The organism is Salegentibacter salegens, assembly GCF_900142975.1.
Lineage (GTDB): Bacteria > Bacteroidota > Bacteroidia > Flavobacteriales > Flavobacteriaceae > Salegentibacter > Salegentibacter salegens.
The window spans coordinates 1,958,952-2,074,294 of sequence record NZ_LT670848.1 but is presented as its reverse complement, the minus strand read 5'-3'; the positions used below and the strand labels follow the sequence as shown (position 1 = coordinate 2,074,294).

106 protein-coding genes and 1 pseudogene (2 of these 107 cut by a window edge) are annotated in these 115,343 nt (G+C 36.4%); 58 read left to right on the top strand and 49 right to left on the bottom strand.

From position 1 onward, the window contains the following. Window positions 1-963: the 3' portion of a threonine aldolase family protein gene (locus tag B5488_RS09305; RefSeq protein ID WP_079735010.1), read on the top strand. 66 nt of this gene lie to the left of the window's left edge; only the last 963 of its 1,029 coding nucleotides appear in the window; the start codon falls outside the window, past its left edge; the stop codon is at window positions 961-963. 87 nt (window positions 964-1,050) lie between these two features. Then, window positions 1,051-1,563, top strand: coding sequence for a redoxin domain-containing protein (locus tag B5488_RS09300; protein WP_079735009.1), 513 nt, complete (start codon window positions 1,051-1,053; stop codon window positions 1,561-1,563). A gap of 216 nt (window positions 1,564-1,779) precedes the next feature. On the opposite strand, the gene B5488_RS09295 is transcribed toward B5488_RS09300, so the two are convergent. Then, on the bottom strand, window positions 1,780-2,103 hold the full coding sequence (locus B5488_RS09295) for a YbaB/EbfC family nucleoid-associated protein (protein WP_079735008.1): 324 nt from the start codon (window positions 2,101-2,103) through the stop codon (window positions 1,780-1,782). 128 nt (window positions 2,104-2,231) lie between these two features. On the opposite strand from B5488_RS09295, the gene B5488_RS09290 reads away from it, so the two are divergent. The 3 genes from B5488_RS09290 (at window position 2,232) to B5488_RS09280 (ending at window position 6,832) form a co-directional block, all read left to right on the top strand. Beyond that, window positions 2,232-4,292 (top strand): S9 family peptidase, encoded by a 2,061-nt coding sequence (locus tag B5488_RS09290; RefSeq protein ID WP_079735007.1) that lies wholly within the window; start codon window positions 2,232-2,234, stop codon window positions 4,290-4,292. A gap of 87 nt (window positions 4,293-4,379) precedes the next feature. After that, on the top strand, window positions 4,380-5,420 hold the full coding sequence (locus B5488_RS09285; protein ID WP_079735006.1) for a PLP-dependent cysteine synthase family protein: 1,041 nt from the start codon (window positions 4,380-4,382) through the stop codon (window positions 5,418-5,420). 146 nt (window positions 5,421-5,566) lie between these two features. Continuing rightward, window positions 5,567-6,832, top strand: a complete 1,266-nt coding sequence (locus B5488_RS09280; RefSeq protein WP_079735005.1) for an aminotransferase class I/II-fold pyridoxal phosphate-dependent enzyme — start codon at window positions 5,567-5,569, stop codon at window positions 6,830-6,832. Window positions 6,833-7,022: 190 nt separating this feature from the next. On the opposite strand, the gene B5488_RS09275 is transcribed toward B5488_RS09280, so the two are convergent. Next, window positions 7,023-7,997 (bottom strand): transporter, encoded by a 975-nt coding sequence (locus B5488_RS09275; protein WP_079735004.1) that lies wholly within the window; start codon window positions 7,995-7,997, stop codon window positions 7,023-7,025. A gap of 229 nt (window positions 7,998-8,226) precedes the next feature. On the opposite strand from B5488_RS09275, the gene B5488_RS18345 reads away from it, so the two are divergent. The 4 genes from B5488_RS18345 to B5488_RS09255 all read left to right on the top strand — a co-directional run bounded on the left by B5488_RS18345 (window position 8,227) and on the right by B5488_RS09255 (window position 13,646). After that, a complete protein-coding gene (locus B5488_RS18345; protein ID WP_317041924.1) occupies window positions 8,227-8,379 on the top strand; it encodes a DUF4834 family protein in 153 nt (50 codons plus the stop codon). A gap of 80 nt (window positions 8,380-8,459) precedes the next feature. Continuing rightward, entirely contained in the window at window positions 8,460-10,880 is a 2,421-nt protein-coding gene (locus B5488_RS09265) for a YfhO family protein (RefSeq protein ID WP_079735002.1), read from the top strand. A gap of 8 nt (window positions 10,881-10,888) precedes the next feature. Beyond that, window positions 10,889-12,178 (top strand): glycosyltransferase, encoded by a 1,290-nt coding sequence (locus tag B5488_RS09260; protein ID WP_079735001.1) that lies wholly within the window; start codon window positions 10,889-10,891, stop codon window positions 12,176-12,178. Between the two features lie 4 nt (window positions 12,179-12,182). Further along, entirely contained in the window at window positions 12,183-13,646 is a 1,464-nt protein-coding gene (locus B5488_RS09255) for a polysaccharide biosynthesis C-terminal domain-containing protein (protein ID WP_079735000.1), read from the top strand. Window positions 13,647-13,727: 81 nt separating this feature from the next. Here B5488_RS09255 and B5488_RS09250 read toward each other — a convergent pair whose 3' ends face one another. Together B5488_RS09250 and uvrA are read right to left on the bottom strand one after the other, a co-directional pair. Continuing rightward, window positions 13,728-14,936, bottom strand: a complete 1,209-nt coding sequence (locus B5488_RS09250; RefSeq protein WP_079734999.1) for a hypothetical protein — start codon at window positions 14,934-14,936, stop codon at window positions 13,728-13,730. Window positions 14,937-15,125: 189 nt separating this feature from the next. Continuing rightward, a complete protein-coding gene (gene uvrA / locus B5488_RS09245; protein ID WP_079734998.1) occupies window positions 15,126-17,912 on the bottom strand; it encodes an excinuclease ABC subunit UvrA in 2,787 nt (928 codons plus the stop codon). A 236-nt stretch (window positions 17,913-18,148) separates the two neighbouring features. Here uvrA and B5488_RS09240 point away from each other — a divergent pair, with 236 nt between their 5' ends. Beyond that, window positions 18,149-18,733, top strand: coding sequence for an RNA polymerase sigma factor (locus B5488_RS09240; RefSeq protein WP_079734997.1), 585 nt, complete (start codon window positions 18,149-18,151; stop codon window positions 18,731-18,733). Between the two features lie 367 nt (window positions 18,734-19,100). Here B5488_RS09240 and B5488_RS09235 read toward each other — a convergent pair whose 3' ends face one another. The 3 genes from B5488_RS09235 to istA form a co-directional block, all read right to left on the bottom strand. Then, window positions 19,101-19,757 (bottom strand): endonuclease III domain-containing protein, encoded by a 657-nt coding sequence (locus B5488_RS09235; RefSeq protein ID WP_079734996.1) that lies wholly within the window; start codon window positions 19,755-19,757, stop codon window positions 19,101-19,103. Between the two features lie 209 nt (window positions 19,758-19,966). Further along, the gene (gene istB / locus B5488_RS09230) at window positions 19,967-20,686 is read right to left on the bottom strand and encodes an IS21-like element helper ATPase IstB (RefSeq protein WP_079734995.1); all 720 of its coding nucleotides are present in this window, start codon (window positions 20,684-20,686) and stop codon (window positions 19,967-19,969) included. A 24-nt stretch (window positions 20,687-20,710) separates the two neighbouring features. Then, complete coding sequence (istA, locus tag B5488_RS09225; protein WP_079734994.1) at window positions 20,711-22,255, bottom strand: IS21 family transposase; 1,545 nt, start codon at window positions 22,253-22,255, stop codon at window positions 20,711-20,713. Window positions 22,256-22,510: 255 nt separating this feature from the next. On the opposite strand from istA, the pseudogene bcp reads away from it, so the two are divergent. Next, a pseudogene (gene bcp / locus B5488_RS09220) lies at window positions 22,511-22,957 on the top strand (thioredoxin-dependent thiol peroxidase); the annotation flags it as partial. 89 nt (window positions 22,958-23,046) lie between these two features. On the opposite strand, the gene B5488_RS09215 reads toward bcp, so the two are convergent. From B5488_RS09215 to porX, 6 genes are all read right to left on the bottom strand, one after another. Then, window positions 23,047-23,421 (bottom strand): DUF4258 domain-containing protein, encoded by a 375-nt coding sequence (locus B5488_RS09215; protein ID WP_079734993.1) that lies wholly within the window; start codon window positions 23,419-23,421, stop codon window positions 23,047-23,049. Between the two features lie 40 nt (window positions 23,422-23,461). After that, window positions 23,462-24,661, bottom strand: coding sequence for an alanine dehydrogenase (locus tag B5488_RS09210; RefSeq protein ID WP_079734992.1), 1,200 nt, complete (start codon window positions 24,659-24,661; stop codon window positions 23,462-23,464). A 59-nt stretch (window positions 24,662-24,720) separates the two neighbouring features. Further along, window positions 24,721-25,020, bottom strand: coding sequence for a hypothetical protein (locus B5488_RS18170; RefSeq protein WP_231919718.1), 300 nt, complete (start codon window positions 25,018-25,020; stop codon window positions 24,721-24,723). A 232-nt stretch (window positions 25,021-25,252) separates the two neighbouring features. After that, complete coding sequence (locus B5488_RS17975; RefSeq protein ID WP_170065275.1) at window positions 25,253-25,399, bottom strand: hypothetical protein; 147 nt, start codon at window positions 25,397-25,399, stop codon at window positions 25,253-25,255. 280 nt (window positions 25,400-25,679) lie between these two features. After that, window positions 25,680-26,084, bottom strand: a complete 405-nt coding sequence (gene tsaE, locus B5488_RS09200) for a tRNA (adenosine(37)-N6)-threonylcarbamoyltransferase complex ATPase subunit type 1 TsaE (protein ID WP_079734990.1) — start codon at window positions 26,082-26,084, stop codon at window positions 25,680-25,682. Window positions 26,085-26,159: 75 nt separating this feature from the next. Continuing rightward, window positions 26,160-27,719, bottom strand: coding sequence for a T9SS response regulator signal transducer PorX (gene porX, locus B5488_RS09195; RefSeq protein ID WP_079734989.1), 1,560 nt, complete (start codon window positions 27,717-27,719; stop codon window positions 26,160-26,162). A 190-nt stretch (window positions 27,720-27,909) separates the two neighbouring features. Between porX and B5488_RS09190 the strand changes: the two genes are divergently transcribed. The 23 genes from B5488_RS09190 to hisIE all read left to right on the top strand — a co-directional run bounded on the left by B5488_RS09190 (window position 27,910) and on the right by hisIE (window position 51,103). Then, a complete protein-coding gene (locus B5488_RS09190) occupies window positions 27,910-29,139 on the top strand; it encodes an HD domain-containing protein (protein WP_079734988.1) in 1,230 nt (409 codons plus the stop codon). A 24-nt stretch (window positions 29,140-29,163) separates the two neighbouring features. After that, complete coding sequence (lpxD, locus tag B5488_RS09185) at window positions 29,164-30,192, top strand: UDP-3-O-(3-hydroxymyristoyl)glucosamine N-acyltransferase (protein WP_079734987.1); 1,029 nt, start codon at window positions 29,164-29,166, stop codon at window positions 30,190-30,192. Next, window positions 30,182-31,582, top strand: coding sequence for a bifunctional UDP-3-O-[3-hydroxymyristoyl] N-acetylglucosamine deacetylase/3-hydroxyacyl-ACP dehydratase (locus tag B5488_RS09180; RefSeq protein WP_079734986.1), 1,401 nt, complete (start codon window positions 30,182-30,184; stop codon window positions 31,580-31,582). The genes lpxD and B5488_RS09180 overlap by 11 nt, the downstream gene beginning before the upstream one ends. A 5-nt stretch (window positions 31,583-31,587) precedes the next feature. After that, complete coding sequence (lpxA, locus tag B5488_RS09175) at window positions 31,588-32,373, top strand: acyl-ACP--UDP-N-acetylglucosamine O-acyltransferase (protein ID WP_079734985.1); 786 nt, start codon at window positions 31,588-31,590, stop codon at window positions 32,371-32,373. 10 nt (window positions 32,374-32,383) lie between these two features. After that, window positions 32,384-32,950: an elongation factor P gene (gene efp, locus B5488_RS09170; RefSeq protein ID WP_079734984.1), complete on the top strand. Its 567-nt coding sequence runs from the start codon at window positions 32,384-32,386 to the stop codon at window positions 32,948-32,950. A gap of 158 nt (window positions 32,951-33,108) precedes the next feature. Next, window positions 33,109-34,038 (top strand): UDP-3-O-(3-hydroxymyristoyl)glucosamine N-acyltransferase, encoded by a 930-nt coding sequence (locus tag B5488_RS09165; RefSeq protein WP_079734983.1) that lies wholly within the window; start codon window positions 33,109-33,111, stop codon window positions 34,036-34,038. Window positions 34,039-34,044: 6 nt separating this feature from the next. Beyond that, window positions 34,045-34,440 carry a nuclear transport factor 2-like protein gene (locus B5488_RS09160; protein WP_079734982.1) on the top strand — a complete coding sequence of 132 codons (396 nt, stop codon included), beginning with the start codon at window positions 34,045-34,047 and terminating at the stop codon, window positions 34,438-34,440. 108 nt (window positions 34,441-34,548) lie between these two features. After that, window positions 34,549-34,917: a BlaI/MecI/CopY family transcriptional regulator gene (locus B5488_RS09155; protein WP_079734981.1), complete on the top strand. Its 369-nt coding sequence runs from the start codon at window positions 34,549-34,551 to the stop codon at window positions 34,915-34,917. Next, entirely contained in the window at window positions 34,917-36,470 is a 1,554-nt protein-coding gene (locus B5488_RS09150) for a M56 family metallopeptidase (RefSeq protein WP_079734980.1), read from the top strand. Before B5488_RS09155 ends, B5488_RS09150 begins: the two co-directional genes overlap by 1 nt. A gap of 167 nt (window positions 36,471-36,637) precedes the next feature. Then, window positions 36,638-37,513 (top strand): succinate--CoA ligase subunit alpha, encoded by an 876-nt coding sequence (gene sucD / locus B5488_RS09145; RefSeq protein WP_079734979.1) that lies wholly within the window; start codon window positions 36,638-36,640, stop codon window positions 37,511-37,513. Between the two features lie 130 nt (window positions 37,514-37,643). Then, window positions 37,644-38,390 carry a 3-oxoacyl-[acyl-carrier-protein] reductase gene (gene fabG, locus B5488_RS09140; RefSeq protein ID WP_079734978.1) on the top strand — a complete coding sequence of 249 codons (747 nt, stop codon included), beginning with the start codon at window positions 37,644-37,646 and terminating at the stop codon, window positions 38,388-38,390. A gap of 74 nt (window positions 38,391-38,464) precedes the next feature. Continuing rightward, entirely contained in the window at window positions 38,465-40,483 is a 2,019-nt protein-coding gene (locus B5488_RS09135; protein WP_079734977.1) for a hypothetical protein, read from the top strand. 14 nt (window positions 40,484-40,497) lie between these two features. Then, window positions 40,498-41,316, top strand: coding sequence for a prohibitin family protein (locus B5488_RS09130; RefSeq protein WP_079734976.1), 819 nt, complete (start codon window positions 40,498-40,500; stop codon window positions 41,314-41,316). A 10-nt stretch (window positions 41,317-41,326) separates the two neighbouring features. After that, entirely contained in the window at window positions 41,327-42,625 is a 1,299-nt protein-coding gene (locus tag B5488_RS09125; protein WP_079734975.1) for a serine hydrolase domain-containing protein, read from the top strand. A 300-nt stretch (window positions 42,626-42,925) separates the two neighbouring features. After that, window positions 42,926-43,789 (top strand): ATP phosphoribosyltransferase, encoded by an 864-nt coding sequence (gene hisG / locus B5488_RS09120; RefSeq protein ID WP_079736570.1) that lies wholly within the window; start codon window positions 42,926-42,928, stop codon window positions 43,787-43,789. Between the two features lie 88 nt (window positions 43,790-43,877). Beyond that, window positions 43,878-45,161, top strand: a complete 1,284-nt coding sequence (gene hisD / locus B5488_RS09115; protein ID WP_079734974.1) for a histidinol dehydrogenase — start codon at window positions 43,878-43,880, stop codon at window positions 45,159-45,161. Window positions 45,162-45,265: 104 nt separating this feature from the next. Further along, window positions 45,266-46,312, top strand: a complete 1,047-nt coding sequence (gene hisC, locus B5488_RS09110; protein ID WP_079734973.1) for a histidinol-phosphate transaminase — start codon at window positions 45,266-45,268, stop codon at window positions 46,310-46,312. Between the two features lie 163 nt (window positions 46,313-46,475). Further along, window positions 46,476-47,618, top strand: a complete 1,143-nt coding sequence (gene hisB / locus B5488_RS09105) for a bifunctional histidinol-phosphatase/imidazoleglycerol-phosphate dehydratase HisB (protein ID WP_079734972.1) — start codon at window positions 46,476-46,478, stop codon at window positions 47,616-47,618. 70 nt (window positions 47,619-47,688) lie between these two features. Next, a complete protein-coding gene (hisH, locus tag B5488_RS09100) occupies window positions 47,689-48,282 on the top strand; it encodes an imidazole glycerol phosphate synthase subunit HisH (protein ID WP_079734971.1) in 594 nt (197 codons plus the stop codon). A gap of 133 nt (window positions 48,283-48,415) precedes the next feature. Continuing rightward, window positions 48,416-48,658, top strand: coding sequence for a four helix bundle protein (locus B5488_RS09095; RefSeq protein ID WP_231919717.1), 243 nt, complete (start codon window positions 48,416-48,418; stop codon window positions 48,656-48,658). 49 nt (window positions 48,659-48,707) lie between these two features. Beyond that, window positions 48,708-49,448: a 1-(5-phosphoribosyl)-5-[(5-phosphoribosylamino)methylideneamino]imidazole-4-carboxamide isomerase gene (gene hisA / locus B5488_RS09090; RefSeq protein WP_079734970.1), complete on the top strand. Its 741-nt coding sequence runs from the start codon at window positions 48,708-48,710 to the stop codon at window positions 49,446-49,448. 39 nt (window positions 49,449-49,487) lie between these two features. Continuing rightward, window positions 49,488-50,243, top strand: coding sequence for an imidazole glycerol phosphate synthase subunit HisF (hisF, locus tag B5488_RS09085; protein ID WP_079734969.1), 756 nt, complete (start codon window positions 49,488-49,490; stop codon window positions 50,241-50,243). Between the two features lie 242 nt (window positions 50,244-50,485). Continuing rightward, window positions 50,486-51,103, top strand: a complete 618-nt coding sequence (gene hisIE / locus B5488_RS09080) for a bifunctional phosphoribosyl-AMP cyclohydrolase/phosphoribosyl-ATP diphosphatase HisIE (RefSeq protein ID WP_079734968.1) — start codon at window positions 50,486-50,488, stop codon at window positions 51,101-51,103. A 64-nt stretch (window positions 51,104-51,167) separates the two neighbouring features. Here the strand turns inward: hisIE and B5488_RS09075 are convergent, their stop codons facing one another. From B5488_RS09075 to B5488_RS09040, 9 genes are all read right to left on the bottom strand, one after another. After that, complete coding sequence (locus B5488_RS09075; RefSeq protein ID WP_231919716.1) at window positions 51,168-51,677, bottom strand: VOC family protein; 510 nt, start codon at window positions 51,675-51,677, stop codon at window positions 51,168-51,170. Window positions 51,678-51,841: 164 nt separating this feature from the next. Next, on the bottom strand, window positions 51,842-51,949 hold the full coding sequence (locus B5488_RS18340) for a heme-binding protein (protein ID WP_317041923.1): 108 nt from the start codon (window positions 51,947-51,949) through the stop codon (window positions 51,842-51,844). Window positions 51,950-51,963: 14 nt separating this feature from the next. Beyond that, a complete protein-coding gene (locus B5488_RS09070; RefSeq protein ID WP_317041922.1) occupies window positions 51,964-52,233 on the bottom strand; it encodes a GlcG/HbpS family heme-binding protein in 270 nt (89 codons plus the stop codon). A gap of 79 nt (window positions 52,234-52,312) precedes the next feature. Continuing rightward, complete coding sequence (locus B5488_RS09065) at window positions 52,313-53,053, bottom strand: NYN domain-containing protein (RefSeq protein WP_079734967.1); 741 nt, start codon at window positions 53,051-53,053, stop codon at window positions 52,313-52,315. A 91-nt stretch (window positions 53,054-53,144) separates the two neighbouring features. Then, complete coding sequence (locus B5488_RS09060) at window positions 53,145-54,302, bottom strand: baeRF7 domain-containing protein (RefSeq protein ID WP_079734966.1); 1,158 nt, start codon at window positions 54,300-54,302, stop codon at window positions 53,145-53,147. A 114-nt stretch (window positions 54,303-54,416) separates the two neighbouring features. After that, window positions 54,417-55,292, bottom strand: coding sequence for a cation diffusion facilitator family transporter (locus B5488_RS09055; protein ID WP_079734965.1), 876 nt, complete (start codon window positions 55,290-55,292; stop codon window positions 54,417-54,419). Window positions 55,293-55,377: 85 nt separating this feature from the next. Next, window positions 55,378-56,208 (bottom strand): DUF1853 family protein, encoded by an 831-nt coding sequence (locus tag B5488_RS09050; RefSeq protein WP_079734964.1) that lies wholly within the window; start codon window positions 56,206-56,208, stop codon window positions 55,378-55,380. 42 nt (window positions 56,209-56,250) lie between these two features. Then, a complete protein-coding gene (locus B5488_RS09045) occupies window positions 56,251-57,318 on the bottom strand; it encodes an AI-2E family transporter (RefSeq protein ID WP_079734963.1) in 1,068 nt (355 codons plus the stop codon). 75 nt (window positions 57,319-57,393) lie between these two features. Further along, the gene (locus tag B5488_RS09040; RefSeq protein WP_079734962.1) at window positions 57,394-57,858 is read right to left on the bottom strand and encodes an SRPBCC family protein; all 465 of its coding nucleotides are present in this window, start codon (window positions 57,856-57,858) and stop codon (window positions 57,394-57,396) included. Between the two features lie 291 nt (window positions 57,859-58,149). On the opposite strand from B5488_RS09040, the gene hemN reads away from it, so the two are divergent. Next, on the top strand, window positions 58,150-59,505 hold the full coding sequence (hemN, locus tag B5488_RS09035) for an oxygen-independent coproporphyrinogen III oxidase (protein ID WP_079734961.1): 1,356 nt from the start codon (window positions 58,150-58,152) through the stop codon (window positions 59,503-59,505). An 87-nt stretch (window positions 59,506-59,592) separates the two neighbouring features. Here hemN and B5488_RS18275 read toward each other — a convergent pair whose 3' ends face one another. From B5488_RS18275 to nhaA, 10 genes are all read right to left on the bottom strand, one after another. Further along, window positions 59,593-59,727 carry a hypothetical protein gene (locus B5488_RS18275; RefSeq protein ID WP_257787181.1) on the bottom strand — a complete coding sequence of 45 codons (135 nt, stop codon included), beginning with the start codon at window positions 59,725-59,727 and terminating at the stop codon, window positions 59,593-59,595. A 15-nt stretch (window positions 59,728-59,742) separates the two neighbouring features. Next, window positions 59,743-60,444 (bottom strand): sulfite exporter TauE/SafE family protein, encoded by a 702-nt coding sequence (locus B5488_RS09030; protein WP_079734960.1) that lies wholly within the window; start codon window positions 60,442-60,444, stop codon window positions 59,743-59,745. Then, window positions 60,445-60,912, bottom strand: coding sequence for a FixH family protein (locus B5488_RS09025; protein WP_231919715.1), 468 nt, complete (start codon window positions 60,910-60,912; stop codon window positions 60,445-60,447). Window positions 60,913-60,972: 60 nt separating this feature from the next. Continuing rightward, the gene (ccoG, locus tag B5488_RS09020; protein ID WP_079734959.1) at window positions 60,973-62,388 is read right to left on the bottom strand and encodes a cytochrome c oxidase accessory protein CcoG; all 1,416 of its coding nucleotides are present in this window, start codon (window positions 62,386-62,388) and stop codon (window positions 60,973-60,975) included. 18 nt (window positions 62,389-62,406) lie between these two features. Continuing rightward, window positions 62,407-63,288: a cbb3-type cytochrome c oxidase N-terminal domain-containing protein gene (locus tag B5488_RS09015; protein WP_079734958.1), complete on the bottom strand. Its 882-nt coding sequence runs from the start codon at window positions 63,286-63,288 to the stop codon at window positions 62,407-62,409. Further along, window positions 63,285-63,473, bottom strand: a complete 189-nt coding sequence (locus B5488_RS09010; protein WP_079734957.1) for a cytochrome C oxidase subunit IV — start codon at window positions 63,471-63,473, stop codon at window positions 63,285-63,287. Before B5488_RS09010 ends, B5488_RS09015 begins: the two co-directional genes overlap by 4 nt. 2 nt (window positions 63,474-63,475) lie before the next feature. Continuing rightward, the gene (ccoN, locus tag B5488_RS09005; protein WP_079734956.1) at window positions 63,476-65,677 is read right to left on the bottom strand and encodes a cytochrome-c oxidase, cbb3-type subunit I; all 2,202 of its coding nucleotides are present in this window, start codon (window positions 65,675-65,677) and stop codon (window positions 63,476-63,478) included. A gap of 2 nt (window positions 65,678-65,679) precedes the next feature. After that, entirely contained in the window at window positions 65,680-65,874 is a 195-nt protein-coding gene (gene ccoS, locus B5488_RS09000; RefSeq protein ID WP_079718969.1) for a cbb3-type cytochrome oxidase assembly protein CcoS, read from the bottom strand. Window positions 65,875-65,935: 61 nt separating this feature from the next. Further along, the gene (locus tag B5488_RS08995) at window positions 65,936-68,341 is read right to left on the bottom strand and encodes a heavy metal translocating P-type ATPase (protein WP_079734955.1); all 2,406 of its coding nucleotides are present in this window, start codon (window positions 68,339-68,341) and stop codon (window positions 65,936-65,938) included. A gap of 75 nt (window positions 68,342-68,416) precedes the next feature. Continuing rightward, window positions 68,417-69,742, bottom strand: coding sequence for a Na+/H+ antiporter NhaA (nhaA, locus tag B5488_RS08990; RefSeq protein ID WP_079734954.1), 1,326 nt, complete (start codon window positions 69,740-69,742; stop codon window positions 68,417-68,419). A 237-nt stretch (window positions 69,743-69,979) separates the two neighbouring features. Between nhaA and corA the strand changes: the two genes are divergently transcribed. Together corA and B5488_RS08980 are read left to right on the top strand one after the other, a co-directional pair. Further along, window positions 69,980-71,056 carry a magnesium/cobalt transporter CorA gene (gene corA / locus B5488_RS08985; protein WP_079734953.1) on the top strand — a complete coding sequence of 359 codons (1,077 nt, stop codon included), beginning with the start codon at window positions 69,980-69,982 and terminating at the stop codon, window positions 71,054-71,056. A gap of 13 nt (window positions 71,057-71,069) precedes the next feature. Beyond that, window positions 71,070-72,191: a lactonase family protein gene (locus B5488_RS08980; RefSeq protein WP_079734952.1), complete on the top strand. Its 1,122-nt coding sequence runs from the start codon at window positions 71,070-71,072 to the stop codon at window positions 72,189-72,191. A 139-nt stretch (window positions 72,192-72,330) separates the two neighbouring features. On the opposite strand, the gene B5488_RS08975 is transcribed toward B5488_RS08980, so the two are convergent. From B5488_RS08975 to B5488_RS08950, 6 genes are all read right to left on the bottom strand, one after another. After that, on the bottom strand, window positions 72,331-73,251 hold the full coding sequence (locus B5488_RS08975) for a M14 family metallopeptidase (protein ID WP_079734951.1): 921 nt from the start codon (window positions 73,249-73,251) through the stop codon (window positions 72,331-72,333). A gap of 114 nt (window positions 73,252-73,365) precedes the next feature. Then, window positions 73,366-74,415 carry a glutathione synthetase gene (locus B5488_RS08970; RefSeq protein ID WP_079734950.1) on the bottom strand — a complete coding sequence of 350 codons (1,050 nt, stop codon included), beginning with the start codon at window positions 74,413-74,415 and terminating at the stop codon, window positions 73,366-73,368. Continuing rightward, window positions 74,415-76,259, bottom strand: coding sequence for a flavohemoglobin expression-modulating QEGLA motif protein (locus tag B5488_RS08965; RefSeq protein ID WP_079734949.1), 1,845 nt, complete (start codon window positions 76,257-76,259; stop codon window positions 74,415-74,417). The genes B5488_RS08970 and B5488_RS08965 overlap by 1 nt, the downstream gene beginning before the upstream one ends. 234 nt (window positions 76,260-76,493) lie before the next feature. Then, on the bottom strand, window positions 76,494-77,579 hold the full coding sequence (locus tag B5488_RS08960) for an endonuclease/exonuclease/phosphatase family protein (protein ID WP_079734948.1): 1,086 nt from the start codon (window positions 77,577-77,579) through the stop codon (window positions 76,494-76,496). 129 nt (window positions 77,580-77,708) lie between these two features. After that, on the bottom strand, window positions 77,709-79,016 hold the full coding sequence (locus tag B5488_RS08955; RefSeq protein WP_079734947.1) for a mechanosensitive ion channel family protein: 1,308 nt from the start codon (window positions 79,014-79,016) through the stop codon (window positions 77,709-77,711). A 3-nt stretch (window positions 79,017-79,019) separates the two neighbouring features. Continuing rightward, window positions 79,020-79,304 (bottom strand): DUF3817 domain-containing protein, encoded by a 285-nt coding sequence (locus B5488_RS08950; RefSeq protein ID WP_079734946.1) that lies wholly within the window; start codon window positions 79,302-79,304, stop codon window positions 79,020-79,022. Between the two features lie 155 nt (window positions 79,305-79,459). Between B5488_RS08950 and galE the strand changes: the two genes are divergently transcribed. Continuing rightward, on the top strand, window positions 79,460-80,500 hold the full coding sequence (gene galE, locus B5488_RS08945) for a UDP-glucose 4-epimerase GalE (RefSeq protein WP_079734945.1): 1,041 nt from the start codon (window positions 79,460-79,462) through the stop codon (window positions 80,498-80,500). 70 nt (window positions 80,501-80,570) lie between these two features. Here galE and B5488_RS08940 read toward each other — a convergent pair whose 3' ends face one another. From B5488_RS08940 to B5488_RS08925, 4 genes are all read right to left on the bottom strand, one after another. After that, window positions 80,571-80,729, bottom strand: a complete 159-nt coding sequence (locus B5488_RS08940) for a YqaE/Pmp3 family membrane protein (RefSeq protein ID WP_057483226.1) — start codon at window positions 80,727-80,729, stop codon at window positions 80,571-80,573. 91 nt (window positions 80,730-80,820) lie between these two features. Beyond that, window positions 80,821-81,597 (bottom strand): DUF1206 domain-containing protein, encoded by a 777-nt coding sequence (locus tag B5488_RS08935; RefSeq protein WP_079734944.1) that lies wholly within the window; start codon window positions 81,595-81,597, stop codon window positions 80,821-80,823. 140 nt (window positions 81,598-81,737) lie between these two features. Next, the gene (locus tag B5488_RS08930) at window positions 81,738-82,355 is read right to left on the bottom strand and encodes a YqaA family protein (protein ID WP_075326813.1); all 618 of its coding nucleotides are present in this window, start codon (window positions 82,353-82,355) and stop codon (window positions 81,738-81,740) included. Between the two features lie 191 nt (window positions 82,356-82,546). Continuing rightward, window positions 82,547-82,921, bottom strand: a complete 375-nt coding sequence (locus B5488_RS08925; RefSeq protein ID WP_079734943.1) for a hypothetical protein — start codon at window positions 82,919-82,921, stop codon at window positions 82,547-82,549. A 267-nt stretch (window positions 82,922-83,188) separates the two neighbouring features. On the opposite strand from B5488_RS08925, the gene B5488_RS08920 reads away from it, so the two are divergent. From B5488_RS08920 to B5488_RS08900, 5 genes are all read left to right on the top strand, one after another. Continuing rightward, on the top strand, window positions 83,189-83,899 hold the full coding sequence (locus B5488_RS08920) for an SDR family oxidoreductase (protein WP_079734942.1): 711 nt from the start codon (window positions 83,189-83,191) through the stop codon (window positions 83,897-83,899). Window positions 83,900-84,161: 262 nt separating this feature from the next. Further along, a complete protein-coding gene (locus B5488_RS08915) occupies window positions 84,162-84,494 on the top strand; it encodes an ArsR/SmtB family transcription factor (RefSeq protein WP_079734941.1) in 333 nt (110 codons plus the stop codon). 76 nt (window positions 84,495-84,570) lie between these two features. Then, complete coding sequence (gene arsB, locus B5488_RS08910; protein WP_079734940.1) at window positions 84,571-85,620, top strand: ACR3 family arsenite efflux transporter; 1,050 nt, start codon at window positions 84,571-84,573, stop codon at window positions 85,618-85,620. Then, window positions 85,620-86,675: an ArsO family NAD(P)H-dependent flavin-containing monooxygenase gene (locus B5488_RS08905; RefSeq protein WP_079734939.1), complete on the top strand. Its 1,056-nt coding sequence runs from the start codon at window positions 85,620-85,622 to the stop codon at window positions 86,673-86,675. The genes arsB and B5488_RS08905 overlap by 1 nt, the downstream gene beginning before the upstream one ends. Before the next feature lie 170 nt (window positions 86,676-86,845). After that, entirely contained in the window at window positions 86,846-87,592 is a 747-nt protein-coding gene (locus B5488_RS08900; protein ID WP_079734938.1) for an SDR family oxidoreductase, read from the top strand. Window positions 87,593-87,778: 186 nt separating this feature from the next. Here B5488_RS08900 and B5488_RS08895 read toward each other — a convergent pair whose 3' ends face one another. Continuing rightward, window positions 87,779-88,774: an NADP-dependent oxidoreductase gene (locus tag B5488_RS08895; RefSeq protein ID WP_079734937.1), complete on the bottom strand. Its 996-nt coding sequence runs from the start codon at window positions 88,772-88,774 to the stop codon at window positions 87,779-87,781. 366 nt (window positions 88,775-89,140) lie between these two features. On the opposite strand from B5488_RS08895, the gene B5488_RS08890 reads away from it, so the two are divergent. The 3 genes from B5488_RS08890 (at window position 89,141) to B5488_RS08880 (ending at window position 93,874) form a co-directional block, all read left to right on the top strand. Next, window positions 89,141-91,384, top strand: a complete 2,244-nt coding sequence (locus B5488_RS08890; protein WP_231919826.1) for an FUSC family protein — start codon at window positions 89,141-89,143, stop codon at window positions 91,382-91,384. Then, complete coding sequence (locus B5488_RS08885) at window positions 91,385-91,906, top strand: DUF6155 family protein (protein WP_079734936.1); 522 nt, start codon at window positions 91,385-91,387, stop codon at window positions 91,904-91,906. Between the two features lie 114 nt (window positions 91,907-92,020). After that, entirely contained in the window at window positions 92,021-93,874 is a 1,854-nt protein-coding gene (locus tag B5488_RS08880; RefSeq protein WP_079734935.1) for a T9SS type B sorting domain-containing protein, read from the top strand. A gap of 24 nt (window positions 93,875-93,898) precedes the next feature. Here the strand turns inward: B5488_RS08880 and B5488_RS08875 are convergent, their stop codons facing one another. Next, entirely contained in the window at window positions 93,899-95,128 is a 1,230-nt protein-coding gene (locus B5488_RS08875) for an MFS transporter (protein ID WP_317041979.1), read from the bottom strand. A gap of 459 nt (window positions 95,129-95,587) precedes the next feature. Here B5488_RS08875 and epsC point away from each other — a divergent pair, with 459 nt between their 5' ends. From epsC to B5488_RS08860, 3 genes are all read left to right on the top strand, one after another. Then, window positions 95,588-96,376: a serine O-acetyltransferase EpsC gene (epsC, locus tag B5488_RS08870; protein WP_079734934.1), complete on the top strand. Its 789-nt coding sequence runs from the start codon at window positions 95,588-95,590 to the stop codon at window positions 96,374-96,376. Beyond that, a complete protein-coding gene (gene cysM / locus B5488_RS08865; RefSeq protein WP_079734933.1) occupies window positions 96,376-97,260 on the top strand; it encodes a cysteine synthase CysM in 885 nt (294 codons plus the stop codon). The genes epsC and cysM overlap by 1 nt, the downstream gene beginning before the upstream one ends. Before the next feature lie 134 nt (window positions 97,261-97,394). After that, the gene (locus B5488_RS08860; RefSeq protein WP_079733433.1) at window positions 97,395-98,633 is read left to right on the top strand and encodes an IS256 family transposase; all 1,239 of its coding nucleotides are present in this window, start codon (window positions 97,395-97,397) and stop codon (window positions 98,631-98,633) included. On the opposite strand, the gene B5488_RS08855 is transcribed toward B5488_RS08860, so the two are convergent. Both B5488_RS08855 and B5488_RS08850 read right to left on the bottom strand, forming a co-directional pair. Continuing rightward, window positions 98,578-99,243, bottom strand: a complete 666-nt coding sequence (locus B5488_RS08855; protein ID WP_079734932.1) for a hypothetical protein — start codon at window positions 99,241-99,243, stop codon at window positions 98,578-98,580. The genes B5488_RS08860 and B5488_RS08855 overlap by 56 nt on opposite strands. A gap of 120 nt (window positions 99,244-99,363) precedes the next feature. Then, window positions 99,364-100,062: a Crp/Fnr family transcriptional regulator gene (locus B5488_RS08850; protein WP_079734931.1), complete on the bottom strand. Its 699-nt coding sequence runs from the start codon at window positions 100,060-100,062 to the stop codon at window positions 99,364-99,366. 158 nt (window positions 100,063-100,220) lie between these two features. Here B5488_RS08850 and B5488_RS08845 point away from each other — a divergent pair, with 158 nt between their 5' ends. Then, window positions 100,221-101,735, top strand: coding sequence for a DEAD/DEAH box helicase (locus tag B5488_RS08845; protein WP_079734930.1), 1,515 nt, complete (start codon window positions 100,221-100,223; stop codon window positions 101,733-101,735). A gap of 165 nt (window positions 101,736-101,900) precedes the next feature. Here B5488_RS08845 and B5488_RS08840 read toward each other — a convergent pair whose 3' ends face one another. Then, window positions 101,901-102,380: a hypothetical protein gene (locus B5488_RS08840; RefSeq protein ID WP_079734929.1), complete on the bottom strand. Its 480-nt coding sequence runs from the start codon at window positions 102,378-102,380 to the stop codon at window positions 101,901-101,903. A 144-nt stretch (window positions 102,381-102,524) separates the two neighbouring features. Here B5488_RS08840 and katE point away from each other — a divergent pair, with 144 nt between their 5' ends. Continuing rightward, entirely contained in the window at window positions 102,525-104,675 is a 2,151-nt protein-coding gene (gene katE, locus B5488_RS08835; RefSeq protein WP_079734928.1) for a catalase HPII, read from the top strand. A 171-nt stretch (window positions 104,676-104,846) separates the two neighbouring features. Here the strand turns inward: katE and B5488_RS08830 are convergent, their stop codons facing one another. Beyond that, window positions 104,847-107,150 (bottom strand): transglycosylase domain-containing protein, encoded by a 2,304-nt coding sequence (locus B5488_RS08830; RefSeq protein WP_079734927.1) that lies wholly within the window; start codon window positions 107,148-107,150, stop codon window positions 104,847-104,849. A gap of 867 nt (window positions 107,151-108,017) precedes the next feature. Here B5488_RS08830 and B5488_RS08825 point away from each other — a divergent pair. The 6 genes from B5488_RS08825 to B5488_RS08800 all read left to right on the top strand — a co-directional run bounded on the left by B5488_RS08825 (window position 108,018) and on the right by B5488_RS08800 (window position 112,686). Next, window positions 108,018-108,878, top strand: a complete 861-nt coding sequence (locus B5488_RS08825) for an SdiA-regulated domain-containing protein (protein ID WP_079734926.1) — start codon at window positions 108,018-108,020, stop codon at window positions 108,876-108,878. A 9-nt stretch (window positions 108,879-108,887) separates the two neighbouring features. Next, complete coding sequence (locus B5488_RS08820) at window positions 108,888-109,592, top strand: TVP38/TMEM64 family protein (RefSeq protein ID WP_079734925.1); 705 nt, start codon at window positions 108,888-108,890, stop codon at window positions 109,590-109,592. A 219-nt stretch (window positions 109,593-109,811) separates the two neighbouring features. Then, window positions 109,812-110,264: a cold-shock protein gene (locus tag B5488_RS08815; RefSeq protein ID WP_037321592.1), complete on the top strand. Its 453-nt coding sequence runs from the start codon at window positions 109,812-109,814 to the stop codon at window positions 110,262-110,264. A 123-nt stretch (window positions 110,265-110,387) separates the two neighbouring features. After that, window positions 110,388-111,689, top strand: coding sequence for a DEAD/DEAH box helicase (locus tag B5488_RS08810; RefSeq protein ID WP_106197164.1), 1,302 nt, complete (start codon window positions 110,388-110,390; stop codon window positions 111,687-111,689). 2 nt (window positions 111,690-111,691) lie between these two features. Next, on the top strand, window positions 111,692-111,907 hold the full coding sequence (locus tag B5488_RS08805; RefSeq protein WP_079734923.1) for a VF530 family protein: 216 nt from the start codon (window positions 111,692-111,694) through the stop codon (window positions 111,905-111,907). A gap of 323 nt (window positions 111,908-112,230) precedes the next feature. Beyond that, window positions 112,231-112,686 (top strand): KTSC domain-containing protein, encoded by a 456-nt coding sequence (locus tag B5488_RS08800; RefSeq protein WP_079734922.1) that lies wholly within the window; start codon window positions 112,231-112,233, stop codon window positions 112,684-112,686. 179 nt (window positions 112,687-112,865) lie between these two features. Here the strand turns inward: B5488_RS08800 and B5488_RS08795 are convergent, their stop codons facing one another. Next, window positions 112,866-113,378: a hypothetical protein gene (locus tag B5488_RS08795; RefSeq protein WP_079734921.1), complete on the bottom strand. Its 513-nt coding sequence runs from the start codon at window positions 113,376-113,378 to the stop codon at window positions 112,866-112,868. 416 nt (window positions 113,379-113,794) lie between these two features. Here B5488_RS08795 and B5488_RS08790 point away from each other — a divergent pair, with 416 nt between their 5' ends. Beyond that, a protein-coding gene (locus tag B5488_RS08790; protein ID WP_079734920.1) for an ATP-binding protein crosses the window boundary here: on the top strand, window positions 113,795-115,343 show its 5' portion. It continues 599 nt past the right edge of the window; 1,549 of the gene's 2,148 nt are visible here — the first part of the coding sequence; it begins with the start codon at window positions 113,795-113,797; its stop codon lies beyond the right edge, outside the window.

Sequence of the window (115,343 nt, the reverse complement as noted above, 5' to 3'; positions counted from 1 at the left end):
ATGAGCGCTGAAGTTGGCGACGATGTTTATAAAGAAGACCCAACGGTAAACGCCTTGGAAGAAAAACTGGCGAAAATGTTTGGGAAAGATGAAGCTTTATTTTTTCCAACTGGTAGTATGGCTAACCAGGCGGCAATAAAACTACATACACAACCCGCAGAGCAATTAATTTGCGATAAGTGGGCGCACGTTTTTAATTATGAAGGCGGTGGCGCTTCGTTTAACAGCGGCGTTTCCTGCAAATTAGTAGATGGCGATCGCGGAATGATCACCGCGGCCCAGGTGGAAGAAAATATCAATCCGCCAGACTTTTACCATAGTCCGTTAACGACTTTGGTTTGTTTGGAAAATACTACCAACAAAGGTGGGGGCGCTTGTTATGATTTGGAAGAAATCAAGAAAGTAAGAAAGGTTTGTAATACTCATAAACTCGGACTGCATTTAGACGGCGCCAGGCTTTTTAATGCTTTGGTTGCTAAAAATGAAGACCCAAAAGAATACGGGAAATTATTTGATACTATTTCGGTTTGTCTTTCTAAAGGACTGGGAATCCCGATGGGATCGGTACTTATTGGCGATAAGAAATTGATGAAAAACGCTATTAGAATTCGTAAAGTTTTAGGTGGCGGAATGCGCCAGGTTGGTTTTATGGCCGCTGCTGGAATCTACGCCCTGGATAATCACGTAGAACGTTTAGCCGAAGATCATAAAAGAGCTACAGACATAGCTGAAACGCTGGATGCAGCGAGCTATGTAGGCAAGGTCGAGCCCGTAGAAACCAATATTGTAATTTTTTATCTAAAAAACGCTTCAGATGAAACTGCTTTTATGAATAAGCTTCAACAGGAAAATATCAGGATAAGCAATATGGGACAGGGAAAATTAAGAATCGTTACTCATTTGGATTATTCCGAAGAAATGCACCAGAAGTTTTTAAAGGTACTACGGGGAATTAAAGTATAGATTTTAATAGAGTTTAACCTAAACTTACAATGCTTTTAATATGTTTAGGGTATTGATTTCATAACTTTCAAAAAAAAAAATTGAATTATGAAAAATGTATTGCCCAGAAAAGAAGTGCCAAGATTAAGAGTAGAAACGACTAGCGGAATGCAATGGGATTTGCGCGACCAGAAGCCAGAGAATTTTACAATGGTTATTTTCTATCGCGGATTGCACTGCCCGGTTTGTAAATCTTATTTAGAGGAACTAAATAAAAAGATCGAAAAGTTTCAGGAAAAAGGCTTGAATGTTATTTGCATTAGCGCAAATAATAAATCTCTCGCAGAAAAAACGGTGAAAGAGTGGGAAGTAGATAATCTTACTATAGGCTACAATTTTAATCCTGAAGATGCCAGAAAATGGGATTTATATATTTCTGAAGGGATTAAGGATGAACCGGAAGTTTTCTTTGAACCCGGCTTGTTTTTAATAAAACCCGATAATACGCTTTATGCAGCATCTATTCAAACTATGCCTTTCGCAAGACCAAAGTTTGATGAATTATTAAAAGCTATAGATTTTGTGCTAGATAAAGATTATCCTGCAAGGGGAGAGGCTTAAGGAAGTCTCACTTATTAGAAAAAAATAGACCTCACAGGTTTTCAACACCTGTGAGGTCTTTAATTTTAGCTTTAAGCGTTCCCCCTGAACTTGTTTCAGAGCCTGCTCCGAATTTTATTCGGAAATCTAAGTTGATAAAATATTAGAAGCTGAAATAAATTCAGCTTGACGACACGAACCCCAGATTATCAAACAGCCATTAAATCCTAAATAATCCTATTTAAGCTGGTCTAAACCGGGAATATCTGGCATTCCATCTTTTGCAACGGCAGCAAGTTCTGCTTCGTTGATATCTGAAGCTCTGCTTATCGCTTTATTTAAAGTTAGAACCAAATAGTCTTCCAATTGTTCCTTGTCTTCCAGCAATTCGTCAGCAACGCTAATATTTTTAATTTCACGTGTTGCGCTAATAGTTACTTTTAGAAGTTCATCGCTGGATTTTTCTTCTATAGTTACTGTTTTTAGGCGTTCTTTAGTTTCTTCAACCTTTTGTTGGGTCTCTTTGATTTTATTCATCATACCCATCATATCTCCAAACATAGTCTCTTTTTTTAATTTAATAAAGACAAATTTACTAATTACAGGTTTAATCCTGTTAATATGAAGGGACTAATTATGTATTTTGTTGGGAAGCATTACCTTTGCAAGCGCTTTAAAATAATGCAGATTTGAAAAAAGAAATTTTACCACCAAAAGCTAAGAAAACACCTAAAACCCTTGAGTTTCACGGTGACGTGAGAATAGATAATTATTATTGGATGAACAACCGCGATAATCCAGAGGTAATTGAATATCTAAATAAGGAGAATGAGTATAACCAGAAAATGACTGCGCACACCGGCGATTTTCAGAAGCGGTTGTTTGAGGAAATGAAAGGTAGAATTAAAGAAGATGACGAGTCGGTTCCTTATAAGTTAAATGGTTACTGGTATTTAACCCGTTTTGAGACCGGAAAAGATTATCCCGTTTATTCCCGTAAAAAACGTGAGCTTGAAGCACCGGAAGAGTTGCTTTTTGATGTAAATGAAATGGCCGATGGCTTTGAATATTACAGCCTTGGCGGATTAAATGTAAGTCCCGATAATAAAATGGTGGCTTTTGGGGTAGATACTTTAAGCCGAAGAAAATATACTATTCAGATAAAAGATCTGCAAACTGGTGAAATTTATCCTGATAAAATTGAAAATGCAACCGGTGGCTCTACCTGGGCTGCAGATAATAAAACACTTTTCTATTCTAAAAAAGACGAGCAGACGCTGCGTTCTTATAGAATTTACAAACATATCTTAGGAACAGATTCTTCTGAAGATGAATTGGTTTTTGAAGAGGAAGATGAAACTTTCAATACGTACGTTTATAAATCGAAGTCCAAAGAATATATCATTATTGGGAGTCATAGTACTTTAACCACTGAATACCGGATCTTAAAAGCCGATAATCCATCTGGTGAGTTTAAGGTTTTTCAGCCCCGGGAACGCGGTATGGAGTATAGCATCGCACATTATGATGGCGATTTCTATGTGATGACTAATAAAGATAAAGCGACGAATTTTAGATTAATGAAAACCCCGGTTGAAAAAACCACCCAGGAAAACTGGGTAGATGTAATTCCGCACCGGGAAGATTATTTATTGGAAGATGTAGATATCTTTAAAAAATATCTTGTGGTAAGCGAGCGCCACAACGGTTTGAACAAGATAAAAGTGATGCGTTGGGATAATTCAGAAGAATATTATATTCCTTTTGATAATGAAACTTATACTGCTTTTACATCTATAAACCCTTCCTTTGATACCGATATTCTAAGGTTCACTTATAACTCTATGACCACGCCAACATCGGTTGTAGATTTTAATATGGAAACCCGCGAAAAAACGGTTTTAAAAGAGCAGGAAGTTTTAGATGAAAATTTTGATAAAAACAATTACCTCTCAGAAAGAATTTGGGCAACTGCAAAAGACGGCACTAAAATTCCGGTCAGTTTAGTTTATAAAAAAGGAACCAAATTAGATGGTAAGAGTCCGCTTCTACAATATGCATATGGCTCTTATGGTTCAACCATAGACCCGTATTTTTCAACGGTAAGGCTTAGTTTATTAGATCGCGGCTTTATCTATGCAATTGCACACATTCGCGGCGGAGAATATTTGGGACGAAACTGGTATGAAGACGGGAAGCTTTTCAATAAAATGAACACTTTTACCGATTATATAGATGTTTCAGAATATTTAATTCAGCAAAAATATACTTCCGCAGCGCATCTTTATGCAATGGGCGGTTCGGCCGGTGGCTTGCTAATGGGTGCTGTGATCAATATGTCGCCACAGCTTTATAATGGAGTGATATCGGCAGTTCCTTTTGTAGACGTGGTAACCACGATGTTAGATGATAGTATCCCGTTAACTACCGGTGAATACGATGAATGGGGAAATCCGAATAACAAAGATTATTACGAATATATGATGCAATATTCGCCTTATGATAATGTGGTGAGACAAGAATATCCAAATATGCTGGTAACTACCGGTTTACACGATTCCCAGGTTCAATATTGGGAACCTGCAAAATGGATCGCCAAATTAAGAGAATTAAAAACCGATACTAATTTGCTGCTTTTTCATACCAATATGGATGCAGGGCACGGCGGGGCCTCAGGACGATTTGAAGCCTTGAAGGAAGTAGCCGAAGAATATGCGTTTTTACTGGATTTGGAAGGAATTGACCACTAATTAAAAAATTTACCTTAAATTTGGGGGATTTTACACTCTTCACAGGAGTGACTTAGTTAACCCAAATTTTGTAAAGAACTTCGATTTATGAAAGAAGATTTGCAAGTATATGATAATGTATTGCAACTTATAGGCAATACACCTTTGATACAACTGAATAAAATAACCCGGAAATTTAAAGGAGAGTTCTTCGCTAAAGTAGAAGCCTTTAATCCGGGACATTCCGCTAAAGACCGCATTGCACTTTATATTATAGAAGAAGCCGAAAGAAAAGGCATTCTTAAACCTGGCAGCACCATTATAGAAACTACTTCTGGTAATACCGGTTTTAGTATTGCGATGGTTAGTGTTATAAAGGGTTACGAATGTATTCTTGCAGTTAGTTCTAAAGCTTCTAACGATAAGATTGATATGCTAAAAGTAATGGGTGCCAAGGTATATGTTTGTCCCGCACACGTTTCAGCAGACGATCCCAGGTCTTATTACCAGGTTGCTAAAAGGTTGCATTCAGAAACTAAAGGTTCGGTTTATATTAACCAGTATTTTAATGAGCTGAATATTGATGCTCATTTTAATTCTACAGGTCCTGAGATTTGGAAACAAACCGAAGGAAAAATAACCCATCTTGTTGCTTGTAGCGGTACCGGAGGAACAATTTCTGGAACTGCGAGATATTTAAAACAACAAAATCCTGAAATGAAGGTAATTGGGATAGATGCTTACGGTTCTGTTTTAAAGAAATATCATGAAACTAAGGAATTTGATTCCGGGGAGATTTATCCATATAGAATAGAAGGGCTGGGGAAAAACCTTATCCCATCGGCTACAGATTTTGAAATTATTGACCGTTTTGTTAAGGTTAGTGACGAAGATAGTGCGCACACAGCACGGGAACTTGCAAAAACCGAAGGTTTATTTGTAGGTTACACCAGTGGCGCGGCCACCCAGGGTTTAAAACAACTTGCTGAAGAAGGAGAGTTTGATGAAAATAGTAAAGTTGTTGTAATATTTCCCGATCACGGTTCCCGCTATATGGGAAAAGTCTTTAGTGACGACTGGATGGAAGAACAGGGCTTTTTTGATACTAAAAATGAAATAGAGGCACAGCCTATAGAATTTATAAAATAACCAGTATTTTGACATTTATTCAGAAATAAAGTTTACAAAAGCATCCCGCATAGGATGCTTTTCTTTTATTTGAATTTGCTGAATAAATAACTTTGTACAATTGAGCCAATTTTAAGTATTTTTGCGGCTCGACTAAAAAAAGATCGATGAGGGATTTATTTGAAAAAATATATAAAGATAAAGGACCATTAGGAAAATGGGCAGAGCAGGCAGAAGGATATTTTGTATTTCCTAAGCTTGAAGGGCCAATTTCTAACCGAATGAAATTTAGAGGAAAAGAAGTAATAACCTGGAGTATTAACGACTACCTGGGGCTTGCCAATCATCCCGAAGTAAGAAAAGTAGATGCTGAAGCTGCCGCAGAATATGGCTCGGCGTACCCAATGGGTGCAAGGATGATGAGTGGCCACACTCAGTTGCACGAAAAACTGCAGGACGAACTGGCTTCTTTTGTTCATAAACAATCGGCTTACCTGCTTAATTTTGGTTACCAGGGAATGGTTTCTACCATAGATGCGTTGGTTTCTAAAGCAGATGTTATTGTATACGATGTTGATGCCCACGCCTGTATTATTGATGGAGTGAGACTACATTTAGGTCAGCGTTTTACTTATAAACACAACGACCTTGAAAGTATAGAGAAGAACCTGCAGCGCGCTACTAAAATTGCAGAACAAACCGGCGGAGGAATTTTATTGATTTCTGAAGGTGTTTTTGGAATGCGTGGAGAGCAGGGAAGATTAAAGGAAATCGTAGAGCTGAAGAAAAAATATAATTTCAGACTTTTTGTAGATGATGCTCACGGTTTTGGAACCCTTGGTAAAACAGGAGCCGGAGCAGGCGAGGAGCAGGGAATTCAGGATGATATCGATGTATATTTCGCCACTTTTGCAAAATCTTTGGCCAGTACCGGAGCATTTATTGCAGCCGATAAAGAAATTATTGACTATTTAAAATATAATTTACGTTCACAAATGTTCGCGAAATCATTGCAAATGCAATTGGTGGTTGGTGCATTAAAACGTTTGGAAATGTTAAGAACAATGCCAGAGCTTAAAGAAAAGCTTTGGAAGAATGTAAATGCGCTTCAAAACGGACTTAAAGAAAACGGATTTGATATTGGAACCACGCAAAGTTGTGTGACTCCTGTATACTTAAAAGGAAGTATACCTGAAGCTATGGCTTTGGTAAAAGATCTAAGGGAAAATCACGGAGTGTTCTGTTCTATTGTAGTTTATCCGGTAATTCCAAAAGGACTTATTTTGTTGAGAATGATTCCTACCGCTTCTCATACCATTCAGGATATAGAAGAAACGTTGGTTGCTTTTTCAGCAATTAGAGAGCGTTTAGAAAACGGAACTTATAAAAGATTATCTGCTTCTGTTTCTGCCGCTATGGCGAGCAAAGAGTAGATATTACTTATTGAAATAAAGCTTTAAAAACCGTTTAAAGAATAATCTTAAAGACGTCAAGCTGAATTTATTTCAGCTTCTAAGTTTAAATGAAACTAGATTCTGAAAATAAATTCAGAATGACGTTAAAAAGAAGAATTTTTTAAACGGTTTTTCTGTTTCTTATTTTTAAGAAAAATAAGGTTGAGATTTATTCATCTGAACCATCTCCTTCTTCATCTTCTTTGTAAAATCCGGTTTCTTCGAGTTCTTCCCCACGTTTATTTCTTTTTCCTTCGTAGGTATCTTCAATATATTCATCATCTTCATGAAAATCGAATCGATAAGAAACTCCTGCGGCTACTTGCCAACGAGATGGCGTATCTTTAAAATTAACCAGCCCTGAAATATCCAGTTGAAAATCTTTTCCGAATAAATAAGCAGCACCGCCACGTACTAAATCATCGGCATATAAATCACTTATATAAGTTTGGAACTCACCAAAAACCGCAAATTTAGGCGTTACGGCGTGGGTAAGTGTGAATACTCCTCCGTAAGATGGAAATTCTTCGGTAAACTTATCGGCAATAAAATTCATAACTAATACCCATCGGCCCCAGTTATGTTGTGTAATTAAAGCAGCTTTCGGACTAATTATGGATTCTCCCTCAAACATATAAGGATTTTCCCACCAGCTAAAATTAGCGCCTGCATAAACAGATACGGCAGGAATTAAACTGCGTAAATTCATACGTTGATTCGCTTTCCAGCTATAGAGATTTACTTCTCTCTCTTTAACACTCACGCTAGGATCAAAAAGTAAAAATTTAGCACCTATGGTGTTAGTCTTAAAGTTTGTGGCTTTAAATTCATCTGCACCGTTACCCACGGGAATAGATGTAACCTGATCCTGAAAAGAACCAAAAAAATTAAGTTCCAGGATTTCGGTTAAAAATCCGTATCGTAAACCGTAACTTGCACCTAAAATATCTGTATCACTATTAAATAATGTATGATTATCGTTTCCCATATAAGCTCCTGCCTCAAGCTGCAACACGTTTTTACCCACGGCATAAGCGCCCTGGGATTCCCCGGGACGATTGGAGTTAATGGTTTCAGTGTATTGCGCGTTTGCGCTAAAAATTCCGAAGAAAATAAAAGCGATACCTACTTTTAAATAGTGCATATTAGATTGGTTTGTTACTTTCAAAGATAGTAGATTTATTATTTTTTTAGGAGCCGAAAGCTGCTATTCTCAAGGCTTATTTTTATTTTTGCATAAAGACCTGAAAATGTTAGAAGCTTCTTTTTCCGATGTATTACAAACGATTCTAATCATTCTATTAGTATATTTTGCTTTTAAAATGTCAATTAAATGGTTTGGTCCGCTTATTCTCAAATACTTTTTGCGGAAAATGGGCAAACGTTTTGAGCAACAATTCAGGCAACAACAAGGTCCCGCATCTCAAAAAAAAGAAGGAAAAGTAATTATTGACAAAAAGCCGAAAAGCGGCAGGAAATCTAATAAAAACGTTGGGGAATATATAGATTACGAGGAAATTGATTAATTTCGGGATCAATTTTTTATATTGAATAGGGAAGAAGCTGCCCATTCAGTTTAAACAGAAAGTGATCTAAAAAATTCCAGATGGCCAATCTTAAAAAGTTTCTACCGCATCTTCTCGTTTTGGTAGGCTTCGTTATAGTTTCTTTATTTTATTTTAGTCCTGTTCTTGAGGGGAAAAAAATTTTCCAGAGTGATATCGTTCAGTACATCGGGATGGCCAAAGAACAAAACGATTTTCGTGACCAAACCGGCCAGGAACCTTATTGGACCGATTCTGCTTTTGGAGGAATGCCTACATTTCAATTAGGTGCTTACTACCCGCATAACTATGTAAAGAAACTTGATTCTCTTCTTCGGTTTTTACCAAGACCGGCCGATTATCTTTTTCTCTATTTTATTGGTTTTTATATTCTTTTACTCTGTTTAAAACTCGACTTCAGGCTTGCATTTTTAGGCGCACTGGCCTTTGGGTTTTCTACTTATCTCATAATAATTTTAGGAGTTGGGCATAATGCCAAAGCCCATGCAATAGCCTATATGCCCATGGTTTTAGGTGGAATAATCCTCACATTCAGGCAAAAATATTTATGGGGATTTTTATTATTATCGTTGGCAATGGCCCTGCAAATAGGCGCGAACCACTTCCAGATGACGTATTATTTACTGCTTCTGGTTATCGTTCTGGGAATCTCATATTTAGTTGATGCATACCGAAAAAATATACTTCCAAAATTCTTTAAAGCTTTAGGAGTAATGGTTGTGGCTGTAGTGCTGGCAATTGGAGCTAATGCTACCAATTTACTCGCTACGCAGGAATATACTGCGCATAGTACGCGAGGCGATACGGGCTTAACAATTTCTTCTGATGGTTCAGATAAACCTGCTGCCGGTTTAACTTTCGATTATATTACTAATTATAGTTATGGTATAGCAGAAACCATTGGAGTTTTTATACCCCGATTTATGGGTGGTTCTAATGCTGAAGATATTGGGAAAGATGCTAAAATTTATGATTCTCTGATTAAACTTGGTGCTTCTCCTGTTCAGGCAGCTGATTTTGCTAAAAATGCGCCAACCTATTGGGGTGATCAGCCTTATGTAGCTGGTTCACAGTTATATGTTGGCTCTACAATGATATTCTTCTTTATTTTCGCGCTTTACCTGGTTAGAGGACGTTTAAAATGGTGGATTGTTGGCGGAAGTGTTCTGGCGCTAATTCTTTCCTGGGGAAAGAACTTCGGCTTTTTTACTGAGTTTTTTATTAATTATATTCCTTTATATAACAAGTTTAGAGCAGTTACATCTATACAGGTAATCTTCAATATCTGTATTCCATTAATTGCCATAGTTGGTATTTCAAGACTATTTTCAGTAAAAATTCAAAAAGAGACAAAAGTATACGCGCTTAAATGGACTAGTATTATCTTAGGAGGAATAGGGCTTGCTTTATTGCTTTTCCGTTCAGTATTATTTGATTTTAGCGGGGCGGGAGATTCAGCTTTAATTCAGCAACTGGGAGCCGATTTCGTTAGAGCGCTTAAAGAAGATAGAAAAGCTATTTATACCGAAGACCTTATTAGGTCGCTCATCTTTTCGGCATTAACAGCAGCGGCAGTTTGGTTATATATAGAAAAGAAAATCACGCAGAACTGGCTGGTTCCGGCTTTGGCGCTTTTGATTCTTGTAGATCTTATTCCTGTTGATAAACGTTATGTAAACAACGATGATTTTGTAAATGCCAGCCAAATGGATCGACCGTTTCAGCCTAACGAAGCCGATCAGCAAATTTTACAGGATGATGCTCACTACCGGGTTTTTGATGTTTCCGGAAGTCCTTTTAATACGGGAAGAACTTCTTATTTCCATAATGCAATAGGTGGTTATCACGCCGCCAAACCTGGCCGAATGCAGGATTTATATGATTTCTATATTTCACAAAACAATATGGAAATTTTAAATATGCTGAATGCAAAATATTTTATAGTTCCTTCTGAACAGGGATCACCACAAGCCCAGGAAAATCCCAACACGTTTGGAAATGCCTGGTTTGTAAATAATATTAATTGGGTAGAATCTGCTAACGAGGAAATATTGAATTTAAAAGAAGTTGATCTTCAAAATACAGCGGTTATAAATTCAGAATTTGAGAGTGAAGTTTCTGCAGGTTTCGAAGCGACCGGAAATGCAGAAATTCAATTGCAAAGCTATCAGCCGAATGAATTGGTTTACAAAATCAATACTTCTGCACCTCAGTTTGCGATTTTCTCTGAAATGTATTACCAACCGGGTTGGCAGGCATATTTAGATGGGGAAAAAGTGGAACACGTTCGGGCAAATTATTTATTACGAGCTATGAATATTCCTGCGGGCGAGCATACCGTAACTTTTAGATTTGAACCCGAAGTAGTAAATACCGGGAGCAGCATTGCCCTGGCAAGTTCTATAATATTGGTTTTAATTATTCTAGGCGGATTTTACTATAAATCACGAAAGAGGGAATAAGTTCTTAAATGGAAAAGGTACTCATCATAACTTATTATTGGCCACCGGCCGGTGGTCCCGGCGTGCAGCGCTGGCTTAAGTTTGTAAAGTATTTACGGGATTACGGGATTGAACCTGTAGTTTTTATTCCTGAAAATCCTAATTACCCTATGTTAGATGATTCTTTAGAAAGTGAAATCCCGGAGGGAATAACTATTCTTAAGAAACCTATTTTAGAACCTTATCAATTAGCCGGATTCCTGGCCAAAAACCAGACTAAAACTATAAGTAAAGGGATTATTGCTGCTGAGAAAAATCAGTCTTTATTACAGAAATCCTTGCTTTTTATCCGTGGTAATTTATTTATTCCTGATGCCAGAAAATTTTGGATAAAGCCATCGGTAAAATTCCTGAAAACTTATTTGGAAGAGGAAGGGATCAAGAAGATAATAACAACGGGACCGCCGCATAGTTTACACCTTATTGGTTTAAAGCTTAAAAAGGAACTCGACTTAAAGTGGATAGCCGATTTTCGTGATCCCTGGACACAAATTGGGTATCATAAAAAGTTGAAGCTTACCGAAAACAGTAAACAAAAGCACATAGGCCTGGAAAGGGAAGTATTAAATGCTGCCGATCAAATTATCACCACCAGTTTTACCACAAAAGCTGAATTTGCTGAAAAGACCAGGAAACCTATAAGCGTAATAACCAACGGATTTGATGCTGATGAGAATAAAGCACAAACCAGTAAATTAGATACTAAATTCAGTATTTCTCATATTGGTTCTTTGCTTTCAGAAAGAAACCCCAAGAATCTTTGGAAAGCCATAGCAAAGCTTACAAAAGAGAATTCTGCTTTCGCAGAAGACCTGGAATTAAAATTAGCCGGTACGGTAAGTGAAGAAATAATTACTTCAATTAAATCTGTTGGATTAGGGGAGAAGCTTCAATTATTGGGTTATGTAAGTCATAAACAAGCAATCGTTCTTCAGCAAAAAAGCAGGTTATTATTATTAATTGAAATTGATAGCCAAGAAACCCGCGGTATTATTCCGGGGAAATTATTTGAATATTTAATGGCTAAACGACCAATTTTAGCCATTGGCCCACAAAAATGGGATGTTGAGCAAATATTAAAGGAAAGCGGTTCCGGCGAATATTTTCAATATTCAGAGAAAGACAGACTTAAAAGTCTAATTTTAACTCATTACGAAGCTTATAAAAGAGGGGAAAGTAACTTTGTAACTGGCGATATGCAGCAATACCACAGGAAAAATCTTACTCAGAAATTATCCAATTTACTAAAGAGCGTTTAGAATTATGGGTATTATAATCAAGCAATCTTTTAAAAACCTAGTTACTACCTATTTTGGTTTTGCGATTGGCGCGATTAACACGTTATTTCTTTTCACCCATTTTCTCAAACCCGAATATTACGGACTTGTTACTTTTTTACTTTCAGCGGCAAGTTTGCTTTGGCCATTTATGGGTTTTGGCGTGCACAGCACCTTAATAAAATTCTTTACTTTTTATAAAACAAAAGAAGAAAAAGATAAACTTTTAAATTTAGTGCTGTTTTTACCGCTTATAGTTTCATTGGTACTGGGACTAATTGTGGCTTTTAGTTATTCATTTCTAATAAATTATTTCACTCAGGGAAACGGGCTCGTTCGTCCGTATATCTGGCTAATTTTTCTCATAGCTTTTGCTACCGCTTATTTTGAAATCTTTTTCGCCTGGTCCAAGCTTTTTTATAAAAGTGTTTTCGGAAATTTTATGAAGGAGGTTTTTCATAGGTTCTGCATCAGTTTATTACTATTGGCGGTTTATTTTACCTGGATTACAGTGCATCAATTTATCTATTGTATTGCCGGTGTTTTTATTCTGCGATTAATTGCCATGAAGATCTATGCGTTTTCGCTCTATTTCCCAAAGTTAGATTTTAAATTTCCGCAGAATTTGTCTCCTGTTTTAAAATATACGTCGCTAATTCTTATCGCCGGTTCAGTCGCTACAGCTTTATTAGATTTGGATAAAGTGATGATAGAATATTTTATGCCGATAGAAAACGTGGCTATCTACGGAATTGCGATTTATATCGCAACGGTAATTTCGGTGCCACAAAAGGCCATGCACCAAATTACAAACCCGATGACGGCTGAATTCCTCAATACCAAAAACAAAAAAAGCCTCGAAGATCTCTATAAAAAGAGCTCTTTAAACTTATTAATTGTAAGCTTGCTCATTTTTATCCTGATTATTACCAACGTAAAACAACTGTATGAACTAATTCCCGATGAATATGAACTAAGTATTCTAGTGGTTTTATTAATCTCTCTGGTGAAGCTTTATGATAATCTTTTGGGGAATAATAATAGTATTCTTTTTAATTCAGATTATTATCGCATTGTGCTGTTTATAGGCGTCCTTCTTGTTTTTGTGGCCTTTGTTTTAAATTTGGTGTTTATACCCAGTTTTGGAATAGAAGGAGCGGCTATTGCCAGTTTTATAGCTTTTTTCGTATATAATTCGGCTAAAATCTGGTTGGTGCATAAAAAGTTTAATTTTCTTCCATTTACTTCCAAAACCTGGCTGGTGCTTATGATTGGCGCTGTTTTATCCTTCGGTTTTTATTTCTGGGATTTCAGTTTTTATCCTATCTTGAACATCGCGCTTAAATCTATTTTAATAGGAATAAGCTATGTAGGCTTAGCGTATTTTCTGAATTTTTCTTCGGAAGTAAATAATATAATTAATAAATTTCTAGGAATAAAAACCTCCTAAAAACGGGAAACCCCCGAAACACTTTCGTGTCTCGAGGGGTTTCCAACTAACCAACCAAAAAATTAAATTATGAATTCTTTATTATCTATTATTCACATTTCGTGCCGAACTTCCTCCTCGTGAAGAAGAATTTGAAGTTCTACCCGAAGATCTTGTACTAGTACTACTTTTTACTGCTCTTGTGTTAGTATTTCTATTGCTGCTTCTTGTAGTAGCCTGCGTTCTTCTTGGGCTTGGAGCGGTATTAGCTCTACTGGTTTGTCTCGTAGGAGTGCTTTTTATAGTTCTGCTATTTCTGGCAGATGAATTTACTTTTGTATTAGAAGACCTACTGGTATTCACTGCGGTACTTCTTGTGTTTCCGCTATTCCTGGCTTCAGTCCTGGAACGGCTATTTCGGTTTTTTACAATATCATTAGTATTTACACCTCTGGATGATCTCACTGAATTTCCGCGGGAATTGGTACTGCTATTTTTTTCTGATCTAAGTGTTCTGCTTCTATTTGCTGTGGTATTAGATCTTTCAGAATAATCATTACTTCTTACATTTCTTGAGTTTGAAGCTATGCGTTCTTCGTTACCTCTAATATCCTTTATATCCCGTCGTCTCTCAGAAGTTCTTCTTCCTTTGTTATAAGAAACAGCTTGTTGATTTGGGCGGTAAAAATTTTGATGCACATTATTAGAATAATGATTATTGTAATAATTTACGTGTTGCACATATGTAATTCTGTTTGGCTGATAATACGCCCTGTATGGCTGACCAAACACTATACTCACACTGCTGCCAGGTCTCGAGTAATACTGGTGCCATGGCCTGTAAACATACCTGTTGTTATAATGGTTTATGAATCCTGTATAATTGGTGATTCGGTTAAAACGGTTATAATGAATATGTAAACCTCCAACCCTGGCAACGCGTCCGCGACGGTTATAATCTATAAATACATCACCGGCTCTTATAATTCTTCCGTAGTAATCATAGAAAACAGGAACGCTTTCAATTTGAATTACCGCTCCATAATCGTCATATTGCACATAAGCATCATAATTATGCCCAGTGTTATAACTGATATTCATATTTGGAGTGGAAATGTTTACAATACTGGTTCTTCTGAATTCCGGGTTAAAATAGAAATCAAATTCCCCATTAGGATAAACGGCAAACTCAACGCCGTTTTCAACGAAAATAAAGGAATTATTATAGGCATTGCGAGGACTAGCTTCTAAAGCAGCAGTAGCCGATATACCAATAAATAAAAAGCTGAATAAAATGGCGATATTTTTCATGGTTTGCGTTTTAGGTTGTTAAGGTGATTCTCAGTAAGAATCAATACATAAAATACAAACGGCGTGCCAAAATAGAAAACCTCTAAAAAAAGCTTATTTTTAGAGGTTTTATTTTTAGAATTGAGAGTTTCAGTAAAATATCTGCAATAAACTGGGAGTAAAACTTGATTTATTTCAGAATAAATAAAGTTATAGTTTTTCTTTTAAATATTTTGCGGTAAAAGATTTCTTGGATTTAACAAGTTCTTCAGGGGTGCCATGGGCTACAATGTTTCCTCCCTTTTCACCTCCTCCGGGACCAATATCAATAATATAGTCGGCGCATTTTACTAAATCCATATTATGCTCTATAACTACCACACTATGTCCTTTTTCGATAAGTGCATTAAAGGATTTTAGTAGTTTTTTGATATCGTGAAAATGAAGCCCGGTAGTAGGTTCATCAAAAATAAATAAGGCTTTTTCTTTGGTAGCCCCTTTTACTAAGAATGAAGCCAGTTTTATACGCTGTGCTTCACCACCAGATAGGGTGGAGGAGCTTTGCCCTAATTGAACATAACCTAAACCAACGTCCTGTAAAGGTTTTAGTTTTCTTACAATTTTATCGAGATTATTTTCTGCAAAAAAGCTTGTTGCATCGTCTATAGTCATGTTCAGGACATCGTCTATGTTTTTGCCTTCAAACTGAACTTCCAGCACATCTTTTTGAAAACGTTTCCCGTTACAGGCTTCACATTCTAAATGAACATCGGCCATAAACTGCATTTCTATGGTAACTTCGCCTTCACCTTTGCAAACTTCACAGCGGCCACCTTCCACATTAAATGAAAAATGTTTAGGTTTAAATCCGCGAATATTCGATAATTTTTGATCTGAAAACAAGTTTCTAATATCGTCGTAGGCCTTGATATAGGTTACGGGGTTGGAGCGGGAAGACCTACCAATTGGATTCTGGTCTATATATTCTACGCTTCCAAGGTTTTTAAAATCGCCTTCAATATCGGTATACTGGCCAGCTTTTTCTCCATAGCCTCCAATTTTCTTTTGAACAGCAGGGTAAAGGATTTTCTTTACCAAAGTACTTTTCCCACTTCCTGAAACCCCGGTTATCGCCGTAAAAGTTTTAAGTGGAATTGTAACATCTATATTCTGAAGATTATTTTCTCTTGCTCCCAAAATCCTAATTTCCCCTGAAGCTTTTCTACGTTCTTTAGGAACCGGAATTTCTTCCTTGCCATTTAAGTATTGCGCAGTAAGGGAATTTGATTTTAAAATTTGCTTCAGCGTTCCTGTGGCCACAACCTCACCACCGTGGGTGCCGGCTTCGGGGCCAATATCAATAATTTCATCGGCAGCGTTCATAATATCTTCATCATGTTCTACCACAATTACAGTATTACCGATATCCCGAAGATTTTTAAGTACACCAATTAAACGCTCTGTATCGCGTGGATGTAAGCCAATTGATGGTTCATCCAAAATATACATAGAACCCACCAGGCTGCTTCCCAGCGAAGTTGCCAGGTTAATTCGCTGCGATTCTCCCCCAGAGAGTGTATTAGATTTCCTGTTTAAAGTGAGATAATCTAAACCAACTTCAGATAAAAATTTGAGTCGGTTATTGATTTCGGTTAGAAGACGTTTGGCTATTTGTTGATCGTATTCGTTTAATTTTAAATCGGTAAAAAATTCTCGCACTTTATCCAATGGTTTTTCAACGAGATTGGTAATGCTATGCCCGGCAATTTTCACATATTCGGCTTCTGGACGAAGTCTTTTGCCTTTACAGGTGGTACAACGGGTTTTTCCGCGGTAGCGGGAAAGCATTACCCTGTTTTGAATTTTATAAGCCTTACTTTCTAAAAACTGGAAGAAATCATTTAGGCCTTCAAAATGCTTATTTCCATTCCAAACCAAATCTTTTTGTTCTTGCGTAAGTTGAAACCAGGGTTTATGGATTGGAAAATCAAATTTATGCGAATTATTTACCAATTGATCGCGGTACCAGCTCATACTGTCACCGCGCCAGGGGAAAACTGCATTTTCATAAATTGAAAGCCCTGTATTTGGAATAACAAGATCTTCATCAATCCCAATCACATCGCCATAGCCTTCGCATTTAGGACAGGCCCCGTAAGGATTATTAAAACTGAATAAATGAACATTTGGTTCCAGAAAATTTATGCCGTCTAACTCAAATTTATTGCTGAAATGTCTCTTTTTTCCCGATTTTAAGTTTTCAATATAGAGTTCACCTTTTCCTTCAAAAAAGGCAGCATCGGTAGCATCAGCTAATCTGTTATAAAAATCTTCTTCGTCTTTAGTGATAATTCTGTCTACCACCAGTAAAGTATCTTTCGCTTTAATTTTCTTAAGATCGGCTTCGTCAATTCTTAGCACTTCATCTTTTACTTTAATCCGGCTATACCCTTGCTGCGCTAACACTTTTATTTTTTCTTCAAGTGTTCTGCCTTCTTCTATATGAATTGGCGCCAGCAATAATAACTTTTCCCTTTCTTCAAAAGATTTTACGTGGTCAATAACATCGGCCACGCGATCACGTTTTACTTCGTTACCAGAAATAGGGGAATAGGTTCGTCCTATTCGGGCATAAAGTAGTTTTAGGTAATCGTAGATTTCAGTAGAAGTTCCTACCGTAGAACGCGGATTGGTTGAGTTTACTTTCTGCTCAATGGCTATGGCGGGAGCGATTCCTTTTATATAATCAACTTTCGGTTTATTCAATCTACCCAGAAACTGCCGGGCATAGGAGGAAAGGCTTTCTACATAGCGGCGCTGGCCTTCAGCATAAAGCGTATCGAATGCTAAACTGGACTTTCCCGAACCGGAAAGACCGGTAATTACCACCAATTTGTTACGGGGGATAACTACATTTATATTCTTAAGATTGTGCAGTTTTGCACCTTTTATGATAATATTTTCTTTAGGGTTTACCTCGGCAACGTCAATATTCATGCTTATTTTTCTAGTTCAAGAATGCAAAGGTACTTAATAAGAAGCAGTGTAAAAAGCCCTAAAAATCCTATAGTAATGTTAAAAATTTAAACTTTTGTTTGCTTTTGTTAATTATATCTTGCTATATTTGGGCATTCAAAATCATTAACATCACTTGCCTATAGCATAAAGTTACTTTTAGAAACTAAATAACCTAATCTCAGGAGCCCCAACCGTCCTGAACAAAAGTAACTGATATGAATAACGTTGAAATCACTGACGCTGTTCTTGTGCGTGAATACATGCACGGAAACGAAACTGCCCTAAGTAAGCTTATTAACAGGCACCAACACCGAATTTATAGTTTTATATTCTCTAAAGTTTTTGACAGGGATGTTGCTGAAGATATTTTTCAGGATACCTTTATCAAAGTCATTAACACCCTTAAAAGAGGGAAATATAATGAAGAAGGCAAATTTCTCCCCTGGGTGATGCGAATTGCGCATAACCTGGTTATTGACCATTTTAGAAGAAATAAACGTATGCCTAAATTTGATAATAGTGGCGACTTTAATATTTTTTCGGTTTTGAGTGATTCTGATTTAAATATTGAAACTCAAATTATAAAAGACCAGATTGAAAACGATGTTAAGGAACTTATTAAAGAGTTACCTGAAGATCAATTAGAGGTTCTTACTATGAGAATCTATAAAGATATGAGTTTTAAAGAAATTTCTGAACGCACGGGAGTAAGTATAAACACGGCTTTAGGGAGAATGCGTTATGCATTAATCAACCTTCGGAAGATTATTGAAAAACATAATCTGGTTTTAACAAATTAATCTATAATATTCCTTCAAAGATTGCGTTAGAATAAGAAACCAACGCAAAATATTATCTAATGAGGAAACTTTACACTAAAAAACTATCAAAAAAAGATCAGTTTAAGAATTTGGAACCCAAAAAAGAAACGGTACAGTTTCTTTTAAATTATTCAAAAGCATTAAGAGTGGTGGAATGTCGAGGCATTAAATTCGGCACCGTTCTTAATTAGTACTTGACAAAAAGGCTGTCTGAAAATTTATTATGAATGTTATCCTGAACTTTTTTCAGGATCTAATTATTTGATATTCAAAACATTTTAGAAACTGAAACAAGTTCAGTTTGACGAAAAATCGATCTTTTCAGACAGCCTCTTTACTTTTATATCTATTTCTTCTTTTTATAGTAATCACTTATTACTGTTTTTCTCCCTATTTCTTTGGTAATAATATCTTTATCAAGGTTCCAGCCTCTTGCCGGTGAATATTGCCGCCCGTACCAAATAATTTGTAAATGAAGTTTATTCCAAAGATCTTTTGGAAATAATCGTTTTGCGTCTTTTTCGGTTTGAGTTACGTTTTTTCCGTTGCTTAAATTCCAGCGATACATTAAACGGTGAATATGCGTATCTACCGGAAATGCGGGTACATTAAAGGCCTGCGCCATTACTACACTCGCCGTTTTATGACCAACAGCCGGTAAAGCTTCCAGGGCTTCAAAACTGGCAGGCACTTCTCCTTTGTATTTTTCCAGTAAAATTTCAGATAACCCATGAATACCTTTAGATTTCATAGGAGAAAGACCAACTGGTTTAATAATTTCCCTGATCTCTTCTACTGAAAGTTTTACCATAGCTTTTGGATTATCGGCAATTTCGAAAAGTTTAGGTGTAATCTGGTTCACTTTTACATCGGTACTTTGGGCTGAAAGTAGCACCGCAATCAATAAAGTATATGGATCTTTATGATCTAGCGGAATGGGAATTTCAGGATAAATATCATTTAAGGTATCAATTACGAACTGTACCTTTTCTTGTTTGGTCATATTGTTTAAATTTACTCGATAGTCTAGATTGAAATCTTTGACGTTTTGTCGAAATTTTCAAAACTAAGTTTATATATTAAGTCAAAGCAAAAATAAGAATTATGACAACATTAGAAGCGGGTTGGATATTCCGGTGATGCTGACCCCCCATTCCGGTCATACTGACCCCCCTGTTGATTTTGGTCTAAAAAGATACTTTAATGACAATATTACAGTTTTTTTCTAAGACTTTCTCCTTTTAATTCTATACGATGAGAGGTATGTACCAACCTATCTAAAATAGCATCTGCAATAGTTGCTTCTCCAATGATTTCATACCAACTTCCTACCGGTAATTGACTGGCAATAATGGTTGAGGATTGTCCGTGCCGATCCTCTATAATTTCCATTAGGTCCATTTGTTGTTGTTTATCCAAATGAGATAACCCAAAGTCATCCAGGATAAGCAGGTTTGCTTTGGCCAGTTTCTCAAAGAACTTCAAAAAACTTCCATCAAGCCGGCTCATTTTGGTTTGCATCAATAGCTTCTGAGTATTAAAGTACAAAACCTTACTTCCCTGTGAACAAGCCTGATGTCCCAGTGCAGAAGCCAAAAAACTTTTGCCGCACCCTGTAGATCCCGTGATAAGAACAGATTCCCCTTTAGCAAGATAGCCTCCTGTTGCCAGCTCTGTAATTTGTGAGGTATTGATCCCCCTGGAAGTGTTGAAGTTAAGTTCCGCGATGGTAGCCTGGTATCTGAACCTGGCCGTTTTTGTCAGTCTTTCAAAACGCCGGTTGGTGCGGTCTTGTGCTTCCGCCTGAAGGAGTACCTCAAGGCCTTCTGCAAAAGACAGTTCGTGATGTTGACGGGTTTCCATCAAGGCTTTCCAAGTGATATACATCCCTTGTAAGCGTAGTTGTTTAAATTGATTTTCAATAGTGTTCATAGGTGTTCATGTATTTATAGTTAATTATTTATAAGATCCTGCTCCCCGTATATTCTCGTGATCCGGTAATGACTTAATAGAGGATTGCTCCATATTTTCTGTCATTTTATTCTCCAGGATTTGTTTTAAAAACCGATAGGAATAATTGTGATTATCTAAAGCAATAGTACAGGCTTTGGTAAAAATGGGCGTATTGACTTTACTGGCCAGGTTTAAAATACCATCACACGTCTTATAGAGCTGTTCGGGATATTTGTCTTGTTTGAACAAAGCTTCCATATAGCTGTAAAGCGTATCGGAGTAGCTATAGGCCTTTTGAAGGTAATAGGTGGGACTGCGCTGCTTATAGTGCTGATGATGGGAACACAGATGTTCCTTTTTCGTAGAGTAGCTTCCTTTTTTAAAATTCCTTGGATGCACTCCTATGAGTGCTGCCTTGCAATAAACTTTAACTAGGCTTCGTGTATAGATAACCTTTACCTGCGCTCCCATATAAGCATAGGGAACGCTATAGTAATGCTTGTCCATGCCTAAATAAATATGGTTGTTCTTGGCTACTTTAAGGTCCCGATAGTATTTAAGCTCAAAAGCTTCTGCCGGTAAGCCTTGCAGGCTATGTTTTTCATCAGCTAAAAACTTCTCTTCCCTACAGTAATCCTTCTGTTGCATACGGGTTTGGTTATGTTCCCTGACCTTTTGTGCAATGGCCCGGTTCAATGAAGGAAGGTCGAAGAATTGTTGGTTGCGTAATTTGGCGTATACCCGGCTATAGATGAGTTTCACTTGATTCTCTACCAAGGCTTTGTCTTTGGGTTTTCTGGGGCGTGTGGGAGTAACGGTAGTGCCATAATGATTGGCGAAATCTTCCAGTGCACGGTTTACATCAGGTTCGTAAGGGTTGGCCTTTATAACGGCAGATTTTAAATTATCGGGAACCAGGGTTTGTGGAACCCCACCCAAATCTTTTATACAGCAATTCAGGGCGTGTATAAAATCTTCTATCTTTTGGCTTCTAACGGCCATAGCAAAGCTGTAATCCGAATACGGAAGACAAGCGACAAAGACCTGAACAAAAATTTCTTCCCCGGTATTCCTGTCGATATAAGAGAGTTTTTTTCCTGCGTAATCAATATAAAGCTTCTCCCCGGGATGGTGTTCCAATACCATCGAAGGATTTTGGGTGCCACGGTATTGTTGAAGGTGATAACAGAATTGACTGTAACTGTAGCCATTTTGGGCACTATGGTGATATTCTTCCCATAATACCTTGCGGTTTACACCAACCCGCTTCAGTTCTTTGCTGCAATAATCAAGGGTGTCTTTCAGGAGTTCATACCGCTCATCTTTATAGGCTGGATTTCCAGATAAAAAGATAGCCTCCAGTGCTGTGTCCTCAAGAGTTAAAAGAACTTCGGTAGTGATTGTACCCAGTGAAGCCTTTGAGATATAGTCCTTAACAGTATTCTTGCTTACAGACAAGGTACGTGCGATGGTTTTTATCCCCTTGCCCTGTAAGTGCATTCTAAGTATTTGTTTTACTGCGCTCATACGTTTTGGTTTTCCTGCCATTGTTTATCTTTTGGTGTAAAAAAACACTAAGTAAAACCAAAATCGAATAGAAAATAGCCAAGGGGGGGGTCAACTTGCTCCGGAACCACATCCACGAAACCCAAAGAAAAGGGGGCAGTATGCTCCGGAATAAAGTATTCCAGTCTTGCTATCTTTTTATATGAAGGGGTCAGTATCCGCCGGAATGGCAGTAAATTAATGTTCCTGTTGATGCTGCTAAATTTACGCCCCGGAGAGGGGTCAGCTTAGTCCGGTGTATCCACGGGTGATAAAGCCCCCGATTTTTCAGTAAAAGATCAGGATGGAAATACCGTAAAATTATCAGATTTTAAAGGAAAGAAACTGGTATTGTTTTTCTATCCGAAAGCGAGTACACCGGGTTGCACGGCCGAAGCCTGTAACCTGAGGGATAACTGGGAGCGTTTTCAGGAAAAAGGTTATGCGATATTGGGCGTAAGTGCTGATACTCAAAAAAGACAGAGTAACTTTAAAAATAAATACGAATTTCCATTTCCGCTACTGGCCGATGAAGATAAAGAGGTTATCCAGGCTTACGGCGTTTGGGGACCCAAAAAATTTATGGGAAAAGAATATGACGGAATTCACAGAACTACTTTTATTATTGACGAAGATGGTAAAATTGAGGAAGTGTTTAAAAAAGTAAAAACCAAAGAACATACAGCTCAAATCCTTTCTGAATAGAAAAGGAAAATGGTCTAGATTGTCACATTGAGCGCAATCGGGATGTTTGCAAAGACACTTCGATTGTGCTTAGGGTGACAGTAATTATTTTATTTTTTCAATATCGCTTTTTGAATAGTAGCTGTGCTATCACAATTTTCAATTTGAAGCTCCAGGATAGCTGAATTAACTTCGTTGGTAATCACGTAAATATTACAGGTTATTTTATCGGTATTGCTTCGGCTAAAATCTACATCGCCATTTTCCAAACTTAATGAAACCAGCGCTGTATCTAATTTATTATTCTCAAAATAACTAAAAGCTTCTTCAGTAAAAATGCGCTCTTTTATCCTGATATTCTTTAAAACACGCGCATCGGGAGAATAATCGCAAGACGTTTTTTTTCCGCCTAAAAAGAAAAGCAAAAGTACAATCCCGAAGAACAAGCCCACCGAGAAATATCCAATTCTATGAATTAGTTTCATTTATATAATTTTGAGGAAGCAAACCTGATTGAAAATTGATCTAAAAAATGAGCAAATTAATGTCCCGGTAAGAAAGATCAAACCAATCGGCTATAGATTTATTGGTTAAAATTCCGTGGTAAAAGTACAAACCATTTCGCAAACCTTTATTAAAACGCAAGGTGTTTTCGAGTCCGCCTTCTTCGGCAATGTGTAAAAGATACGGAGTGAAAATGTTACTTATTGAAAGTGAAGAAGTTCGCGCGTACCTGGATGGAATATTTGGAACACAATAGTGTAAAATATTGTGTTTTGTAAATATTGGTTTATCGTGCGTGGTGATTTCGCTGGTTTCTATACACCCGCCCATATCTATACTTACATCTATAATAACAGCGCCACGTTTCATACTGGTAACCATATCTTCGGTAATTAGCACCGGGGAACGATTTTTACCGCGCACAGCGCCAATTAATACATCACAACGCTTTATGGCTTTACTCAGGTTTTTAGGCTGAATTGTAGAGGTGTAGAATGTTTGGTTTAGATTGGTTTGAATGTCTCTAAGCCGGGTAAGCGAACTGTCAAAAACTTTAATACTTGCACCAAGGCCTAAAGCCGAACGCGCAGCAAACTCACCAACCGTGCCTGCACCAAGAATTACAACTTCTACAGGGGGAACACCACTTATATTCCCAAACATTAAGCCGTTTCCGTTTACATTATTGCTCATAATTTCAGAAGCAATTAATACGGAAGCAGTACCTGCAATTTCACTTAACGCCCTAACAATGGGATAACTCCCATCGTCGTCCCTAATAAATTCAAAGCCTAAAGCGGTTATTCGTTTTGAAGCTAATTTCTGAAAATATTCTTTGCACTGAGTTTTAAGCTGAAGCGCAGAAATTAAAATGGTTTGCGGATTTATTAAATCGAGTTCTTCTATAGAAGGGGGTTCTATTTTAAGAATGGTAGGGCAGGAAAAGACTTTACTGGTGTCTTTGGTAATTTCGGCACCGGCATTAGAATAATCTTTATCACTAAACCGGGCCCATTTTCCGGCTCCAGACTCTATCATTACCCTATGGCCATGAGCAGTAATCGCTGCTACAGCATCGGGACTTAAACAAATGCGTTTTTCCTGGTAGGAGGTTTCTTTAGGTATGCCAATAAATAGCTGCCCCTTGTTTTTGTAGATTTCCAGGGTTTCTTCCTGCGGAATTAATTGCTCTTTGGTAAAAGGCGAAACCTGTTTGCCCATAGTTAACTGCTAAAACTTTAGAAAAGGGAAATTACAACTATTTTTAAAAATAGCAGAAATTAAAGTCGGGTATAGTATTCTTCCTGAGTTGGTTCCCAATATTCCTCTTCTTCCTGGAAAGATTTTACCTCCCTGCGGTCAGATTCTGAAATAGGGGAAAAGACAGAGACATCGGTTTCATCAATTTCGCTAAGGTCTATACCGTATATCCTATCGAAAATTTTGATTCGAATTAAATAAACTATGGAGAGAATAATTATAAAAAAAGGTGCAAGATAAATTAGTTGATCAGTATCAATTATATAATCGTTTGCATAAGCATCTTGGTAATATGCCGTTACAAGTTGGTATCCATACATAGTTACTGGAACTAAAATTGAATGATACCACCAATGTTTACAGGTGAAAAACCAAATTAAAAGTAAAAAGAGAGGAGTTAACTTGCCAAAAAAAGTCCAGGCCGCAGTTAGGACATTCTCGTAATATTTACTTTCATAGGTAAAAAAAGAATTTTCCCAAACAGGACCGCTTGGGAAAATTTCATATAAATAAAATAAATATGGTGAAAAAGCAATGCAGAGGGCTATAATACTACCCGTTAATAGGAACTTTGATCGTGCGTACGTCAACTGCTTGTTCTTTAATTTGATCATTATTTGTATCGTTATCTGTAGTTGAAGTTACAAAAAAACTTGCTCCAAAAATTGCTGCTGCGAAAAGTACTGCTTTAAGTTTCATAATAATATAGTTTAGATTGTTGTTTCGTTTTGTTTACTGAAGCAAACCTATAAAATTATAAAACACTAAAAATTAATACATTAATCGTACTTTTGCGCTCTTTTTTAAGCAAAAAAATGGCTATTTTTTAGCAGTTTTTACTTTACACTGCTAAAAATTTAATGGTTAAAAATATAAAAATTTTCTGTTTTTCCTATTATTTTGTTTAAGACTATTTAGCAAGAGCCTCAAACTGCTAACACTGGGATTTTTAAGTTTATTTGTTTTCTTTAACTTTTGATTAACATAAGTTTAACGTTCTTGTATTTTCATTCTGGATGGAAATTTCAATTTTTTGAAAGTTTTCCTCCAGGAAATCCTGTATTTTTTGCGGCCATTCTATTAAAATCCATCCCGGAGAATTAAAATATTCTTCCAGGCCTATATCCAGGGCTTCATTTGGGTCTTCCAGTCTGTAAAAATCAAAATGATAAATTGGTTCCCGGGGAGTGTGATATTCATTCACCAATGAGAATGTGGGGCTTGATACTTTATCTTCGCTTCCCAAAGCTTTTACCAAAGCTTTTATTAGGGTAGTTTTACCGGCACCCATTTCGCCATAAAATAATAGGACATTATTTTTAGCGTTCTTTATTATGTATTGTACAGCCTCATCAATTTGGGCTAAATTGTAGGTAACGGGCATATAAGTAATAGATTTTTGGCAATACAAAGATAGGGAATAATTTAATATTCCCTATAAGCTGCTATAAATCAAGTCTTAAATGCCTTGTTTTGGGTTCATTATCACAAAAGGAATAACCATTTCTTCTAATGAAACTCCACCGTGTTGATAAGTGTTACGGTAATAACTTACGTAATGATTATAATTATTAGGATAAGCAAAGAAGAGATCTCCTTTAGCGAAAATAAAAGAACTACTCATATTAATACTAGGGAGATGAATGCTCTTGGGATCTTTAGCCGCCAGCACATCTTTTTCTTCATAAGTAAGACTTTTACCTGTTTTATACCTAAGGTTTAAACTGGTGTTTTTATCACCAATTACTTTTGAAGGGTTTTTAGCATTAATTGTTCCGTGGTCTGTAGTGATAATTAATTTGAACCCAAGTTGTCTTGCCTGTTGAATAATATCTAACAACGGAGAATTCTTAAACCAGCTATATGTTAATGATCGGTAAGATTTATCGTTAGAAGCCAGTTCTTTAATTACTTCCATCTCGGTTTTAGAGTGGGAGAGCATATCTACAAAATTGTAAACCACCACAGTAAGATCGTTATCCTTTTGCGTTTTAAAGTTTTCTGCCAGTTTTCTTCCGGCTTTTAAACTGGTTATTTTATGATATTCATGTTTAAAACTTTTCCCCAGCCTTTTTAATTGTTCATTTAAAAATTCGGCTTCGTGGTTATTTTTTCCGCCTTCCTCGGTGTCGTTTTTCCAATATTGAGGGAATAACTTTTCCATTTCACTAGGCATCAAGCCAGAGAACATTGCGTTACGAGCATATTGCGTGGCAGTGGGTAAAATACTGTAATAAGGCTCTTCCTTTTCTTTCTTATAATAATTAGAAATCACCGGTTCTAAAGCTTTCCATTGGTCGTACCTTAAATTATCTACCACAACAAGTAGGGTAGGCTGTTCTTTGTTAATTTCTGGAACAACTTTTTCTTTAAAAATAGTATGCGACATAATTGGCGCATTACCACCTTTTTCAAACCAGGAAGGATAATTCTTGTCTATAAATTTACAAAACTGGGTATTGGCTTCGTTTTTCTGAGATTCCAGGATTTCGAACATTCCGCTGTCTTCAAGACCTTCCAATTGCAGTTCCCAGTAAATTAATTTTTGATAAAGTTCTGCCCATTCTTCAAACGTATTTACCTGGCTCATATCCATTGCGATCTTTCTGAATTCCTGCTGGTAATTTGAAGTAGTTTTTTCAGAAATAAGTCGGGAGTGATCCAGGTTTTTTTTAATACTAAGAAGAATTTGGTTTGGATTTACCGGCTTTATTAGGTAATCGGCTATTTTAGAGCCAATCGCTTCCTCCATAATATATTCTTCTTCACTTTTTGTGATCATTACCACAGGAAGGTTTTCTCGTTTTTCTTTTATTTCAGCGAGAGTTTCCAAACCGGTAAGTCCCGGCATATTTTCGTCAAGAAATACAATATCAAAACTTTCTTCTTCAATTTGTTCTAATGCTTCAGTTCCACTTTTGCTGGTCACAACTTCATAATCTTTTCCTTCCAGAAACAAAATATGTGGTTTAAGTAAATCTATTTCATCATCTACCCAAAGTATTTTTATTTTATTCATATCTTATATTTTTACTCATTAAATGAGATTTCTTCTTTTATGCGTGTTTCGACTTTAATAGTCGTTTTTTTAATGAATGGTTTCTTCCTAAATTATCGGGAATTTCCGGTTTTTTATAACTTAATAATTGCTTTTTCAACTTCCAAAGTCTATCTATGTATCTTTGATCTAAATTAATACGTTACAAAGCTTGACTTCATCTAATAAACTCAAAATATTAAACGATCCAATTTACGGATTTATTACCATCCCGAGTGAGCGAATCTTCAGTATTATTGAGCATCCTTACTTTCAACGCCTGCGTAGAATTTCGCAAATGGGAATGTCTTACCTGGTTTATCCCGGTGCGCATCATACCCGTTTTCATCACGCTATTGGTTGTGTACATTTAATGCAGAAAGCAGTGCAGATACTTCGGCATAAAGGAGTTATAATTTCTGAAGCCGAAGAAGAGGCATTGCAAATTGCCATTTTATTACATGATATTGGGCACGGACCCTTCTCTCACGCTATGGAACATAGCATTGTAGAAGGCGTTGATCACGAAAGTATTTCTTTGCTTTTTATGGAAGAAATGAACCGCAAATTTAACCAAAGTTTAACGCTGGCCCTCCAAATTTTTCGCGGAACCTATAACCGAAGATTTTTAAACCAGTTAATCTCGAGCCAGCTGGATATGGATAGGCTGGATTATTTAAAACGCGATAGTTTTTATACCGGTGCTGCAGAAGGAAATATTAATAGTGAACGCCTAATCACCATGCTAAATGTGGTGAACGATGATTTAGTGATTGAAGAAAAAGGAATTTATTCGGTAGAGAAATTTTTAGTGGCGAGAAGGCTCATGTACTGGCAGGTTTATTTGCATAAAACAAGCCTTGTGGCAGAGCAACTTTTAATCAGGGTTTTGAAACGTGCTAAAGAGCTGGTTGAAAAAGGTGAAAAGCTTAATGCTAGTAAAGCGCTTTCGTATTTTCTTTATAATAAAATTGGTCCGGAGAATTTTACTTCAGAAACTTTATCGGTTTTTGCCCGTTTAGACGATTATGATATTATTTCGGCGATGAAAGAGTGGCAGGACCATGAGGATTTTGTGCTGAGTAATTTATGTAATATGATTATAAACCGGGATCTTTTAAAAGTAAAGATCAAGAAGAAAAAACCATCGGTAGAAAAGCTCGAAAAACGCCGCATAGCACTACAGGAAAAAGAGAATATTTCAGCAGCAGAAGCCGATTATTTTGTGTTTAGCGGCGAAGTGACCAATACCGCCTATAAAAGTGAAAACAATAATATTAATATTTTACATAAAAACGGAAAGATTAGCGATGTAGCTAAAGCATCAGACCAATTGAATCTTAAAGCCCTTTCTAAAACGGTGGTTAAGTATTATATATGCTACCCGAAGACAAAACATTAACGCTTTTTTTTTACTTTTGCCAGAATGAAATTTACAGCAGCACAAATAGCAGAGATTCTCGACGGAGAGATTGAGGGCAATCCTGAGGTCGAAGTATCTGAATTAGCTAAAATTGAAGAAGGCGGGGAAGGTTCCCTTACCTTCTTAAGTAACCCGAAATATACTTCCTATATATATTCTACCCAGGCTTCTATAACCATTGTAAATAGTGATTTTGAAGCCGAAGAACCAATTACTACCACTTTAATAAAAGTAAAAGATGCCTACAAAGCATTCTCTAAATTACTGGAATATTACAACCAGATAAAATTAAACAAACAGGGAATTGAACAACCCAGCTTTGTTTCAGATTCAGCCGAATTTGGAGAAAATCTTTATTTAGGTGCTTTCGCATATATTGGGGAAAACGTAAAAATTGGGGAAAATGTAAAGATTTATCCTAATGTTTATATTGGTGATAATGTGAAAATCGCTAATGATGTGATTCTCTTTCCGGGAGTAAAAGTTTATTCAGAAACAATTATTGGGAGTAATTGCGTTTTACATAGTGGAGTTATAGTAGGAGCCGATGGCTTTGGGTTTAGTCCGGGAGAAGATGGGATATATGCAAAAGTTCCGCAAATTGGTAATGTGATTATAGAAGATAATGTAGATATTGGGGCAGGTACCACCATAGATAGGGCTACTTTAGGTTCTACCATAATAAGAGAAGGAGTAAAACTGGATAACCAAATTCAAATTGCCCATAATGTTGAAATTGGCTCTAACACCGCCATAGCTGCACAAACCGGTATAGCCGGTTCTACCAAAATTGGTAAAAATTGCTTAATTGGTGGGCAGGCAGGAATAGCCGGACATTTGCAAATTGGAGACCGGGTGAAAATTCAGGCGCAATCTGGTATTGGCCGAAATGTAAAAGACGATGAAATGTTGCAGGGTTCTCCCGCTTTTGGCTATGGAGATTTCGCCAAATCCTATGTTCATTTTAAAAACTTACCTAAAACCATAGATACACTTAACCAATTAGAAAAAAAGATTAAAAATGGCTTATAAACAGGCGAAACAACATACCATAGATAAAGAGATTTCTCTTGAAGGGGTTGGTCTGCATACCGGGCAGAAAGTGAAAATGACTTTTAAACCTGCTGCAGAAAATACCGGTTATGTTTTTAAAAGAATGGATCTTGAAGGAGAACCCGAGATTGAAGCAGATGTAAGTTATGTGGTAAACACCCAACGAGGGACCAACCTTGAGAAGAAAGGGGTGAAAATCCAAACTTCAGAACACGTCCTTGCCGCCTGTGTAGGTATGGATATAGATAATATTGTAATTGAATTAAATGCATCTGAACCTCCAATAATGGATGGTTCTTCAAAGTTTTTCGTAGAAGCTTTAGAAAAAGCCGGAGTGGTGGCTCAGGAAGCCGAGCGTGAAGAATTTGTTGTGGAGGAGGTAATTACCTATCACGACGATGAAAGTGGAAGTGAAATAATTGTAATGCCCGCAGATGAATACCAGGTAACCACCATGGTAGATTTTGAAACAAAAGTTTTGGGCACACAAAACGCTACCATTTCACACCTTTCTGAGTTTAAACACGAAATTGCAAATGCTAGAACCTTCAGCTTTCTACACGAACTTGAAGCTTTGTTGGATCACGGATTAATTAAAGGTGGAGATTTAAATAACGCTATTGTCTATGTAGATAAAGAAATAAACGAAGAAACCTTTAAAAAACTTCGTATTGCCTTTAACCGTGATAATATTTCGGTTAAGCAAAATGGAATTCTTGATAATTTAACCTTGCATTATCCTAATGAAGCTGCGCGCCATAAACTTTTAGATGTTATGGGAGATTTAGCATTAGTAGGAACCAGAATTAGGGGGAAAATTATCGCAAATAAGCCAGGACATTATGTAAATACCCAATTTGCCCAAAAACTGGCGAAAATAATTAAAGCCGAAAAACGCAATAATGTTCCAAAAATAGATTTTGATCAGAAACCATTAATGGATGTGACCGATATAATGGATATATTGCCGCATCGCTCTCCATTCCTTTTGGTAGACAAAATTTATAGCTGTACCGATACTTGTGTGATTGGATTAAAGAACGTTACCATGAACGAGCCTTTCTTCGTGGGGCATTTCCCCGGAAAACCAGTAATGCCTGGGGTTTTGCAGGTTGAAGCTATGGCTCAAACCGGTGGTATTCTTGCTTTAAAATCGGTTCCAGATCCCGAAAATTATCTTACTTATTTTATGAAAATAGATAATGTAAGATTTAAACAACAGGTAGTACCTGGAGATACTTTAATATTCAAATTAGAATTACTTGCGCCTATTCGCCGCGGAATTTGCCAGATGCAGGGTTATGCCTATGTTAATGGGAAACTGGCTACCGAGGCCATACTTATGGCGCAAATTGTAAAATCAAAATAAAAAATATGAACCAGCCTTTAGCTTACGTACATCCGGGAGCCAAAATTGCTAAAAACGTAGTGATAGAACCTTTTACCACGATACATAATAATGTAGTAATAGGCGAGGGAACCTGGATAGGATCTAACGTAACTATAATGGAAGGTGCCCGAATTGGAAAGAATTGCAGTATTTTTCCGGGAGCCGTTATTTCTGCTATTCCGCAGGATAAAAAGTTTGACGACGAAGATACGATTACGGTTATTGGAGATAATACTACCGTTAGGGAATGTGTTACCATTAATCGTGGAACTACAGACCGAATGAAAACCGTAATCGGTAAAAATTGTTGGATTATGGCTTATTGTCATATTGCGCACGATTGTATTGTGGGAGATAATTGTATCTTTTCTAACAATAGCACGCTTGCCGGTCATATAAATGTTGGAGACTACGTGATTCTAGCAGGAATGGCGGCGATTCAGCAGTTTTGTAGTATTGGCAGACACGCCTTTGTTACCGGCGGATCCCTGGTAAGAAAAGATGTTCCTCCATTTGTAAAAGCGGGAAGAGAACCACTTTCTTATGTTGGTATTAATTCTATTGGCTTACGCCGAAGAGGATTTACTACCGAAAAGATTCGTGAAATACAGGATATTTATAGAATTTTATATCAGAAAAACTATAATAACTCCCAGGCTGTTGCTATTATTGAAGCTGAAATGCAGGCAACCGCAGAAAGGGACGAAATTTTAGAATTTATTAAAAACTCACAGCGAGGTATCATGAAAGGATACTTTAGCTCTAATTAAAACGAAAATAATGGCTAGTACAAGTGATATTAGAAACGGATTATGTATTCGTTACAACCACGATATTTTTAAGATAACTGAATTTCTACACGTAAAACCGGGAAAAGGACCTGCTTTTGTAAGAACCAAACTTAAAAGTGTAACCACGGGAAAAGTTATTGAAAATACCTTTTCTGCCGGTCATAAGATTGAAGATGTTCGTGTAGAAACCCATAAGTTTCAATATTTGTATAATGATGGGGAATTCTATCATTTTATGAATGTTGAAGATTATACCCAAATTCGTTTGGTTGAAGATGTTTTAGATCAACCAAAACTTTTAAAAGAAGGCGAAGTAGTTACGGTAATTATCAATACAGAAGATAATGCGCCACTTTCGGTAGAAATGCCTGCAAGTGTTATTTTAGAAGTATCACATACAGAACCTGGGGTAAAAGGAAATACCGCAACTAATGCCACGAAACCTGCAACTGTAGAAACCGGGGCTGAGGTTAATGTTCCTTTATTTATAAACGAAGGGGACAAAATTAAAATTGAAACCGAAAAAGGAACTTATAAAGAAAGAATTAAAGAATAGTTCTTTCAGAAATAAAGGATTGCAAATTCACAAGATCGTCATCCTGAATTTATTTCAGGATCTAGGTCAATAAAATTAATATTCATGTTAGAAGCTGAAACAAGTTCAGCTTGACGTTAAAGGATTTTTTATCTTTTTCTATATTAACATTCATCAATATGAAATTTCCACAAGAACATACGCTGCAACAAATTGCCACTATTATTGATGCTCAATATATTGGTGATGCTAATTTTCCGGTTTTGGGAATTAATGAGATTCACGTGGTAACTCCGGGTGATATTGTTTTTGTAGATCATCCAAAATATTACGATAAAGCATTAAATTCGGCCGCAACCGTAATTTTAATCAATAAGAAGGTAGATTGTCCTGAAGGAAAAGCATTGCTTATTTCAGAAGATCCTTTTTCAGATTTTAATAAACTCACCCAATATTTTAAGCCTTTCAAAAAAGCCGAAAAATCTATTTCAGATTCGGCTCAAATAGGAGAGGGCACGCATATTCAGCCTAATACTTTTATAGGGAATAATGTGAAAATAGGTAGTAACTGCCTTATTCATTCCAATGTAAGTATATATGATAATGCAGTGATTGGCAATAATGTAATTATTCATTCGGGAACCGTTTTAGGTGGGGATGCATTTTATTACAAGAAACGCGAAGATGGTTTTGATAAATTAAGATCTGGCGGTCGTGTGGTTATAGAAGATAATGTAGAGATTGGAGCAAATTGCACCATAGATAAAGGTGTTACGGGAGATACTACCATTAAAGAAGGTACTAAGCTGGATAATTTAATTCAGATTGGTCACGATACTGTAATTGGTAAAAACTGTCTTATTGCCAGCCAGGTAGGAATAGCGGGAGCTGTGACTATTGAAGATGAAGTTACCGTTTGGGGCCAGGTGGGAATGCGTAGCGGAATAACCGTAGAAAAAGGTGGAGTGCTTATGGGACAGGCCGGAATTACGAAATCTACAAAAGCCAATAAAATTTATACAGGCAATCCTGCAATGGAAGCCAGGGCTAAATTAAAAGAGTTGGCGCTTTTAAGGCAATTACCTAAATTGCTGGAAAAATTAAAGTAAAATACTATGGGCTTAAAAAGTAAAGAGATTGTTGAGAGTTTTTATACTTCCTTATTCAATGATGAAAAAGGAACATTAGACAATTATTTGCATCCCAATGTAAATCTCACCTGGTACGGAACTACCGGACTTAAAAAGCTGAATTTTGATGAGATTCTGGCCATTCGGAATGATATGTCAAAAAACTACGAATCGCTTAAAGCCGAAGTTGAAAAAACGGTAGAAGAGGATCATCAAATCGCTATTCAGTTTACCTACCACGTGAAAACCATAGAAAATCCCGATGAAGAAATGCCACTTGCCCACTTTATGGCTATCTGGGAATTAAAAGACAATAAACTTTTTAAAGGCGTACAAATCTCACAACTTGGTGAAGAGATAGACGAAAGTCCCTGGTCTTAACACATTTGTTTTTATCATTTTAAAATAAAAAAGTTAAATATTCAATTCTATGTTTGTAGAACTGAATATTTATTCTACATTTGTAGATGTAATTCTATTAATGTAGAGATGAATTTATCTAAATCAGAAGAACAGTTAATGCAAATTTTATGGAAGCAAGAAAAAGCTTTCATGAAAGATTTAATTGATGCCTATCCAGAGCCCAAACCGGCCAATACCACCGTTGCTACTTTACTAAAAAGAATGCAGGATAAAGGTTTTGTTGGTTATAAGCAGTTTGGAAGATCCCGGGAATATTATGCTTTAGTGAGAAAAAGAGATTATTCCTCGAAGCAAATGAAGGGTTTTATTAAAAACTTTTTTAATAATTCTACTTCCCAATTCGCTTCATTTTTCACCGAGCAATCTAATATGAGTGAAGATGAATTAAAAGATCTTAAAAAGATAATAGACCAGAAAATTAAAAATAAGAAGTGATGGAAGCTTATATTATAAAATCCATTTGTTGTCTTTTAATATTGTATACTTTTTATATAATATTTCTAGAGAATGAGAAACAGCATAGTTTTAAGCGCTATTTCCTGATTTTAATATTAATTTTTTCGCTCACTTTACCATTCATTACTATAAGCTATGAAGTCCAAGAACTTTCTACAGCCAGTTTTAGCGAAACTGTTTCTCAATTAGATAGTCCTAATTCAAATTCAGAAATCGGGACTAAAAATTATTTTCCTGATTTTCTATGGATTATCTATGCTATTGGGGTTGCCTTCTTTTTGGTGCGTTTTTTAAGAAACATCCTTAAATTAAAATCATCTATCAACAATAATGAAAAAGAAGTAAATAAGTTTAGCACCAGGGTTTTAATTCCTTTTGCAACTATACCTTATTCTTATTTTAAGTATATATTTCTAGATAAGGATCGGTACTTAGAAAATAAAATTCCTGGCGAAGTTATTCAGCACGAAGAAGCGCACGTGAGACAGGCTCATACTATAGATCTTTTTATCTTAGAAATTCTTCAAATTATTTTCTGGTTTAATCCAGTGGTTTATTTTTTAAAACGTTCCATCCGGCTAAATCACGAATTTCTAGCAGATGAGGCTGTGTTAAAACAAAATGCTGACCCTGTTTCATACTCTAACTTAATTATTAATAGCTCGAGAGACCTTCATCAATTCTCGTTAACGAGCCCCTTTAAACATTCATTAATCAAAAAACGAATTATTATGATTTCAAACCAATTTTCGCGAAAGTTATTTTTCAGTAAAGTCGGACTTCTAATCCCGGTTTTATGTTTGTGTATTTATTTTTTTAATAACGACATCGTTGCTAGAACAAGTCCTGGGGAGAAAGTACCCGCAACTACATCACTTCAACAAGATTATTTATTTTTTATTGAGGTAGAAGGTGAAACCATTCGCTTAAATGGAAAGCATGTAAAGCTTCAAAATTTCTCAAAAGAACTGGACAATAGTGTTAGTAAGTATTCTAAAGATGAAATAAGGAATAAAAATATCCGACTTCGTTTATCTAATATTCCTGATGATTTTGCTGAAAAGTTAAACAGAGAATACAAGAAATCGAAGTATTTTGAACTAAACCCTAGCGAAGAAGGATTGTTCCCCGAAACACCGCCCACACCAACCAAACAGGAATGGAAAGTACCCAAGCCTCCCAAAGCGCCTAAAGTAAATAAAACTGAGGCGCCGCAAGTTCCGGAAGCACCAAAAGAACCCATAATTATTGAGGTGCGTGAAGTACCAAAGGCACCCAAAGAGCCTGTTATTATTGAAGTACGTGAAGTATCTGAACCACCTGAAGCTCCAGAAGAGCCCGTGGTTATAGAAGTTATAGAGCATCGGGAAATTATGGAAAAGAGAATGAAGATTAGGGAAGAGCATTTGCTGAAAAGAGAAAAACAATTAGAATTGAGAGAGAAGGAGCTCCAAGAAAGACAACTTGAATTTGAAAATAGAAAGCAGAAAATGCTGGAAAGACGAAAAAATAACGGGGATCAGAAATCTTAATTGGAGGGTTCTAATTGAATTTTCCAGAAGGCACGTAAATTAAACTTTAACGAAACATTTCAATTTTTAGCGGTGTTTTCAGCAAAAACGCACTAATAAACTTCACAAAACGCTTTATCTTTTATTTTTAAAAACCTACTTTTGTAATCGCAAAAATCAAAAAATTTATGAGCGTTTTAGTCAATAAAAATTCAAAAATAATAGTTCAGGGATTTACCGGTAGCGAAGGTACTTTTCACGCTGAACAAATGATAGAATACGGAACCAACGTTGTTGGAGGTGTAACTCCCGGTAAAGGAGGTCAAAAACATCTTGACAAGCCGGTTTTCAATACAGTTTCTGATGCTGTTGAAAAAACCGGAGCCGATGTTTCTATAATTTTTGTACCGCCAGCCTTTGCTGCAGATGCAATTATGGAAGCCGCAGATGCAGGAATTAAAGTAATTATTACAATTACAGAAGGTATTCCTGTTGCCGATATGGTAAAAGCTTACGATTATATTCAGGATAAAGATTGCCGTTTGGTAGGTCCAAACTGCCCTGGGGTAATTACTCCGGGAGAAGCAAAAGTTGGTATTATGCCAGGTTTTGTTTTCAAAAAGGGGAAAGTAGGAATTGTATCTAAATCGGGTACTTTAACTTACGAAGCTGCAGACCAGGTTGTAAAACAAGGTCTTGGAATTACTACTGCGATTGGAATAGGTGGAGATCCAATTATTGGAACTACTACTAAAGAGGCTGTAGAATTATTGATGAACGACGATGAAACCGAATGTATTGTAATGATCGGTGAAATTGGAGGTCAGTTAGAGGCAGATGCTGCTAAATGGATCAAAGAAAACGGAAATAGAAAACCGGTAATAGGTTTTATCGCCGGAGAAACTGCACCAGCGGGACGAACAATGGGTCACGCAGGAGCAATCGTAGGCGGAAGCGAAGATACAGCTCAAGCCAAGAAAGCTATTCTTAAAGAAAATGGAATTCACGTTGTGGATTCTCCAGCTGAAATTGGTAAAAAAGTAGCCGAGGTTATGAAGGGCTAAAATCTTTCTAAATTATATTAGAATCCTCCTTATTTAGTATAAACACTAAATACAGGAGGATTTTTTATTTCTAAGCATTAGCTTTTGTTATATTTGAAACTATTAAATTAACATCAATCTTTTTATAAATATGAAATTATTAGAAGGAAAAAATGCCATAATTACAGGTGGTAGCCGCGGGATTGGAAAAGGAATAGCCCAGGTTTTTGCCGAACACGGTGCTAATGTTGCTTTTACCTATAATTCCTCCGCCGAATCTGCTAACGCATTAGCCGACGAATTGAGTAAACTTGGAGTAAAGTCTAAAGCTTATCAATCTAATGCGGCCAGTTTTAAAGAAGCAGAGCAGTTAGTGAAAGATGTGGCTAGCGATTTTGGAGCTATAGACATTGTAGTTAATAATGCGGGAATCACCAAAGACAACCTATTAATGCGCATGAGCGAAGAAGATTTTGATAAGGTGATTGAAGTAAACCTGAAGTCTATTTTTAATATGACCAAAGCAGTACAACGCACTATGCTAAAGCAGCGCAAAGGAAGTATTATCAATATGAGTTCTGTAGTTGGCGTAACCGGAAACGCTGGCCAGGCGAATTACGCAGCTTCAAAAGCCGGAATTATTGGATTTTCTAAATCTATGGCCCAGGAGCTTGGTTCCAGGAATATTAGAACCAACGTAATTGCACCAGGATTTATCGAGACCGAAATGACTGAAAAACTGGATGAAAAAGTTGTGGATGGATGGAGACAGGCAATCCCTTTAAAACGTGGTGGAAGTCCTGAAGATATCGCAAACGCCTGTGTTTTTCTTGGAAGTGATCTTAGTGCTTATATCACCGGCCAGGTACTTCACGTAGACGGCGGGATGCACACCTAGATAAATTAGTAGTTAAGAGTGAATAGTTATTAGTTAAAAGAAATACCATTAACTTTTAACTCCATTTTCAATAAATGAACATAAGCAACATCATACTCATAGCCCTGGCCTTTATCATTGCGCTGGGGTTTGCTTTTTTTCAGTATCTCTTTAAGAATAGGAATAAGAGAAGAGAAAGCTATATTTTCTTTGCTTTACGTTTTCTTTCTGTTTTTATACTTCTTTTGTTACTTATAAATCCTAAAATCACTTCTACAACTTACGAACTCGAAAAACCAAATTTAATTTTGGCTGTAGATGATTCTGAATCTATTGCACATTTAGAACAGGAAGATACAGTACAGAAAATCTTAGAAGAGTTAAGGGCGAATAAAGCACTACAGGAACGTTTTGAGTTGACTCAGTATAATTTTGGTAATGAATTATCAAATTCTAACAAGCCACAATTTAAAACACCTCAAACCAATATTAACGCTGCGCTGGAATCACTAAAAGAATTATTTAGAAAAAAAGCTACGGCCGTAATTCTTATTTCTGACGGCAATCAAAGTACGGGTAGGGATTTTCGTTACTTTAAACCAGGAAATAACCAGGAGATTTATCCCTTAGTGGTAGGTGATACCGCGCAATATTCAGATTTAGAATTAACTCAATTTAATGTAAATACCTATGCTTTTTTGAATAATAGGTTTCCGGTAGAAGTTTTTATTTCTTATTCAGGAGAAGGGCAGGTAAATTCAGAATTTATAATTCGATCGGGTGAAAATGTAATTTTTTCAGAAAAAATTTCTCTTAATCCAGATAACAATTCGGCGGTAATTCGGGCTGAGCTTCCGGCTTCGAGTCTTGGTGTTCTTTCGTATGAAGCTGAAATTATTCCGTTAGAAAATGAAAAAAACACGGCAAATAACATCAGGAAGTTTGCGGTAGAAGTTATTGACGAACGCAGTAAAATTTTACTGATAAGTGCCACGCCACATCCAGATATTGGAACATTTAAAAAGTCGATAGAAACCAATAAACAGCGACAACTGGATATAAAATATCTTCAGGATAATTTATCAAATTTGGAAGAATATCAGCTAATTATATTATATCAGCCTACTTCCGGTTTTGCACCAGTTTTTGAAGATTTGGAAGAAAATACTCAAAATTACCTATTGGTTACCGGAACTCAAACCGATTGGAATTTTCTCAATAATATTCAGGATTTTGTAGAGAAAGATTTTATGAATCAGTCACAGGAAATTTTTGCTGTAAAAAATCCCAATTTTAATCAATTTCAATTTGAAGAAACAGGGTTTTTAGATTTCCCCCCGCTCGAAGATAAATTTGGAAATCTTAGTGTTCAAAACAGTAATTTTGAAAGCATTTATTTTCAGGAAATAGAAAATGTAGAAACTTCTCAGCCCTTAATCGCTATTGCCGGTGAAGGCCAAAATAAAAACGCATTTATTTTTGGAGAAAATATCTGGAGATGGCGCTCTAATACTTATTTAGAGAATAAATCATTCGAAAAATTCGATAATTTTATTGGCAAACTGGTTCAGAATATAGCTTCTACCAAACAGCGCGATCGGTTAACTGTAGATTATAAATCTTTTTATTACGAAAATGAAGCTATAAAGATTACCGCCAATTTCTTCGATCAAAATTATCAATTTGACCCAAACGCAGATTTAGTGATTTCCGCAGAAAATTTAGAATCTCAATTGATTCTAAAAAACAATGGTTATGAAGTTGATTTTGGCAGTTTACCAGCTGGAACTTACGATTTTAAAATTACTGAATCTACCTCTCAAATAGCCCGTACCGGAAGTTTTGAAGTAATTGCATATAATATTGAACAGCAGTTTATTTCAGCCAATAAAAATGCAATGCAAGCTTTAGCTGAAAACTCTGGCACTAAAGTTTATTATCAAGACCAACTTAAGGAGATAAGTAATGCACTTCTAACTAAGGATAAATACAAACCTGTTCAAAAAAGCCGTCAAAAAATTGTACCTTTGGTAGACTGGTATTACCTTCTATTTCTGCTTGTTTTGATACTCGCCGCAGAATGGTTTTTCAGAAAATACAAAGGATTAATTTAAATACAATTACATAGATGGAAAGATTACCCAAACTCGGAATTCCTATTGTTATAGGAATCGTACTTTTAATAATTTTTGTCGCTAAATCTACCGTTACCATTGGTTCCGGTCAGGCTGGCGTTCTTTATAAAACCTTTGATGAAGGTGTAGTTACCGATGAGCCTCCTTTAAATGAAGGTTTTCATTTTGTAGCTCCCTGGAACAAAGTATTTGTTTATGAAGTGAGACAACAATCTCTTGAAGAGAAAATGCAGGTTTTAAGTTCTAACGGCCTTCAAATTGATATTGATGCTTCTACCTGGTTTCAGCCTTCTTATGCTAACCTGGGGAGCTTACACCGCGAAAAGGGTGAAGAATACATTAGGCGTTTGCTCCAGCCTGCGGTAAGATCGGCAGCAAGATCGGTTGTAGGAAGATATAATCCTGAGCAACTATATGCCAGTAAAAGGGAGGCTATTCAAAAAGAAATTTTAGAAGAAACCCAAATTTTACTTAAAGATCAATATGTTCAGGTTAACGAGGTTCTGGTACGTGATGTATCCCTCCCTCCAAACATTAAAGATGCGATAGAGCGCAAATTACGCCAGGAGCAGGAGTCTTTGGAGTATGAATTTAGGTTGACCAAAGCTACGCAAGAGGCAGAACGCCAGCGTATTGATGCTGAAGGTAAAGCGCGTGCAAACGAAATTTTGAATGCTTCCTTAACTCCTAACATTTTAAAGGAAAAAGGAATTCAAGCCACGGTAGAACTCGCTAAATCTAATAACGCCAAAACGGTTGTTATAGGTTCAGGCGAAGGAGGATTACCCTTAATTTTAGGTGGTTCAAATTAAAATATTGAAAATGAAATCTATTTTCTTAAATATTGCAAGGCTTTCTATTTTTATAGGAAGCCTTGCTCTTTCTGCACAAACCAGTTCTGTAAATAATTCGGGGATACTGGAAACAGCTGAACCTGTTGAAGTAGGAATGTCTTCAGAAAGAATTCAGAAGATTGAAGCAATGCTGAAATCGGCAATTGATGATAATCAAATTCCGGGAGCGGTCGCTTTAATAGCCCGCGATGGGAAAATTGTTTTTCACGAAGCTTATGGTGAAGCAAATGCTTCGGGAAAACAACTTGAAAAAGATGCGATTTTTAGATTAGCTTCCCAAACAAAAGCCATTACGGCCACAGCGGTGATGATGCTCTGGGAAGAAGGTAAATTTCGCTTAGACGATCCTATTTCAAAATATATTCCTGAATTTAAAGATCCCAAAATTCTAAAGAATTTTAATGAATCTGACAGCAGTTTTACTTCTACGCCAGCTGAAAATGAAATAACTATTCGACATCTGCTAACGCATACTTCTGGACTTGGTTATGGAGCGATAGACAGTGACGAGCGTATTAAAAAGATTTACGCAAAGGCGGGAATTACCGAATTGTTCACTGAAGAAGAAGTTAGCATTGGAGAAAATGTAAAGAAATTAGCGACTTTACCATTGCACCACGAACCCGGTGAAAAATTTACTTATAGTTTAGGTTTAGATGTGCTTGGTTATTTTATTGAAGTAATTTCAGGACAGGGTTTTGATGAATTCTTACAAGAGAGAATCTTCGATCCGCTAGAAATGAATGATACAAGATTTTATCAGCCTTTAGAAAATAAGGATCGCTTAGTGTCTGTACAGCATAAAAAAGATGAGAAATGGGAAGATTTTCCGAACACGTTTTATAATACAGATTATCCGTTAACAGAAAATGGTACTTTCTTTTCTGGTGGTGCGGGACTTTCGGGAGCGGCAAAAGATTATGCTAAATTCCTTCAAATGTATCTAAACGGGGGAGAATACAATGGCACACGTTTATTAAGCCGAAAAACGTTAGCTATTATTCTGGGTGATCAAAGCGGTGAAAAATTTAATTTTCCCAATCAATATTACGGCCTTGCTTTTGGAGTGGTTAGCGAAACCGGAGAAATTTCTGGAGGGCAGGGTAGTGCAGGTACTTTCGAGTGGGGTGGCTATTTCAATACACAGTATTTCGCCGATCCCGAGGAGCAAATCATTGGTATTCTGTTAAAGCAAACCCAGGGTAATACAGACGATGAGACTGCCTGGAAATTCAGGCAAATGCTTTTTAGTGCTATTGATGATTAGAATAATACAACCTTATTAATTCTAATAAAAGATGGTAAGCACAGTATTTTTAATCAAACAATTCATAAAAAACAAGAAAGCTGTTTTGCAGTTTAAAATTTATATTTAGATTTGTAATCACAATGAAGAACTTTCAATTACATCACCATCATTTTTACAACTGCGCTCAGGCGAGGTAAATTTGGTGTGTTGTAATTTCCAGCATATTTAAGACCCGTTTGAGCTATTCAAACGGGTTTTTTGTTTTATATAACCATCAAGCTTCATTTAAAAAATTTGAAGTTTAAAAGAAAAATTAAAATGAGTCAGGAAAAATTAAGAATTGCTATTCAAAAATCGGGTCGGTTAAATGAAGATTCGCTAAAAATATTAAAAGACGCAGGAATTTCTATAGATAACGGAAAAGAGCAGCTTAAAGCCTCTTCCCGCAATTTTCCTTTGGAAGTTATGTATTTGCGAAATGGTGATATTCCGCAGTACCTAAGAGATGGTGTGGTAGATGTTGCTATTATTGGAGAAAATGTTTTAATCGAAAAAGGGAATGATATCATCCAGGGAGAAAAATTAGGTTTCTCTAAATGTCGTGTTTCTCTCGCAGTACCAAAGTCGATGAAATATACCGGAATTCAAGATCTGGACGGGAAAAGAATTGCAACTTCCTACCCTAATACGGTAAATGAATTTCTTGAAAAGAAAGGAATTACGGCCGAATTGCATATTATTAATGGCTCTGTGGAAATTGCTCCAAACATTGGCCTGGCCGATGGTATTTGTGATATTGTTTCCAGCGGAAGCACGCTTTTCAAAAACGGGCTGAAAGAAGTGGAAGTGATGCTAAAAAGTGAGGCTGTACTGGCTATTTCGCCTAAAATTTCAGAAGAGAGAAAAACTATTTTAGAGAAATTACAATTCAGGCTGAAATCTGTTTTAAACGCTAGAACTTCGAAATATATTCTTTTAAATGCGCCAAATAATAATTTAGAAAATATCATCAAATTGCTACCGGGAATGCGCAGCCCGACCGTTTTACCACTTGCTGAAGAAGGTTGGAGTTCTATCCACACCGTAATTAACGAAGAGCGTTTTTGGGATGTTATCGATGAATTAAAACAAAACGGTGCCGAAGGTATTTTAGTAGCTCCAATCGAAAAAATGGTACTTTAACCAGCATGATGCTGGATTCAAAATTATAAACAGGCATATATAATGAGCCAGTTAAGAATTCCAATTATGGAATTAAAATTATATACTGATGAAAAAATTTTTTAATCCTTCCCAGGATGAATGGCCGGAAATTTTAAAACGCCCAACGCAAACCGTAGAAGATATTGAAGAAACGGTAAACCAGGTTTTTGCTGAAGTAAAAGCCAAAGGAAACGCCGCAGTTTCAAAATATACTGAACTTTTTGATGGAATAAATCTTGAAAACACCCGGATTTCTGAAGATGAAGTGAGGTTAGCCGAATCTCGAATTTCAGAAGATTTAAAGCAAGCCATTCAACTGGCCAAAAGAAATATCGAAAAATTCCACACCGCTCAGAAAACCGAACGATTTGAAGTTGAAACTACAAATGGCGTAATATGCTGGCAGGAAAAAAGACCAATTCAAAAGGTAGGTTTATATATTCCCGGCGGCAGCGCTCCCTTATTTTCTACTATTTTAATGTTGGCTGCTCCCGCAAATATAGCCGGCTGCAAAGAAATTGTACTTTGTACGCCACCCGATAAAGAGGGAAATGTACACCCCGCCATTCTTTATACGGCTGCGTTATGCGGAGTAACTAAAATCTTTAAGATTGGAGGAATTCAGGCAATTGCGGCAATGACGTTTGGGACGGAAAGTGTCCCTAAAGTTTACAAGATCTTTGGTCCCGGAAATCAGTTTGTAACTGTTGCCAAACAATTGGCTACTCGATATAATGTTGCCATAGATATGCCTGCCGGACCTTCAGAACTTCTGGTTTTTGCCGATGATACGGCAAATGCAGCCTTTGTAGCATCAGATTTGCTGAGCCAGGCGGAACACGGCGCCGATAGCCAGGTTATTTTGGTATCTAGCTCCAAAGACCTTATTGAAAAAGTTGGAATTGAAGTGGAAATTCAATTGAAAGATTTACCCCGAAAAAGTATTGCTGAAAAAGCTATTGCCCATTCCAGACTGATTTATATTGAAAACAAGGAAGATATCCTGGAAATAATTAACGAATACGGTCCCGAACATTTTATAATTTGTGCCGAAAATGAAACTTTTTATACTGAAGGAATTCAAAATGCAGGTTCGGTTTTTATTGGTAATTATACGCCAGAAAGTGCTGGAGATTATGCTTCTGGAACAAACCATACTTTACCAACAAATGGCTACGCCAAGCAATATAGCGGTGTAAACCTGGACAGTTTTATGAAGAGTATGACTTTTCAGAAGATTTCAGAAAATGGAATTCGTAAAATCGGTCCTGCTATAGAATTAATGGCAGAAGCAGAAGGTTTACAGGCGCATAAAAATGCGGTGACTTTACGATTAAAGGAATTGAAATAATTTTTAAAATTTCGTCACCCTGAACTTGTTTCAGGGTCTAACTTAATTACATCTTAGATTCTGAAATAAATTCAGAATGACGCTATAAGACCCATTCAAAAAGAATGAAAAACTTAAATATAAATAACCTGGTAAGGCCGAACGTGGCCGGTTTAAAACCTTATTCTTCGGCCAGGGACGAATACCAATCTACGGGCTCAGAAATGGTTTTTCTGGATGCTAATGAAAATCCGTTTCAAACTGATGTAAACCGTTATCCAGATCCGCAACAACGAAGCCTAAAGGCCGAATTGGCAAAAATTAAAAATATTTCGACAGAACATATTTTATTGGGAAATGGGAGCGATGAAGTGCTGGATCTATTGTTTCGAGCATTTTGTGAGCCGGGCGAAGATAATGTGATCACTTTACCGCCAACTTATGGAATGTATAAGGTACTGGCTAATATCAATAATATAGAGAATAAGGAAGTTTTACTAAATTCAGATTTTGAACCAAATGTTGAAGAAATTCTGAATTCGGTAGACCAAAACACAAAAATGATCTTTTTGTGTTCGCCGAATAATCCTACCGGAAACTCATTTTCCGAAGAAAATATATTAGAAATTCTGGAAAGTTTTAATGGACTGGTAATCATTGACGAGGCCTATATCGATTTTTCAGCAAAAGATAGTTGGTTAAAAAAGCTTCAGGATTTTCCTAATTTGGTGGTTACGCAAACGCTTTCCAAAGCATTTGGGATGGCTGGAATCAGGTTGGGAATTTGCTATGCTTCGGTAGAAATTATAGAGATTTTAAATAAAATAAAACCTCCCTATAATATAAACGAATTAACTCAGGTAAGAGCTTTAGATCGTGTGTTAAGAAAGGGAGAAGTAGATACGGAAGTGTCTGATTTGCTCAAGGAAAGAACTCTTTTAAGTGAAGCTTTAGTTGAAGTTAAATTTATTGAAAAAATATATCCTTCAGATGCTAATTTCATATTAGTCAAAGTAGATGATGCAAATAAAAGATATGATCAACTATTAGAAAAAGGTATAGTAATTAGAAACCGAACCACACAACCGCTTTGTGAAAATACCTTAAGGTTTACGGTTGGGACTGGAGAGGAGAATGAGAAATTACTGAAGGCTTTGCGAAGCCTTCAGTAATTCGAAATGCTGAATTTGTTTCAGCAATTACAAAAAAATAAAGTTCCCCTCCTTTTCAAGGAGGGGTGCCCGCAGGGCGGGGTGGTTCAAACCAAACTAAGTAATAGAATTAAAATTTAAAGAATATTAGATTTCCGCCTTCGCGGAAATGACAAAATAGATTATGAAAAAAGTATTATTTATAGATCGTGATGGGACTTTAATTCACGAGCCGGAAGATTACCAGGTAGACCGTATTGAAAAGCTGGAGTTTTATCCGGAAGCTTTATATTATTTAAAGAAAATTGCCACAGAACTGGATTTTGAGTTGGTTATGGTGACTAATCAGGATGGTTTGGGAACAGAAGCCTATCCTGAAAAAGATTTTTGGCCTATTCAGAACTTTATTCTTCAAACCTTTAAAAATGAAGGAGTGGAGTTCAAGGAAGTGCTAATGGACCGCACTTTTGCAAAAGATAATTCTCCTACCCGGAAACCCAATACCGGACTTTTAGAAGAGAAGTATCTGAATAACGAAGAAAACTATGATCTCAAGAATTCTTTTATGGTCGGTGACCGACTTACAGATATTGAGTTTGCTTATAATTTTGGTGGAAAAGGTATATTTATAGATACCCACGAAGATTTGGCAACCGATGAAGTCAAAAATGATAAGGGCAAGATTAAAGAAACCATCTCTTTAAAAACTGGTAGTTGGAAGAAAATCTATGAATTTTTAAAATTAAACGACAGAACTGCAGAGATAAGTCGGAAAACCAATGAAACCGATATTTTTATAAATCTTAATCTGGACGGAACCGGAAAATCAGAAATAAGCACTGGAATTGCATTTTTTGATCATATGCTGGATCAGATTGCACGTCACGGGCAAATGGATCTTAGGGTTCAAGTTAAGGGCGATTTAGAAGTTGATGAGCACCATACCATAGAAGATACGGCAATTGCTTTGGGGGAAGTTTTTAGTAAAGCTTTGGGCAACAAACTTGGTATAGAACGATACGGTTTTTGCCTGCCTATGGACGATTGCCTGGCGCAGGTGGCTATAGATTTTGGAGGAAGAAACTGGATTGTTTGGGATACCGAATTTAAACGTGAAATGGTTGGAAAAATGCCTACGGAAATGTTCTACCATTTCTTTAAATCGTTTACCGATGGTGCTAAAGCTAACCTAAATGTGAAAGCCGAAGGTCAAAACGAACATCATAAAATTGAAGCGATATTTAAAGCTTTTGCCAAAGCAATTAAAGTAGCGGTAAAACGCGATGCTGAAAAAATGATTTTGCCATCAACTAAAGGAATGCTGTAAAAGATAAATTTGAGCTGAGTTACGAGATCTTTAAACTCTATACTCAGTACTAATTACTCAATACTAAAAAATGAAAATAGTTATTATTGATTACGGAGCCGGGAATATTCAAAGTATAAAATTTGCGATAAAAAGACTTGGATATGATGCGATTTTAAGCAGCGATGCTGAAGAAATTAAAGCGGCAGATAAAGTGATTTTCCCTGGAGTGGGCGAGGCCAGCAGTGCAATGAAAATGCTAAAGTCAACCGGTTTAGATAAAGTGATTCCAACTTTAAAACAGCCGGTATTAGGAATTTGCCTGGGAATGCAGTTAATGTGTACTTATTGCGAGGAAGGAGATACAGATGGCCTCGGAATTTTTCACGCCAACGTAGTGAAATTCGACAATAAATTAAAAGTTCCGCAAATTGGATGGAATAAAATTTATGATCTAAAATCAGCGCTGTTTACCGGAATTTCAGAAGGAGAATTCGTGTATTTGGTGCATAGCTTTTACGTTAAAGAATGTGCAGAAACCATTGCCTCTACTGAATACGGAGTGGAATATACTTCCGCAATTCAGAAAGATAATTTTTATGGAGTTCAATTTCATCCTGAGAAAAGTAGTGACGCCGGTGAGAAAATTCTGGAGAATTTTCTAAAGTTAGAAGTACGAAATTAAAAGGACGAAGGGATGAAAGATTTAAAAAGCAGAACAAAGCAGTTTGCATTAGATTGTTGGTTTTTCTGTAGGAAAATACCTTTCCAGAGAATACAAAGCATATGCTAATCAGCTTATTCGTTGTTCCAGTTCGGTGGGGGCTAATTATAGAGCTTCTCAACGTGCGAAATCTACTGCCGATTTTATAAATAAACTCAAAATTGTTGAAGAAGAAGCAGATGAGAGTATGTATTTTCTTGAATTATTTATGGAAATTATGAAAGATAAAGAAATTGGAAAAGCACAAAACCTACACCGTGAGGCAGAAGAGATATTGGCCATTACTGTAGCATCAATAAATACAGCAAGACGCAAACAACAAAACAAGAAAACATAATTTTAATTTTTAATACTTCGTATTTCAAACTTCTAACTTCGTACTTTAAATGAGAATAATTCCCGCTATAGATATTATTGAAGGTAAATGTGTTCGTCTTTCCAAAGGCGATTACAATACCAAGAAAATTTATAATGAAAATCCGCTGGAAGTGGCTAAGAATTTTGAGGCACACGGAATTCAGTATTTACATTTGGTAGATCTGGATGGCGCAAAATCAAAAAATATTGTAAACCATAAAATCCTGGAAGAGATCGCTTCAAAAACCAACTTAAAAGTTGATTTTGGTGGTGGATTAAAAACCGATAAAGATTTACAAATCGCTTTTGAATGTGGCGCCCATCAAATTACCGGTGGAAGTATTGCCGTTAAAGACCCTGATACTTTTAAATCCTGGATTCAGAAATTTGGTTCAGAAAAAATTATTCTTGGAGCTGATGCTAATAACGAGAAAATAGCGGTTAGCGGCTGGCAGGAGGAATCTAATAAAGAACTGATTCCTTTTATACAGGAATACCAGGAAGAAGGTATAAACTATGTAATTTGCACCGATATTTCTAAAGACGGTATGCTGGAAGGTCCTTCCTTTGAACTTTACCGCAGAATTCTTGAGGAAACATCATCAGAAGATAAAAAACTAAAACTTATAGCTTCCGGAGGAATTTCTACCTTTAGCGAGTTACCAGAATTAGCTGAACTTGGCTGCGAAGGCACTATAATAGGAAAAGCGATTTATGAAGGTCGTATCCAGATGAAAGAATTAGAGAAATTTATAATTGAGAGAAGTTAGTATTTGTATTGCTAACTTTTCACTTCTAAAATTAAGAAAATGCTTACAAAACGAATTATACCCTGCCTGGATATTAAAGACGGAAGAACCGTTAAGGGAGTGAATTTTATAGATTTACGCGATGCCGGTGATCCTGTCGAACTCGCAGAAATTTATGCGAAGTCGGGGGCAGATGAATTGGTTTTTCTTGATATCTCGGCTACTGAAGAGAAGCGAAAAACTCTGGCCAATTTGGTTAGACGGGTTGCCGAAAAAGTAAACATTCCTTTTACAGTTGGCGGTGGAATTTCATCAGTAGAAGATGTGGATATTTTACTTAAAAATGGAGCCGATAAAGTTTCGATAAATTCTTCGGCGGTCAAAAATCCTGGACTAATTAACGAGCTTGCTGCTAAATTCGGGAGTCAGTGTATTACGGTGGCGATTGATGCTAAACAGGTGAACGGCGAATGGCTGGTGCATTTGGTTGGTGGAAAAATACCTACAGATATCAATTTATTTCAATGGGCTAAAGAAGTTGAAGAGCGTGGCGCTGGTGAAATTTTATTTACTTCTATGAATAATGACGGTACCAAAGCTGGATTTGCGAATGAAGCACTGGCAGTTTTATCATCAGAATTAAATATTCCAATAATTGCTTCAGGTGGTGCTGGAAATATGCAGCATTTTTGCGATACTTTTATTGAAGGGAAGGCTGATGCGGCACTTGCAGCCAGTGTTTTTCATTTTAAAGAAATTGAGATTAAAGATTTAAAAGAAGAACTTCGTAGAAATGGAGTGGAAGTTAGGCTTTAAGTGGAAGCGAGAAAAAAGAGAAGAGAAGGTAGAATAGAGAAACGAGCTTGGTTAGCGTTATATTTTCGTCAAGCTGAACTTGTTTCAGCTTCTAACTAGTTTGAAATAATTATTAGATATTGAAATAATCCCGAAGCTTCAGGTTGGGATGACGGGGTTCAAATCTTATAAAAAAGTTCCTCTTCAATAAAAATATTAGATCCTGAAATAAATTCAGGGTGACATAGATAAAGAAAATAAATATGAATATAGATTTTAATAAAAATAGCGACGGACTTGTACCTGCGATAATCCAGGACGCCTCAACAAAAAATGTCTTGATGTTGGGGTACCTGAACGAAGAAGCATTTTTGAAGACCAATGAAACCAAAAAAGTAACTTTTTTCAGCAGGAGCAAAAACCGTTTATGGACTAAAGGCGAAGAAAGTGGTAATTTCCTTCATCTTGTTGATATAAAAAATGATTGCGATAATGATACTTTGTTGATTTCTGTTAAGCCTGAAGGACCAACCTGCCATAAAGGAACTGATACTTGTTGGGCAGAAGAAAATGAGCCTAATTTCGGTTTCCTTTCTCAATTGGAAGGAATTATCGCAAAACGCAAAAGAATGAGCGAGGTTGAGCCTGAATTGCGAGAAGATAAAAACTCGTATGTGGTTTCGCTTTTTGACGCCGGAATGAATAAGATCGCACAGAAAGTAGGTGAGGAGGCTGTAGAAACGGTTATTGAAGCTAAAGATGATAACGCCGATTTATTCTTAAATGAAAGCGCCGACTTACTTTTTCATTATTTAATTCTGCTAAAAGCTAAAGGTTATTCCCTAAAAGATATCACAGAAGTTCTGGAAAAGAGACATTAAAGAGACTTAACCAGGTATATTTGAATGAACTGTTGTTAGTTTGCTAAATACAGCCTTAACTTCTTTATTTCTTTGCATCATTTATTTCTAACCAGTTTCCATCAGGGTCTGTGATATAAATTTGCTTTACTCCGTCAACGCGATTGGTAACCGCTTGTTTTTCTCCAGGCCAGTTTTCATAATGTATTTTATTTTTCTCCAGCACCTTGATAAAATTAGAAACAGATGAAACAGACAAGGAAAGATGGCTATTTTTATCGGGTTCAATAAAGCTAGATGCACCTTTAATTAAATGCAGTTGAACATTTGATCCCAAACTAAACCAGGTATGTTTGCCATCGTTAAATGGCTCGGGTATCTTTTCCAATCCGATGATGTTTTCATAGAAATTGGTACTTTTATCAAGATCAACTACATAAACTGCGATATGATCGATAGTGATTTTAGAATTAAGCTCTTGAGCTTTTGAGGAAAACGTAGAAAAGATGAAAAATAGGGTAATTAAAATGAATGATTTTTTCATATAGTTTTGTTGCGTAATGAAGCCAATATTTGGCTGTGGTATATTGTTCATTAATGTCAATTTTTGCCGGTCGGCCCGTATTTTAGCTCAACTTTAAATTCTCTAGACAAATATATTTTCCGCGAAGTAAAATTTGCGACCCTTATAAAACGAGATGTAATGGAAGCCGAAAATAGGGCTTCCATTTAACAAATAATAGAGTTCATTTTATTATTCTAAATGCTTTCTGCAGCATAATTTGCAACTGCGTGATCGTTTTCTACAGAACTTCCAGAAACTCCTACAGCTCCAATAATTTCACCGTTTTTGTTTTTTAAAGGCACGCCACCGGGAAACGTTATAAGTCCGTTGTTGGAATGTTAAACAGCGCTTCCCCGGGTTGGGATAATTTTCCAATTTCTCCGGTATTCATATCAAAAAATCGAGCTGTTTTTGCTTTTTTTATAGCGATATCTACCGAGCCCAACCAAGCGCCGTCCATTCTGGCGAATGCAGTTAGATTTGCGCCAGAATCTACGACGGCAATATCCATTTTTACATCTAATTCTTTCGATTTCTTTTCGGCGGCGGCAATTACTTTTTGTGCCTGTGCTAAAGTAATATTCATAATTTATGGTTTTTAATTTGCCCTAAATTATAGAATGAAAAATGGAATTTAGTGATTTTAAGAGGATTATAACGAATATTTAATCTTTGTTTCTCACGTAAATTAATTTGAATTTACTGCTTTGATTTGTTCGCGATTCAATTTCAAATTTATCTATAGAATGAATCATTGGGGTGAGTTTTTGAAAACCGTAATTACGAGAATCAAAATTGGGTTGTTTTTTCTGAAGCAAACTTCCCACATCGCCAAGGAATGCCCAGCCGTCTTCATCGGCAACATCTGAAATTGTTTGAGAAATAAGCCGAACCACTTTTGGAGTAATTTTATCTACGTTTTTCTTTTTAGTGGCCTTTCCGCCTTTTTCGGTTCCCTGTTCACTATCTTTTTCAGTATTCTTTAGAATTTCAATATAAATAAACCGGTCACAAGCTACGATAAATGGTTCGGGGGTTTTCTTCTCTCCAATTCCAATTACATTTTTTCCTGCTTCACGCAGTCTTGTAGCTAATCTTGTGAAATCGCTATCGCTGGAAACCAGGCAAAAACCATCTACTTTATCTGAATACAAAATATCCATCGCATCGATAATCATCGCAGAATCTGTAGCGTTTTTTCCTTGTGTGTAACCATATTGCTGAATGGGATTAATAGCGTTTTCCAGTAAAACATTTTTCCATTTTACTAAATGGGGTTTTGTCCAGTCACCATAAATCCTTTTAATAGTGGGATTGCCGTATTTGGCAATTTCTTCCATCATTTCTTTTATATAGGCCGAGGGGATATTATCTCCATCTATTAACACCGCAAGGTTTGTATCCATAAATTTTTTATTTATCTGGTAAAGATACTTTTTTTACCTAAAAAAGACGGCTCAAGGCCGTCTTTTCCTATTTTAGAATTAAATGCACTGCTTAATTAAAGCGATAAAGCGCATTCATTTTTGATTGCTTTTCGGGCATTTGGGCATCGGGGATTAGAAAAACATTTCCACCCTGTCTTAAAACTTCTTTGGCGGCCCAATTCATTAAAGAATAATTCTTACTCGTCTGCTCATCATCTATACTTACATTCATATTATCATTGTTATAAGTACCCCAGATTTCGCTTCGATTTTCAAGGAATAATGTATCTACTTTTCCCTGTTGGATTGCCGGAAGAATATCGGTTACTGAAGTGCCCGTATTATCGGTATAGTTCAGTTCATTAAATTTCTTCATTTTCTCCTTTTTTGTCTTTTCCAAAAAGGGTTCAAGGGTTTTTAAGGCTGCCTGATGCAAGCCAAACATATCGGTATCTGAAGGATTGCCAGGAACTACTTCTTCATAAAAATTTTGATAGGTGTTAGCTTCTTTATAAATAGGAAATAAATAATCCTGGCAAGCCACTACTAATGGTAACTTTTCTTTTTGTAGATATTCATTCAAACCTTTATCTACTGCATGGAAAAACCTTAGAATTTCATCTTTTCTTTCTCGGTCAGAACCGGCATGGCCGTGCATGTTTTTTTGACCCATGGAAGAAGCTCCACTTTTTTGTTGTAAGGTTTTTTCCTCATAGTCATAACCCACACGATCTTCTAATCTCGAAGGAACCAAATCGTCTATCTCTACGGTACCGATGCTAAATTTGGTAGCTTCATATAACTTTACTTCTTCAACCTGAAGGCTAAGCAAATTAAACCGGGCATCACCAGATAAGATAGGAACTAACGGTTTTATATAAAACTCGTTAGAAATATACGTATGCGTTTCAAAGTTTACGGGAAGCGTATATTTTTCAAAAAAACCTTCAGCGGCAAAAATTGCGAGTCCGTCGCTTTGATGGCGCCAAAAAGATTTATCGTTAATAAGCTCTTCAATGGGTTTACCAATTTCCTGAATTTTTTCTTCAGAAATATCTTTCTTCTTAAGCTCGTTTCCAACCTCTTTCCACAGAGATTTCAGGTGGGTTTTATTTTTTTCTTCCAATACATCTTTCCCAGCTCTTTCCGTTGGAATAAAAATAGAAATACAGGTTTTATTTTCTTGATTGCTTAATTTTTGCAGGTCTTTTTCATTAATCAAACTCATCTTACTAATTTTTTGGTTAACTGAATACTCAAGATAAGTTGATTTCGTGTTATTTCAATAGGCTTTAGCAGGGGTTTAACGCTAATCTTAAGAAGATGTCAAGAAATTGGTTTATTAAATATCATCGGGTTCCACGTGAATAAGTACGTCAAATATTTCGGGGAAGTGGGCCAGGAGTTCATTCTTTACATTGTGAGCAATATCATGACCTTCTTTTACGCTAATTTCTGCATTTACAGTAATATGAAGATCTACGTGATAGGTCATTCCGGTTTTTCTAACATAGCATTTTTCGGTATCTAAAACTCCGGTGACCCTGCCTGATATCTTTCTAATATCGTCAATCATATCATCATACATATGCTCGTCCATAACTTCGCCAAGCGCAGGGCGTAAAATGAGGTAGGCATTGTATAAAATAAATCCGGACGCAAAAAGCGCAGCCCAGTCATCTGCCGTTTCGTAACCTTTTCCCATAAAGAGTGCGATAGAAATTCCTATAAATGCCATTAGCGAAGTAATGGCATCGCTGCGATGGTGCCAGGCATCAGCCTTTAGAGAGGTGCTGTTTGTTTCATCGCCCTTTTTAGAAACTTTCCGGTAGAAATATTCTTTAATAATTATAATGACCGCAAGTACAATAAGGGTATAAGGTTCAGGAACTTTGTGCGGAGTCCTAATGTGATCTATACTTTCGTAAGCGATAACGGTAGCTGAAACCACTAAAAATCCTACTACAGCAAAAGTCATTAAGGGTTCGGCCTTGCCGTGGCCGTAAGGATGATTTTTATCTGGTGGTCGACTTGAATATTTAAGTCCTAATAGTACTAAAAACGACGAAAACACATCGGTAGTAGACTCAATGGCATCGGCGATTAATGCGTAAGAATTCCCCAAAATCCCGGTGATAAATTTAGCAATAGCCAATAGAGCGTTTCCTATAATGCTAAGCCAGGAGGCCTTTATTGCTTCGCTGCTATTTTGGTCCATTGGGTGGTGTGGTTCAGACTGCAAATTTAATGGGAATTATATTATTCAATGGAGATTAACCTATATTTCTAAAAAATCGTTTCACCTACCACCAAACAACAAATAAGCGTTCAAATTTATTGCCCGGTTTTTTTACCCAAATTAATGGTGCTCTTTTCTTTTCGAAAGAATTTTTAATTTGGCTAATTATTTCTGAATGATTAACCCAATTTTCGCCATGTTTTGGTAAAATTGGCCAGTCTTGCTTTTTTGGAGCGTAAAATTGGAAACCACGATATTCAGCTGAAATAAAATCTTTAAATTGAAGCCATATCCCCACCACACATTCATTATTAATTTCCTGGAAATGCTTATCCTGAAATTGTTTCGGCACAAATAAATTAGCTTTAAAACAAGTTTTCTGAAGTATTTCACCCGACTTTAAACCTAATGAATTCAACAACACTTTTGTCTCATCTTTAAAAAGTAAGGGAAACTGTTTTTCTTTTAGTTTTTCGGTTTTTTGTAGTAAAGTATCGCGGCGGTTGGGACCAATCCATCTGTTGGTTTCAGATGTGAAAGAAGGATCGTAAACATAGAATTTATAAACCATTTCAATATGAAATACTTGTCGGTTTATTAAGTCTTCTATTAGAAAATCGAGTTCTCCCAGGGTAATTTTATGCCGGCTAATTTGCATATTTTCAGCCAGGAGGTTATAGTTTGAGTTTTGCCTAATTATCCATTCAAAAAAGCGTTCTACCCGCTTTCCCATCACGAAATTTGAAGAGAGCGACGGTAAATCTTCGGTTAAAGATTGCGTTAATGGCTCCTCAATTCCAGGAAGTTTAAATTGCTCTATTTCCTGAAAGGGATTTATCCAAAGTGGAGGTGTTTTTAAAAAACCTTCAAATTGCTTACCAACACGATTTTCCATTTTTTTTATTTAGAGACCCAAGGTAGTTTTTGAAAGATCTAATTAATCTTTCTCCTCATCTGTGCTTAGCAGGTATCCAAAAGGTTTTAAAGTCGGAACATGATTAAAGACTACATTTAAAATTCCCAATACCGGAATGGCCAGGATCATTCCCATAACTCCCCAAATCATATTACCCAGAATTATTGCCAGGATAACAAAAAATGGATGAATATCTACCTTATCGCCTACAATAAACGGTTCCAGAACATAACTTTCAATAAACTGGACGATGGTAAAAGTTAGGATTACGCCAATTAGAATACTGGTTTCGCCCTGGGTTAGGTAACCAAAAATTAAGGCGAGACCCATCCCAATAATATTTCCTATAAAGGGAATAAGGGTAAGAAAAGAAGCAATTACTGCAATTAAAATATAATTATTCACGCCCGAGATCCCAAGCCCTATACTGTAAAGAATAGAAAGGATTATAATTAAGATTAATTTTCCTCTTAAATAAAACTGTGCAACCCGGGCAGTTTCATCAATAATTTGTTTGACTTCTTTTTTACGCTCATTTGAAAATAGTTTTAGAATAAATATTTTAAAGCGTCTTCTGTAATTCAGTAAGAAAAAAATATAAATAAAAGTGAGTAAATAGTTACTTAAAAAACTGATTACTGAGTTAAGAAAATTAAATGCCTTTTGACCCGAATTTCCGCCAGAAGTGAGCATACTTTGTATATCATTTTCTTCTTTGTATTGTTCTAAATCTTCGCTACTTAAAGCGGTATGCTCGTAAGCATAGTTTTGCAGCTGTTCTATTTTGGGGGTCATGGTTTCTTTAATTTTATCCCAATCGTCTACAAAATTTTTAACTTGGAAAGAGAGTAGAATAAAAACCCCAAAAGAAAATAAAAGTAAGAGTATGGTACTTAAAAGTGACGAAAATAGGCGGTTTAGCTTATTTTCCATAAGATTAGCTAATGGAATTAGCAGCAGTGCAAGAATTATTGCTGTAACTAATGGAGCAAGGAAGCCCTTGGCATCAACCAGGCCTGTAAAAAGAAAATAAGCGCCTATTACCAAAGCAACGAGCGGGTAGAGCAATGTTTTTTGTGCCGAATTCATTTAAAGTTGGTTTAAAGCTATGAAGGTAGAAAAAGAAATTTAATTTTTCTATTCTTCATAAAATTGAAACACATATTAACTATAAACCGGCAAACTTTCCTTTTCTACAAGATTTTTTAGCGATTCCAGGTTTTCTTCCCAACCTAATTCACAGTCTGAATAAAATTTATCTGCTTCAGATTTATTCGGAAAACCGGAATGTTCTAATTTTAAGACACAATAATTAGTTTCACACTGAATCCTAAATTTCACTTTAAATTTTGCCTTAAAGGGTAAATATTCGTTGTCAGCCAAATAGGTATAGTTGCTTAAGGTAAGTTTTACATGGGGTTTAAATTCTGAAATAGTGGCAGCAGCAATATAATCGGCTTTATCAGGGTTTTCTCCCCAGCTTAAGGCAAAAACACCATCTTCGTCTGGCACCACAATGGCCTGAGAAGCACCCCACCATTCTTTAATTAAATTTGGGCTTACCAGCGCATTAAACACCTTACTTCCATTTTCATTAATTCGAATTTCCTTCTTAATTTTTCGGGACATAAAACTGATTTTTAAATTAAACAGTATAGTTTATAAGAATTCCTCGCTTAAAAATGTAAATGCGAGTATTAAAAATTATCTATTTCGTTTTTGTTTATTTATTTAAATTTAAGAAAAATTAACAAGTCATTTTACAAAAATCGGAATTATTAATCTCTAAAATAGAGAATTCGATTTTTTCAATTAAAACAAACTTATAGCAATAATTGTTTGAATTATTAGACAAAACCTGATCCTACTCATATCAAATAAGCCATACGTATTTTAATTTTGTAAAAAACTATAGCTTTTATGTCTTCTAATCTTATTACTAAATATAACGTACCGGGACCACGTTATACCAGTTACCCTACTGTGCCGTATTGGGACGACAAAACATTTTCTTCAGGTGCCTGGGAAAACAGTTTAATACGAAGTTTTAAAGAAAATAAAGAAATTAGTCTTTATATACACTTACCGTTTTGTGAGAGCCTTTGTACTTTTTGTGGTTGTAATAAGCGAATTACCAAAAAGCATTCGGTTGAAACGCCCTATATAGAAAGCGTACTACGGGAATGGGATCTTTATCTTGAAATGCTGGGAGATAAACCAATTATTCGGGAAGTGCATCTTGGCGGTGGTACCCCAACCTTTTTTGCTCCTGAGAATCTTAAATTTCTTCTCAAAATGCTTTTTCGGAAAGCTGATAGAGATTGTGAAACAGAATTAAGTTTTGAAGGACATCCTAATAATACTACCAAAGAACATTTAAAAGTCCTGGCTGAACTTGGTTTTAGAAGGGTGAGTTATGGCGTACAGGATTATAGTGAAAAAGTACAAAAAGCTATACATAGAATTCAACCTTTTCAAAATGTAAAAGATGCTACAGATCACGCACGGGAAGCCGGTTTTACTTCGGTAGGGCACGATATTATTTTTGGGTTACCATTTCAAACCAAAGAAGATATTATTGATACCATAGAAAAGACAAAACAATTAATGCCAGATCGTATTGCGTTTTACAGCTATGCTCACGTACCGTGGATTAAAGGTAACGGGCAGCGTGGTTTTAAGGATTCTGATCTTCCCGGGGGAGATGAAAAACGGGAAATGTATGAAACAGGAAAGCAAATGCTGGAAGATGCCGGTTATGTAGAAATTGGGATGGACCATTTTGCACTTAAAAGTGACACTCTTTATAAAGCTGTAGAGGAAAAAAAATTACATAGAAATTTTATGGGGTATACCACTTCTTCAGGGACTTCTATGATTGGCCTGGGAGTTTCAGCAATAAGTGACAGCTGGTACGGTTTTGCACAAAATGAGAAATCGGTTGAAGCATATCAGGAACTTATTGCCGAAGGGATTATTCCGGTATTTCGTGGGCATATTTTAAATGAAGAAGATCTGGTGATAAGAAAACATATCCTTAATTTAATGTGTCGCCTGGAAACGAACTGGGCAGCACCTGAAGATTATTTTGAAGAATTACCAGAGGTACTTATTAAATTGCGGGAAATGGAAGCAGACGGACTCGTTACTTTTTCTAAAAATGGATTAACAATCCCTGAAAAGGGAAGAGCTTTTATTCGTAATATTTGTATGGCTTTCGATTTAAGAATGCAGGCACAAAAACCCAACACCCAATTATTTTCTATGACGGTTTAGTTTGAAAGTGGTAATGCAAAAAAGTCCGTTTGGAAACTTTCCAGACGGACTTTTTTATTGGGTTCTTTTTTTAAAAAAAATCAAGTTTTATTCTTTGTCATTTCCGCTGCCTATCATATTTAGAACAATAAGCACCAAGCCGGCACAAACAACAAAAAACATCGCGATTAGAAAAGTGCCCAGTTCCCAATTTACCAATGCAATAGTGTCAAATAAATTCATAACAAGTGTTTTAGGTTAATGGCAGCTTTGCGCTGCTGTAATTTCCGGAGTTATTTCCATAGGGGAGAGGTATGGAATTCCGAGTCCCATTCCTCTAAGTATAAACAGCATTCCCATTATTACTACAAACACGGGAACCGCTTTTCTAATTTTTGATCTAAGATTAAGATTAATAAAGTTTCCGAGGTAAATAGCGGCAGTCATTAAAGGCACCGTTCCCAGGCCAAAAAGTGCCATATATAAACTGCCTTCTAAAGCCGTTCCCGAAGCGATAGCTCCAAAAACCGCCATATAAACGAGTCCACAAGGGAGAAAACCGTTTAGAAATCCAATGGTATAAAAAGTATCGGGTGATTTTTGTTTCAATTGTTTTCCCAGGCTGCTTTTTACTTTTGAAACAATTTTGAAAATAAATTTTGAACCGTTGTATTTACTGAATTTTTTATACGGAATAAGAATTATCAAAATCATTAAAATTCCCACTAAAATTGAAAGTTGCTGCTGAAGCCCAAACAATCTAAAACTGTTGCCCAGCAACCCAAATAAAAGTCCTATAATGGCATAAGAGCTTAGTCTTCCAAAATGATAAAGCGCGATCTGGCCAAGTTTTTTTAAATTGTTTTTATGATCTACCGGCAATAAAAACGCAATAGGACCGCACATACCCACGCAGTGAAAACTTCCTAAAAGCCCGAATATTAGTGCCGAAACCCACATTTAGTAAACTATTTCGTTTTTATATAAATAGGGAGTTTCTTCATATTCCCAGTGAATATTGATATTCCAACGTCCATTAACCAAATTTTTATCCGCAATAAAAATTTGATGTGAGGTTAATTCCAAAGGGATATTAAAATCTAGCTTTGCATTAGACGGGCGATAAAAATTTAAATTTCCTGAAATTTTAGAAAGTTCCAGGTTTTTGGGAAACTCAACGAGCCATCCATCTTTTACACGGCGATCACTAATATTTTTTTCCAAAGAAAAAGCATTATTTTCTGCATCAATTTCCTCCTGATAGTGTAATTCTTTCTGGTAATATTCTTCGGTTACCAAATCGTGGTCAAATTTTGTGTCGGTGAGCATATTAATCACCAAATACATAATAAAACTGATAAAAAGTGCCATTCCAATCACAATTCCTGTTCCCCAGTTTATTTTCATCTTTTCCTTTTTTAATCCCATAATTGGGATATTTAATTCTATTCCTGTGTTTAATCGATATTGATGTCCAGTATTTTCTGTTTAATTAAAACTACGTGGTCCCATAAAGGTAGTGCTGGTAGTTTCTATTAACCTATCACCGCTATAAACCCCAATCTTGAGTTTTTCTTTTTCGTTTTCCAGTACGGCCGAATGAATTTCGATAAAAAGTGTTCCTTCGGTTAATTCCTGTCCCGGTACGGTAATATTTGAATGCTTTACCGGCTTTATTTCACCCTTATGGGATAATAACCTGAATTCAACATCTTCAAAATCGGCCGTAGTTTTATTTACCAGTTTATAGGTAAATACATTACTAACTATATTCTCGGCTTTACGTTCGTATAACTGGCCTGGTAACCTTAAGATCCTGGCTTCAATTTCGCTTCTTATAAACAACATCCCAACCAATACCGCGGTTAAAATTCCTAAAACAATACTGTAACCTTTTAACCTGGGCGTAAATTTGAATTTTGCTTTCTTTTCAATATTCTCTTCGCTGGCATACCTGATTAATCCTTTTGGAAGATCTACAGCTTCCATCATACTATCGCAGGCATCTATACATGCAGTACAATTTATACATTCCAGCTGCGTACCGTTTCTAATATCTATCCCGGTTGGGCAAACCTGTACGCATTGAAAACAGTCTATACAGTCGCCTTTTCCTGTTTCTGCACGGGTTTCATTTTTTTTGAATTTTGCCCTTCCTTTTTCTTTTTCTCCACGTTTGTGATCATAGGCTACAACAATAGATTTATTATCGAGTAACACGCCTTGCAGCCTACCATAAGGACAGGCAATTACACAAACCTGTTCTCTAAACCAGGCAAACACAAAATAGAATACCGCGGTGAAAATCAATAAAGAAATAAAAGTACTGAGGTGGTTAAAAGGACCATCAGTTACATATTGTATAAGACGGTCACTACCCATTAAATAGGCCAGGAAAACATTGGCAATTAGAAAAGAAATCACAAAAAACAAAAACCACTTTAAGGAGCGTTTTCTAATTTTTTCAGCATCCCATTTTTGTTTTTCAAGGCGCATTTGTTTGCCACGATCTCCTTCAATCCAGTATTCAATTCTGCGGAAAACCATTTCCATAAAAATGGTTTGTGGGCAAAGCCAGCCACAAAAAATCCTTCCGAAAGCAACAGTAAAGAGGATGATAAAAACCACCCCAATTACCATCATAATTACAAAAATGTGAAAATCCTGTGGCCAGAAAGGAAACCCAAAAATATTGAATCGTCTTTCCAGGATATTGAACATCATAAACTGATTGCCGTTAATTTTTACAAATGGAGCGGCAAAAAGTAAAATGAGCAATACATAACTTACATATTTTCTATACTCATAAAATCTACCTGAAGGTTTCTTCGGAAAAACCCATAGTCTTTTACCCTCGTCGTCTGCCGTGGCAATTGTATCTCTGAATTTTTCCTGATTTTCCAAAACCTGTTTTTCTAAAATTTATTCTGAATCTGCTACCCAAATGTCACCTTCAGGTGCTTTTGCGTCTGGAGGATTTGTTCCTTGTAGACTTAAAACATAACTGGAGACCTGGGCTATTTCCTGGGCATTTAATTCAGATTTCCAGGCAACCATACCTTTCCCGTCGCGACCACCTTCAGAAACTGTTTGAAATACATTACTAATTCCTCCTCCTAAAATCCAATGCTCATCGGTAAGGTTGGGGCCAATGCTTCCGCCGCCATCTGCCTTGTGACAAGCCATGCAACTTGTCATAAATATTTGTTCTCCTGCTTCAAGATCTGAAGCTTCTGTTAAAAGTTCTACAGAAGAGGCGTCTATTAAATCTGGATTTTCTGCTTTATAAGCTTCCACATCTTTCTCAGCTTTTGCAACCTCGGCCAGGTATTCCTCTCTTTGGGTTTCTCCATCAAAAATGTGATAGTAGGCCATATACACAAAAGCAAAAACAATACTGATGTAAAAACCATAGAGCCACCAGGCGGGAAGATCGTTGTCCAGTTCTTTAATACCATCGTAATTATGATCTAAAAGAATTTCTTCTTCTTTCTCCACAGGTTGCTGATTTAGCATCTTCTTATAGAACTTTTTTAAGCCTACGAACTGCTTGTCAGAATTTTCAATTTTCAACTTTGTATAATGTTGCTGCGCGTCAGGCTTTAGACTTTTAAAAACCATACTTTCTAAAGCTGCCAGAGAGACTTCTATGGCTACAGCAATTACGAGTACTACAGCCAGTATCCACCAAATAACGGGATATTGTTCAATGGCCCATCCGCTTTCAGTTTCAACGGTTAATTCTATTAAAATCAGGGCAAGAATTAGGAACCCCAGAATTCTTAAATATGCTATCTTTTTCATAATTCCTGGTTTTCTGGTTTAGTATCCAGGGGTAATTTACTTACCTCTTCTATATCTTGCTTTTTTGCGGTAATTACCCATAGAAAAAGCACTACAAAAAAGATGAAGAAAATGAGCAGGGAAATTAGCGGGTAGATCATCACCCCGTCTATACTTTCCATATGGCCTTTTACAAATTTAAACATGCTTAGTTGGTTTTAGTGGTTGATACTTCTACATCTTTAGCCTTAATGTCAGTCCCAAGACGCTGTAAATAAGCTATTAGAGCAACAATTTCACGGTTTCGCATTTCTACGAATTCGGTATCGTTTTGTTCTGCAAATTCCTTTTCAGCTTCATAAGTTTTCACAAAGTCAGGATCTGCATAGAGATTTTTCTCAATTTGAGTTCCCTGTTCTGCCATCCACTGCTGGGCGTTTTCTATTTCCTCTAAAGTATATGGCACGCCAAGCTTGCTAAGAGCTTTCATTTTAGCTTCGGTATCACTTTTATCAAGTTCGTCTGTAATTATCCATTTGTAAGACGGCATTATAGAGCCTGAAGAGGTACTCTGCGGATCGTACATATGGTTTAGGTGCCAGTTATCGGAATATTTACCGCCTACCCGCATTAAATCGGGACCGGTACGTTTACTTCCCCATAGAAAAGGATAGTCGTAAGCATATTCCCCGGCTTTAGAATATTCGCCATAGCGTTCTACTTCACTTCTAAATGGCCTAATCATTTGTGAGTGGCACCCCACACAGCCTTCCCGAATGTATATATCCCGGCCTTCAAGTTCTAATGGCGTATAAGGTTTTACACTGGAAATTACCGGTACATATTCATCTACCATTAGCGAGGGTACTATTTGTACCACACCACCAATTAAAATAGCGATCGTAGCAAAAATGGTAAGTTTTACAGGTCTTCTTTCTAACCAGGAGTGGTAAGCTTCACCGGTAGTTCTTTTACGGGTTACTTTTTGTAAAGGAGCAGCTTCAGCTAACTCATCTTCAACTTCACTTCCCTGTCTAATAGTTTGTACAATATTATAAAGTAGAATAAATGCACCTACAATATATAAACTACCACCAATTGCACGCATCCAGTACATTGGCATAATAGAAGTAACAGTTTCCAGGAAGTTTCCGTAGGTAAGGGTTCCGTCGGGATTAAATTGTTTCCACATAGAAGCCTGTACAAATCCGGCAACGTACATTGGTAAAGTGTAAATAATAATTCCCAGTGTACCAATCCAGAAGTGGGCATTGGCTAGTTTAATAGAAAAGAGTTTTGTTTTAAATAATCTTGGTACTAACCAATAAACCATACCAAAAGTTAGGAAACCGTTCCAGGCTAAAGCTCCAACGTGAACGTGAGCAATAATCCAGTCGCTAAAATGCGCGATCGCATTTACGTTTTTAAGCGAAAGCATAGGTCCTTCAAAAGTTGCCATCCCGTAACCGGTAATAGCTACTACAAAGAATTTAAGAACAGGATCGGTTCGTACTTTATCCCAGGCACCACGTAGGGTTAATAGTCCGTTGATCATACCTCCCCAGGAAGGGAATAATAGCATAACCGAAAAGGCTACACCAAGGTTTTGTGCCCAGTCTGGTAAGGTTGAATATAATAAATGGTGAGGTCCGGCCCAGATATAGATAAATATAAGAGACCAGAAGTGAATAATAGAAAGTCTATAAGAATAAACCGGCCTGTTGGCCGCTTTTGGAACAAAATAATACATTAAACCTAAAAAAGGTGTAGTAAGGAAGAATGCCACCGCATTGTGCCCATACCACCATTGTACTAAAGCATCCTGCACTCCTGAATACACAGAGTAACTTTTAAAAGCAGTAACAGGAATTTCAATATTATTTACAATATGAAGTACGGCTACGGTTACAAAAGTGGCAAGGTAGAACCAAATTGCTACATATAGGTGTCGCTGTCTTCTCTTGATCATGGTACCAATAAGGTTGGCACCAAAAGCAACCCACACCAAAGTAATAGCAATATCTATAGGCCATTCCAGTTCGGCATATTCTTTAGAGCTGGTAAAACCCATTGGTAGGGTGATGGCGGCTGCAACAATAATAGCCTGCCAACCCCAAAAGTTGAAATTACTTAAGAAATCGCTATACATCCTGGCTTTAAGCAAGCGTTGGGTGGAATAATAAACCCCTGCGAAAATGGCGTTCCCCACAAAAGCAAAAATTACCGCGTTAGTATGTAATGGCCTTAAACGGCCAAAACTTAACCACGAAATTCCGTCGGTTAGATCGGGAAATATAAACATAAAGGCGAGCAGCAGCCCTACACTCATACCCACTATACCCCAGAACAGGGTAGCTATAGTAAACTTTTTTACGATTTTATTATCGTAATGAAACTGTTCTACTTCCATAGTTAATTAGATTTCTTGTTTTTGGTGGAATTGGATTTATCAGATTTTGGTTTAACTAATTCATCGTCAAACAGCATCCTTACCGATGGTGTATAGACATCGTCATACTGTCCCTTTTTAACTGAAAAAATAAAGGCGACAAAGAAAATGAGGGCTACTAAAACACTTAATGCAAGTAAGAGGTAAATGATGTTCATTTAAAATGAATTTATTTTCAGCAAACTTAAAGCGGTGTTAAAATTTAAAATATGATCGAAATCAGGTTTTGGTGAATACAGTTTTTAATTTCTTTCCGGCAAAGTTTGTTGCCAGGGTTGTAAAAGCCACAATGCTAATAGAACTCAGTGGCATTAAAATAGCAGCGATTACCGGCATTAAATTTCCTGTAACTGCAAATGCAAGTCCTACCACATTATAACAAAGGCTCAATACAAAGCTCCATTTGATAATTTTTATGCCTTTTTCTGAAAGTTTAAAATATTCGCCTAGTCGGGTGAGATTTGAAGCCTCCAGGATGCCATCGCAAGCAGGAGAGAAAACATTTATATTTTCTGAAATGGCAATCCCAACATCACTTTGTGCAAGTGCCCCCGCATCGTTAAGTCCGTCGCCAATCATCATCACCGATTTCCCTTCTTCCTGGAGCTTTTTTATAAAATTTAGCTTATCATCGGGTTTTTGATTAAAGTAAAATTTAGTGTTTAAGGGTAGCATATTTTCAAGCTTCTCCTTTTCACCATCGTTATCGCCAGAAAGGATAAAGAGCTGCTTACTTTCTCCTAATTCCTTAAACAAATTGGCAAGACCTTCCCGGTAAGAATTCTTAAAAATATAGCATCCTTTATATTCTTCATTACTGCTTATATGAACCGCCGTTTTATTGAGTTCTTTAGTTTCAGTCTCGCTTTCTCTAACAAAAGAAGATGATCCAATTTTCATTTTGCTGCCGTTACTCCCAGAGCTTATACCTTTTCCGGTATGCTCGTTAAATTCATCTAAACTTAGAATATTGTTTTTATCGAGGATCTGGTAAAGTTGCCGACTTAATGGATGGCCCGAAGCTCTTAAGCTACTGCTAAGCAATTGCTCTTCTTCAGCATTAAGTTTTAATCCTTCGTAAAAAACTTCGGTCTTTTTATTTGAAGTAATAGTTCCGGTTTTATCAAAAACCAGGCAATCTATTTTCGCAATTTGTTCTATAACGCCGGCCTCTTTTAAATAGAATTTATTTCTTCCGAAGATGCGTAACAAATTTCCCAGTGTAAAAGGAGTGGCCAGCGCAATGGCACAGGGACAGGCAATTATTAATACTGCGGTAAAAACATTAAGTGCTATGGAGGGATCATAAACCAGCCAGAAAAGGGTTGACAGGAATGCTATGCTTAAAACCCCGCCGGTAAATCGTTTACTTATTTGATTGATTAAACTTTGAAATTGGCCTTTTTTGTCCTTTTTAAAGACTTCATTGCTCCAAAGTTTGGTTAGATAACTCTGGTCTATGGCTTTTATAGCTTCAATTTCCAGAATCCCACCTTGTTGGCGGCCACCTGCGTAGAGAGTTTCACCAGATGCTTTTTTAACGGCTTCGGCCTCACCGGTTACAAAACTGTAATCTATATTAGCGCGGCCTTTCATTAAAACCGAATCTATAGGAATTAATTCCCCGTTTCTTATTAAAATTCGGTCCCCGGGTTGTACGTTATAAACCTGAACCTGTTCTTCTGTGATTTCTTTTGAAGAATTAGTTTTTAGTCGCGTAACCGCCATAGGGAAATAAGACTTATAGTCCCGCTCGAAAGATAAATAGGAATAAGTTTTTTGTTGAAAGAATTTTCCAAGTAGCAAGAAGAAAACAAGTCCCGTAAGGCTGTCAAAAAAGCCGGTGCCAAGATCAAGTAGAATTTCTGTAGTACTTCTAATAAAAAGCACAGCAATTCCCAGGGCTATGGGAACATCTATATTTAAGATTTTAGCGCGTAAACCTTTATAAGCTGATATAAAATAACCAGAACCAGAATAAAAAACCACCGGAAGAGAAAAAGCAAACATCAACCATCGGAATAAATGCTTGAACTGTTCCAGCCAGAATTCTTTTACTTCAAAATACTCGGGGAAGGAGAGGAACATCACATTTCCAAACGCAAAACCGGCAACGCCTAATTTATAAATTAAGCTTCGGTTTATTCTGTGATCTTTTTCATCGTAATCCTTCAGGGAAATATAGGGTTCGTAGCCAATTCTGCTTAGAAGATATACGAGTTCTTTTAAACTTATTTTTTCCGAAGAAAAACTTATACGCACGGTTTTCTTTGGAAAATCTACTTGTGCCAATTTTACGCCTTTGTTAAGCTTCCCAAGATTTTCTAAAACCCAGATACAGGAGCTGCAGTGTACCGATGGGATAAGAAAATTAACAATTTGGGTGTTATTCTCATTAAACTCAAGAAGTTTTTCGGCTATTTCTTCGTTCTCCAGGAAGTCGAACTTTCCTTCTGAAGCACCTGGGGAAATTCCAGGTTTTTCCTGTATATCGTAGTAATAAGTAAGGTCACTTTCGTTTAGAATTTCAAAAACCGTTTTGCAGCCGTGGCAGCAAAAATCCTTTTCCTGAAAAACAATGTGATCTTCCTTACATTCTTCACCACAGTGAAAACAGCTGTTCATTCTTCCTGTATTTTAACTGCAAATTTTTAGAAAATTTGATTCAGATAATATGATGAAAATCAGCTTTAGAATTAATTATTTTTCGTTTCCGGTTTTTCGTAAATAGAAATACCCAATTAGACCGGCAATTAAAGATGCAGAGAGGATTCCTATTTTAGCCTGGGCCATGTAATTTTCATTTTCAAATGCGAGTTCGGTAATAAAAAGGGACATAGTGAAACCTATGGCCGCGAGAAATCCAATTCCATAGACGTGTTTCCACTTCACTTTATGTGGTAAACTGGCTATTTTAGACCAAACCATAATCCTGGAAAATAAAACGATCCCAATAAATTTCCCCAAAATAAGGCCCGCTATTACGCCAATAGTAACCGGACTTAAAAGTGCATCAAAAGAAACACCCCCAAGACTTACACCCGCATTGGCAAACGCAAAAATTGGGAGTACCACAAAACTTACAAAAGGATAAAGCGCATGTTCTAAACGCTGTAGGGGCGGGGTAGCATCTTCGGTTAAGGAAGTGAATTTCTGTATAGTATGCGATATATGGTCATCAGCTTCTTTCGGGTTTTTATTTCTATTCCTAAATTCCTCTTTAATTTCGTAGGCTAAGAGTTTAGCTTTCCGAAGAAATAATGGCGTATTAATGCGTTTGGTATTGGGAATGGCAAAGGCCGCTAAAACCGCTGCAATTGTAGCGTGAACGCCCGAAAGTAAAATAGCCAGCCATAGGCCTCCAATTCCCATAATTGCATAAAACAACGTATTTCTAATACCAATTAAATTTGCAGCAGCCAGGATAAGTACAAAAATACCTGCAATAGCAAGACTTTGTCCCGAAATATCTGAAGTATAGAAAAACGCAATTACCAGCACTGCTCCAAGATCGTCTACAATAGCAATAGCGGTTAGAAATACTTTTAACGGAAGTGGAACCCGGTCTCCAAGCAAGTAGAGAATTCCCAGGGCAAAGGCGATATCGGTAGCCATAGGAATTCCCCATCCCGAAACCGAATCTAAACCGGTGTTAAAATAAAAATATATTAAAGCCGGAAAAGCCATTCCGCCGATAGCAGCAGCAATGGGAAGTATAGATTTTCTAAAACTGGAAAGTTCACCCTGCAATATTTCCCGTTTTAATTCCAGGCCAATCATAAAAAAGAAAATAGACATTAGGCCATCGTTAATCCAGTGCAAAAGGTTTTTTCTAATTACAAAATCGTTTATTCCCAGGTGAATGTATTGTTTCCAAAGATTATGATAAGCATCGGCAAGAGGGGAATTTGCCACAATCATTGCCAGAATTGCAGAGAAAATAAGCAATAATCCAACTGAAGTTTTCTTTTCGATAAAATTTTTAATGGGTAGCAGCAGGTAAATGTCAAGGGGCGATTTTTTCATAATAACCTGTTTATAGAAAATGTTCAATTAATGGAATCAGGTAAATTTATTATCGTTTTCTCCATATAAATATGATTAAACTCAGTTTTACTCGATAATCGAAAATAAAAGGTTCCAGGAAATCAGATTTAATTTGAGCTGGTTTAGTCAACATTTTCTATTCAGTTAAGCGTTTAGCTCGGCTTTTAATATATCCAAAAACAAAACTTTGCTACCTTTAGCCAACAAAGTACGATTATGGTAAAAAGAATTACTCAAAGCTTACGCCGGCCAAAGATGAAATCTGTGAACCAACCGCCGGGAACGGTAACCTACGTTGGGAGAAAAGAATCTAGCGAAATAAGGCTGGAAGTTATAGATTATAATAAAGACGATTACGAAAGACATATTTCTTCTTCTACCGAAGATGCTTTTAAATTTGAAGCTGAAGACCGAATTACCTGGTTTAATATTGACGGGTTAAACAATACAGCAGAAATAGAGAAACTGGGAAAATATTACGATCTCCATCCTTTGATTATTGAAGATATTGTAAATACTACGCAACGACCAAAAATAGATGAGTATGAAGATTATTTGTTTATCGTGGCCAAAATGCTTTATCATCAGGATGGGAAACTGGTAAACGAGCATATAAGTTTTGTGTTAGGTAAAGATTATGTACTTACTTTCCAGGAAGCAGGCGGGGATGTTTTTGATGGCGTTAGGGGCCGCCTGGAAAAGGCTTATGGACGTATTCGTACAAATGGTTCAGATTACCTGGTTTTTGCGCTTTTAGATGCTATTGTAGATCATTATTTCCTGGTGGTAGACGAGCTGAGCGAAAAAGTAGAAAAACTTGAGGAACAACTTTTTGAAAGTCAGCCAAGTGATGATATTACCTACGAAATTCAGGATTTAAAAAGGGCTATTTTAAGAGTTCGTCGTGCAGTTTTTCCACTTAAAGAGGTGATTTCCCGATTTCAGAATTTGGAGAATGATCTTATTAAAACCAGAACCAAAAATTATATAAACGATCTTCACGATCATATCCTGCAGGTTTCAGAAAATATAGATTTATATCGCGAGATGGCCTGGGGACTTATGGATATGTATATGACCACCATTAGCAATAAAATGAACGAGGTGATGAAGGTTTTAACTATTATGGCTTCAATTTTTATTCCGTTAACCTTTATTGCCGGGGTTTACGGAATGAATTTTGAGTATATGCCAGAATTACAGTGGGAATATAGCTATTATGTATTATTAGGAATAATGATCGTTATTTTTCTCTTTATGATCTACTATTTTAAACGGAAAAAATGGCTTTAATTCAACAATATTTATGATACGATTTACTTTAATTAGTTTGGCTGTAATATTAACAGCAACTTGTACGGCTCAAAATACCGAAATACCGGTTTACCTAGGTACCTATACCAAGAAAGAAGGTCACGTAGATGGCAAAGCAAAAGGAATATTTTTAGCCTTGCAAGATCCTGAAAATGGAAGTCTGCACCCCGAAAAAACGGTGGCGAAAATTACTAATCCCAGTTTTGTGAAAACTTCTAAAGATGGGAAAAACCTGTATGCGGTGAGTGAATTAGGTGGTGGCGATGCCGAATCTGGTTTTATTTATTCGTTTAAAAGGAATAGTGATAATAGTCTGGAAGAATTAGGAAAGCTAAGCACTGAAAGTTTTGCCCCTTGCCATATTGAATTAGACCAGAGCGAAAAATTTGTCTTTGTCTCAAACTATATGGGCGGGGTAGTTATGGTTTATAAGAGAGGAGAAGATGGGAAGCTGGAGAAACAGCAAAAAATTGAGTTAGAAAATCCTGAAGTCTCACACGCGCACTCGGTTTCAATTTCTTCAGATAATAAAACTGCCTATATCGCTGATTTAGGAAATGATAAAATATGGATTTATAATTTCAATTCAGAAACCGGAAAATTAAGTCCGAAAGAAGAACCTTTTTTAAAGTTGGAAGACGGGTCGGGACCGCGCCATTTTAGTTTCTCTAAAGATGAAGAATTCGCTTTTTCAATAAATGAACTGAATTCATCTATTAGCGTTTTTAAAATTGAAAAAGACGGAAATTTGAAAATCACTCAAAATATTTCAAGTATTCCTGCAGATTTTAAAGGAAAAAATTCAGGAGCAGATATTCATTTACATCCTTCAGGGAAATTTATTTACACCTCTAACCGCGGCCATAATAGCATCGCGGCTTTTAAAATTGATGAAAATTCCGGGGAATTAAGTGCAATCGGTTATTACCCAACCAAAGGTGAAACCCCTAGAAATTTTGCGATCTCTCCTAGTGGAAAATTCTTATATGCAGCTAACCAGGACACTTCTACAATTAGCAGTTTTAAGGTAAACCTGGAAACCGGTGAATTGCAAGAGCATTTGCTTCCCGTTGAGGTAATGTCCCCGGTTTGTGTGGAGTTTGCTGAAAAATAATTCAGCTTAAAAATTGATTAAATAAATAGACCTCACAGGTTTTAAAAACCTGTGAGGTCTATATATATAATCCAACGTCATTCTGAATTCATTTCAGAATCTAAGACCTTAATAACTTTGATTTATAACTTCCAGTAAGTCACTTTCCTTCAACTTCTTGGATCACAAAAAAGCCATCGTTTCCTTGAGATTGATAAAGCGGCATAAAAATCCTGGCGTCCCATTGGCTTTTTACTTCATTGCTATTTTGTTTTGCGAGGAGTTCTCCTTTTTTAATCTTTTGGAAGTTCTCATAGCCCGGTTCCATTTCAAAAACATCTGAATCTTCAAGCCCGTGGCGGTGAACTAATTCAAAGGTTTTTTGTTCGGGAGCATTTTTTTCAGCAAAACGATTTACACATTCAGGATAAGTTTCAATTTTAGAAAGATCCAGTTTGCAGGCCTCTTTTAAAGCCAGCCAAATCACTCCTTCGTGATTTTCAACTGAAGTTTTATCTTCGTGTTGGCCGGCTTCAAAAACAAAACCTGTCATCCCAATTCGACTTAAATAATGATCTATATCTCCGGTAATAATATCGCTAAATCCGCGTACGATAAAGGTGGGGAAATTATGCGCCCATTCATCATTATCGTTAACTTCCTGCACAGAAACATATGGTAAACTCGCCGAGGAGGTGGTATGGCAATCCAGGAAGTAACGCTTGGAATAATCTTCTTCTGGAAATTGCTGTAAGATTTCTATAATCTCCCACATTTCTTTTTGTTCGTGGGTTTCAGCCTTTTTCTGTTCAATATTCTCTTCGGTCCAAACCCTGTTTAGATCTTCATCTATATAACGCTTATTTTGATTGAGCGCTTTATGATTTCCCGAGACACCAACCAAAGTTCCTTCAATTTCAGGTTTGGTCTTTTCGAGTTGTTTAAAAACTTCTTCCAAAGCCCTTACACCACTGGGTTCATTACCGTGAATCCCGGCAGTCACAAAAAGTAAAGGTCCTTTAGTATTGCTGGTATATTTCCCAATTATCCTGGGAATATGTTTTTCTGGTTTATTACTCATAATAAATTTCTTTCAGTTTTACTCGATAATCGAGATCTAATGCACCGAGGCTTGTCTCGAAGTCAAGATGTATTTTCCAATAATGCCTCTCAGGGTTTCCCCGAGGTAGTTTACTTATTCCATACAGGCAATCTCCCTGTTGTCAAATTGATGGCCGTACAGCTCTTTGTATTCAACCTTACGCTCAATCGCTTCAATTACCATAGGAGTAAAATCTGGTAAACCTATATCTTTAAAACGCTCCATCCCACCGGGGCTTAGCACATTTATTTCTATTAATTTATCTTTAACCACATCCAAACCAATAAAGAAGAGTCCGTCTCTAATTAGTTTTGGAGCGGTTAGATCTACAATACGTTGCATTTCGGGAGTAAGGTCGCTGCTGTCTGCAGTGGCACCAAGCGCAAAATTACTACGGAATTCTCCTTCACCGCTCACACGTCTAATAATAGCCTGTTTTCCATCTTTAACCATCACACGGCCATTCATGAGTATAATTCGCACATCACCATCTTTAACAGCTGGTAAGTATTCCTGTGCAATTACATAGCCATGCTGACTAATGGTTTCAATAATTTGATTGATATTTTTCTCATTTTCATCAATAAGAAAAACATTTTGGCCACCGGAACCTTCCAGGGGTTTTAAGACAATCTTCTTGTTATTCTTTTCCCAGAATTTCATAATATCCTCTTTATTCCTGGTAATCAAAGAATCGGGTTTTATTTCCTGAGGAAGTTCTTCAAAATAAAGCTTATCAATAAAGGCGTTAGATAGGGCATAGGCATCATTTAAAACCAAAACGCCTTCTTGCTGAACCATTCTTCCAAAGGCAACGCCGGCTTGTTCTGCCCATTCCCGGCCAGAATCTTCTTCGGTAGGATTATTTCTTATAAAAAGTACATCCAGCTTATTGGCTGCAATAGTCTTTTTACGCGCTTTTGAACTCTGTAAAGCTTCCAGAAATTTAGCGGGAGATTTTGTTTTAGTGTTTTTAGGCACCTGTACACTATTTATACTAATAGGCGCATCGTGGTGAAAGTTAAAATCTCCAACTCCCATGGCATAAACCTCGTGACCACGCGCATGGGCGGTATTCATTAACATTACAGAGGTTCCACATTTTTCGTTTTCAATATCGTTTAATACAAAGCAAATTTTCATTAGGTTATCATTTGTGAAAGAGGAAGCCCCTCTCTGATTAGGTTTAATTTATTGGTGACATTTTCGGTTAATAAATAACTTGGGCGCAGTGCGCTTGTTTTTAGTACTTTTCTTTCGGTTAATTCTTCAATTATTTTGGTGTGTTTCAATCCAAATTTCCCAGCAAGTAAAGGTTCATATTCTCCTCCGTTTTGTAAGTGATCTCGAAGTTGAACCAGACCTTTTAAATAGATAATATCTTTTAAAAACCCGCCTCCCTGCATAATCCTGGAAGTAATATTAAAAGCTCTTTCGGCGGTAAAACCATAATCCATTTTTAATAACCGGAATAACTGCGGAAACTCTGCTCCCTCCATTAATGCCGAACCTGCAATTACTCTACCGGCTAAAGTTCGTAATCTATTTCCGGTGAGCCCGTCTACTAAAAATTCAGACATCACGGCAAGTCCCTCCTGAAGCGGATCGTAATCTGCAAGGCCACTGCTTAATAATTCTAAAGGTTGGCGGGTACCATTGTAATACGTTAGCACATGGGTTCCAACCTCGTGCTGAATAAGTGCCGTCGCTTCGGTTTTATTCATTCTATAATCGGCGGGGATATAAAGTTCACCTTTATTCACCATCATAATATTCACATCTTTACGAATGTGAACCTTACTTTTAAAATTTTTATCCTGTTCAGCAAAATAATCAAACTCGCGGCGCGCTAAACTACTAAAGCCTTTAGCGTCAATAAATTCGGCATCATCTTCCTCTGCGACTTCATCTACTTCTCTAAGAATTTTACCTGCTTCCTGGCTTAATTTAGGATCCAGGCCTTTATACAATCTAATACTGTTATAAAAGAAATTAGGTGTACCGCGTTCACTTAACATCGTAATTTGCTGATCCAGTTCTTCGCGTTTTTCCCTAAAAATATGGGACATCGCGGGATCGTCTATTTCTTCAACTTTAAGGTTGTAAAGTTCCCTTTTTAGGAGATCGGGGTCTATGGGTAGCAGCCTATAGTGATAATCTAAAACCTTTTCATAATTACTTTCAAAAAAAGTTTCCTTTATATTATGAATATTAGCAGGAGAAACCAACCATAAAAACTGGTATGATCGCTCTATTTTGGCCAGGGCTTTATCAATTTCAAAGACTTTTTCTTTTAAATGTTTTCTACCCAGGGCGAGATAACTTCCCACACCACTGGAAGTTTGCACCCGTACATAATCAAATAAAGCCTTATGAATGCAGGTGATTAGGTAATCTTTAAATTGCCTTAAAAACACGGGATAAACTTCATTATTCTCGTCGCGAAAAACCGGCGGAATTTCAAGTCCTACAATTACAGCACCAGATTTCTTTGCTTCATCTATACTTAAAATATCCTCGTCACCTTCTTTTTGGCGATGGGGCGTATCTTTAATTTCAGCTTTCAAATAAAGTCCCGAAAAGGTATTGTTTATATTGTTGAGCTCTTTTTCCAATACTTTCACCGAACTGGGTAATTTTTGGGCCGGTGCTTTAATGGTAAAGCAATTATTAGGTTCTCCCGTATAGATTTCAAAAATCATATAAGATTTAAAATCTGAAGAAAGCTTATCTGCCAGGGCATAAATTAGCTTTTGGTAAGCTTCAAAAAATTTATTTCCAATTAAAAGATAAGATGCTTCGCTAATAACTATTCTTTCGGTACCAGGATCGTTTTCTCTTTTTCTGTAAACAACCAGGTAGGGTAAACTATCTTCTATATGAATTAAACCCCCTCCCGGAAGCGATGCACTTATTTTGCCATCTTCTTCAAGGATTGTTAAAATTTGTTTAATTGATTTCTCCGATAATTCAGATATATTCAGCATTCTAAGTTCTTCTAAAGTTTTTTATTGAATTTTATTAAATTAAAACCACTGTTTCTTAGCTAGATAAAAGCGTGTAATGTGGCTAAACAATATTTAAATTTAGAAAGAAAACTAAGGAAAACTAATACATAAACTTACTTTGGGTTTTATTTAAGAATTTAGGTAAATAATTACTTAAATGAACAGTATTTTGGGAAGTGGAAGAGAAACAGTAACTAAATATCCTGGAAGTGTCTAGTCTTTTTGAGCGTCTTCTTTAGATTCTTCCTGCTGGGCTTCAATTTGTTCGCGGGCACTTTTAATTTCTTCTTCAGTAGCGGGCTCGGGTTTTTGTTCTTCGGCTCTTTCGGGCTCAAGATTAAGCTCTATATAAAGCGGTAAGTGATCTGAATCTATTTCGCTGCCCAGCTTAAAATGGGCAACCCTAAATTCTTCGGTTACAAATACGTGATCTAAAGACCAGCGCATAATAAAGCTGCTAGCATCAAAAGTATTATAGAAGCCACGGCCAATCCTGGTGTTTAGTAAACCACCTACATTTTGAAAAAGCGCCGTTGTAGAAGACCAGGCCACATCATTAAAATCTCCCGCAACTATCACCGGCAACTTAGAATCTTTTGCCATAAATGCAATTTTCATCATTTCGGCATCCCTGTCTGAAGAAGAAGGATTGTGCTGAGGCATTGGTGGCGTGGGGTGAATGGCGTGAAACATAACTTCTTCCCCAGAGCGTAATTTTAAAATGCTGTGAATAGAGGGTATACTATCGTCTACCAAATACCGAATTTGAGGATTTTTAAGCTCTAACCGGGAATAGAATAACATCCCGTATGTATTATCTAAAGGAATTTCAACTTTATAGGGATAAGAATTAGTTACTGCTGCAAGATCGTCTTTCCAGCGGGTATTGGTTTCGGTAAAAAGTAAAACGTCTGGATTTTGTTTTTTAATATCGGCTAAAATGAGATTTGGGTTTTCATTCTTCTGCAAAACATTAGCAGCATAAAGGCTAAATTTATTGCTGAAATTTTCTTCTGAAACCTGCCCAACTTCGTAATTTTTATGGGGAAAATAAGGATAAATTTTTACTACCTGAAAAAGAAAACAAGCCAGTAAAACACCCATAAAAATATAATCTTCGGCTCGTTTTATATCAAATCTTATAAAATAGGCAGCAATGGCGGCCAGGGTGAGTAGGGTTAGTTGAATGTGCAAATAATCAAAAATGCGAATCCACCAGAAATCTGCAGCGATTAAGGGAACCAACGTCATTACCACCGCGATAATTCCAAAAACCTGAAGAAATCCTTTTAAAGTCATAATTATTTTTGATTGGTTTGGCGCCTAAAAGATAATTATTTATTTAGATTCCCCGGGAGTTGAATAAAAAATATTAAAAGTATTATGCTAATTTCAAGCTTTTTAAACTCATTTTTTCAACAGGAAAATTTACGAATCTTTCTTTGCAGGGCTTTCTAAATTCATTTTAGAAAAATAAGCTTGAATGTCATCGCCCGAAGGAGCTTCGAATAACTGAAGATCAAAATATGAAATAGCAGCTATAACATGGTCAAAAATATCGGCAGTGATATATTCAAAATTCTCCCAGCGTTTATCCCGGCTAAAACAAAGGATTTCTATAGGAATCCCGTGCTCTGTAGGTTGTAAATGTCTTACAATAATGTACATCTCCTTATGTACGGCCGAGTGGTTATTTAAATAAGTATCAATATACTTTCTAAAAATACCCAGGTTGGTTTGGTTTCTTCCGTTTAATGGAAGTTTTGTATCAATCTCGTTGGTGGTATTATAAGCGTTAATCTCATTCTGCCGGTCTTCGAGATAAGAAGAAATGAGTTGTATATTTTTATACTTTTCAAAATCTTCAGCAGTAATAAATTTAACTGAATTCTGTTTTATAAAAACCGAGCGCTTAATTCTCCTTCCGGGAGATTCCTGCATTCCTCGCCAATTCTGAAAAGATTCAGAAATCAAACTATAAGTAGGAATAGAGGTGAAGGTGTTATCAAAATTCTGCACCCTAACTGTGGCCAGTGTAATTTCGGTCACGGTACCATCGGCGCCATATTTGCTAAAAGTAATCCAGTCGCCAATTCTAACAATATCGTTCACACTTACCTGTATGGAGGCGACAAAACCTAAGATGGTATCTTTAAAAATTAAGAGTAAAATTGCCGAGGCGGCACCCAGGGAAATAATAAAATTAAGTACATCTTTTCCTGTAATTTCAGCTATAATAAAGATAAAAGCGAAAAGCCATACGATAATCATCACCACCTGGATGTAACTTTCTACCGGTTTATCTTTAAAAGATTCTAAGGTTCTAATGTAGCTCTTTGTGGTTCGTAAAAAGCTTCTAATTATCCAAACAATAAGAAAAATGATATAAATATCAATTAGAAAATAAAAAGCTTTAATCGCCAGCGGAAAATCTACCAGGATATAAGGAACAGCAAGATAAATTATAACCAGAGGAAGAATTTGCCCAATATATTTTGGGAAATTGGTTTTAATTAAAAAGTCGTCAAAAGTTGTTGTTGTCTTATTGCTGAAGCTTTTAAAAGCTTCAATCACAAAAGTTCTAATCAGGTAATTTACTCCAATAATTATCAGGATAAGCACCAGGATATTCAGCAGTAAATTAAGATACAGGGCGACTGTTGGGTTTACGCCCTGATCTAATAGAAAAGTTTCAAAAAGACAAATAAGATTTTTAAATCCTTCCTCTATATTCATAGTTTAAAGGTATTTTTTTTCTACGTAAAATGGTCCAAAAGGTACCAGGGAGCAACCAAGTATTACAAGCAGTTCTTTAAAATTCCAGTTTAAAGGTTTAAAAAGCCAGATGGCACCCATAACATAGGCGATAAAAAGTACACCGTGAGCCATTCCCATTTGTTGCACCATTTGTGGCATTTCCCAAATATATTTAAGCGGCATTGCGATAAATAATAATAATAAAAATGAAAGTCCTTCCAGGATACTTACATATTTAAAAACCTTTTTTTGCTTTTCCAGGGGCATAGTTTAAAATTTAGATTGCAAAGATAGGTTTTATAGAGAATCTGGTAATTTAGAATAGACTTTTCCTTGAAATATTTAGCAGGGAATTAATATTTTCACAAGAAGGTTTAGCAATTTCATTTTTATTAATTTGCATCTTCATTAAAATAAAAGAAATGAGCTCAAAAATATTGGTAACCGGCGGACTCGGGTTTATAGGTTCTCACACGGTTGTCGCGCTTCAGGAACAAGGTCACGAAGTGGTGATTATAGATAACCTTTCTAATTCTTCTATAGATGTACTGGCGGGAATTACCCAAATCACTCAAAAAACACCAATTTTTGAAAATATAGATCTTCGGAATAAAAATCAGGTAAAAGAATTTTTTGAAAAATACCCAGATATAGAAGGTGTTGTTCATTTTGCTGCTTCTAAAGCGGTAGGGGAAAGTGTTGAAAATCCTTTATTATATTACGAAAATAACCTGGCGAGTTTAATTTATCTGCTTCAGGAACTACAATTAAAGGAAAATGCTTATTTTATTTTTAGTTCTTCCTGCACCGTTTACGGCCAGGCCGATAGCTTACCTATTACCGAAAATGCTCCTGTTAAAAAAGCAGAATCTCCTTACGGAAATACCAAGCAAATAGGAGAGGAGATTATTACCGATACGGCCAAAATAAATAAAAATTTTAAAGCGATTTCCCTAAGATATTTTAATCCTATAGGGGCCCATCCTTCAGCTGAAATTGGAGAATTGCCAATTGGTACACCCCAAAATTTAATTCCTTTTATCACACAAACCGCTATTGGTAAAAGAAAAGAACTTTCGGTTTTTGGTGACGATTATCCAACATCAGATGGGACATGCGTTAGAGATTATATTCACGTGATGGATCTTGCCAAAGCGCACGTAGTTGCTTTAGAGAGACTTCAGCAAAATAAAGAAAAGAGCAATTTTGAAGTTTTTAACCTGGGAACAGGAAAAGGAAGTTCAGTTTTAGAAGTAATCAATTCTTTTGAACGCGCTACCGGTGAAAATTTACCTTATAAAATTGTAGGCAGAAGAGAAGGTGATATTGTTGCTGCCTACGCCGATACGAAAAAAGCGAATGAGGAATTAGGTTGGAAAACCGAAAAGCATTTGGATGAAGCTTTAAAAAGTGCCTGGGACTGGCAAAAAGAAGTAGTAAAGAGGGAAGAGCAAGATAATTAGTTTCCTCTTGATTTTAAATAAAAAAAGGTCTGAAATCACTTCAGACCTTTTTTTTATTGGTTTTCTAAGCTTATCGTGTTCCGTTTACGATAAAGGCGTGAATCACGCCGGGAATCCACCCTAAAGCGGTTAATAATAAACTTATTAGAAAAGTAACTCCTAAACCGTGTTTCATAAAAACGGCTAAAGGAGGTAGTAGAATATTTAAAATGATCGTTAACATAATAATTTTTTTAATTGGTTATTTCTATCGAAATTACATAGAAATACGAGTCCTCCAATTAGATTTAACGGGTTCTTGGTACTGGTTTAACAAAATTTCATGCTTTAAATTTTCGGTATCTGGCCAGCATAAAAACATAAATACTGTAGCAAACCAAGCCTGCAGCGACTAATCCCATAAGCCACGAACCATAAGGTGAGTCCTGTAAAAAGGAAAAAGCATCAGTGGTTCCTTTCATATCTGAAGTATTTGATTCTACGGCTGCTCTTATAAAAATATAAGACAGAACCCCAAAGATAACTCCCCGCGCAATTAAGCCCAGATAGCCCGTATTTTTAACTGTTTTTCGCTTCTTTTCATCTGTAATAGAATCATAGCCAAAATCTTCAAGAAATTTCTTTGATTTAGCTTTGTTAAATTGGGCAATACTGGCCACAATGAGTCCTATTCCTATAATAGCAAAAACAACTACCCCAAGGGTTCCCGTAAGTCCGCCCCCAGAGCCTCCACCCGAAGATGAACCGGCGTTTATCAATTTCATAAATGCGTAAACGGCCAGACCCAGATACAAAACAGCACTAATAAAATAGGCCACACGTTTTCCTTTCCCTTTTTTATCGTCTCCAATATTTTCAGGATCTTGAATTGACTGAATAAATCGCCAGGCCGAGTAGCACAAAAGGCCTAGGCCTATTAAAACCAGTAATGCATTTCCAAATGCCTGGTCTTCTAGAAATTTTATTACCTGTAAATTACTGGATTTTTGCCCGCCCATATTAAAGGCAGCGAGAAAAGTAAGTATTCCCATAATGCCATAAACAGTAGCTTTAGCGATATAACCCACCCGGGCCATTTTCTTTAATTTAGAATCCATTTTTTTAAGAATTTGTTTGGTTAGTAAACTAAATTTAATTCTTTGAAAACAGATAACCGAAAACTTGGGAAAATTTTAAAGGTTTACAACCGCCTTAGATTTTTATAAAGATGGGTTGGAATAAGTTTGAAATTAATAATTTATACCATTTCAAAAATCACTAATGCGTACAGGTAAAATCTTACAAAACGCAATAAACCGAACATCAGGTAACTTGGGAAAGGGAATTTTATAATTCCGGCAGCAATACTCGTCATAGCAAATGGAATTGGGAGTAGGGCACCAACTATAATTAAAAATCCACCCCATTTTCGGGTGTTTTTAATATGTTGCGCCATTTTTACTTCAATTGCTTCGTGTACCGCAGGGATTTTAGTCATCCATCTGCCTATAAAGTAAGAAATAACACCTCCTAAATAGGAAGCTAAAGCCAGTAAAGAAAGGTATAGAATTGGACTGGAAGATTTACCAGACCAGGCTATAAATAATTCCGGTGGGATTAATCCCAATAAAGATTCTGAAGCAAAGAAAACACTTATAATACCCAACGGCGAATAAGTTTCAGTCACCGTTACCAGCATTTGCTCAATATCCAGCACCCAACGATCTATTGCCCAAAGCGCTGCTACAAATAAAACTATGGGTAAAATTGCTTTTTTTACACTTTTCCAAACAAAACTGTAAAAACCGGTATAGCTATAATACTGGTGCAATAAACGTATGCGCGACTTCTTTTTAGATTTCGCATCTTTCTTCATCAAATTCTCCTTTAGCAATTTACTCACTAAGCGAGATTTAAATATTCCGATTTATAAATCGGCTCCTTTAATTATCTCACTTAATGCCTTATGGGTTACCCCAGGATTGTATCTTATTGAGGTACTCCAATAAGGTTTTTATGCCGACTAATATTCAAATACCAGACCAGTTTCCTTTTTTAGGTTAAGATCTAATTTTCTTCAGCATATTCATTGAAAGCTTTTACATATTCACGTAGCTCCAATTCATTTACACGATTAGAAGGATCTGCCATTAAAGAAAGCAGGTAATCAAGGCTTTCCTGCCCGGTTGCTTCTTCCTGTACAGGCGCTTCTTCTCCTTCTTCTACCGGGTCATCTTCCGGAATGCCGATATTAAAAGAGTCGTAAGCATCTACGTGTTCATAGGTTAACCTGATGGTTTTTGCCAGTAAAGGCTGTCCTTCTTCTACTACAAGGGTTCTTAATTCTTTCAGGTCGTTTACCAAAGTATTGGTAATTATTCCGTTGCGCATTAAATCACGCTGAATCTTATTGAGTAATTTTTGGGCTTTGATATTATTCAAGAGAATATATGTTAATCAGGTTATACTAATTTTTTTGCAAATGTACTGCTTTCGTAGTTTTATAAAACATTTTAACAAAGAAATTAAGAGGCTTTAAAAACCTTTTATGAGAGTTTTTAAGATAATCACTTCTTATAGCAGAAAAGTAATTTGGTATTAACTCCAATACCGATTATGGCCTTTAAAATTAACAATATCTTAGTCCTTAAGATTTCAGCAAACTAGCATTGTTTAGTAGCTTTAGCGTAACAAAAAATTAATAATACTATGAGTTCATTAAAAGGAAAAGTTGCATTTATAACCGGTGGAAGTAAGGGAATTGGCTACGGCGTAGCCCAATCACTTTTAGAATTGGGAATGAAAGTGGCTATAACCAGCCGGTCTAAAGATGCTGCTGAAAAAGCAGCAAAAGAGTTAAGCACTACTGATGCTTTAGGTCTTGAAGCCGATGTAAGAAATTACGAAAGTCAGGAAAAAGCTGTAAAAGCAGCAATTGATAAATTTGGACAACTTGATGTTATGGTTGCCAATGCCGGAATTGGGCATTTTGGATCTATAGACGAGTTATCGCCAGAAAAATGGCAGGAAACGATAGACACCAATTTAACAGGTGTTTTCTATAGCGTTAAGTCCAGTTTAGCTGCTTTAGAAAAATCTAAAGGATATCTTATTACTATTTCCAGTCTCGCAGGAACTAATTTCTTTGCAGGCGGAGCCGCCTATAACGCCAGTAAATTTGGTTTAACAGGATTTACCCAGGCGGTTATGTTAGATCTTAGACAAAAAGGAATTAATGTAAGTACAATTATGCCGGGTTCTGTGGCTACTCATTTTAACGATCACACACCAAATGCAGAAGATGCATGGAAAATTCAGCCGGAAGATATTGGCGAATTAGTAGTAGATCTATTGAAAATGAATAAACGTACATTACCAAGTAAAATAGAGGTAAGGCCATCACAACCACCTAAGAAATAATTTTTTAAGAAATTAGAAATTGAGACTGTTTGAAAAGATTTAATGTCATCAAGTTGTAATGAGATTTTTGAAATTGGGTAAAAAGTTTTAGATATCGTCATCCTGAATTTATTTCAGGATCTAACATGTTAGAAGCTGAAACAAGTTCAGCTTGACTAAGTTTTACTTTTTATACGACCTGGACGGATTAAGAAACTTTTTAAACAGCCTCTTTTTTTAGCAATCTATTTATCGTAATATTGCAATAAACAATTAATATAAAATGGGTCTTACAAAATCTGAAATATTCAGCCCTTTACAAAACGAACTGGCAGGGATTGCCAAAGTTTTGGGGCATCCTGCAAGAATTGCAATTTTGCAGGAAATTATTAAGTCGAAATCCTGCATTTGTGGAGATCTCGTACAAGAAGTAGGGCTTGCGCAACCTACAATTTCACAGCATTTAAAAGAGCTAAAAAATATTGGGCTAATAAAAGGAGATATAGAAGGTACGCGTGTTTGTTACTGCATAAATCTCGAAAAATGGAATCAGGTAAAAGAACTTTTTGCAACTTTCCTCGATTCTAATATTGCGCCGGGCGATGAGTGTTGCTAAGCTTTAGAGCAGACTTTCGCAGGCCCCAAAATCCTCAACTTAAATCTTACTTATAGAATAAAAACTACTATTTACTATGGCTCGAAAAAAAATGAATTTTCTTGACAAAAATCTTACATTATGGATTTTCCTGGCAATGTTTATTGGCGTCGCTATTGGTTATTACGCTCCGCAAAGCGCCGGGATTATTGATTCTTATAGTGTGGGCACCACCAACATTCCTATAGCAATTGGATTAATCTTGATGATGTATCCGCCACTGGCCAAAGTGAATTATACATATTTGCCCAAAATTTTTAAAAATGTAAAAATACTTAGTGTCTCCTTATTACTTAACTGGATTATTGGCCCTATTTTAATGTTTTTTCTCGCCATAATTTTTCTCCAGGATCACCCAGAATATATGGTTGGACTTATTTTAATAGGTCTTGCCCGTTGCATCGCAATGGTTTTGGTGTGGAACGACCTTGCCGAAGGCAGTAGCGAATATGGCGCTGGTTTGGTGGCTTTAAATAGTATTTTTCAGGTTTTTTTCTATAGTTTTTATGCCTGGATTTTCATCACTGTTTTACCGCCATTTTTTGGGTTTGAAGGAGCTATTGTAGACATTTCTATTGGTACAATTGCCGAAAGCGTAGCTATTTACCTGGGAATACCTTTTCTGGCCGGGTATTTAAGTCGGTTTTTCCTGGTTAGAGCTAAAGGAGAAACCTGGTATAAAGAAAAGTTTCTTCCGGCTATTTCCCCTCTCACATTAATCGCATTGTTATTTACAATTTTAGTGATGTTCAGTCTAAAAGGGGAAACCATTGTGGAAATCCCGGTAGATATTGTTTTAATTGCTGTTCCACTGGTAGTTTATTTTATTTTGATGTTTTTTATAAGCTTTTTTGTGTCCAAATATTTCGGAGCAGGATATAAGCAGAACGCTTCTATTTCTTTTACCGCAACGGGGAATAATTTTGAACTTGCTATTGCCGTAGCTATTGCTGTCTTCGGAATAGATAGCGGCCAGGCGTTTGCCGGAGTGATTGGGCCATTGGTGGAAGTTCCGGTTTTAATTGGTTTGGTAAGTGTCGCGTTTTGGTTGAAACAGAAATATTATCCTAAAGAAAAATTAGCATAATGGCTGAAGTTTACGACGTAATAATAATTGGAGGTGGCCAAAGCGGACTCGCCTGCGCTTATTATTTAAGAAGAACAAAACTGAATTATTTAATACTTGATGAACAGGAAAACTGCGGTGGAGCCTGGCAAAAAACCTGGGATTCTTTAAGGCTTTTCTCCCCGGCAGATCATTCCTCGCTTCCAGGTTGGCTAATGCCTAAGAACGAAGATGGATTTCCGCCCAAAGATCACGTGATAAATTATTTATGTAAGTACGAAGAACGTTATGAGTTTTCGGTTAAGCGTCCGGTTAAAGTTGAAAATATAATAAAGGAAGCAGGCATTTTTAGGATTAAAACTTCAGCAGGAGAATTTTCAGCAAAAACAGTGATTTCAGCAACCGGTACCTGGAAAGCGCCTTTTATTCCTAAAATTAAAGGAATAGATATTTTCCGCGGAAAACAAATTCATTCGGCTCAATATAGAAATACAGCTGACCTTGAGAATAAGAATGTGCTTATTATTGGGGAAGGAAATTCCGGGGCACAAATTTTAGCTGAAGTTTCTAAAGCAGCGAACACTAGCTGGGCAACCTTAAAAGATCCCGAATATTTACCCGACGATGTAGATGGAAGAATACTTTTTAATGTGGCTACCGCAAAATATAAAGCCGAAAAGGAAGGAAAGAAATTCAAGCCTGAACAGTATAATCTTGGAAATATCGTGATGGTGCCAACGGTGAAAGAAGCCCGGAAGCGGGGAGTGCTTAAATCTAAAGGAAGTTTTACCGAGTTTACCGAAAATGGCGTGATTTGGGAAAATGGAGCTAAAGAAGATTTTGATGCTGTTATTTGGTGTACCGGATTTCATTATGCCACGGGTCATTTAAATAATATTACATATCCCGATGCTAAGGGTAAAATTAAAACCGACGGGACGAGAGCCAAAAGCACTAGCGGACTTTGGTTGGTAGGATATGGTGGCTGGACCGGATATGCATCAGCCACATTAATTGGGGTTGGGCGAAGTGCAAGATCGACCGTTAAAGAAATTACCGAATTTCTGGAAGATTGAATTACTTCTAATTCCTCTAAATCCAGTTTGTTTCATAAAAAATTAAGAGCCTGGTATCATAATTATTGATATATGTTAGGCTCTGCCGTTAAACCCATACTAAAAATCTAAAATTGCTGGTATTGAACTACTCATTAAGTTAGTTTTGAGTGAAACCAAAAAAAATAGATATGAGTATTAAAGGAAAAACAATAATTATAACTGGAGCTTCTAGTGGAATTGGAGAAGCTACTGCTAAAAAATTATCTCAGGAAGGCGCTAATGTAGTATTGAGTGCACGTCGTGAAGATAGATTGAATTCTTTGAAAGATGAAATCGTGAAAAACGGCGGAATGGCTTTAGTAGTTCCTGCTGATGTAACTAAGAAAGAAGATTTTAAAAAGGTTGTTTCATCAACTTTAGAGGAATTTGGAAGCATTGATGGGATTATAAATAACGCCGGTTTAATGCCACTTTCTTACGTTAAAAATCTACATACCGATGAGTGGGATAAGATGATAGATGTAAATATAAAAGGAGTAACTAACGGTGTTTCTGCAGTGCTACCAACAATGATGGAGCAAAAAAGCGGACATATTATTAATATTTCTTCTAGTGCTGCACACAAATATTATCCTGGCGGAGCTGTTTATTGTGCCACCAAAGCCGCGGTAAAAATGTTTACTGAAGGACTCAGAGCAGAATTAGCTCCTCATTACGGCATAAATGTAACTTCTATAGATCCAGGATTTGTATCTACCGAATTAACAGATACGATTACCGATGACGAGATCAAGAAAGATATGGAGCCAATGTTTAAAGAATTAACTCCATTGCAAGCAGAAGATATTGCTAATGCGATCTATTATTCTTTAAGTCAGCCAAAAAGAGCTAACATTAATGATGTTTATATAATGCCAACAGATCAGGAGCAATAGATTAGGCTCTTACTATTTAAAGGAGGCTGTATGAAAAGTCTGGTTTCGTCAAGCTGAACTCGTTTTAGCTTCTAAAATATTTTGATTAATAGTGTTTTAGATCCTGAAATAAATTCAGGATGACGATTTAAAAACTTTTCATACAGCCTCTTTTTTTATTTCCAATTTTAGGATTGGATTCTCTTCCTAAATTTCAACCACCATTTTTCCTGTATTTTTTCCTTCAAAAAGATCTAAAAATGCCTGCGGTGTTTCATCGAAACCTTTTACAATAGTTTCATCGTATTTAAGTTTTCCTTCATTTAACCAACCGGCTAGTTCTTTAATAGAACTTTCAAATTCATCAAAATGGTTACGCACTAAAAAGCCCTGCATTAAAGCACTCTTTTTGATCATAATTCCTTCAAGTCTTGGGCCCGTAGGCATTCCTTTTTCATTATAAATAGAAATCGCACCGCAATTAATAATTCGGGCAAAACGATTAATATTCATCATTACTGCATCTAGAATTTCACCACCAACATTGTCAAAATAAACATCTACACCATCAGGACAATTTTTCTGAATTGCTTTTTGCATATTTTTAGTGGTTTTATAATTTATACCTTCATCATAGCCGAATTTCTCTTTTATATGATCAATCTTTTCATCACTTCCTGCGATTCCAATCACTTTGCAGCCTTTAATTTTCCCAATCTGTCCAGCTACACTTCCCACGGCCCCGGCAGCCCCGGAAACAACTAAGGTTTCTCCTTTTTCAGGTTTTCCAATATGTTTAAGCGCTAAATGTGCAGTTAACCCGGTTAAGCCTAAAATACCGAGATAAGCACTGGGTTTGGCCAGGTTGGTGTCAATCTTATTCAAATTCTCACCCGTGTGGGTTTGAAAAAGCTCCCACTTCAACATTCCGCTAACAAAATCTCCAGTTTTAAAGTTTTTGTTATTGCTTTCCACAACTTCAGCAACCAACATTGATTCTATGGGTTTGTTCAATTCAAATGGCGGAATATAAGATTCCTCATCCCGCATTCTTCCGCGTAAATAAGGATCTACTGAAATATATTTGGTTTCCAGTAAAATCTCTCCATCTTTTGCCGACGGTTTTTCAATTTTGGTGATTTCAAAATCTGAAAGTGAAGGTTTTCCTTTTGGTCTATTTTTTAATAATATACTTTTATTCATTTTAAATCTGATTTTTTTAAATTATTAATTCCCTTTTTCAGGCTAATAAGTTCAAAATAGAAATTTGGAAAAATGTATTTTCAAGTTTCAAAATTTCATTTACTGTTTAAATTACTGCTAAGAAAAGAACCCTGCAACTCACAACTATTAATTTAAACTTAAAATCATTATTTGTTACAACCTACTTCGGGTAAAGCCTACGCGATATTCTTAAAAAATATAATTTGATTTCGAGACCTTACTGGTCAAGGGGCTTGCACGCCCGGAAGATTAAATCTCGAATATCGTTTAAATGTTATCATTTCTTAAAGTATTGGTTTATACTCTATAATACACCGTAACTTTGTCCCAATAAACGCACAAGATTTGCCTAACATTATACTTACTTACTGGCAGGAATTCCTGAAATATATTAGAAGCACCGATTTCTCTAAAGCTATGGTACTCACTTTTGCTATAGGTTCTCCCGTGGCAATTTTTATCTGGCTGGGTGATTTTGAAATAGGTGTAGTCCTGGCAATGGGTGCGCTATTAAGTTCGCCCAGTGATATCCCCGGCAGTTTTAGACATAGAAATATAGGAGTAATTCTCGCGGCGCTGCTGGCAGGCCTTGTTTCTATAATTATGGGATATGCTTCAGCCTACTTATGGCTGGTTTTGCCACTTTTAGGAATTTTAATGTTCGGAATTGCCTATTTGGCCGTTTATGGTTTTAGGGCTTCGCTGGTTGCTTTTGCAGGTTTGTTTGCCATTGTTTTAAGTTTTGCGAATATTTCTACTGAAATTCTCCCATGGGAACGCGGTTTGCTCATAGTTGGAGGTGGTTTGTGGTATCTGGTTTTGAGTAATATTTGGAATTATCTAAATCCTAAACACCATACTGAACAGCTTTTAGCTGAATGTCTTGAACTCACAGCCCAATATCTAAAAACAAGGGCCCATTTACTCACCGAAACCGCTGAAAGAGAAAAACTTCAGAAAGAATTATTCTTGCTTCAAAGCGATCTTAACGAGAAACACGAAAGTCTTAGAAACATTCTTATAAATGCGAGACGTGCTTCCGGAAATTCGAATTATGCCCGTAAACGCCTACTTATTTTTATTGAACTGGTAGATATCCTGGAGCTGGCCATGGCCAATCCTGTAGATTACAAAAAAATGGACGAAGTCTTGCAGGAGGACCGCGAATTACTGGATCGTTTTAAAAAACTGATTAAAAAAATCGCCTCTCAGCTTGATGAAATTTCAGTGGTTATTGAAAAGAAAAAGAAGTCTTCAACAAAAGAAATTCGGCAATATTTAAAAGCTATAGAAGAAAATTTTAAGGACGTACGGGTGCTTATTTCTTCAGAAAATAACGAAAAAGCATTTCTCCTTCAGAATCTATTCGATTATTTAGAAAAACAAGGACAAAAAATAAATACCATAGTTAGGGTTTTACATAATTTAGATACCCGGGAACCGGTTTTATTGAAAAATAAAGAAGTTTCCCAATTTATTACTCCGCAGGATTACGACCCTAAAATGCTTATTGAAAACTTTAATTTTGGTTCCCCAATTTTTAAGCATTCCCTAAGGCTGGCAATTGTAATTCTTGTGGGATTCAGCATAGGATTATATTTTTCGTTTGAAAATGCTTACTGGATCATCCTTACCATCGTGGTAATTATGCGTCCTAATTACGGACTTACAAAAGACCGTTCTAAACAGCGAATTATTGGAACTTTAATAGGCGCCGTTATCGCGCTGGGGATTGTTTTTATAACAAAAAACCAGGTAGTGTATGGAATTCTTGGGCTGTTTTCGCTCACCCTGGCTTTTTCCCTTTTACAACGAAATTACCGTACAGCAGCGGTTTTTATCACCTTGAGTATTGTTTTTATTTATTCGCTTTTAAAACCAGATGTTTTTAATGTGATTCAGTTTAGGGTGATAGACACTGTTTTGGGTGCAGGGCTGGCTGCCCTTGGGAACCTGGTTTTATGGCCCGCCTGGGAATCGCAGCATATTAAAAATGTGATTAAAGAAAGTATTGGTGCAAACAAAAAATACCTTAAAGAAATTGATGGTTTTTACCACGATAAAGGAACCTTGCCCACCTCTTATAAGCTATCGAGAAAGAAAGCATTTTTAGAAATGGGCAATTTAAGTGCTTCTTTTCAACGAATGACGCAGGAACCAAAATATAAGCAAAAAGAATTAGGGCAGCTTTATAAAATTGTGGGTTTAAATCAAACTTTTCTTTCGGCGCTGGCTTCCCTGGGGACTTTTATTCAGAATCATAAAACTACCGCAGCTTCTAAGAATTTTGAAGTTTTTGTTTCCCATATTTGTACTAATTTGGAAAATGCGGTAAAGGGTTTGGAAGACGCTGAAACTTTAAAAGGCTTTGACTCTTCCCGAACCGAAAAAGCGGCTTCAGCTTTATTAAAAACCTATAAGGAATTATTGGTAGAAAGGGAAAATCAATTAAAAGAAGACCCGCAAAAAGATGAAAAAGACGTGCAGTTAAGGTTGCAGGAAGCCCAATTGGTTAGTAGCCAGGTTCAGTGGTTATTAGAGATTTCAGAAAACCTTCAAAAAATCATAGCGAAAACAAAATTCAGCTAAATGAGTAAACGCCAATTAAAAAAATACCTTCAGGAGTTAGATAAAGAACAGCTGGAAGCGCAAATTGTAGATTTATACGAACGTTTTAAACCGGTAAAAGTTTTTTACGATTTTGTATTTAATCCGCGGGAAGAAGAATTAATGCGGAAAGCTAAATTAAAGATTTCTAAAGAATATTTTCCTAAAACCAGGCGCAAACCAAAAGCCAGGAGATCTATTGCTCAAAAAGAAATTAAGCATTTTCAGCAACTTGGGGTAGAACCACATTTAACAGCAGATTTAATGCTTTTTAATATTGAAATTGCGCAAACTTTTGCTGAAGAAAAAGGTAATTTAAAAGAGAGCTTTTGTAAAAGTATGTTTAAATCTTTTGAAGAAGCTGTGAAATTTATTTTGAAAGAAGGAATTCTTGCAGAATTCAAACTTAGAATCTTAAAAATAGCAGCAGAAGCCGAAAGCCAAAGTTGGCCAAATGCTTATAGGTTTGAAAAAATTGAAATGCAATTTCAGGAAGCGCTGTAAATGTGTACATTTGAGAAAATGAAACCAGCATGATGCTGGAATCTAATATTAGCATAATTCCGGAAATGGATTAAACCAGGGATTATTTTTGCTATGGGATTGACCATATAATTAATGAAAGTTTTCTTTCTTTTTTGTTTTCTTATAATTTGCACTTCAGGTTTTGCCCAGTTAGGCTTTTGTGAAGGCAGCAAGGGTGATCCTATTTTTTACGAAGATTTTGAAACCGTCTCGCAATTACCTGCCGGCACGACCAATTATACTTATGTTGACCAGGATCCGCAGGATGGGGAATATACACTTTCCAGCCAAATAGGAGGTGTAATTACTTCCTGGCATTCAAGTTTGCCTAACGGCACCGTCTCAAATCGCGACGCCTTAATTGTAAATGCTTCTTTTAGTTCTGGAAGATTCTACAGAACAGAAATTAGCGGACTATGCGAAAATACTACCTATGAATTTTCTGCTTTTCTAATTAATATTTACAATCGCTCGAGCACTGTATGTCCAGATGGTGGTATTCCCATAAATGTTCGTTTTGAAATCTGGGATGAGAATGATGCAAATTTATTAAAGGAAGGAAATACCGGAAATATTCCTTCATTGAGCAGTCCAGAATGGGAGCAGTATGCGCTTACATTTCAAACCGAAGTAGGGCAGGATTCTGTAATTCTAAAAATGTTTAATAATGGTGATGGCGGCTGCGGAAACGACCTGGCTATAGACGATATAATTTTTAGGTCTTGCGGCGATCTTACTACCGTTACTGCAGAAAATGATGAAAACCGTATAGATCTTTGCGCTGAAGAAGCACCTGTAAACCTTAGACTTGAAGCTACTCCAGATTATTCGGTGTATAGCTCCCACGCTTATCAATGGCAGGAAAGCACTGATAATCAAACCTGGACGAATATTCCCAGTGAAAATGATGAAATTTACAATACTCCGGCTTTAAATAGTTCTCGTTTCTTTAGGGTGAAAGTAGCTGAAGATGCTGTGAATTTAAACGCTAACCTTTGTAGTTCTGTTTCTAAAATTTTTACGGTGAATATTCTAAAAACTCCCGCGCCACCACAAAGTGATGGCAATGTTAGTATTTGTAGTGATGACGATATTCCTGCTTTAAATGTTGAAATTGAAGAAACCGAAATCGCAAATTGGTATGATGAAAATAACAATCTACTCGCTGAAAATACCACTTCTTTTGTGCCAGAAACAGCCGGGACTTATTATGTTGAAGCTATAAACGAAGGTTTTAATTGTACTCCAGGCGCTAGAACGGCGATTGAATTTACTATAAATGAAACACCGCAAGTTGAAGATGAAGTGTTACAGCTTTGTGATGGTGCCAGTTTAATTCTGGATGCCGGCTTACCCGGACTTTCCTATCAATGGTCTACAGGGGAGAATTCTCAACAAATTGAAATAGATTCGTCGGGTAATTACAGCGTGGTTCTTACTACTGCTGAAGGCTGCTCTGCCACTAAAAACTTTAAAATTAACCAGGTTGATATTGCCGAAATTGAATCGGTAACCTCAGATTTGGAAGATATTGTGATTACCCCAGCCAACGAAGGTGATTTTGAATATTCTATAGATGGTACAAATTTTCAATCTTCAAATATTTTTACGTTGGTTCCCGGCGGAATTTATACCATTTATATGCGCGATCTTTCTTCCTGTAACGCCGTAACCCAGGAATTTCCTCATATTGTGATACCAAAATTTATTACTCCAAATGCAGATGGTTATAATGATAATTTCAGCATTAACGGACTCGAATATTTTCCTTCTTCAGAAATAAGGATTTTTGATCGGTATGGGAAATTATTAAAAGCCGATATTGGTGAAACCTTTAACTGGAATGGCACTTTAGATGGGCGCTCTCTTCCGTCAGACGATTATTGGTATCATATTAAAATTGAAGGTTTTAAAACCCTTAAAGGATCTTTTAGTTTAAAGCGGTGAAGCTGTTTACTCGTTAATCGGGATTTAAATGCTCCCAGGTAGTTTACTAATATTTTTTATTCGTTGCGAATTAATGCTTATTAAAACCATTGCCGCAAATATTACCAGGATAATGGTCCTAAAATCAAATCCGCCATCAATCATAAACCCAACTAATAAAGGGCCTAAAGCGGTACTAATTACCATAAACATGGTAAAGACGCTGCGTATAGCTCCCATTTTTTCGGTTCCGTAGATTTCAGCAATTAAGGAGGTTTTTACCGTTCCAGCCATCCCGCCGGTAATACCGGCAGTAATTAGGAATAAAAGTGCACCAATAATACTATCCATTAAAGCAAAAGGAATAAGGCCCAAAGTCATTGGAATAAGATATATTCTAAACATTTTTTTCGCCGTGAATTTATCAACCCAGGTACCTCCTACCAGAGAAAATATAAATCTGGAAATGGCATAAACCGTAAAAAATGTTGCGTATAGTTGGGGAGACCAGCTTTTATCCTCTACGAATACATATTGATAAAAGAAAATAGCCGTGTTGGTAAAACCTAAAATAAAACTGGCAGGCATCATAATCCCAAAACGTTTATCGGCCACCACACCTTTATAATCTTTTAAAAGCAACCAGGTAGAAGGTTTTTCTTCGATAGAGAGTTGCTTATCAAAAGCTATTAAATTAGTGAATTTTAAACGTATTAAATAGAGTAGGAGGGCAATACCACTAATAATAGCAGCCATTCTCCAATCAAAAAATGCAATTATTGAAGTAATAATAATAGGAAAAATAGCTTCTCCCATAGAATATCCAAGCGAAGAAATACTTAGTGCTTTTCCGCGATTTTTATCAAAATATTTGGAAATTATGGTCATACTAATATGACTCATTAATCCTTGTCCGCATAACCTTAGTCCTATTAAAGCAACAAAAAGTATAGCGATATGATAGGAAAGTCCCAATAAAATACTAGAAAGTCCCAGACTTAACACGGTGAAGGCGGTTACTTTTTTTACCGGTTTATGATCTACCGTATGGCCAACGCTAAGCATAATTATGGAAGCCGCTACGGTACAACCGGCATAAATGGCTCCAAAAGTGCCCTCGGTTATTGCGAAAGCTTTTACAATTTCAGGGACATATAGTGAAATTAGAAAAGTTTGGCCAAAACTGGACAAAAAGGTAAGCAGCCAACCAAAACTGACTTTTCTATAATTTTCTCGTAAAAAGTAGAAATAATCTTTCACGCTGTCCTGTTTCAAATTTTGAAAGTTGCAAAGGTAAGGCTACAAGGGAACAATAGAGAAAAGTATAGGTTTAAATTCTTTTAAAAATATAAAAGCCACCCTTGTGAGGTGGCCTGGTTTTCTTTTTCAAAATGAACCCAAATTATTTTTTAGGTTTTTCTTCTCTGGCAGGTTGCTTTTTTGGTGTTGCCTGTGCTCTTTTAGGCTCCTTCTTTGCATCGTCCTTTTTGTGATTTCCTTGCTGTGCCATTATATTTATATTTATTGATTAATAAAATAAAGATATGCTTATAATAAACTGGTTAGTAGTTAATTATGAAAAAATTAACTAGAAATATATTATTTGAAATATTAAATATTCGAGAAGTTATATAGACTTATTGAAAGCATTTATAGCAATTTGAAGGCAATTTGGCTTGCTATTGTTTACATTTGAATAAATCAAAAATTATCATTCTAAAATTATAGTTTTAAATGAGCCAGAATGAGGTTATAGAGCAAATAAAAGCTCAAAAGAAACTACCGAATTTAAAATTCAGTATAAAAGAGAAAACCGAAGCTTTTACAAATAACCTCTTTTACACGCTGTTTGATGAAGAAACACCGGTAGAAGAGAATATTGTAAAATTAGGTAAAGATTTTGAAGAACTGGCAGATCTTGTTTGTTGGCAACCAGATACTCCCTGCCGTGATATTTGGCAGGAGTATTTAGATAAATTACCGGGAATCCTTGAAAAACTCAATAAAGATGCACGGGCGATTTCAGAGAACGACCCTGCTGCAAACTCGTTGGAAGAGGTAATTCTTTCTTACCCCGGTTTTTTTGCCATTGCTATTTACCGCTTTAGTCACGAATTTTACAAATTTGGACTTCCGTTGGTACCGCGTTTAATGGCAGAGTGTGCCCATGGCCTTACTGGAACCGATATTAATCCCGGTGCACAAATAGGAACTCCGTTTTTTATAGACCACGCAACGGGTGTAGTTATTGGGGAAACGGCGGTGATAGAAGATAATGTAAAAATTTACCAGGGAGTTACCCTGGGAGCTCTTTTTGTAGACCGTAACCTGAAAGATATAAAAAGACATCCCACCATAGAAAAAAATGTTACTATTTATGCCAATGCTACTATTCTTGGTGGTGAAACGGTAATTGGAGCCAATAGCATAATTGGGGGGAATGTTTGGTTAACGGCTTCGGTGCCTAAAGATTCTATGGTTTCCCATACGCCTCAAATCAATATTAAAAAGACGAGCAAATAATGAATAACTCTATATTAGAACTAATAGGAAATACGCCTCTGGTAAAAGCGCAAACTTTGGTTAAAAACCCAAAGGTTGAGCTTTATTTTAAGCTGGAAGGACATAATCCCGGTGGAAGTGTAAAAGACCGGGCTGCTTATAATATGATTAAAAGTGCATTAGATAGGGGAGATATTACCAAAGAAACAAAACTTATTGAAGCTACTAGCGGAAATACCGGGATAGCCCTGGCAATGATCGCTGGAATTTTTAAATTGAATATAGAACTGGTAATGCCAGAAAATTCAACGATAGAGCGCGTGCAAACAATGCGTGCTTATGGTGCAAAAGTCACTCTTACCGATGCCGATGCTGGTATTGAAGGAGCTCGTGATTACGCCGAAGAAAAAATGGCAGGCGGCGATTATTTTATGATCAATCAGTTTAGTAATAATGATAACTGGCAGGCGCATTATAATACTACGGGACCAGAGATTTGGAACGATACCAAACATAAAATCACCCATTTTGTTTCCTCAATGGGAACCACGGGAACCATTATGGGGACCTCTACTTATTTAAAAGAAAAAAATAAAGACATACAAATTGTTGGAGTTCAGCCAACCGATGACTCCCGAATTCCCGGAATTAGAAAATGGCCAAAAGCTTATTTACCCAAAATTTTTAAACCTGAAAAAGTAGATCGTATTTTGGAAGTAAGTGAAGATGAAGCAGTGGCGATGACGAAAAGACTAGCGAAAGAAGAAGGTATTTTTGCCGGAATGAGTAGTGGAGGTGCTGCTACTGCCGCGGTTAGATTATGTGATGAGTTGGAAGAAGGGATTGTGGTAAGTATAGTTTGCGATCGCGGAGACCGTTATTTGTCTTCGAATATTTTCGACTAAAAAAATACTCCGGAATTTGATTTCCGGAGTTTAAATAAAAAACTTTTTTTATTCAATTGTTGCAACCGCCACGAGGGTGTAATCTCAAGTCTGTCTAGACTTTGAAAATTAAATTAAAATTTTTAGACTAGATTATGACACAAGAAGAGATTAAGGAATTAAAGGAAAAAGCATTAAAACAATTTTTATCAGGAGAATCCCTAACCGGCAAAAACGGCGCTTTTGCTCCAATGCTTAGGGAGTTTATGGAAGAGGCCCTGGAAGCAGAAATGTCTTCGCACCTTTCCGATGAAGAAAAAGGCTCAAAAGCAGGTAATAAGCGTAATGGCAAAGGCAAAAAGACCCTAAAGAGCAGCCAAGGGGACGTCACCATTAACACGCCCCAGGATCGTAACAGTACCTTTGAGCCGGAGATCGTAGCGAAACGCCAGCGTATCCTGGCCGATAATTTAGAAAAGCAGATTATAGGCATGTACGGGATGGGCAATAGCCTGCGGGATATCTCAGCTCATATAGAGGAAATGTATGATTCCAAGATATCCACACACGTTCTAAGTGATATTACGGACCGGGTGATTCCCAAGGTTAAGGAATGGCAGGATCGCCCCTTGGAGCCGGTATATTGCATCCTATGGCTCGACGCGATGCACTTCAAGGTACGCGAAGAAGGCAAAGTAAAGCACAAGGCCTTGTATAATATTTTAGGAATAAATAAAGCTGGAAGAAAGGAAGTGCTGGGTATGTATATCTCGGAAAGTGAAGGGGCCAATTTTTGGCTTCAGGTGCTGACCCAATTAAACAACCGTGGCTTAAAAGATATTCTGATTGCCTGTACGGATAATCTTACGGGCTTTAGTGAAGCCATTCATTCTGTTTATCCCAAGACTGATATTCAGCTATGTATTGTCCACCAGATCCGCAATAGTATGAAGTATGTGGCCAGTAAGGATCAAAAAGATTTTATGAAAGACCTTAAACTGGTGTACAAGGCTGACACCAAAGACCAGGCTGAATCGGCTTTACTGGATCTGGAAGAAAAATGGGGCAAAAGATATCCCATAGTGATCCGTTCCTGGAATGATAACTGGGACCGATTGAGTGCTTATTTTGAATATACCGCACCCATTAGAAAACTCATATACACCACAAATGCCGTAGAGGCTTTTCACCGGCAGGTAAGAAAAGTAACCAAGACCAAAGGCGCTTTTACCAATGATATGGCACTATTGAAGCTGGTTTACCTAGCTACCAGAAGAATTGAAAAGAAATGGAACGCCCCACTGCAGAACTGGGGTTTGGTAGTTCAACAATTAGCTATTAAATTTGAAGGTCGGCTAGAGTTGGACTTAGCCACCAATGAAACGAAAAACTAAAATTTTCTTCTCCCGGGGGTACCCCCGGGAGAAGAAGCAGACAGAGTTGAGCTAACACTCCCACCGCCACGCCAGAAGCATCCCTGTTAATATTCATTTTTACGGTTTTACTTTTGTTTCCATTTTCAAGCTTAACCTTGTAAAATTCCTTATTAATTTCACCTCCCGAGCGAGAAAATGCTAAATGTTTGGTGCCAACAATGCTATAACCTTCATTAGCTTTCAAAACGCTTATCAAAGAGTTATAAGGTAGCTTTATATCTATAAATTTTTGACTACTGGAAATAATTTCTCCCAGGTTATTATAATTAACTTTTAAATTTCCCTTATTGGTAATAAAAGTAACTTCAAAAGTATCATATTCTTTATTCCGGTTGGCTTCAATAAAATCCATAATACTAAAGTTCTCTTTGGCATATCTCATTGGGTTAGCATGAAACTGGCCCACATAATCTTCACTTACATTAAATGTTAATGAGTTTGAAGATTCATCTATTTCCAGGGATTTAGGAGTGTAATCCATTTTTAATTCGTCTAGCTTAATTACACGTTGTGAATACGCCATCCCTACAAAGGCAATGCACAATAAGCTTAAGATTAACTTTTTCATAATAATTTAATTTAGAGATTAATAAATAATTATCTCCCAAAGTTAATCGTGTACCACTTGAAGTAAAACTACTTAAGTATCACTAAAACAGTAATTAACAAATTTTAATTAAATATTATTTTATTGGTTAGTTGCTTTTTTAATTAATAAAGTTAAATTAATAACTTCCATCTTTTTTCTACCTAATTTAAGGATTCCTTCATTCTTGAATTCCTGGAAATGCCTGTTTACCACAGCGCGGGTAGATCCTATTAAATTGGCAATTTCTTCATTAGAAAGATCATTAATAAACTCCAGTTTTTTTGATTCCTGGTTAATATTCTTTAAAATAAGCCTCGCCAGGCGGGCAGGTATCTCCAACAGCGTATGGTTTACGGCATATTCTTCTATGCTTAAAAGTTGTTTTCCTAAATAAGGGAGCAGCCGCTGGTTTAACATTGGGTATTGTTTTAACCACCGTCGTACTATTAAAATAGGAGTGGATAACATTTTCACATCTTCCAGAGATTCATAATATAATTTATGAGAGCATTCTTCAATTAAAGTTATCACATCAAAAAAATCATGTTTACCCAGTAAAAACAGCGTAAATTCACGCCCCGTTTTTTGATCTGTTTTAAAAACTTTTAAACGTCCGGAAATTATGATATGAAATTTATGCCTTAATTGATGACAGCTACTACAAGTGTGGGCGGGCCATTTTTCTATGATAAATTGAGAAGCGATCTCTGGCAAGAAATCTTTATCAAGATCTTTAAAAAGAATAGTATTAGTAATGGTTTTTAAACCAAGCTCGCTTGCCGCTCCTTTTAGATTCATAATCAAATGTTTTGATCTTATAAAACCTCCGGGAGGGAAAAAAAATGAATTCTAAAATTACTCATTTCCGGATTATTAAAATGTATTTCTGTCCTAAATATTTCTTTAAACCTAAGAAATCAGCTATTTTTGCAAACTTGCAGATCTGAAAAAAAATTATGGCGGTGGAAACCTTTGGAATAGAAGACAAAAAAGTTGACAAGGAACTTTATGACTATCAACAAAAAGATATTGATAAAATATTTAATGTGATAGATGAGCATCCTGAACATTATAACCTGCTTTACCAATTGCCTACGGGTGGAGGTAAAACGGTTATATTTTCACAAATGGTGCGCGAGTACATTCAACGTACTCAAAAAAAGGTTCTTATTCTAACCCATAGAATAGAATTATGTAAACAAACCTCTAATATGTTAGATGGTTTTGGAGTGCTTAATAAAATTATAAACTCCAAGGTTAAAGAGTTACCAGATCAGGAAGACTATATGTGTTTCGTAGCGATGGTAGAAACTTTAAATAACCGCTTGCACGATGAAAAGCTGGAAATTAAAGATATTGGCCTGGTAATTATAGATGAGGCACATTATAATTCTTTCCGAAAATTATTTAAATTCTTTGAGAAGTGTTTTATTCTAGGAGTTACGGCTACGCCGCTTAGTTCTAACATAAAATTACCTATGAAGGATAACTACCGCGAACTTATTGTGGGAGATTCTATAGGTTCACTTATTGAAAAAGGCTTTTTAGCCTGTGCCAATACTTATAGTTATAACGTAGGACTTACCAGTTTAAAGGTGGGAATGAATGGAGATTATACCGTAAAATCTTCAGAAGAATTATATTCTAATATCTCTATGCAGGAAAAACTGCTTAGTGCTTATTATGAACGCTCCCGCGGAAAGAAAACCCTTATTTTTAATAATGGTATAAATACTTCAATTGAAGTTTACGAAACATTTAGAAATGCGGGTTTACCTATTCGGCATTTAGACAATACCACGAGTAAGCAAGATAGAAAAGACATTTTAAAATGGTTTAAGCACACGCCTGATGCCATTGTAACTTCAGTAAGTATTCTTACCACCGGTTTTGATGAACCTACGGTAGAAACTATTGTGTTGAACCGTGCCACAAAATCCCTGACGCTTTATTTTCAAATGATTGGTCGGGGTTCCAGAGTTTTGCCAGGAAAGTCTGAATTTAGCGTGATAGATTTAGGTAATAACCTGGCCCGTTTTGGTGAATGGAGTTCGCCGGTAGACTGGAAACAAATCTTTAGGGCGCCAGATTTCTATTTTGAAAATCTACTAAGCGATGAAGAAATAGAGCGTGAGTTTAAATACGTGATGCCTCCCGAAATAAGGGAACAATTTTCTAATACCGAAGATGTAGATTTTGATGTGGAAGAAGCTTATGATAAAGTGATTAAAAAAGGACTAAAATCTAAAGCGGTTTTAGAATGGTCTATGGAGCAACATGTAAAAATGTGCGTAGAAAATTCTGAAGATGTTTTTGATGCTCGAATTCTTGCAAAAGAGCTTAAAGATGATATTAATTCTCGTATTAAGCAATATTCATACTGCATAAGTAAGAGTACCAAAAATTACCGCGATTGGCTGGAAGAAGATTATTCCCGAAAGTTGAGAATGGCGATTAATAAAGAATTTTAAATAGTTTTTTATATCTCCTGAAGACTTTTACCTGCGCTGTCAAATAAAAGTTGAAGAGACAAACAACAACATCTTGTTTCGTTAACAATGGGAACAAGACGTTTTTTCTGAACCTGCCTTAGGCGTCTGGCGGGTTCAGAATCTTTTTCTAAAGAAAAATTCCAATTAATCGGTATCTGCCGATTTTATATCGCGCTCAATAAATTCCCTTTCCCTAACCGAGCCACCAATTACAATAGCCGCACTTATAAGTACCAGATTTTTAATAATGTATTGGCCTTCGGTGGTGAGCACAAAAGGAAAATTTTCAAAGCAAACCTCAGGCAAAATAATAAAGGGTAAAAAAGTACCCGGCATTTGTAGCACCAGCAATATAATGGCTAGTCTTAGCGTGCGTTTAGAGAGTAAAAATATTCCTATTAAAACCTCCCAAACACCCAGAAAAGGAATAAAAAATTCGGAATCAAACCAAAAAACAGTGGCGGCAATAAGCTCCTGCGCAGGACTATCCCAAACCACTTTTAAAGCGCCAAACCAAATAAAATTTATTGCCAGCGAAATTCGTAAAATGGGCTTACCATATTTATACATCCATTGGCTAACCCGGTAATCCAGTTTATTAAACTTGGCAGTATTTTCTTTCATTTTTTTCTTCTTGATTTTCAAAATTCAGGAATAATTACCTTCCTCAAAAGAACATTACTAATTATAGGATTTATTTAACAGCCCTAAATTTTAAAAACCCTTTTTATTTATGAATTTTAAAGGAACCAATAAAAAAATATAATTATGAAAAATGAAGGAAAGAAAAAGGCTTCCGAAAATAAGAAGCATGAGGACCTGGAAAAAAACCGTGAAGACGGCCAGGATCAGTTTTTAACTACCAACCAGGGAGTGAAAATTAACGATAATCAAAATTCCCTTAAAGCAGGAGATAGAGGAGCTTCTTTGCTCGAAGATTTTATTCTTAGGGAAAAAATCACCCATTTTGACCATGAAAGAATCCCCGAGAGAATAGTACATGCCAGAGGCTCGGGCGCCCATGGATATTTCCAGGTTTATGAATCTATGGAGAAATATACCAAAGCGGGTTTTTTACAGGATCCATCTAAGAAAACCCCGGTTTTTACCCGGTTTTCTACTGTAGCCGGATTTAAAGGTTCAACAGATTTAGCCCGGGATGTACGCGGATTTTCGGTGAAATTTTATACTGAAGAAGGAAATTATGACCTGGTAGGAAATAATATCCCGGTTTTCTTTATCCAGGATGCTATAAAATTCCCAGATCTAATTCACGCTGTAAAACCTGAACCGCATAATGAAATTCCGCAAGCTGCTTCTGCTCACGATACTTTCTGGGATTTTATTTCATTAATGCCAGAATCTATGCACATGATAATGTGGGCAATGAGTGACAGGGCCATTCCTAGAAGTTTAAGAATGATGGAAGGCTTTGGAGTACACACGTTTAGATTTGTGAATAAAGATGGAAAAGGAACTTTTGTGAAATTCCACTGGAAACCACTACTTGGAACCCACGGAGTTGCCTGGGATGAAGCACAAAAGATTTCAGGGAACGATCCCGATTTCCATAGAAGAGATCTTTGGGAAGCAATTGATAATGGCCAGTTCCCAGAGTGGGAGCTTGGCGTACAATTAATTCCAGAAGAAGATGAACATAAATTTGACTTTGACCTGCTGGATGCTACAAAGTTGGTTCCTGAAGAAATGGTACCTGTTAAGAAAATCGGTAAAATGGTACTGAACAGAAATCCCGATAATTTCTTTGCAGAAACCGAACAGGTAGCTTTCCATCCAGGACATATTGTTCCGGGAATAGATTTCAGTAACGACCCACTTTTGCAGGGTAGATTATTTTCTTACACCGATACACAGCTGAAGCGACTTGGAGGACCAAACTTTCACGAAATCCCAATTAACCGACCAATCGCACCAATGCACAACAACCAGCGCGATGGGCATATGAGGCAGCAAATTAATAAAGGACAAACCAGTTATCAGCCAAATTCATTAGGTAACGGCTGCCCGTTCCAGGCTAAAATTGCAGAAGGCGGTTTTGACAGTTACCCTGAAAAAATTGACGCTAAAAAAGTGCGTGAACGTAGCGAAAGTTTTAAAGATCATTTTAGCCAGGCTACCCTGTTCTTTAACAGTCAGACCGAAGTTGAACAACAGCACATTATCAACGCTTTAAGTTTTGAACTTGGTAAGGTAGATGCCGTAGAGGTAAGGGAAAGAATGTTAGGCTTGCTGAATGAGGTGAATAAAGATTTAGCTAAAGAAGTTGCATCAAATTTGGGAATGCCTGTTCCGAAGAAAAAAACGCAATTAAATCACGGAGTTCCCGCAGATTTTGACCCAGAACGTTATGAACCTACTAAAAGCAATCCTTCTTTAGATAAAGACCCTGCGTTAAGTATGATGCATAAAGGATTTGGAAATATCGCAACCCGAAAGGTAGCCTTTTTATGCGCCGATGGGGTAGAAGATAAATCCGTTAACGATATGAAGAAAGCATTAGATAAGGAAGGCGCAATGGTAAAAATTCTTGGGCCAAATTCTACTGAAGTTAAAACTGCCGATGGTAAATCACTTAAAGTAGATGAAGCTTTTAGAACCAGCGCTTCTGTAGTTTTTGATGCTTTCTATGTGCCCGCGGGAGATAAAGCCCATAAGGCATTGAAGAAAATTCCGAAAGCGATTCATTTCTTAAATGAAGGTTACAAGCATTGTAAACCAATTGCTACAGCCCAGGAGAATGGTTTAATTGAAGAAACTTATTTCTGGAAAAACCTGGATAAGAAAAACCTTGCTGAAGATGGTGTGATTGTAGGAAAAGGTAAATCATCAGAATTTATTAAAGCTATAGGCCATCACCGTTTCTGGAAAAGAGAGGAAAAAGATAGTATTCCTGCATAATTTTTTTCTGAAGTACAGGCTGTTATAAATATTGCGACTGTCTGGAAAGTTTAATTTCGTCAAGAGCTGTCCCGAAGCTTCGGGATTGTTTCAGCTTCTAATAGGTTAAAAACTTAGATTCTGAAATAAATTGAGAATGACGATTTAAAAACTTTTCAGGCAGTTTCTTTTTTAATTTTTATCCTTACCTCCAAAAAGGCGCTTAAAAAAACCTTTCTTCTCCTTCTTTTCTTCTTTTTCCGGTTTTTCGGCTTCATTTTCATCACCATCTCCAAAAAGACGCTTAAAGAAACCATCCCTTTTTTCCGGATCACAATCCATCATTTCTTTTATTTCAGAGGAAAGAGGGGCAAATCTCGCCTGAGTAATTTCATTAAAATCGGGGTCGCTATTCATCTTCTGCATTAATTTAGCAAAAACCGGCAATGCTGAATTGGCGCCCTGCCCAATATAAGTATTTCTAAATCCAATTCTATGATCGTCAGACCCCACCCAGGTTACGGCAAGTAACTTAGGAGTTATTCCAACAAACCAACCATCTTTGTTATTTTGGGTAGTTCCTGTTTTTCCGGCTATATCGTTTCTTAAACCATAAGTGCTTCTTAATCTGGTGGCGGTGCCTTCATTTACCGTAGCTTTCATCATTTCTATCATGATTTTTCTATTGGTTTCAGAAATACTACGGCTATTTGAAATTTCAGGTTTAAATTCAGCTAAAATATTGCCTTCGCCATCTTCAATTTTTGTGATATAATATGCTTTGCTGGTTCTCCCATTATTTACAAAAGGAGTGTAGGCTTCGGTTAATTCGGTTAAGTTTAAAGAAGCAGTACCTAAGGCAATAGAAGGCACTTCTGGTAAATTAGATGTAATTCCCATTGCTTTAGCCTGGTTTATTACATTTTTAATTCCGGTTTCCATAAGCACTTTTACCGCAATGGTATTCATGGATTTACTTAAAGCCTCTTTTAAGTTGTAATTCATATGCGGGTCTTCTTCTTCACTCCCAGAGTTTGAAGGTGTCCAGCCCTTTGCGTACGTCACCTCACGAGCCGAAAAATATTCACAGGGTTCTATGCCATTTTCTAAAGCTGCGGTATATACAAAAGGCTTAAATGTAGAACCTACCTGGCGTTTACTTTGGGAAACATGATCGTATTGAAAATGCTGAAAATTAACTCCGCCAACCCAGGCTTGTACTGCGCCGGTTTCAGGAGTAACCGCAAGCATCCCTGCATTAAGGAATTTAAGATAATGAGCCACACTATCTCTTGTACTTACATTTTTAGTTTCGGTGCCTTCATAATTAAACAGTTCGGTAGGATGTTCTTTATTTAAAACTTCCATTATTTCAGTTTCACTATGACCTTCTTTTGCAAGATTTTTCCAGGCCGAAGTCTTTTTTAAAGCATCGTTTATTATTTCCCGATTGGTTAACCAGGGCGCGGCGCTTCCCCAGGCCTCTTCGTGTTGTTTTTGCAAATTTTGCAGATGTTCTTTTAAAGCCTCTTCAGCTAAAGTTTGCATCTTAACATCCAGGGTGGTGTGCACACTCAAACCATCTCGATAAATATTGAATTGCTTTCCGTCTTTATTTTTAAGCGTATCCAGGATTTCACTTACATCTTTTCTAACCTGCTCCCTAAAATACGGTGCAAGACCTTTATCGTGACTGTAGCTTTTGTAATTCAACACCAATTCTTGCTGCTTGGCTTCCTGTACTTCTTCCTCGGTTAAATAGCCGTATTTTCCCATTTGTTCTAACACTACGTCTCTACGCAAACGACTTCTTTCAGGAAAAATCCTGGGATTGTAAGAGTGGGAAGCTTTTAAAGTTCCTACTAAAACTGCGGCTTCCTCAAGATTGATTTCTGAAGTATGTTTTCCGAAGAATTTCATAGCGGCGCTCTCAATTCCGAAAGTATTATCACTAAAAGGAACGGTATTGAAATAGAGCCTGATAATTTCTTCTTTTGAATAAATATCTTCCAGTCTTTTGGCGATAATTGCCTCCTGGAATTTATTTACCACAATTCCTAAAGCGCCGTAATCTTTTCTTCCGTAAATGTTTTTAGCTAACTGAAGACTAATAGTACTCCCGCCACCGGCCGAATCATCCTGAAGTAGAATTGATTTAAAAACAACGCGTAACAAACTTCGATTATCGATACCATCATGTTCAAAAAAACGGGCATCTTCAGTAGCCACAAGGGCATTTATTAAATGGGTTGGGAGCTCTTTATAAGTAATAGGTTGCCTGTCGAACACATAAAATTTGCCAATAAGTTCTCCGTTTTTCGCTAAAACTTCGGTTGCCCTGTTCTGCTTAAGCTCTTTTAACTCGGTAGAGGAGGGGAGTTGCCCCCAGGCTCCAAAATAAATGCTTGCAAAAAACAGCAAAAATATTGTAAGAAGACTGAGAAGTATTATTATAGCCCATTTTATTTTGGGAGATTTTTTAATCTTGTTTAGCATAGGAGGTTTAATTGCTACAAATAAACAAATACCATACAAACCAGATTTAAATTTTAAAGATATTTTAAGTTTTTTTAAACTTTAGGTTTTTAGTAATATGTAAATTATAGGAAATAAAAAAAGCCGGCTACTTGTTAGGGTAGTACCGGCTAGGTCTTACTGAGTTCCATAAGCGATTTATTTTAAGGTTAACTCATTGGGCTAAGGTTTAAACACCAGGTGTTCCTGGTAAAATTTTCACGGAACTTATTACGGGGTTTCTTCCCAAAAACCTGGGGTTCTCGTGTACTTCCACAATTCAAATTAATATATTCCTGTATTTTCATGATCTAGTTTTTAAAGGTAACGGCGTTTAATTTCTCTGTTACTACGATTGTTTGATTTACTCGATAATCGAGATTTAATGTTCTGATACATATTTCGAAATTAAAAAATATTATTTTCTATGAATGCCAGTTGAGCTTGCTCGGAGGAAGTCTACCTTGATTTAAAAATGGACTGATGTTTTGTGAATTTTTCATGATTTCTAATTTTTTGAGATTATTTTAAATAACGTCTTTTGCTCGTCCAGGTAGTTTTAGAGTTCTTTTTTTCCTGGTTAAAAAATGGTCTGCTGATTGTTTCAAAAGTTTTCATAATACTTAAAATTTAAAGGTTATATCTAATAGACTGGATAAGATTATGTTTGTTACAGTACTATGCTATAAATAGTACTAAATTAACTTATTTTTAACAATTAGGGGGTTTTTTGAGGGTTTTTCAGCCTATATTTTTTGGTAATTTTAAAATCCGGGTGTTAATAATATTTAATTATCGTGACAAATTTTAATATTAAACCTATTTTAGAATTCAACTTGGAGCGCGTATATGAAATTGAATAAAATAGTAGTAGGGATTGTTGCTGGCGTGTTTATACTCGCCGGACTCATTTTCTGGGCTTTTAAGAATAACAGTTATTTATCTTTTGACGATGACAATAAAACCTATACTATTGAAGAAAAGTGGAATCTGCCGCCAATTCTTCAGGAAACTTCGGGGATAAGTTACCTGGGAAATAATGAAGTTGCCTGCATCCAGGATGAAGATGGAGTTATTTTTATTTACAATCTTGAAACTTCAAAAATTACATCTCGCATTACTTTTGGCGAGGGTGGTGATTATGAAGATATTACTATAATAGAAGACACTGCATATGTTGTGCGAAGCGATGGTAAAATATATAAAGTAGAAAATTTTAGGAAAGAATCTCCCGAAATTGATACTTACCAGATTTCCGGGTTAGATATTAATGGGATAGAAAGCCTGGAGTTTGATGCTAAAAACAATCGCTTATTATTTGCTGTTAAGGAATATAACAATAGAAAAGCTACCAAAGGAATTTACACTTTTAACCTCACCTCCAGGAAAGTAAATAAGAAGCGGCTCTTTACCCTTGATGGGAGCGATGAGATCTATGTAAAATTAAGAGGTGGGAGGTCGTCAGAGATTATTAGGCCGTCGTCTATTAGATTTCATCCCACTACAGGTGAGTTATATATTTTAGAAGGAAATCAGCCAAAATTGATTATCCTGAACCACGAGGGAAACGAGGTGAAAATTCATCTTCTTGATCCTGAAACTTTTCCCCAACCCGAAGGACTTACTTTTGATGAGCAAAATCGACTATATATTTCAAATGAAAGTAGAAGACAACCCGCAAATATTTTAAGAGTTAAATTAAACGATTAAATAAATTTTATGCCCGATCCTGTTGAAACCACCTCCGTAAAGAAAAGTAAAGCACCATTAATTGTTTCTGGAATTATAATAGCTGCCTTGATAGCGGGTTATTTTTTTATTCCCGGGGTAAGGGAGTTTTTTACCAACGCCTGGGAGGTGTTAACCAGTAATGATGAAGAGCGCATCACCGAGTGGGTTTCAGAATTTGGTTGGATGGGGCCAACAATACTTATCCTGGCTATGGTGGCGCAAATGTTCTTAATCGTGATCCCTTCGGTAGCTTTAATGGTAGTTTCAATATTGGCTTACGGGCCTATCTTTGGAAGCCTAATTATTTTTGCAGCTATTTTTACGGCTTCAAGCGTAGGTTATTTTATAGGCCGGTATTTCGGGCCGGTTATCGTGCAGAAATTAATAGGACCTAAAAATGAAAATAAAATTGAAGATTTTATTGATGATTATGGGTTTTGGGCAGTAATTGTTACCAGGATTAATCCGTTTCTTTCTAATGATGCTATTAGTTTTGTAGGAGGTATTCTTAAAATGGGATATTGGCGTTTTATTGGCGCAACCCTTGTTGGTATTGCTCCCCTCACTATTTTTATAGCAATTATCGGTAAGAGCACCGATGGCCTTAAAACCGGCCTTCTTTGGGGCTCTATTGTAAGTTTGGTTATTTTTATTTTATACGTTTGGTGGGATAAGAAAAAGCGTAAAAAATAGGAGGGAAGTAGTGGTTTTAAGAAATCGTGAATTATTTATTCGCTTCAAATTAAGTAATTTAATTTCTATCACTTATCTTTGTAGAAGTTTAAGCAGTGTCCTAATCAGGATTCTTTACATTTATTGAAGATTAATGGCATTACAAGCCGGGTTACTACCACAAAAATCTTCAAGAAAAAATTCAAGCTTACTCACTCAATTACTAATTAAAATTAATTAATGGGCAAATCGCAGCAGACATTCAGTAAAACTGAAAAAGAAAAAAAGAAAATAAAAAAGCGTAAAGAAAAAGAGGCTAAAAAGCAGGAACGCAAAGAGAACTCCAACAAAGGCGGTAATTTTGAAGATATGATCGCTTATGTAGATGCCGATGGAAATCTTACCGATACTCCTCCGGATCCTTCTCAAAAAGTTGAAGTTGAAGCAGAAAGTATAGAAATTGGCGTTCCTAAAAAAGAGGATATGCCAGAAGAAGATCCGCAAAGAAACGGAAAGGTCTCATTTTTTGATCATTCTAAAGGTTTCGGATTTATTATAGATTCAGAAAACAACGAAAAATATTTTGTTCACGTTACCGGATTAATCGATGAGATTGATGAAAACGACAAGGTGACTTTTGAACTGGAACGAGGAATGAAAGGTATGAACGCCGTTCGCGTTAAACAACAGTAATTCTCAACTCCCATAAAAGGTTCGGTAATCTATTATTGCTGAACCTTTCTTTTTATTTTTTATCTTTCCTAATAGGGTTTTTCCCTTCAAAGTCTGTTTAAAGGCTTTTTTATTTCAAATTACATGCAAACTAAGAATTTACAGGAAATCCTTGAAAAACTGGAGATTTCCCAGCTAAATGCTATGCAGCAGGAAGCTTATAAAACTATTGGTGAAAACCCAAACACAGTTTTACTCTCTCCAACAGGATCGGGGAAAACCCTGGCATTTTTATTACCCTTACTCGAAGTATTAGATCCCGATCTTGCCGAAGTGCAGGCCTTGATTTTAGTACCTTCACGGGAACTCGCCATTCAAATAGAACAGGTTACCCGGGAAATGGGTGCCGGTTTTAAAGCAAATGCCGTATACGGCGGCAGGGCATTTTCTAAAGATAAAATAGAATTACAACACCCACCGGCCATTTTAATAGGTACTCCCGGTAGAATTGCCGATCATTTTAGACGGGAAACTTTTTCAACTAAAAATATAAAAGCACTTGTTTTAGATGAATTTGACAAATCTTTAGAAGTAGGTTTTGAAAATGAAATGAAAGAAATTATTGGGGAGCTTTCCAGTTTGCAAAAACGCATATTAACTTCGGCAACGCAAAATATTGATATTCCGGGATTTGTAGGTTTAAAAAATGCTAAACGAATAGATTATTTAAAAGGGGAGCAGCCTTCATTAGAAATTAAAACCATACAGGTAAATCCCAAAACAAAACTTCAAAGTTTGGTGAAGTTACTTTCTGAAAATGCTAAAGGCTCTGGTATTATTTTTTGTAACCTAAAAGACAGTATTGCTGAAGTAAGTGATTTTCTAGATAAAAATAATATTGAGCACGGAATTTTCTCGGGGGGAATGGAGCAGAAAGACAGGGAAAGATCACTTATTAAATTTAGAAACGGAACGCATAGAATACTAATTGCCACAGATCTTGCTGCACGCGGAATTGATGTTCCCGAAATAGATTTTATAATTCATTATCAATTACCTTTTAAAGCTTCAGAATTTACGCATAGAAACGGGCGTACCGCAAGAATGCACCAGGAGGGAATCGCTTACGTGCTTTCTGATAGAAAAACACTACCTGATTTTATAAATGCTAACGATTATAAAATTCAGAATACAAAAACCGATACCGATGTAGCTGAAAAAACTACTTTATTTATTTCGGGAGGAAGAAAGGATAAAATTTCAAAAGGAGATATCGCCGGACTTTTCTTAAAGCAGGGAAATCTTAAAAAAGAAGAACTTGGGCTTATCGAGCTGAAGCAGGATTGCGCATTTGTAGCGGTGCCAGAGAAAAAAGCTGATACACTTATCGAAATGCTCAATAATTCAAGGCTTAAGAAGAAAAAAGTAAGAGTACGTTATATTTAAAAATGGAAAAGAGCCAACCTAATAATCCATTGCACGGAGTTAAACTTGCCGAAATTCTTGAATTCCTGGTAGAACGCTATGGCTGGGAAGAAATGGGCAAACGCATTAATATTAAATGCTTTACCCAGGATCCTTCTATAAAATCCAGTTTAAAATTCTTACGAAAAACCCCCTGGGCCAGAACTAAAGTCGAGAATTTATATCTTGAATCCCTTTAAATCTAGGTTAGATTTAAAGTTTTAACATCAATTATACGGATTACCGTAAACTTAATTCAGTAATTAAAAATATCTTTGATAGTTCGGTTTTGGAGTATAAATCGGTAATTTTTATAGATATTTTGATGAAAAGCTTTTTAAAATGGTTAAGATTTAATGGATTAAAGCTTGTTATAGCTTTAATTGCCGGGGTGGTTACCTATCATTTACTCAACTGGATGTATTTTCTAAATTATTAAATAGAAAAAGAAAAGGGGAGGAGAAAAACACGTCTATTATCCGAAAAAAAGGAGTAATTTTGCCGCTTATTTAAAATTAAAATAATGAAGCGTGTAAATCAATATAAAAAGCTCTTTAATGTTGAAAAAGAGATAGACCTTAAAGAACTTAAAACCAGCTACCGAAACCTGGTTAAAGAATGGCACCCCGATAAATTTAGGGAAACTGACGAAAAGCACGCCGAAGCTGAAATTAAGAGTAAAGAAATTATAGATGGTTATCACTTTTTGGTAAGTATTGCCCCGCAAACTCGCGAAGCCAACCTGGAAGAATATAACCGCACCATAAGCGAAGCTGGAATTGCCGATTACCAACACAAAGGAAATTTACTGGAAATCTCTTTTACTAACGGCACTACTTACGAATATTTTGGTGTAAACAAGAAATTATTTATCAAGTTTATCAGCTCAGATAAGCAGGTTAGATTTGCCAAAAGAAATATTTATAATTCCTTTTTATATAGAAAATCTAAAAAAGATCTTGAGTTGGAAACAGCTTAGGCTTTTTTAATGTATATAAAAGAGGCTGTTTGAAAAGTTTTCTAAACCGTCATCCTGAACCTGTTTCAGGATATAATATGTTATTCAAAACATGTTAGAAGCTGAAACAAGTTCAGCTTGACGAAATAGACTTTTTAAACAGCCTCTTCTAGTATATTAAGGTAAACTACCGCTATCAGTTACATCTCGTTTTCTGAATCTTCCCCGGTAGATTGCGTAATTTTATCTTTTATGGATTGATGTCCTTTTTCAATCCCATCGTGTTCCGATTTCATTTCGTCCTGCTCACTCATAATACGGTCGTGAGTTTGTTGCATTTCATTAAGTTGCGCTTTTTTCTCATCGGCGCTTAAAGAACCGTATTCCTGATTAAGCTCATTATGGCTTCTAATCATTTCTTCGTGAGAGGCCAGGGTAGCCTGGTGGTCCCTAATTTGACCTTCCAGCTCTGCCAGTTTTTCTAACTGTGTAGAATCTTCAAGTTTCTCCAGGCCGCGCAGTTCCTGCGATACCTGGTTGTGATTGTTCATTAACTCCTGGTGCTTTTGTGTAAGTTCTTCGTGTGTGCTAACAATACTGTCATTAGCTTTGGTTAACTCTTGTTGTTGCTTTTCCAAATCCTTATTGGCATTATCGTTACAACTTGTAAAACCTATAGCCACCAGGGCTAAAATCATTACAAAATTTCTCATATTCTTAGTTTTTTGGTTTAAGTGATCTAAATTATAAAAAAGCTAAGGAGATAATTTTAATTTGCTGTTAAATAAATAAGGATAATTTAAATTATAAACAATAGCAGAAATAGATGGAGGTTCAGCAATGGAAATGTTTTTAAAAATATTGGGGTTTTATTGAGCGCAAGGGTTTAAAATACTGAAGATTAAAAGTAGTAGCAAAGTCCTAAAAAAATTTGTCAATATTTTTTAGGGGGTACACAATTGAGTATTAAATACTTAATTCCTATATTTAGTACATAATAAATCAACAATGCAGCATAACACCACAAATTGACAATATTGTAATTGTAAATCCATTTTGTCTAAGTCTATTATCAGAATGGTAAGTTTTTTAAACAAAAATAGATTGTTTCCACACCTCACTTTACAATATGGATTACTCTTATTTTTCTGGATTAATACAAAATGCTGCACTACTACTGGTTTTTAGTTTTTTATATGCCACCCGGTGGATTGATTCTACACAATCTAAAAAACTAATGCCCAATATTTTTGCAGGTATTATTGTTGGAGGCATTGGTGTTTTATTAATGTTTACTCCCTGGACGTATCAGCCGGGTCATTATTTTGATCTAAGATCTATTTTATTGGCAATATCTGGCTTATATCTAGGGGCTATACCTACAATTATAGCAATTTTAATTACAGCAATTTACCGTCTATTTATGGGTGGAGCTTTTGTAGTAACAGGAGTCAGTCTCATTATAATTTCCGGTTTTTTGGGTTTAGGATGGCGCTATTTTCAACAAAGACGAGGGGGCAAAAACAGCATCGTGTCGCTATATCTTTTTGGAGTGGTAGTGCATGTGTGTATGATGCTCCTGCCCATATTGTTTCCTGCAGATGGATCGCTGGATGTTAAGTTTATGGCTTTGCCGGTAATAAGCATCTATCCTGTTATCACAGTTCTTTTGGGAAGATTAATGAATAAGCAATTAAAAAATTGGAAAAACCAGAAAACAAAAGAAAGGTTAAATGAATCTGAGCAACGGTATACAAAAATGATGTTGGATATTAATATGATCTTTATTAATGTAGATCTGGACAGCAATATTATATTCTGTAATAAATATTTGCTTTCCATTACTGGCTATACAGAGGAAGAACTTATTGGGAACAATACTGTAGACATTTTTATTCCTGAAGATGAAAAAGAAAAGACAAAAGAAGGGCTTCGGGAACTGTTTGAAAACAACCGGGATTTACATCAATTTGAAAGTAAAATACTTACAAAAGACAAAAAAGAATTATACATCTCCTGGTACAACTCAGTAATTACCGATGACTACGGAAAAATAAGGGGAATAGCCAGTTTGGGAGAGAATATTACAGAGAAAAAAGCAACATTCGACAAACTGAAAGAAGCCAAGGAAAAAGCAGAAGAAAGTAATCGCTTAAAGAGTGTTTTCCTGCAAAATATAAGCCATGAGATTCGTACTCCCATGAATGCTATTGTTGGGGCTATAAGCCTGTTGAAAGAATCGCATGGAGATAAAGGTACTCGCGAAAAATTCTATGAAATATTAGAAATAAGTGGCGCACGATTGCTTACCACTGTGAACGATTTGATAGATATCTCCCAGGTGGAAACCCAACAAATAAAAGTTAACAAATCTAACTTTAGTCTATCTAAAGTATTAGCTAATCATGTAGATGTTGCAACTCCATTAGCACGAAAAAATAATAATAAAATTATATGTACCAGCAAATACCTTCATACAGAAACAATCCTTCATACCGATAAAAATATGCTCACCAGCATTTTTATTAATTTGTTGAGTAATGCTAATAAGTTTACCACAAACGGCACCATAGAAATTGGAAGCCGCGATGAGGGCGGTGACATTGTCTTTTATATCAAAGATAATGGCATTGGTATCCCGAAAAACCGACTCGATGTAATTTTCGACAGGTTTGTTC

Excerpts from the sequence above, each read along its gene's own strand:
- B5488_RS08920 (WP_079734942.1), top strand. The coding sequence starts at position 83,189 with ATGAGTTCATTAAAAGGAAAAGTTGCATTTATAACCGGTGGAAGTAAG.
- B5488_RS08935 (WP_079734944.1), bottom strand. The coding sequence starts at position 81,597 with ATGGATTCTAAATTAAAGAAAATGGCCCGGGTGGGTTATATCGCTAAA.
- B5488_RS18275 (WP_257787181.1), bottom strand. The coding sequence starts at position 59,727 with ATGAATTTATTTGACACTATTGCATTGGTAAATTGGGAACTGGGCACT.
- B5488_RS08930 (WP_075326813.1), bottom strand. The coding sequence starts at position 82,355 with ATGAAGAAAGATGCGAAATCTAAAAAGAAGTCGCGCATACGTTTATTG.
- B5488_RS09070 (WP_317041922.1), bottom strand. The coding sequence starts at position 52,233 with ATGAATATTACTTTAGCACAGGCACAAAAAGTAATTGCCGCCGCCGAA.
- B5488_RS09075 (WP_231919716.1), bottom strand. The coding sequence starts at position 51,677 with ATGAACAATATACCACAGCCAAATATTGGCTTCATTACGCAACAAAAC.
- B5488_RS08950 (WP_079734946.1), bottom strand. The coding sequence starts at position 79,304 with ATGCCCCTGGAAAAGCAAAAAAAGGTTTTTAAATATGTAAGTATCCTG.
- B5488_RS09030 (WP_079734960.1), bottom strand. The coding sequence starts at position 60,444 with ATGTGGGTTTCGGCACTAATATTCGGGCTTTTAGGAAGTTTTCACTGC.
- B5488_RS09135 (WP_079734977.1), top strand. The coding sequence starts at position 38,465 with ATGAACATAAGCAACATCATACTCATAGCCCTGGCCTTTATCATTGCG.
- B5488_RS08795 (WP_079734921.1), bottom strand. The coding sequence starts at position 113,378 with ATGAGAAATTTTGTAATGATTTTAGCCCTGGTGGCTATAGGTTTTACA.
- hisF (WP_079734969.1), top strand. The coding sequence starts at position 49,488 with ATGCTTACAAAACGAATTATACCCTGCCTGGATATTAAAGACGGAAGA.
- B5488_RS08855 (WP_079734932.1), bottom strand. The coding sequence starts at position 99,243 with ATGAAAAAGTTAATCTTAAGCTTATTGTGCATTGCCTTTGTAGGGATG.
- fabG (WP_079734978.1), top strand. The coding sequence starts at position 37,644 with ATGAAATTATTAGAAGGAAAAAATGCCATAATTACAGGTGGTAGCCGC.
- B5488_RS08815 (WP_037321592.1), top strand. The coding sequence starts at position 109,812 with ATGGGCAAATCGCAGCAGACATTCAGTAAAACTGAAAAAGAAAAAAAG.
- arsB (WP_079734940.1), top strand. The coding sequence starts at position 84,571 with ATGGCTCGAAAAAAAATGAATTTTCTTGACAAAAATCTTACATTATGG.
- B5488_RS09125 (WP_079734975.1), top strand. The coding sequence starts at position 41,327 with ATGAAATCTATTTTCTTAAATATTGCAAGGCTTTCTATTTTTATAGGA.
- cysM (WP_079734933.1), top strand. The coding sequence starts at position 96,376 with ATGAATAACTCTATATTAGAACTAATAGGAAATACGCCTCTGGTAAAA.
- B5488_RS08980 (WP_079734952.1), top strand. The coding sequence starts at position 71,070 with ATGATACGATTTACTTTAATTAGTTTGGCTGTAATATTAACAGCAACT.
- hemN (WP_079734961.1), top strand. The coding sequence starts at position 58,150 with ATGTCTTCTAATCTTATTACTAAATATAACGTACCGGGACCACGTTAT.
- B5488_RS09295 (WP_079735008.1), bottom strand. The coding sequence starts at position 2,103 with ATGTTTGGAGATATGATGGGTATGATGAATAAAATCAAAGAGACCCAA.
- B5488_RS08955 (WP_079734947.1), bottom strand. The coding sequence starts at position 79,016 with ATGAATATAGAGGAAGGATTTAAAAATCTTATTTGTCTTTTTGAAACT.
- hisC (WP_079734973.1), top strand. The coding sequence starts at position 45,266 with ATGAAAAACTTAAATATAAATAACCTGGTAAGGCCGAACGTGGCCGGT.
- B5488_RS09155 (WP_079734981.1), top strand. The coding sequence starts at position 34,549 with ATGAATTTATCTAAATCAGAAGAACAGTTAATGCAAATTTTATGGAAG.
- corA (WP_079734953.1), top strand. The coding sequence starts at position 69,980 with ATGGTAAAAAGAATTACTCAAAGCTTACGCCGGCCAAAGATGAAATCT.
- B5488_RS09260 (WP_079735001.1), top strand. The coding sequence starts at position 10,889 with ATGGAAAAGGTACTCATCATAACTTATTATTGGCCACCGGCCGGTGGT.
- B5488_RS08805 (WP_079734923.1), top strand. The coding sequence starts at position 111,692 with ATGGAAAAGAGCCAACCTAATAATCCATTGCACGGAGTTAAACTTGCC.
- sucD (WP_079734979.1), top strand. The coding sequence starts at position 36,638 with ATGAGCGTTTTAGTCAATAAAAATTCAAAAATAATAGTTCAGGGATTT.
- B5488_RS09055 (WP_079734965.1), bottom strand. The coding sequence starts at position 55,292 with ATGGACCAAAATAGCAGCGAAGCAATAAAGGCCTCCTGGCTTAGCATT.
- B5488_RS08860 (WP_079733433.1), top strand. The coding sequence starts at position 97,395 with ATGACACAAGAAGAGATTAAGGAATTAAAGGAAAAAGCATTAAAACAA.
- B5488_RS09250 (WP_079734999.1), bottom strand. The coding sequence starts at position 14,936 with ATGAAAAATATCGCCATTTTATTCAGCTTTTTATTTATTGGTATATCG.
- nhaA (WP_079734954.1), bottom strand. The coding sequence starts at position 69,742 with ATGAAAAAATCGCCCCTTGACATTTACCTGCTGCTACCCATTAAAAAT.
- B5488_RS08845 (WP_079734930.1), top strand. The coding sequence starts at position 100,221 with ATGGCGGTGGAAACCTTTGGAATAGAAGACAAAAAAGTTGACAAGGAA.
- galE (WP_079734945.1), top strand. The coding sequence starts at position 79,460 with ATGAGCTCAAAAATATTGGTAACCGGCGGACTCGGGTTTATAGGTTCT.
- B5488_RS17975 (WP_170065275.1), bottom strand. The coding sequence starts at position 25,399 with ATGAAACTTAAAGCAGTACTTTTCGCAGCAGCAATTTTTGGAGCAAGT.
- B5488_RS09045 (WP_079734963.1), bottom strand. The coding sequence starts at position 57,318 with ATGAATTCGGCACAAAAAACATTGCTCTACCCGCTCGTTGCTTTGGTA.
- B5488_RS08850 (WP_079734931.1), bottom strand. The coding sequence starts at position 100,062 with ATGAATCTAAAAGGAGCGGCAAGCGAGCTTGGTTTAAAAACCATTACT.
- B5488_RS08995 (WP_079734955.1), bottom strand. The coding sequence starts at position 68,341 with ATGAACAGCTGTTTTCACTGTGGTGAAGAATGTAAGGAAGATCACATT.
- ccoN (WP_079734956.1), bottom strand. The coding sequence starts at position 65,677 with ATGGAAGTAGAACAGTTTCATTACGATAATAAAATCGTAAAAAAGTTT.
- B5488_RS09215 (WP_079734993.1), bottom strand. The coding sequence starts at position 23,421 with ATGAAACTAATTCATAGAATTGGATATTTCTCGGTGGGCTTGTTCTTC.
- lpxD (WP_079734987.1), top strand. The coding sequence starts at position 29,164 with ATGAAATTTACAGCAGCACAAATAGCAGAGATTCTCGACGGAGAGATT.
- B5488_RS08895 (WP_079734937.1), bottom strand. The coding sequence starts at position 88,774 with ATGAATAAAAGTATATTATTAAAAAATAGACCAAAAGGAAAACCTTCA.
- B5488_RS09210 (WP_079734992.1), bottom strand. The coding sequence starts at position 24,661 with ATGGGCAAACAGGTTTCGCCTTTTACCAAAGAGCAATTAATTCCGCAG.
- B5488_RS08905 (WP_079734939.1), top strand. The coding sequence starts at position 85,620 with ATGGCTGAAGTTTACGACGTAATAATAATTGGAGGTGGCCAAAGCGGA.
- B5488_RS08960 (WP_079734948.1), bottom strand. The coding sequence starts at position 77,579 with ATGACTTTAAAAGGATTTCTTCAGGTTTTTGGAATTATCGCGGTGGTA.
- B5488_RS09010 (WP_079734957.1), bottom strand. The coding sequence starts at position 63,473 with ATGTTTAAATTTGTAAAAGGCCATATGGAAAGTATAGACGGGGTGATG.
- B5488_RS08975 (WP_079734951.1), bottom strand. The coding sequence starts at position 73,251 with ATGAGTAATAAACCAGAAAAACATATTCCCAGGATAATTGGGAAATAT.
- B5488_RS09265 (WP_079735002.1), top strand. The coding sequence starts at position 8,460 with ATGGCCAATCTTAAAAAGTTTCTACCGCATCTTCTCGTTTTGGTAGGC.
- epsC (WP_079734934.1), top strand. The coding sequence starts at position 95,588 with ATGAGCCAGAATGAGGTTATAGAGCAAATAAAAGCTCAAAAGAAACTA.
- B5488_RS09255 (WP_079735000.1), top strand. The coding sequence starts at position 12,183 with ATGGGTATTATAATCAAGCAATCTTTTAAAAACCTAGTTACTACCTAT.
- B5488_RS18345 (WP_317041924.1), top strand. The coding sequence starts at position 8,227 with ATGGGCAAACGTTTTGAGCAACAATTCAGGCAACAACAAGGTCCCGCA.
- B5488_RS09180 (WP_079734986.1), top strand. The coding sequence starts at position 30,182 with ATGGCTTATAAACAGGCGAAACAACATACCATAGATAAAGAGATTTCT.
- B5488_RS09165 (WP_079734983.1), top strand. The coding sequence starts at position 33,109 with ATGAAATTTCCACAAGAACATACGCTGCAACAAATTGCCACTATTATT.
- B5488_RS08825 (WP_079734926.1), top strand. The coding sequence starts at position 108,018 with ATGAAATTGAATAAAATAGTAGTAGGGATTGTTGCTGGCGTGTTTATA.
- B5488_RS09280 (WP_079735005.1), top strand. The coding sequence starts at position 5,567 with ATGAGGGATTTATTTGAAAAAATATATAAAGATAAAGGACCATTAGGA.
- hisH (WP_079734971.1), top strand. The coding sequence starts at position 47,689 with ATGAAAATAGTTATTATTGATTACGGAGCCGGGAATATTCAAAGTATA.
- katE (WP_079734928.1), top strand. The coding sequence starts at position 102,525 with ATGAAAAATGAAGGAAAGAAAAAGGCTTCCGAAAATAAGAAGCATGAG.
- B5488_RS09300 (WP_079735009.1), top strand. The coding sequence starts at position 1,051 with ATGAAAAATGTATTGCCCAGAAAAGAAGTGCCAAGATTAAGAGTAGAA.
- B5488_RS09235 (WP_079734996.1), bottom strand. The coding sequence starts at position 19,757 with ATGACCAAACAAGAAAAGGTACAGTTCGTAATTGATACCTTAAATGAT.
- B5488_RS09060 (WP_079734966.1), bottom strand. The coding sequence starts at position 54,302 with ATGAGTTTGATTAATGAAAAAGACCTGCAAAAATTAAGCAATCAAGAA.
- B5488_RS08810 (WP_106197164.1), top strand. The coding sequence starts at position 110,388 with ATGCAAACTAAGAATTTACAGGAAATCCTTGAAAAACTGGAGATTTCC.
- hisIE (WP_079734968.1), top strand. The coding sequence starts at position 50,486 with ATGAATATAGATTTTAATAAAAATAGCGACGGACTTGTACCTGCGATA.
- porX (WP_079734989.1), bottom strand. The coding sequence starts at position 27,719 with ATGAATAAAATAAAAATACTTTGGGTAGATGATGAAATAGATTTACTT.
- istB (WP_079734995.1), bottom strand. The coding sequence starts at position 20,686 with ATGAACACTATTGAAAATCAATTTAAACAACTACGCTTACAAGGGATG.
- hisB (WP_079734972.1), top strand. The coding sequence starts at position 46,476 with ATGAAAAAAGTATTATTTATAGATCGTGATGGGACTTTAATTCACGAG.
- B5488_RS09015 (WP_079734958.1), bottom strand. The coding sequence starts at position 63,288 with ATGAAAAAGATAGCATATTTAAGAATTCTGGGGTTCCTAATTCTTGCC.
- B5488_RS08830 (WP_079734927.1), bottom strand. The coding sequence starts at position 107,150 with ATGCTAAACAAGATTAAAAAATCTCCCAAAATAAAATGGGCTATAATA.
- B5488_RS09025 (WP_231919715.1), bottom strand. The coding sequence starts at position 60,912 with ATGGGATTAAAAAAGGAAAAGATGAAAATAAACTGGGGAACAGGAATT.
- B5488_RS09130 (WP_079734976.1), top strand. The coding sequence starts at position 40,498 with ATGGAAAGATTACCCAAACTCGGAATTCCTATTGTTATAGGAATCGTA.
- B5488_RS18170 (WP_231919718.1), bottom strand. The coding sequence starts at position 25,020 with ATGTATGGATACCAACTTGTAACGGCATATTACCAAGATGCTTATGCA.
- B5488_RS08915 (WP_079734941.1), top strand. The coding sequence starts at position 84,162 with ATGGGTCTTACAAAATCTGAAATATTCAGCCCTTTACAAAACGAACTG.
- B5488_RS08840 (WP_079734929.1), bottom strand. The coding sequence starts at position 102,380 with ATGAAAGAAAATACTGCCAAGTTTAATAAACTGGATTACCGGGTTAGC.
- B5488_RS08800 (WP_079734922.1), top strand. The coding sequence starts at position 112,231 with ATGAAGCGTGTAAATCAATATAAAAAGCTCTTTAATGTTGAAAAAGAG.
- uvrA (WP_079734998.1), bottom strand. The coding sequence starts at position 17,912 with ATGAATATTGACGTTGCCGAGGTAAACCCTAAAGAAAATATTATCATA.
- B5488_RS09065 (WP_079734967.1), bottom strand. The coding sequence starts at position 53,053 with ATGGATACAAACCTTGCGGTGTTAATAGATGGAGATAATATCCCCTCG.
- B5488_RS08965 (WP_079734949.1), bottom strand. The coding sequence starts at position 76,259 with ATGCTGAATATATCTGAATTATCGGAGAAATCAATTAAACAAATTTTA.
- B5488_RS08885 (WP_079734936.1), top strand. The coding sequence starts at position 91,385 with ATGAGTAAACGCCAATTAAAAAAATACCTTCAGGAGTTAGATAAAGAA.
- B5488_RS09240 (WP_079734997.1), top strand. The coding sequence starts at position 18,149 with ATGAATAACGTTGAAATCACTGACGCTGTTCTTGTGCGTGAATACATG.
- hisA (WP_079734970.1), top strand. The coding sequence starts at position 48,708 with ATGAGAATAATTCCCGCTATAGATATTATTGAAGGTAAATGTGTTCGT.
- istA (WP_079734994.1), bottom strand. The coding sequence starts at position 22,255 with ATGGCAGGAAAACCAAAACGTATGAGCGCAGTAAAACAAATACTTAGA.
- B5488_RS09050 (WP_079734964.1), bottom strand. The coding sequence starts at position 56,208 with ATGGAAAATCGTGTTGGTAAGCAATTTGAAGGTTTTTTAAAAACACCT.
- B5488_RS08880 (WP_079734935.1), top strand. The coding sequence starts at position 92,021 with ATGAAAGTTTTCTTTCTTTTTTGTTTTCTTATAATTTGCACTTCAGGT.
- hisD (WP_079734974.1), top strand. The coding sequence starts at position 43,878 with ATGAAAAAATTTTTTAATCCTTCCCAGGATGAATGGCCGGAAATTTTA.
- B5488_RS08900 (WP_079734938.1), top strand. The coding sequence starts at position 86,846 with ATGAGTATTAAAGGAAAAACAATAATTATAACTGGAGCTTCTAGTGGA.
- B5488_RS09040 (WP_079734962.1), bottom strand. The coding sequence starts at position 57,858 with ATGTCCCGAAAAATTAAGAAGGAAATTCGAATTAATGAAAATGGAAGT.
- B5488_RS09160 (WP_079734982.1), top strand. The coding sequence starts at position 34,045 with ATGGGCTTAAAAAGTAAAGAGATTGTTGAGAGTTTTTATACTTCCTTA.
- B5488_RS08970 (WP_079734950.1), bottom strand. The coding sequence starts at position 74,415 with ATGAAAATTTGCTTTGTATTAAACGATATTGAAAACGAAAAATGTGGA.
- lpxA (WP_079734985.1), top strand. The coding sequence starts at position 31,588 with ATGAACCAGCCTTTAGCTTACGTACATCCGGGAGCCAAAATTGCTAAA.
- B5488_RS09150 (WP_079734980.1), top strand. The coding sequence starts at position 34,917 with ATGGAAGCTTATATTATAAAATCCATTTGTTGTCTTTTAATATTGTAT.
- B5488_RS09285 (WP_079735006.1), top strand. The coding sequence starts at position 4,380 with ATGAAAGAAGATTTGCAAGTATATGATAATGTATTGCAACTTATAGGC.
- B5488_RS08820 (WP_079734925.1), top strand. The coding sequence starts at position 108,888 with ATGCCCGATCCTGTTGAAACCACCTCCGTAAAGAAAAGTAAAGCACCA.
- B5488_RS09275 (WP_079735004.1), bottom strand. The coding sequence starts at position 7,997 with ATGCACTATTTAAAAGTAGGTATCGCTTTTATTTTCTTCGGAATTTTT.
- ccoS (WP_079718969.1), bottom strand. The coding sequence starts at position 65,874 with ATGAACATCATTTACCTCTTACTTGCATTAAGTGTTTTAGTAGCCCTC.
- tsaE (WP_079734990.1), bottom strand. The coding sequence starts at position 26,084 with ATGCCCGTTACCTACAATTTAGCCCAAATTGATGAGGCTGTACAATAC.
- efp (WP_079734984.1), top strand. The coding sequence starts at position 32,384 with ATGGCTAGTACAAGTGATATTAGAAACGGATTATGTATTCGTTACAAC.
- hisG (WP_079736570.1), top strand. The coding sequence starts at position 42,926 with ATGAGTCAGGAAAAATTAAGAATTGCTATTCAAAAATCGGGTCGGTTA.